We start from the raw sequence: 115,343 nt of genomic DNA on the forward strand, positions 1-115,343 counted from the left end.
GATCTGCCCGCCGGAGATGACGCATACGTCGACGACCCCGAGCAGGTTCACCATGAGTTCCGCCATGCGTGGGTCGAGCGGCGACTTGGAAGCGGCGAGCGTGTCGTCGAGATCGAAGGCAACCAGGCGGGGAAGTGTCGTCATGTGAAGTGTGGATCCTTTTCAGTTACTCGAGGCCGTAGTCGTGGCCCGGAGCTTGACGTCACCCATGCGCGACGTCCTGAAAAGTGTACAGCGGGGTATCGGATGCCCACGGGCCGGTTGGGTCCCCGCCGTCGTGCCTGCCCAGACCCCAGTGCGACGGCGCCCGCAGACCCGTGGCGCCCCGATGCCCAGAACTCACGTCGACGTCGGTCGAGCCTGTCGAGACCCGGACCGAGCAACCCCGTGCGGGGCCCGCCCCCCGGCCCGGTTTTCGCCTGCTGCCCGCCAGGTGCGGGTGGGGTCGTAGCAGTATGGTGCCCTGACTTGGGGTTTGCCGCGGATCATGCGGATTTCCCAGCCGGAGGTGTCGATGCTGTGGTGGTGGTACCAGCAGAGCAGCACCCCGTTGTCGATGTCGGTCTTGCCGCCGCGGTGCCAGGGGGTCACGTGGTGCACTTCGCACCAGGCGGGTGGCACGGTGCAGCCGGGGATGGTGCAGCCGCTGTCGCGGGCGGTGATGGCGCGGCGTTGGGCCCGGTTGAAGAAACGGTTCTCGGTGCTGAGGCTGAGGACTTTGTTGTTCTGCCCGAATCGGATCTCTTGGAAGCCGCCGGTGCAGAGGGCCTGCTTCACGGTGGTCAGCGAGACTGGGGCTTCGACGCCGTCGATCCAGCCCACCCCACGGCCGGCGGTGAGGTCGGCCTGGTTGACGTGGATCATGACGGTGGGGGCGGCGCCGCCCATGCTCGGGGTTCCCGTGTCGCGGGTGGCGGCTTCGAACACGCCGCGGAGGATGTCGGCGCGCTTCTCGCCGCTGGTGCGGTCATCGCCGAGGGCCGCGGCCTCGGCTCCCGGGATCAGCTGGCCCGAATCCATCAGGGCCTGCTCCTCCGCGGTGGGGAACGCGGGGGCGGCGTGGGCGGAGAGGTAGGTGTCGAAGATCGCGTTCATGATGCCGCGCAGCTCAGGCGTGACTCCGCCGCGCAAAGGGTAGAGGCCGTCACGGAAAAACCCGAACCCGACGGTGCTGCGCGCTTCGGCGACGGGCTCGGTCGGGGCGGTGCCGTCAGGATCGAGGCGGGCTTGCCACTGCCCGGCCATGCCACGCACCAGGTCAGCGGGAAAAGCGAACCCCTCACCGGGGAGCCCACGGGTTTCATCGGTGATCGCCCCGGTGGCACCGGCCACGAGGGCCCGCTCGGCGGTGCCGAGGTCGTCGGGCGCGACCCGGGCCGCAACCCGATCGAGGGCCGTGACGATGTTCTCCGCCGCGTCCACGCCGAGGTCACCGGCAGTGAGGGCCGCCGCCACGGCTGGGTAGTACGGCGGCAGCATGCTCGTGCCCGCCAGGCGGGCGGTCACGTTCTCGCCCAGCCGCACCCGCCGGTTCGCCTCCCGGGAGGAGACGCGGGTCAGGCGGGTGATCAGATCGATGCCGTTGGTGGCCCCGCTCTTATACGCCAGGGACTCGTGGCCCAGGATGCGCCGGGACCGCACCGACATGTCGGCCGCGGCTGCCACCCTGGCGGCATCGACCCGGCGGCCGAGGTCCTCGACCGTGCCGAGCACCGCCATCGCATCGGCCTCGCCCAGAAGGGAGAAGGAGACCGTGTCAAGCACGGCCGCCGCCAAATCACGCACCTGCTGCAGCTGCTGCACCAGGGGCGACTGCGCCAAGGGCGACTGCGCGGGGGAAAGAACCGCCTGCGGTGAGGCGGTTCGGTGGTGCGGAGTGGGGGCTCCAGCCATGCCTCAATTGTAAATGACTACGAATGTCAAGTCAAGAATTTTGCTCAAATTTCGAAACTAATTATCGCGGCGGGAGATGTCGTCGTGACGTTATCGCGGAGATTTTCGAGACACGCCGCTTCTCCAGGCCGCACAAACGGAGTGTCGCGAAAAAAGTCCGCAGTTAGCGTGAGGGCACGGATGCTGGTGGCTGGGTTCGGTAGAGTGGCTCGCCGGGTTTCGACAGGCTCAACCACCGGTGGTTACAGCCCCGCGGGCAACTCCCCCGTCGCCACGAGGTACAGCCGTTGCGTGGGCCGCGTCATCGCCACGTACAGCGCCCCGGCCCCGCGCGAAGACGCCGCCACGATCCCCGCCGGGTCCACCACGATCACGGCGTCGAACTCCAGCCCCTTCGAGTCCTGCGGGGTGAGCACCGCCACATCCTTGAGCAGCCCCGCAGCCCCGACACCGACACTGACGCCCAAGGTACCGAACGCAGCAGCCAGCGAAGCAACAACTCCAGCCAGAAAGTGCTCCAGCACGATCACTGCAACGGTTCCCCCGAGACCAAGCGACCGTTCCCGCCTCACGGCCGAAACAACATCCGGAACCGTCTCAATCGGCCACTCGCTCGCCCGCACCGACCGCGCCGGCGTGATCGGCAGATCATGCGCGAGAGCCATCGACTCGGCAGCCGAAGCGATCTGGCTCGGCGTGCGGTAGTTCACGGTGAGCTCCTCGAGCCGCCACCGCGAGGCCTCGAGCGAGGAGCCGAGCAGGGGCTCGAGGGCGTCGCGCCAGTTCGACGCGGCCGCGGCCGACGCCGCCTGGGCGATGTCGCCCACGATCGTGAACGACCGCAGCGGGCCGCGCCGCAGCACCAGCCGCCACTGCATCGGCGAAAGCTCCTGTGCTTCGTCGACGACCACGTGACCGTAGGTCCAAGTGCGGTCGAGCGCGGCACGCTCGGCCGTGGTGGCCCGGTCGCCCAGCTCGGCGAAGTTGTCGGCGAGCGCCTTGGCGTTCACGAGCCCCTTCACCTCCATGTTCGAGATGGCCAGCTCGGCGTTCTCCACGTCGCGCTTGCGCTGCTCCTTCTGCTCGCGCTTCTGGGCTGCGTCGACCACGTTGTACTCGCCCAGGTGCTCGGCCGCCTCGTCGAGCAGCGGCACGTCCGAGATGGTGAACTCGGCATCGCGCGGCCGGTGCAGCAGCGCGCGCTGAGCAGGCGTCCAGGTGGGGGTGAGCTGCGCCAGCCATTGCGGGCGGGCGTAGAGGTCTTGCACGAGCTTCTCGGGGGTGAGCGGCAGCCAGGCCGTGTTCAGCGCCACCCGCACGTCGTCGGCCAGGCGCAGGTCTTCGCGCAGCATGGGCAGGTCGGTGTCGTCCATCGACCGGCCCTGCGCCTTCAGCTGCGCGAGCCACTCCCGCGACAGTGCGGCGAGCGCGTGCTTCACGAACGTGACCCGGGCCTCGTTGTGCGGCTTGCCGCTGACCCGCGCCCGGTGAATGGCGGTCTCGATCAGCTGCGGCTTGAGCGTGAGCCGGTCGCCATTCACAACCAACACCTGCGCCGACGCCGGCACCCGCTGCCGCGAGCGCACGGCACGCTGAACGAGCCGGGCCATCGAGGTCTGGCCCTTGATCGCGGCGACGGCCGGGGCATCCTCTCGGGTGGCCTCGATGCCCGGGTAGAGCTGGCCCACGGATGCGAGCACCACCCCGGTCTCCCCCAGCGACGGCAGCACCGCCTCGATGTAGTGCAGGAAAGACTCCGACGGCCCCACGATGAGCACACCCGAGTTCTTCAGCCGATCGCGATGCGTATATAGGAGGTACGCCGCGCGGTGCAGGGCCACCGCCGTCTTGCCGGTGCCCGGGCCGCCCTGCACGACGAGCACGCCCTTCAGGTCTGAACGGATGATGCGGTCCTGCTCCGCCTGGATCGTCGACACGATATCGCTCATGTGCCCGGTGCGCTGGGCGGTCAGCGCGGCGAGCAGTGCTCCCTCCCCCTGGTGTTGGGTTGCCGAATCGCCCTCGAGCAGCGTGGCGTCGAGGATCTCGTCCTCGATGCGCACGATGTCCCGCCCCTTCGAGAGCAGGTGTCGGCGGGCGCGGGCCCCGAGCGGCGTCGCCGCGGTGGCCTGGTAGAACGCGCTGGCCTGCGGCACCCGCCAGTCGAGCAGGATGGGCTGCAGGTCTTCGTCGCGCAGCCCCAGTCGGCCGATGTAGCGGTAGACGGAGGCATCCGTCGAGCCGGAAGAAGAAGAGTCAAAGTCAGAGGGGTCAGCGGCCACCTCGAGCCGCCCGAACGCCAGCCGGTCATCCACTTCGCGCAGTTGCACGATGCGGTCTTCGTAGAGGCGCGCGAACGTGTCACGCTCGGAGCGGGACTGGTGGTTGCCGCCCACGTCGAGCCGCCGCACGGCCACGAGTTGCTGCTCGGCCTCCCGCTGCAACGCGTCGAGACGCGCATACAGGTTCGCGACATATTGCTGTTCCCGCTGAAGCTCCTGGTCGACCACGCGCACACCCCTTGAAATCCGAGCTTCAAGTTTACAAGGGTCCGAACGGGGGACCCACCGGCCCAGTTGTGGGCTGGGCTGGCAGGCCAGATACTCAGCGGATGTACGCAGCCAGCTCCGCCGCAACCGCGTCAGACACCGAAGCGGTGCCACCCAGAACAACGATCTTCGCCGGCTGCAACCGAGCCAACTCCTCCGCAATCGACGCAGGAACACTGCCAGCGGTCACCAGCAGCACCGGGGCCTTGTTCTTGCCGGCCACCGGGGCACCCGACAAAGCATCGGGGAACTTCAACCCGTTAGCGACGTAGACCACCGGAACGACCGCGGCGAAGTTCTTCGCCGAGATCGCCGCCGACGCATCGAACCGGTCAGCCCCCGCCAAACGCTCCACCGGCACACTCACCGGAGCGAACTCCTGCAACGACGCCTGCACCTCGGAGCTCACGGACGCCGTACCACCGAGCACCACAATCTTCTTCGGCTTCAACCGGGCCAACTCCGCCGCAATCGTGGCCGGAATTCCGTCCGATGTCACCAGGAGCACCGGAGCGCCATTCTTGCCGGCGACCGGGGCACCCGACAGAGCATCCGGGAACTTCAACCCGTTGGCGACATACGCCACCGACACACCCGGATCGAAGCTTGCCCGCGAAATCGCGGCCGACGCATCGAACCGGTCCGCGCCCGCCAACCGCTCCACCGGAACGTTCACCGGAGCGTATTGCTGCAACGATCTCTGCACGGAGGCGTTCACCGACGCCTCCCCACCCAGAATCACGATCTTGCCCGGCTTCAACCGGTCCAACTCCGTCGCAATCGACGACGGCACACCATCCGCCGTCACCAACAAGACCGGGGCATTGTCCTTGCCCGCCACCGGCGCACCCGACAAAGCATCCGGAAACTTCGACCCGTTGGCGACATACGCCACCGACACCCCCGGATCGAAGTTCGCCGCGGAAATCCCCGCCGACGCGTCGAACCGGTCGGCGCCCGCCAGTCGCTCCACGCCGGGAGTCACGACAAAGTCCGCCCCGGCGTGGCCAGTCCCGGTAAGGTCGGGCCCGTCAACGCACCCATTACGTTCCCGCGCGCTGCGGAACTCGATAAAGTAAGACCCAGCGTCGGGCAGCGTCAGGTTGATCGACTGCGGCCCGCTCGAATCGATCCGCTGCCAGCCAAGGCCAGGCAGATTCAGCCCCGGTGAAATCTCAGAATCCACACCTGCCGGGTACACCAGCACCTGAACCCAGCCAAAGGTGCAGAAGTCCGAAATGTGGGCGTCGTAGTTGACGGTCACCGCGTTGCCCGCGACGATCGTACTGACGTTGCTCGCCGTCAGGTTGTACTCGCTTGCAGCTCCGATTGCCAGCACTGCGTCTCTGCCCATTACGCCGCCCTGGGGCGGAACGGTGAAGAACTGAGCTGCCGCTCGGGTTGTCTGGCTGTTCCACCATTCCGGAGCGTAGCCCGGCTTGTCAAAGACCAGGGTGATGCTTGCGGCTCCGATGCCCGCAATGCTGTAGTTGCCGTTGACGTCTGTGGTTGCGTAACCGACGAGTTCCTCGTCCGAGTTGTAGGCGTCTACCCACACATCCGCCAAGTTGACGTTCGGAGACGCCTGTCCCTTCACATTGCCACTGACCATGCCGCCGACGGCAAGCACCGTATCTTTAACGATGCGCGCCTGGCCGGCGGTGACGGAGATGTAATCAGCGGTTGCCCGCGTTGGCTTGTCGTTCCACAATTCCCCGGCGTAATTCAGTCCCGTCGCGTAAGTCAGGAACGTGAGCGTGTAAGAGTTCGCAGCCAGCCCAGCGATGGAGTAGTTCCCATCCGCATCGGTGGTGTCCGCGCCCATCCACGCCCCATCGGCCGCGTCGGCAAAGACATAAACGGAAGCGAGGTTGACGTTCGGAGCTCCCTCACCTTTCACATTCCCGCTGATGGAGGCAGCCTGCTCAAGCACAGCGTTCTTCCCCGACACAACCTGGCCGGCCGTGACGTTGAAGAAGACTGCCGATTTCGCTGTCGGCTTCGCGTCCCACCACTGCTGCGCGTAGGTCCGCATGGAGGACGAGTCATAGAAAGCGAGCGTGAACGACCCTGCCGCGACGTCGGAGAGCAGGTAATTACCATCCTTGTCCGTCGTCGTAGATCCAACCTGCTCACCGACGGGCGTCTCCAGGGAAACAGTGACACCCTCCAAGTTCACGTTCGGAGACCCCTGCCCCTTCACGTTTCCACTGATCGAGGCAGTCCCGGTGAAGGCCGACGCAGGCGCCGCGTCGCCACCCACACTCGCACCGGCCCCGACCAGGCCGCACAACAGCGCCACAACCGCGATCCACGTGACACCGGGCCGCCGCCACCTCCGCTCGCTCTGCACAGCATCCGAAACACTCGAAGTCATGACGCGAGAAGCCGACACGGGTTTCCTCCCCCAGTGGTGCGATCACAGCGTTCCCAAGAGGGAGCCCAATATGCCCAACGTATCGGCGGGCCCGCAACCGCCCTACCCCCAATCCGGGCACCCCGGCCCGTTTAGCGGATGTACCCAGCCAACTGTTTCTCAACAGCTTCAGACACCGAGGCGGTACCGCCCAGAACGACGATCTTCGCCGGCTTCAACCGCTTCAATTCCGCCACAATCGACGCGGGAATCCCATCCGCAGTGACCAGCAGCACCGGAGCCTTGTTCTTTCCGGCTACCGGGGCACCCGACAGGGCATCCGGGAACTTGAGCCCGTTGGCGATATAAACCACCGGCACCAACGCGGTGAAGTTCTTCGCCGAGATCGCCGCCGACGCGTCGAACCGGTCAGCGCCAGCCAGACGCTCCACCGGCACATTCACCGGCGCAAAGGCCTGCAACGATTTCTGCACCTGAGCGCTCACCGACGCCGTGCCACCGAGCACCACGATCTTCTTCGGCTTCAACCGCTTCAATTCGGCCGTAATCGATGCAGGTATGCTGTCCGCGGTGACCAGCAGCGCCGGAGCCTTGTTCTTTCCGGCGACAGGGGCACCCGACAGAGCATCCGGGAACTTCAACCCATTGGCGATGTAGGCCACCGGCACCCCCTCGCTGAAGTTCTCCGCCGAGATCGCCGCCGACGCATCGAACCGGTCAGCGCCCGCCAAACGCTCCACCGAAGCGAACGCCTGCAACGATTTTTGCACCGCGGCGTTTACCGACGCGGTGCCACCCAGGATCACGATTTTCTTCGGCTTCAACCGCTTCAATTCCGTTGCAATCGTGGCGGGAATACCATCCGCGGTCACCAACAAGACCGGGGCATTGTTCTTGCCTGCCACCGGGGCACCCGACAGGGCATCCGGAAACTTTAACCCGTTCGCGATATACGCCACCGCCACACCTGGGTCAAAGCTCGCCTCTGAGATCGACGCCGACGCAGCGAACCGGTCCGCGCCCGAGAGCCGAAGTACCGCAGGGATTGGAACCTCCGGAATCACCGGGGCCGGCAGCACGGGAGTCACCGCGTTGCTGGGTGCCGACGCTGCGGAAGCACCGATCGAGTTGTCGGCCGTCACGCTGAACCGGTAGCTGGTGCCGTTGGTCAGACCCGTGAACGTGGCGGTGAGTTCACCACGAGTGGTGACCGTCGCCCCGCCGGGAGTCGCGGTGACGGTGTAGCTGGTCACGGGTGTTCCGTCGTCTACCGGTGCAAGCCAGGATACAACGGCTGAAGCATTACCGGCAATCGCAGTCACGTTTGTCGGCGCCGCAGACACCGTGGGCACCGCGGGCGGGCTCACTGTGAGGGTATGTGGGAATCCGGTCAGCGGGTCGCTACTCCCTACGTTGCCCGCCATGTCGGTCAGCGGTCGCAGCGCGACTTCCCAGGCGCCGGGCGAGAGGTAGTCGGTCTGCAGCTCAACCGTGTGCTGGTAGATCCCGTTCTGCGGGGTTCCCGAGCTGAGCGACATCCTGGAATCCGAACCCAGGATCCTGGTCGATCCGTCTCCCAGGTCCTGGCGCAGGTCGAAGACCGGCGCAACCAGGCCGGACACGTCATCCGTTGCTCGGGCGGTCACGGTGATTTTCTTCAGGCCGGTGCCGGCTGTCACAACGTTGGGAGTGACAGTGAAGTCCAGCAGTTGTGGCGCCGCGGTGTCGACGGCCGGGGCCGCGGACGGGGTGGTCGAGAGCGCGACCTTGACGGTGGCGACACCGTCTTTCACGCTCACCACGCTCACCGTGACGCCACCCGAAGGCGTCGACAGGCGTTCGCCCGCCTTCAGATACATTCTCCGGAACCCCTCAATCGAGGGGTCAAAGGTTTGCAGAACCCAGGAGTACGCGCCGCGAGTGGTCAGCACCCGAACGCCGATGCCGGCTCTGCTCGCAACTCCGTAGTCGGTTGCATATCGAGCGTCCAGATCGAATCCATCACCGCCACGGAACTCCACGGAATAGACGCTGCCGGTTTGCGGGTCGGTGATGCTCAATGCGCGCCGCCCTGACGGCTGCCCCGTCGAGGCCAGAGTCGTCGTGATCTCACCGGAAGATCCTCCGCTGGGCAGGCCCACTGCCTGCTCCTCACCGGAGGCTGTGACGTTGAGCAGGTGCTTATACGTCGAGTTCAGAGCAGGTATGCGGCCCTCGGAACTGTAGCTTGAGCCCATGATGTCGTAGACATCGCCGTACTCCTGATCGCTGCAGCCGAAGGAGCCCTCCGCGATGCGCGAATCCTGGCAGTGGAGCACGTTCGAGTGCCAGAGGCCCAGGTTATGGCCGAATTCATGTGCCAGGATCGGGAAGTTGTACTCGAAATTGTCCTCAAGCCAGAGACCGCCGCCGTTTCCCGTCCCGGTCGCGCCCCAGTTGGCGCCGATGCTTCCCGTGCCCGCAGCCTGCACCGGGCAGTTATTGGGTACGAACACCAGCAAATGCTCTGAACTCGGGGAGAGCACGTATTCATCGGTGCTCTTGCCAAATTTGACCGCGGCTTCATCCCACAAGCCGCGAACGTCACCGCAGAACTGCGCGCTGTCAAACCTCATGATGGTCGGGTTCACCGTGATCGAGGCAACCTGGCCGTTCGTTTGCGACTTCCAGTAGGCACCGACCTCTGTGACCAGTGCACGGATGCTGGCATCGTCGGGCATCGTCGTCGCGCCGCTCCCGCCGGCAGCCATAACAACCGCCACATCCACAGTGTGGCTCCACTGAGCCAGCGCACCGGTGGGGAACTCGAGTGCACCATTCGGTGCAGGAGCGTCCGAAGCAGCCGGCAACCCCAGGTCTTCGGGCATGACCATGTCATTCTCGAGCGCCCCGTCGCCCAGCGGCGTCGCACTGACAACCTGCTCACCACCGAGGCCGAACGCCGCGCCACCGGGAATGAGTGTGACCCCCAGCACAACGGTAACCAATATTGCGGCATGCCGCCGTGCCCATCGCAAACGCCACATGAAATCCCCCATTGCCAGCAACTGTGGGCCAAGCCCGATGCAAGTAGACCACAAGCCGCCCTGCCAAGAAGCGCCCCGCGGGAGGTGCCACCCGAACGGGGGCAGTCAGACTTGAGGATCCGTTAGATATTTGGTGCCACCGGCCATTACGATGAGATTGCCGGGACGGGGCAGCATCTCCTGGTCTCACTTTCTAGGGACGCAGATGGACATCCACGCAGGCCCTCGGACGCCATCGCGCCCGCGCCACCGCCTCGACCCGCGCCCCCGCCGCACCCACGGTCTGCGCAGGGCCGTGACAGCCCTGCTGACGGCCTTGGCCCTGGCCGCCTCAGCCCTGGTCTTCGCCCCCGCCGCCTACGCAGGCACCGACGACTACCCGGCCAAGTGGCGCGACATCCCCATCGACTCCGTGTTCGACACCTGGCGCATGTACAACCGAGAGTGCACCTCGTTCGTGGCCTACCGGCTGAGTTCCCGCAACGGCTTCGAGATGCCCTTCTACAACGACGCAAGCGGCTGGGGCGCCGACGCCCGGGCCCGCGGCTACACCGTCGACACCAACCCGTCGGTGGGTTCGGTGGCTTGGTGGTCCTACGGCCACCTGGCCTGGGTAGAGGCGGTCAACACCAACGGCACCATCGTCACCGAGGAGTACAACTGGCGCGTCAACGGCGTGCCCGACGGCGCCTATCACCGACGCACGATCGCGGCCACCGCCCCCACCGGCTACATCCACTTCAAAGACGAGGGGTCGCCACTCTCCGAGGGCGTCTTCGTGCTCCACGGCGGCCACGTCTACCGAATCGTCGGCGGCGCCCCCGTCTACGTCTCCGACTGGGCCGTCTTCGGCGGACCACAACCGCTGATCACCCTCTCCGACACCCAGTGGGCCAAGCTGCCGCAGCGTCCCGCCGACGGCACGTTTGTGCTCTCCAAGCCCAGCGGTGAGGTCTACCGCATCGCGGGCGGCGCACCGATCTACGTGTCGACCTGGGCGACCTACGGCGGCGAGCAACCGACCGTGGCGATCGGCGGCGACGCCATCCGCAACGCGGGGGCACCGAATGCCACGGGCAAGTGGAGCCACCTGAGCCGCTACCCCGCAGAAGGCACCTTCGTCACCGCCAAGCCCAGCGGCCAGGTCTACCGGGTGAACGGTGGAGCCCCGAGCCCGGTGACGGACTGGGCCAGCGTCGGCGGCGTTCAATCGTCGGTCACCATCGGCGACGACGACATCCAGCAGGCCGGCACGGTGGACCCGGCCAGCCGGTGGAGCCACCTGCGCGCCCGTTTGTCGGGGAGCGATCGGTTCGCGGCGTCGGCGGCCATCTCCGCGGCGAACTTCGGCCCGGGAGCCCCGGTGGTGTACATCGCCAGCGGCACCAATTTCCCGGATGCCCTCTCGGGCGCCCCTGTCGCGGCCAAAAACGGCGCCCCCGTGATGCTCGTGCAGACCGACGGCATCCCCGCCGTCATCCAGGCCGAGCTGTCGCGACTAAAACCCGCGCGCATCGTCGTTCTGGGCGGGGAGAGCTCGGTGGGCGCCGTCGTGGCCGAGCAGCTGTCCACGTTCACCTCTTCGAGGGACGTGACCCGGCTCTTTGGCCCGGATCGCTTCGCCGCCTCGGCCGCCATCTCAGCCGCCAGCTTCGCCCCGGGCGTGCCCGTGGTCTACGTGGCCAGCGGCCTCAGCTTTCCCGACGCACTCTCCGGCGCCCCGGTTGCCGCCCAAGCCGGCGCCCCCGTGCTGCTCGTGCGGCCAGACGCCATTCCGACCGAGATCCAGGCCGAACTGACCCGCCTGCGCCCGTCGCGCATCGTGCTGTTGGGTGGAGAGACATCCGTGGACCCGAACGTCGCCGCCCAGCTCGCGCTGCTTGCCCCCGGCGGGGCGACCCGCCTGCACGGGCCGGACCGATTCGCCGCCTCCGCCGCGATCTCAGCCGCCACGTTCGCCCCCGGCATCCCGGTGGTCTACCTCGCCAACGGCTACACCTTCCCGGACGCCCTCTCCGGCGCCCCGGTTGCGGCCAAGAACGGCGCCCCCGTGCTGCTCGTGCAGGCCGGCGGCATCCCGGCTGTCATCCAGGCCGAGCTGGCCCGGCTGCGCCCCAACCGTATCATCGTGCTGGGCGGAGAGAACTCCGTGAACAGCGCCATCCTCCCCTAACCGGCCAGTCAAAGTTCTGTGCAAACCACGGCCTGCGACCCAGCCCTGCTGAAGTAGTGCGGGCGCCTGCGTAAGTGCCCCTAGGCTTGCAGCGCGCGGGGGTGTTTTGCGCAGGGACAAGGCGCGCCGCCGCAGGCAGCGCCCACAATAACTTGGGGGGCAGCCTGCCGCGCAGATTGAATCGTCACAGGAGCACAGCACTCGCTGGAGCCGCCCTGGTTGCCAGCGTGCTGATGGTGAGTGGATGCGCCAGCGGCAGCTCAGGTGCGCCCGCCGCCACCCCAAGACAGGCCGAGGAAATCACCTCCTCAAGCGCCGTCGACGCGCCCATCGCCGCCATTGACCCGTCCCTGATCGATCACGTCGACCTGGTGATGAACGCCTCGGTGGGCTGCCTTTGGGGGTGGAAGTGCGCCTAATGCGCCACTCGGCACTCGGCACTCGGCACTGAATATGCTCGCTACGTGACCACGCCAATGGAGTGCCCCGGATGCCACCATTCCGCTATCTGGAACGGCGCCGGGTTCACGCTCACCAGCTTGCTGCGACGACCGCGGCCCACCGAGTGCCGCCAGCCGTTGTTTCTGCTCGACGAGTTCGGACCATTCGACCAGGAATGCGGATGTCGGGATTCCTTCCACACACTCGCACGAGGCCGCCGCTCCACCACGTGATCCCGCGTGATCTGCCGGGAGCCAGCTGGTGCACACCCACCCCCCTTTTGGGGACGCGGGAATGTAGTCCACACGATCACGCGCACCATAAGCTGAAACGTGACTAGAATCCGCCCCGAGCAGATGGGGCACAAAGCCCTGCTCCGACGCGGGCGCAGTCACAAGCGACTTCAATACTCGTTTCTCTTCGTCGCGGCCGCCGCCGCGGGAATCGCCGGTTTTGCCGCTATCACCATGACGCTCTAGCGACACAGGCTTCAAATGACCAAGTCGGTGGCCTGGGGGGCGGCCATCGCCGCCGGATCGCTGGCATTCGCGCTCGCAATCGGCTCTCCCGCGATCAAGGCCGGGGCCGAGGAACCACCCGCAACGGCGACCAACGAAGAGCCGGTCATACCGCCGGATGATTCGACCGTTCCAGTACCGGAGACCCCGCCCGAAACGTCCACCCCGGTCAACCCGAGCCCGGTTGACACGCCGGCCACTGACACACCCGAACCGGAGGTCAGCCAAGCGCCGACGGAACCGGCACCCGCCGACCTGACCGTCGCACCCGAAGCCGTTGCTCCCGCGCCTGTGACCCAGGAGAGCCCGACCACGACCTCGAATGAAGAGCCGGCGGGGAGCCGCTCGCAGTACAGCAGATCGAATTACAGCAGCTCGCGGTCCAGCGATCGAGACTCGGACGAGAAAACAGCTGTGGATGCCTCAGACCTGAGCGTGCTCGGCATCACGACGACCACGCCAACTGCGCCTCTTCAACTGCAGCTGCAACCTGAAACCGCAGCCACCTCGGAGGCCACCGCGACCCCCACCCCGTCCGAGGTGCTCGACTCGGCGGACTCCGCCAGTTCCGTGGCCTCAAGCCTGTCTCCGCTCGCCGTCATTGTTCTGGTGAGCAGCCTGAGCCTGATCGTGCTGCTTGGCGTTGGAAACTTTTTCTATCGCACTCGCTTCGCCAATCGCCAGCAGCCGCGGTCTTTCCCCCGCCGCTGAGGCGCAGACTTACAGGGCGGCAGGAACGTCTACCGTGTTGCCAGCGAATCGGTGAGCCGCTCAGTTATCCGTGCACCCGCTTGTCTACTTCGCGGTACTGCAGCCGGGGGCGTCGACCGTGACCGCGGTCGGGTTCAGCATCGGCGTCGTGCGCAGTTCCGGTGCCGCGTAGGTGCCGGCGGGGCCAATGAAGACGGCCGTGACCGCGCTGGTCTGACCGGGGGTCAGCATGACCGAGAACCGTGCCACGGGCCGGCCGAGGTCGTCGGTGGTGGTCTCCAGACCGGCCCCGTCGACGGCGTCGATCGACGACGACACGAAGGTCGTGCCGGGAGGCCCATAGACGAAGACCTCGGTGCGGAACTGTTTGACGCCCCACGCGCCGCTGGCCACGTAGCTCGGAAGCACCGCCGCAAGTTCCGGCGTGAGGGTGGAGTGCAGCTTGGCCGTCGTGGTGAAGGTCGGGGTCGCCGCGGTGCAGACATCCGTACTGAGCGTCGCGCCGGTTTCGAGGTAGAAGTCCATCTTCGATGCCGACATATCCCGGAAGAATACCCCCGTGGTGGTCGACTCATCGTTGGTTGTGGGCAGGATGCCGGCGATGGGGGTGCCTTCGAGAATCTTCTGCTCCTCGGGGTGGGCGCTCCACGCCATGATGCGGTGCTCGCTGACACCTTGGGTGACGGCTTTCAGCATGGTCTGCGGTTCGGCCTGCGAGTTCGTCACGGCGTCGAACATAGTCTTGGCGGCCTCGGCGAAGAAAGCGTCGGTCTGGTCGGGCCCATCTCTGCCCTGATAGCGGAAGTAGATTTCGTTCAGCAGCAGGGCCACGGCGTTGTCCTTGGAGAGCACATCACCGGTACTCATCGTGACCGGGCCGGTAGCGCCCAGCATATGCGCCAGCGCGACGGGGTCGATCGAGATTACTCCGTCGACGGTTCCGCCGACGTCCCGTTGCCAGAACGCCTGCGCGATCTCGGCTGCGGTGGGGAAGTCGGGTCGGCTGGTCGCGAGGTTCAGTCTGGTGTACATCAGCGAGGTGAACAGCGAAGAGACTTTGGCGTCTTCTCCAATCGCCGGACTCACGGCGTCTTTCAGGAAGGTTTGGCTAGACGCCTGGCGGCCGATGCTGATCTTGCCGTCGAGCACGGTGACCTCGGTCAGGGCGGCGGCAGTGCCACCGAGCGCGGTTGTCTCAGCTAGGTTTTGGAAAACGAGAATGTAGGTACGTGGCCCCGAGGCTCCGAGCATGTCGGGTGCCACCGAGGTGAACGAGTTCACGTCCCTCACGCTAGTCGCCGCGCCGTCGAGCATGGTCGAGAGCTTGGTGCCGGCCGCGCTGATCTGCTCGATGGTGCCGTCGAGTTCAATATCGGCAACAGCTACCGCCGCCGAATCGAGCGCGGTGCTCGCCGTGGCGAGGGCTGTGTTCAGCTCCACGATCGGCCCGAGGTTAATCTTTCCGTCAACGGGCTTCAGCGACGCGGCACTCAGGCCTGACGCCACTGAGGCGATCGGCGCGACCGCATCCTGCGCCACTACGTCGATGGCCTCTGCCATCCGGCGCACGGCCGTGAAGTTGGTGCCGATGAATGGAACGATTTCCGCAGCCCGCCACAGCGGGTCATGAGTCTGATCGACAGCCTTGCTCGTAGCGACGGAGAGTTTCGTAGATGTGTCACCGATGCCCGCGAAGTCCATGGCCGTGGCCTGGGTCTTCAGGGCACCCACGAGGGTCTGCGCCTTTTCGAGCTCTGCTTTGGCAGTCAGCGCCCGAGAGCCGACCCATCCCCCGGCGGCACCGAGCAGAACGACGAGTCCGATGAGCACAGCGAGAGTGATCAGAACCCGGCGGTGACGGCTCTTTACCCCCCGAGGTCGGGCGTGAGCGGCGGCGCGGTCGTCGGTTGAATCAGTCACCTACGTACGCTAACCCATGCCGGCCATTCGCCCCGTATCTGCCAACGCGCGCAAAAACTCTGGGGCGACCGCACTGGTTGCACGCGAGTTATACCTACCAGCGCAGTTGCCGGGCTGCGATTTCGTCGCACTTGTCCGAACACCAGTACTTGCGGCTCGGGTCGCAGATCGGCCGCGAACATTGAAGACAGCGGTTGGTCCTGTTGAGACGCCATTGAAGGAAGGAAAAGCGTAACGAAATCGTAGGCATCGGGTTGCCTCCTCGGCCCCGCCCGGGTCAGCGGTGCCGCCACCATAGACCCGCCGCGGCTAAGGAGGAAGACCTGCACCGAACAGGCCCGTGGCCCGTCAACCCGCCGGCTGCAACTCCGGCTGGACCGCATCTAGAGTGCCCGTCTGAAACCCCTTCTGCACAGCCTTCAACTTGTCTTGATCGATAACGACGATCGACTGTCCATCCGGTGAGGTGCCAGTGCCCGTCGTCGGCAGAGTGAAGAACGTCACGTCGCCCACGCGCACGTCGCGAAGTTCCACGGCCAAACCGGCCACGTACGCCGAGTCCAACCCGTCGTCGACGGCAAGATAGGGAGCAATCGCCCCGACCAGGCCGCTAATCTTGGCCGGATTTGTGAGGGTTTCCGCTGTCAGCGACTTGCCGAGAACGGCCTTGATGAATGCCTGCTGGTTGCGTGCGCGCTGAAAGTCGCCGTCAGAGAATGCGTAGCGTTCCCGCACGAAGGCCAGGGCCTCCGTACCGTTCAAGAGGTGGGTTCCCTCGGCGAAGTAACGCCCCTTCAGATGGGACGAGTCGAATCCGATCGGATTGTCGATGTCGACGCCGCCCAGTGCATCTGTGATGCCCTTGAAACCGGTGAAGTCGACAATGGCTACATGGTCGATGCGCGCACCCAGCAGACCTTCAACGGTCTGCACAGCCAGTGGCACTCCACCATAAGACATGGCGGCGTTGATCTTGGCCTTGCCACGGCCCGGAATCTCGAGCCAGCTGTCACGCATAACCGACATGACGAAGATGTTCTCGCGGTCCGCCGGCACGTGCACCACCATGATGGTGTCCGAGCGCTGGCCGGTCAGGTCAGCGATGGACCCGTCGTTGGCACCGCGGGTGTCAGAGCCGAGTAGGAGGATGTTCTGCCCGCTCGTGCTCTGCCCGCTCGACGCATCAACAGGTGGCACCGTCGGGCGCGACGTCTCGTCGGGAAAGACATCCGGAATCTTCACTGTCTGGGTGTCAAACGTGTTGCTCAGGCTCCACGCATAGACACCCACAGCGCCGACAACGAGAAGAAACACTGCCACGATGGCGATGACAACAATCCGTAGCCCTCGGCGTTTCGGCTTCGTCACCGAGGAATGAGATAGGCCAGCCATTACGGCCGTCCGAGTCCCAGGTATGTCCAGCCCGCAGCGCGCCAAGCGGCAGCGTCGAGAGTGTTTCGGCCGTCGATGATGATGGGCACACGCACGAGTGTGGCCGCCGAGACCGGGTCGATCTGCTTGAACTCGGCCCACTCGGTGACCAGCACTACCGCGTCCGCGTTACGCAAGGTCTCCTCGATGCTGGTCGAGTAGGTGAGTTGCGGATGCCGCAACCGCGAGTTCTCAATTCCCTGCGGGTCCGTTGCCACCACATCGGCGCCGAGACCCCGCAGTTGCACGGCCACGTCCAGGGCTGGCGAGTCGCGCACGTCATCGGAGTGCGGCTTGAAGCTCAGCCCCAGCACGGCCACCTTGGCGGTGTAAACGGGCTTGTCCAGAGCCTGCAGGGTCATGGCAACGACCCGCTGCCGCTGCCGCAGGTTGATCGCGTCGACCTCCTTCAAAAAGGCGACCGAGTCTCCCCGCCCTAGTTCTTCGGCTCGAGCGGTGAACGCTCGGATGTCCTTGGGCAGGCAGCCGCCACCGAACCCGACGCCGGCGTTGAGGAACTTGCGGCCAATGCGCACGTCGAAGCCAATGGCGTCGGCGAGCTCGGTGATGTTCGCCCCAGAGGCATCGGCAATCTCCGACATAGCGTTAATGAAGCTGATCTTGGTGGCAAGAAACGCATTCGCCGAGACCTTCACAAGCTCGGCGGTGGCGTAGTCGGTGACGATCAGGGGCGTTTGCGCGGCCATAGCCGAGGCATAGACCTCGTTCAGCAAGGCCGTAGCCTGCTCGCCAGCCTCGCCGGGCGCAACGCCGTAGACCAGCCGGTCGGGGCGAATGGTGTCTTTCACGGCGAAGCCCTCGCGCAGAAACTCGGGGTTCCAGGCGAGGGTCGCGCCGCTGCCGGAAGCCTCGATCACGGCGGCAAGGCGAGCCGCGGTGCCAACCGGCACCGTGCTCTTGCCCACAACCAGGTCTCCGGCGGCGAGGTGAGGCAGCAGCGACTGTATGGCAGCGTCAACGTAGGTGAGATCGGCAGCGTGGCTGCCGGCCTTCTGAGGGGTGCCGACGCCGATGAAGTGCACCTCAGCGCCGGCGGCCTCGGCGATGTCGGTGCTGAAGCGCAGCCGGCCCGAGGCCATGGCCGACGTCAGGATCTCAGGTAAGCCCGGCTCGTAGAACGGCGGTTTCCCCGCGGCGAGCTGCTCGATCTTGTGGGCGTCGATATCGATGCCCACCACGTCGTGCCCGAGTTCGGCCATTGCCGAAGCATGCACCGCCCCAAGGTAGCCACAGCCGATAACTGAAATCTTCATGCGTTGTCTTCCATAAGGTTCAGCCTATTTGCGACTGCGCGACCGATTGGACCAATGTCGCCATCGCTCGCACCCACAACGGTTGGCCGACACCCCTGCTACTGCCTGATTGAGTTCGCGTGGTCGTGATACCACTCCACGGTTGAGCGCAGCCCGTCTTCAAGGCCAATCTGCGCCGTCCAGCCTGCCTGGGCGAGCTTGGACACGTCGAGCAGCTTCTGCGGGGTGCCATCTGGCTTCGTGGTGTCCCACTCTGTCTCACCGGTGAACCCGACCACCCGGGCCACGGTCTCCGCGATCTCACGGATCGTGACGTCACTCCCGGTGCCCACGTTGACCTGCTCCGGCCCGTCGTAATTCTCCAGCAGGTGCAGGCAAGCCGCCGCCATATCGTCAACGTGCAGGAACTCACGTCGCGGAGTGCCAGTACCCCAGTTGGTCACACTCGGCGCACCCGACTTCGCGGCCTCGTCGTACCGGCGGATGAGCGCCGGCAGCACATGCGAACCCGTGGGCGAAAAGTTATCTCCGGGGCCGTAGAGGTTCGTCGGCATCGCTGCGATCCAGGGAAGTCCGTACTGGCGTCGCACAGCCTGAATCTGGAGGATACCCGCAATCTTCGCGATCGCATACGCGTCATTCGTGGGCTCGAGATGCCCAGTCAGGAGAGAGTCTTCCCGGATCGGCTGCGGCGCTAGTCTAGGGTAGATGCAGGACGAGCCCAGGAACAGCAACCGCTCCACCCCATACTTCACGGCCGCATCGAGCACGTTGACCTGGATACGCAGGTTGTCGCTGAGGAAATCCACCGGGTAGGTGTTGTTGGCGAGGATGCCACCCACCTTCGCGGCGGCGAGAACGACGTAACGTGGCTTGGTCTCGGCGAAGAATGCGAAGACCGCGTCTCGGTCCTTCAAATCCAGCTCGGCCGATGACCGGCCGACGAGGTCCGTGAACCCTTCAGCCTCGAGGTGACGCCAGATCGCGGAACCCACGAGGCCGCGGTGGCCCGCCACATAGAACCGGGAAGCCCGCTCCAACGCCGCCGGAACGAAGGAATCCTGCTCCCGGTCGCCAGCAGTGGAGGCTGCAACGATAGCCATCGTCAGTTCGCTCCGACGCTGACGGGGGCAGTGCCCCAACTCGCAAGCTTGACCTCATCGATCCACCGGCTGCCGGAATGCCGCAGCGCCGTGATGTCAGCGTCAACCATGATGCGAGCCAGTTCAGCGGTATCGACAGTGGCCTTCCAGCCCAGCTTGGCTTCAGCCTTGGAAGCGTCACCCACGAGCGCATCGACCTCGGTCGGGCGAAGGTACCGCTCGTCGAACCGAACGTGGTCCTCCCAGTTGAGCCCTGCGTGGCTGAACGACGTCTCAACGAATTCGCGCACGGTGAAGTTGCCGCCGGTGGCGAGAACGAAGTCATCGGGCTCATCGACCTGCAGCATGCGCCACATGCCCTCGACATACTCCGCCGCATACCCCCAGTCCCGGATCGAGTCCAGGTTACCGAGATACACGTGGTCCTGCGTGCCGGCCTTGATCGCCGCGACCGCACGGGTGATCTTGCGCGTCACGAACGTCTCGCCGCGGCGCGGGGACTCATGGTTGAAGAGAATGCCATTGACGGCGAACATGCCGTAGGCCTCACGGTAGTTCTTCGTGATCCAGTAGCTGTACACCTTCGCCGCACCATACGGGGAACGCGGGTAAAACGGCGTCTCCTCATTCTGCGGCGGCGGGGTAGCGCCAAACATCTCGGATGAAGACGCCTGGTAGAAGCGTGTCGTAATGCCCGACATCCGCACCGCCTCAAGCAACCGAATGGTGCCCATCCCGGTCGTGTCCCCCGTGTGCTCAGGCTCATCAAACGACACCCGCACATGAGACTGCGCGGCAAGGTTATACACCTCATCCGGCTTGATCTCAGCAAGCAACGTCACCAGACGGCTGCCATCGCTCAAGTCACCGTAATGCAGGAACAACTTGGCCGCCGGGTCATGCGGATCCACATACAGGTGGTCAATACGCGACGTGTTGAACGTCGACGCACGACGAATCAGCCCGTGCACCTCATAGCCTTTTGAAAGCAGCAGTTCGGCAAGGTAGGAGCCGTCTTGACCTGTAATACCGGTGATGAATGCGCGCTTTGCCATAGAGTTCCTTTTTCCTTAGCGGGCAGGGATCGACCGCTTGTGCGGTCATCTGCTGCCAAACCCCTGACCAGATAATCATATCGATCGATGGTGGCCGCCTCGCCTGGTTTGACCCGATCGTGACAACTGCCAAGGGCGCCCGAAGTCCAGCCGCAATGATCTGGTGTGATTCAGTGCGGCTGGCACAGACGGCCATCGTTTCGACAATTCGGTACTCGGTATTCGGTATTCGGTATTCGGTATTCGGTATTCGGTATTCGGTATTCGGTTAATTCTTCAAAGCTGGCACCACTGGCTTGTTCAACTCGAGCTTGGCCCGTGGTCGCAAGCTCACTGCGACGAACGCTTGGGGATAAAGCCGTACTGCCTCGCGATTACGACAGCGGGGATTTTCTCCCTGAATATGAAGAGTGCAAACACGACAACGGCAGCTAGGGAAAGTGTCCAGAACCATTCACTTGGATGATCTCCCGACATTGACGCCAGTTTTACTATCGCCCAGATGATCGCGCCGAGCGAGGCTGAGACGCTCGCAGCTAGAAGATAATTTTGAAGCAAACGTGGAACGTTGAGATAGCCACCCCGTCCCGCGAGCCACACTTGCCATGCATGGCGAACTATATTCGTTAGAAAGATCGCAACAATGGCAACGAAGATGTCTTCGTATAAGAATATAAGGGCAGCGGCACCCACTTGGAGCGAGATGAGAATAGCGTCGGTCGACCACACCCAGCGAAAACGGCCCAGAGCTTCGATCCCACTCGCCAACAAAGTTGTGACTATTTGAAGCCCCCCAGCGATGGCCAGCGGGCCGGCCAGCGAAGCAGCTATTTCCCAGCCAGGTCCAAAAACAACCGGCACGAGAGGAGGGATTAGTGCTGCACCACAGGCGCTCAACCCAAAAGCGATCCAGGCCGTGAGAATGAGCATGTCGGTCCAAACTCTTTTCGCGCGATGCGCATCTGCAATGTCATGCCTAAATTCCGGATACGCAGCCTTAATCAGGGCATTTTGAATGTGCTGGAACGGAATGACGGACACGACTTCAGCGCGATTCCAATGGCCTAAAGTCGCCGCACCAACCGCTCTGGTCAAACTGAACTTGGTTATGTTGCCAGTCAAATAGCTCAAGAAGCTGGCAAACATGAGCTTTCCACTAAACCCTATGTCTCCGTGTCCATGTTTAAGCTTCGCGAGACCGAGGAGCTGCCTGTCCGTTGCAAACAACGATCCTCCGAGAATGAGAAGCTGCGCCAAAGCCCCGGAGACAACAAGAGAACTCGCAGATTGCCAAGTCATGACCGCAATTGCGCCCACTGCCATACCCATCACGTTGCTTGCAACGGTGATCAAAGCCAATTGTCTGAATTTGCCTGAACGCGCCATCAAGCCAGTCGAGAGGCCTATAAATGGGCTTACGAATCCAATGATAGAAAGCCATCTGATCGGCTCCAATGCCTCGTCGACACCCCACAACCAAGTCCAAAATGGCGCGCTGAAATAGAGGGCCGATCCTCCGACTCCACCAAGAATCAACGCATAGCTAACCAGAGCGCGCAGTCGATCCCGGTTGAGATCCAGCATCCTCGAAACTGTTTGCCCAAGGCCGCCAGTCGCGAGGAGCGTCACGAGCCCTGTGACAGTTAGCGCGACAGCATAAGCGCCGAATCCAGCAGGAGTTACGAGCCGAGAGGTGACTGCTGCATACGCGAATTGCGTCACTATTGTTGCTATCTGCGCCCCATATATCCAAGCCGCACCTCTTAGGAGCCTCCGGCCGGTACTCAATCTCGTCTCGCGAACTCGGGTCCCTCAAGGACTAAGTCGAGAGGTGTAAGACGAAGGACCAGCCCTTTCCCCTGAACAGAAGGTTCGCAATGTGCCGGCAATCCGAAGTTCCACCGATTTGCACGATCAGAGCTTTCAGGAGCCAGGTGCCACCTAGCTATGGAATTGCTACACCGCATCAGGTGCTGTGCAGGGAGAGGGAATCAGGGTCCCATGCAGCCGAAGCCTTAATCGGATCAACTCGGGTGTTTTTGTAGTTCAGGAATTTAACGATCTGATCATCCTGCCGATAGAGAGCCTGGGAAAAACTCTGGGCTTTTCTGCCCGCCTCGAGTCGTTCAGCCGGCGTTGTCTCCGTGAGGACTCTTTCGATCGAGTCGACAAGACCCTCTTGAGACTTACCGAAGATTAGAAACTCGTTGGTACTGGGAGGGAACAGTTCGTCGTAACCCGCGTGGTGCGTTGTCGCATGTATCGACCCCGCAGCTAGAGAAATCGGGAGTCGATCTGAGAAGTAACGTGGCTCGGTCGCGAAGTGGTCCCAGTTTGCGCTTATCCAAGCAGATCGAATCGCGTCATGTTGCAGAGCTGAGTCAACAGGGCCCATTGCTCCCGGGCCAGACCAGCCCCTCCCATAGAGTGCGAGTCGGTCCCCGAAACGTTCCTGCAGCTTGGCGATGAACTGAATGCGATCTTTCCAATTGGGAAGGCCCCGAAATCTGGGTATGTTTCGATTCGCGACTACTACGACGTCGAAGTTGCGCTTGCTCTCATCGCTAACACCCACATATCGGGCTCGATCCGGCTCAAATACATGTGGCGCCCAACGCACGTCACGGGCCCCATTGCGCCGGAAGTTGTCAGCGAAGACGCCAGAACCTACGGTGTAGACGACATCTGCGGCGCGGCCAGCTGCCCGAGCCTCGTGAGTCAGTGGATGTAAGTATCGGCTATAGGGATCGGCCTCGTGGTAGATGAGCTCAAATTGACACGTCTGCCGCATGGCTCGGAAATGATCGAGCCTGAGCCCAGTAGCACCCAGGTGCTGCATTAGAACAACATTTGGGCGGAAGTCCCGCACTCGCGCTATAAGGTCCTGTCGATGTCGTTCTGGATCACCACCATTGGAAATACGAAGTTGCAGGCTGAAAATACTAACGTCCTCGATCAAACCCGCCTCAGACAGGTTTGCGAAGGTCCTTCTGAATCCAACCTGCCTCGACAAACCCGATTCGTTTGGAACATACAGAATGCGGAGTCTATCCACGGACAATTTCTGTCTTCTCTCTATCGTGTGGGTTTGCTGCGCCAACGCAGGCCCGCGGATCACCGCATGCGGGCAACACCCCTCAGTGAGGCTACCTGAATTCTCAGCACCCCAACCAAATCGGACCTCCTCTCAACGCGGTTCTAGTGCCACGACCTTTTGATATTCTTGAAGGTACTGACTCGCGATCAACCGCGGGGAATATCGAGCGGTCATGAGTTCTTCAGCCCGAGCAACTCGAGCAGCGGTTCCTGTTGGGTCTTCCAGCGTTTTGGAGATGGCAGCGGCAACGACCTCAGGGTCCATCACGTCAACCAGCAGACCGCCCTCCCCCTCGAAAAGGGTCCACCCGACACTGCCTGAATCTATTCCCGCGACAATAGGAAGGCGAGCATTCATCGCTTCCAGCAGGCAAATCCCGTGAGATTCTTCTCGAGAGGTGTGGCAGAAAACCGTTGCATTCTTAAGTTCTGAAGCAACGCCGAATCGATTCGCTGGCCCAACAAACGTCACACCGAATTCCAAGCCTTTTTTAAGCGCCCAGATCTCCATCTCGCCTCCGCTTTGAAGCCCCGGACCGACGAGTCTCAGTTCCGCCGCTGGATGCCTTCTGCGTACGAGAGAAAACGCTGCAAGGAGAGTTCTGACGTTCTTCAGGGGGGAAGAACTTGAAACATCGACAATTACGGGATGAGCGGTCGTTCTCGTAGCCGGGAATTCCATCTTGGGAACTGGGTTTGTGATCACTGGTATTTCGCGCCTGTAGAGCATTTGCCGAGTCCATCTCGTAGCAAGAGAGGGACTCACTGCGGTTAGGTTTTCAACAGATGCCCTAACGCGCAACGCCATGAAAGCTCGAATCAGACGATATCCATCCGGCATGTGGCGAAGAACTGTGAAAGGGGCGTCGTGAGCAGTGACGATCAGCGGTTGTGCGCGGGCATCAAGGCAAGCCTGGGCAAATTCGTAGGTCCAATGGGCGTGAAATACATCCGCATCGCATGCCGCAATTTCAAGTGCCAGAGCCTTTTTCTCTTGCCGAAATAAGTCAAGGGCCCTGTCCCTAGAACGCGAGCGATAGGGGACGACAGCGATCGATAAGCGCTCACCATTTACCCTCCAGACAGTACTGGGCGTCACCGAGGCGGTAATCAGGGAAACTTGATGGCCCATATCCAGAAGTTCCCGAACGAGGCTATTGACTGGGGTGCCGCCCATCCCTTGGGGAAAGGACAAGGTGGAGGAATAGGTCCCGAGGTCCGAGGCGAACTCTTCGGGGTTCGACGGGCCGACGACAGCTATGTGCATGTGGCACTCGACATTGACGCTTGGCCCGTCATCCCAATGGAGTTCCTCGCGGATCTAGGCTTCCGCAGATCGCGGGCCGCTCGAAGGGGCCCCGCGCTAGTGATAGGGCGTCTGGCGGGATGGCCGGGCCGCTCATATCTGGATGCCCCAGCGGGAGTCGCCTCTCTTGAACTGAGCAAGGCGAGAATCAATATAACTACGAAGCTGACGCCCGATAGCTGCGATTTGAGTGGTGCCTCCACAAGCGTTACGACGCCCCCTGCACTAAGCACGGCGAGCAGCAGGGGCCGGCTCATGGTGGCGGAGTTGAGGGCTCGCCCGAAGAGCACGGCGGTCAAGGTGCACAAGGCAATCACCCCCAACAATCCGCTGTCAATGAGCGTCTGCACGACTTGATTGTGCGCCTGTCCAGCATGCTCTGAAACGATCCATCCCATTCCTGACCGGTTCTCCACAGAGAGAACTTCAATTCCATGACCAATAATGGGTGAACTCAGGAACAAGGGCCATAGCGTTGTCCAAATTTGGACACGCCCTGAAAGCAGCACATCTGCGTCGATAGATTGAATCCCGAGCAACAGCACTCCAACGGTCGCCAGCCCGGCAGGGACCATCACGGCCAGCCGCGCCGTCCGCGCATGTGCGGCCTCGCCGCGTGCTCCCCAAAGAACGAGGAGCCCGACAAGGGCTGCCGCCCAACCGCTCCTCGACTGAGCGAACACGAGACAGACCAAGGCAGCGACCATGAAGACCCCTCGATAGCGCGACTGAGGGCGATTGAAGATTTCAATAAGAAACGCAACCGCAGCGACTGGTCCAAGCGCGTTGGGGTGAGTCGTGGCTCCCATCAGCTGACCGATACCGAGAAGGTCGCGTCCACCTCCGACCGCTGACCGCATCACATCATTCGGAGCCAAAGCCCAGAGAGCAAGCGAGAGCGCTATGACGGTTCGAAGTATCGCCCTGCCATGCCAAAGCAGATTTTCGAAGCTTGCTTGGCTGCTTCCCACGATGAGCGCGATGCCGATTGTTATTCCAAGATTCATAACGTTCTGACCTTGAATAATTGAACTCACGGCCAGCACGCCCCAGAGCGCGACCGCGGCGAGAGCGACCCGAGACGTACGCCACCCCCTCTGCGGAACAGCGAGAACGAGCGCGAGACACAGCAGCATCGCGACAGCAAGGAACAGCTGCCACGCCAACGCCGAGGCGTTGGAGGGGGACGTTGTTAAGCCCTGATAAAAACCGGGATCCAGAGCCACCGGCGCAATACAACCAAATGCAAGCGACCAGATCGCGACGATCGATGCGAGGGGGCTGCCCTCGACGATGGACGTCACAAGCTTCGGCAGTATCACTACTACCCACGGAAATGCGACCAAGAGCGCAACAATAACACTCATGTTTTGGACGACCCATTGCGTTAGCGAACTCAAAATACAAGCTTTCGTAAAAGACCTATCAGAACCAAGTAACGTGCCCGGGGCGTAATGGCACCTGAATATCCCGCGTTGGGGCTAGTCATCGGCTGCGCTCATTCCTTGATGGGTTACAGACAAGTACAGTGCCAAATACTCCCTCACACCCCGCCGTGCAGAGAAATCGATAATCGGCATTTCTGGCGTTTGGTCTTGTCCATCGCGAGCACGGACCGCCCCTAAGGCAGTCCGCCAACTATCTACATCAGTGCCCACGACTGACACGAGCGGCTGGGTGGTTGCCCAAGAAAGCCCCGGAGCGGGCGCGATAATCGAGGGCACCCCCGCAGTCAAAGCCTCTGCAAGCGCGACAGAGAATCCCTCGTGCTTGGAAGGCAGCAAGAACACATCTGCGTCCGAGAGGCTCTTCGCTGGGTCCCCCATCCCACGATGCAGCAATCGCCCTGCCAGGGCCAGCCGGTCAAGGATCGCGACCTCAAGCGGGCTCGCACCAACTTCACTCCCATGAAAGAACAAGTCAATCGGCAGGCCTTCGAGTGCTTCTAGGGCAAGTACCTGATTCTTTATCGGGGATGCGTTGCCGACGAGCACGGCCGATACTCTTGACCGTATTGAAGTCGGTCGAGATCTCCTCGCCCGTCCGACATGAAAAAAGCGATCATCAACCCAATTGTAGACAAGGTCGCATTCCCTCCCGAATCGGCGTTCATTATCCTGCACGTCAGGAGATGGCGCCACGAATCGCGCCACGAATCGGTCTGAGGCAAGGGCTTGTAGCCTACGGGACCGCAGACTCCTCCCCTTCGGTGCGAATAGACCGTGAATGGTTCGAATAATTGGGGTCCTGGACGAGGCTAGACGCGAGGCGATCACAGCCGCTGAAAATGCCTGCTCCGCGTGAATATGCACCACATCCGGGGCCAGTCGCACGACCAGCTCAAACCAGGCCGCAAGTCCTCGTATTGTTCGCACTCTTGGAATGATGAAGACTTTGTAGCCAACTTGACGCAGTTCCTCCTCGAAAGAATTATTTTCGCCCTGACCAACAATGATCGTTTCGATTCCGGCAGCATTAAGACTCCCGACAGCAGAAACAAGCATCCGTTCCATGCCGCTCGGCTGCAGCGAGCCGAGCAGGTGAAGTACTCTCATTCGATATCACTTTCTGACTGGCGAGTCGCCTCTCTTGGCCGATCCTGAACCCACCAGCGGCCCCCGACCTTCTCAAAGCAAGAAACACAGATTCGGTGCGCTCTGACTTTGACGGAACTGAAGTCAAGGCTGCTGGGCTCTCGCGTGACTAACAGGACACCGAATGCCCGGACCGCATGAATGTACGTACCGCGGTCAGAACTTAGCGCCCTGCTCAAGTCCTGTTGAGGGGAAACCGGACACTCTGTGCTTGCCCTAATCGTCCTCAACCTTTCGGTCATCTTGCAACCACCATTTGTCAAAAAGGGCCGGGAATCGGGCTGCACTCCATCGCGTGGAGGGCAACGGGCGCGGACGGGAAAGAACAGTAAGGATTGCTTCAGCGAATGCATTGACCAAGTTGCGTTGATCGGACCTCACAACAAATCCGCCGTTCTGCGAGAGCCTGATTGTGCTATCCGCACCACTGCCTTGAACTGCCACTGCAGGAACACCAAGGGCTGCAGCCTCGCCGACTGCCCATGAGGCTCCTTCTCTGGCCGCCGGGTGCAACAGAACACGTGAAGCCGCAACTAACCGTAGGGCCTCTTCGCGGTCAACCACGCCTAGAAAGTTAACGCGCGGCACCAAACCCGACCGCTTTGCGAACCCCTCCAACACTGGCCGTAAGGGACCATCGCCAACAATATTCAACCGATAGTTCGCTAGCCTCGGATCAAGCAGGGCTTCCAGCGCGATCCAGGGCCTTTTCCTGTTGATCAGCAGCCCTGACATGGTCAATAGATCGTTTTCAACCGCGATTCGTGGGAATTGGTCAACATCAATAACGATGTTGGGTTCCAAGTCACATTCGCGTGGCATTAACCAGTTCCTCGTGAATTCGTTGGTTGCGATCACGAGATCAACGTTTCTAGCGTGAAATTTGCCGAGTTTCCTAAGGCCCCAAACCCCGACGACCTCAATAGGTCTGGGTCTTTTCCCTTGCGAGTGGACGGGCGCCGATGGCACCATCACAGGGCCCCAAATTGTTCGCACACTCTTGTCCCCGCTGGGTAGAACGTGGGGCAGCGACGTGCTCGCAAACGTCACTTGATGCACCACGTCTACTGTCCCTGAATCGACGAGATTCGCGACGCATGCTCGAGCGCCAACGCTCCAACCGAGATAGGTTGCGCGGTTGCGGCTATCGCCGAACGTCTTGAGCAACATTCTCGGCACCGACACTGGTACGACCTTCACATTCGTGCCCACATTGCCAAGCCCAGCGAGGGCCCTCAGCACAACATCGTGATCGCGTTGGTCAATCACCACGTAGAGGTCCTCAGCGTTATTGACGGCCCACAGCGCCGCCTGTGAAACGAACGCCCAGCCGACTCCGCCCTCACTCCCTTTACCAGGGCGAGTTGCAAAGGACACGAGGATTTTAGCCAAGATGTATATACCTTCTAGTCAACGATACTCTGCTCACGCTTGCTCATGGACTTTGCGGCGTGCACAAGCAGTTCCTGTGACATTTCGAATCCACCAAAGCAAGTAGGTGGCAGCGACGTAGAGCGGCCACAAACGTGGTGCGTCCTTGTGAATAATTCTCCTCAGCGATGAAAAGTTACCGCCCCCCTTGGCACCGATGAACCGCTGCCACTTGCGGGCCAAACCATCTTCGGGGTCAGGGTGATTCCTCGAACACGTTCCCAAGGTGGCCGACAACAACACAACCGGTACCTGCAGACGCCGACAACGCATTCCATAGTCAATATCTGCCAAGGCATGTGAAAAATCTCCGTCAATGCCTCCAAGAGCACGTGCAACAGGTACGGGCACAAAGACGAGGTTCCCGTTGAACGTGTCGATGCGTATGGGTGCGACTCCGGGGCTCACCTGAGTAAACCTGAGAGGGTGCCATCCCGTCTTGGTCAGTCCTCCGTAGGTGATGCCACCCGTCTGCGGATCACGCATAGCCCCCACAACAACCGTTTTCATGGGAGGAGAGGTGACGGACGATTTGAAAAAGTTAGAGAACTGAAGGATGGCCGATATATCGACAGTGACGTCGTCGTTTAGCCAAACGATCCATTCATTTGGGCCGGTCCCCAAGTCGTCACGAGCCAAAACGCTTGACTCAGCTGCCGCCATACTTCTTGCCCAGTACGCTGAACCGTCCCCGCGCAGGATCAAAATGGGTACTTTCAGAGACCTCAGCGCCCCTTCTGTCCCATCTGTCGAGCCGTCATCAAAAACGGTGAAGTCAACAGCCATCCCGGCAGCATCTGCAGCCGCGATAATGGAAGTTACGGCCCGCAGAGTCAGCTCGCGACGGTTGTGACAGGCCATGATCACGTGCAGCGTCATGGACGGGACTCCAAAGCACTCTGGATGCCCACGATGAAGTTCTCTACCATCGCCTCAACTGTGTAGCGATCACTAGCTTCGATACAGGCCTGCTGCATCGCGGCAAGCGTGACTGGATTCTGAAGAGTGGCGACCAAGGCGCGTGCAAAGTCATCGATGTTGTCGGCAGCGACCACGGCGTTAACCCCCGATTCCAGATACTCAAATTCGGGAGCGTGCCACGGCCAACCGGTGGTAACTATCGGTGTCGCACCCGCGAAACTGTCGACGGCCACGAGCCCAACTCGCCCTGGCATCGCCATCACCTGGGATGCCGTGATCGCAAGTGCCTTGTCAGGGCCAAATAACGACCCCAAGTACTTGACACACGCCATAGAAGCTGCGGCGCATTCCACAAGATTCTGTTCGATGCCGGCGCCAACAATGAGGAGCCGAAAATCAGAGTCGAGCTTGTGCGCTGCATCCGCCGCCTCGAGCAAAAAACTGAGACGTTTGCTGGAGTCAAGACCACCAATGAACAGAGCAGTCTTGCCGTGGAGGTCGTGCTGGGCATTGAAAGTTGCCACTGTGGTCACGTCGACCGCTTCGATTTCTCTCCGCAGCGTTGACGTATCGATTGAGTTCTGCACGACCGTAGTTTTCATCCGTGGATACCCTGCGTTGACTACTGCCTCAACGCCACCAGATGTGTAGGCGAAGAACCAAGCTCCTCTACGAGTGAGCCACTGCTTCAAACGTTCCTGGATCTCACTTACCTGCATTGTGTAGGTCTTACCGTGACCCCAATATGCGAGGGGCACCCGAGAGAAACAGAGCTGGTACGTCTCAAGGTTGCGCACGGCTTGCTCAACGATCACAAGGTCAAAGTGCCTGTGGGCTCTGAACGGCCTAAGAGACTTTCGATTCAAGGTTCGACCGCGCAGATGGAAGAACTGGGTGGGCAAACGGGTGAATTCCTCAGAGGCCCGAGCGTCATTACGATCTTTCCACTCAGGGGGAGAGTCTCCGTAAAAAATGGAAATATCAATGCCCTCTTCAGCGCCTCGCCTCACGAGATGCTCAAAGAATCCGACGCGGTACTGGGGGAACCAAGGGTGAATGATGGCGACCTTCATGCTTCGGAAACTGGCTTCCCAATGAGTATGCGGTGACCGGATTTCCTCAATTTTTTCCAATGCTCGTCGAGCTCCTCATCGGTGAATCTGGGGCCGAGTACCCGTGCAGGGCTTCCAACGGCGATGGAATTAGAAGGTATGTCTTGCGTAATGATCGAGCCGGCACCGATGACCGAACTGTCTCCGACGGAGATGCCGGACAGGACCACCGCCCCGTACCCGATCCAAACGTCTGATCCAATTGTCGTGGCCTGACTCAGCCGCTCAGGATCATTACCTACCCACAGGCTGCGACGGATGCTAGTTCCGATTTCACGTAGATCATGATCTGTGCGACCCACAATGCCGACAAGATTAGCGATAAGAACTCCGTCACCAATTTCACCATCGACTTCGATTGTGACGTTCTTTCCAACGTAAACGTCCTTGCCAATGGTGAGGGATCTGGGTGCCCAAAGCACGGACCCTGGTCCAACATGAAACCCGAAGCCAAACTTTACGTTTTTCCGTACCGCAAAGGAGCGTAGGGCAGCTTCAATGATGCGTCGAACCATGCTAATTACACCTTCGGCGTTGAGAACGCCGCCTTTAGGAATCGGACATTGCCAAACACATAGCGCTTCCAAAGACGGCGTGGCTCACAGATTAATCGATAGACCCACTCCAAGCCGACGTTTGTCATCCAAGCCGGAGCGGAACGAAGCGTGCCGGCGGCGAAATCAAATGCTGCACCAATCGCAATCGCGACGACGGGGAGCGCACTCGCGATGCGCTGGGCTTCCACGTCCTGCTTAGGTGTGCCAAGACCGACCCAGACGATCTGCGCAGCCGTCTCTCGAATTCGAGAATCCTGATCTTGCAGCTCCGCTGCGCTCAGCTTGCGGAAGGGCGGGCTTTCAACGCCAACAATCTTCACTCCAGGGAATCGCCTCGCCAGCTCCAGCTCAAGTGCACTAAGTACTTCTGGGGTGGAACCCAGCAAGAAATGTCTGAGGCCGTGTGCCCGTCCTTGATCAAAGACATCAAGAAAGAGCTGCGGACCACGGACTTGATTGAGTCGGGGCGAGTGACCGCGCAACTCAGAGACCCAACCGATCGGCTTTCCGTCCGGGTAGTTAATTGCCGGCGCCGCTAAAACTCCGCGGTAGTCTGCTGACCGATCAGCAAGGGCAACTGTATAGGCGTTCGCCAGGTGGACATGCGCTCCTCGGCCCTGCTGCGAAATAGTGACGATGTGCTCACAGGCCGATTGGGGGGTACTGGCCTCGAACTCGATCGAACCAACCCACTGGGATTGGCTGTCCATCCTGTCACCAGGAGTAAAAAATCTCCGCCCGTCAATTGGTTGGCCCGATTCGGTTCTAGCGCTCAAAATGCACCCTCTTTCGCAAGGACAGCTCTAGCAGTTCTCCACAAAATGATGAAATCCCCAGTGACCGACCAGTTTTCGACGTAATACAAATCGAGCCGCACGGAATCTTCCCAGGAAAGGTTTGATCGGCCGCTTACTTGCCAAAGCCCAGTGATTCCGGGCTTCACTAGGAGCCGACGCTCCGCGTACTCGTCGTAAAGTGCGACCTCCGTTGCAAGAGGTGGCCGCGGCCCTACCAGTGACATGTGACCAAGAAAAACATTGATCAGTTGCGGGAGTTCGTCCAAGCTAGTGCGCCGCAGAAAACTTCCGACTTTCGTTACTCTCGGGTCGACCTTCAGCTTGAAAAGTACGCCGTTACCGTCGGACTGATCGAGCAAACTCAGAAGCTGCTCCTCCGCGTTAGTGACCATCGAACGAAATTTGACCATGCGAAAGTGCTTTCCGTTGAGTCCCACACGTTCCTGGTAAAAAAAAGCCGGTCCCTCGCTGTCGCGGCGTACCGCGATGATGATCAAAGCGAGCAGCGGACTCAACAAGAAGAGACCGAGGCCTGAAGAGATCAGATCAAACGTGCGTTTGGCCGCATGGCGGCTGCCCTGGAAGGCAGGGAAGTCAACCTGGATAAGTGGCAGGCCAGAAACCGGACGCGTATGGATTCGCGGGCCAGCGATATCCGTGAGTGCCGGCGCCATAATCAGGTCGACCTTGCGGGCCTGAAGTTCCCAGCCGAGTTCTCGCAGCCGCCGAGGGCCGAAAATATCGGCGCCGGTGAAAATAACAGTGTCGGCCCGCGATTGGTCAATTGCCTGAAGTACCTGGCCGAAATCCCCCAGCACGGGAACCCCGTCAACCAAATCCTGGGCGACACTTCCGCTTTCAGTAATTGCACCCACAACAAGAATTCCTGCTGCGCTATCACGTCGAACACCCACTACAACGTGAACACTCTTGACGCGCTCGCCCACTACGAGGGCCCGGTGCACATACCGGCCCTCCTGGCGGCGGGAAACCAACCATTGCCGCCACATCCAGCGACCGATGAGCAGGAAAAGAAGACCCATCGGAAGTGCCGTGAGGAAATAACCCCGTGCCAAGTCCACCTTGAGCAGGAACACAACAATTGCTGTGACTCCGAAGATTCGGGCACTAGCGTCTACTATGCGCTTGTACTCGGTGCTCCCGGTCCCAATGGTCTTGTGGTCGCGCGTCGCATAGAACTCGAGCGCAAGCATCCACAGCACGATCAGACCCACCGAAACGAGGGTGTAACCGATCGTGAAGTCTCTGAGATTCTCAATCGGCACGCGCAACTCCGAGCGACGCGTGCCGAACCATAGCGCCTGACTGCCGAGGACGGCGACAAGGATAACCGCAAGGTCAGTGAAGAAGAGGCGCGATGCGTAGGCGCGCTGCCAGGTGAGTGTCTTGCCGCTCAGGCCCATGACTGACCACCATCAGTCGAGCGGGCGAACGCGTCACCCGCCCATAGCCAAAGCGTGCCATCTTCGGCAGCGGTGACGGCAGTCTCACCGGGGATAACCGTGGCGGCCAAGCAGGCTCGGGCGGTTGTATCGAGACCACCGGCCGCCGACACCGTGACCAGAGCAACACCGACACAACCTGCCGAGTTAGCGACCGCCACCCCATAGCCGTCCGCGGTCGCTGTGAGTGCCGCCGCGCCGGGAATTGAAGCGGGTGCCGACCACGTCGCGCCGGCATCCGTGGTCGTGAAGACTGACGCATCGGTGCAGAGAATCGCCGCACTGGAGTCATCCGTCGCCGCTAAAGTTGCGACAGTCGCGCATGGAGCCGCTGCGTCTCCACTCGGGCTGTGCACGGTGTCAGGCGTCGACGGGTCGATGTACCACTCAGCGGCGACACGTTCGGGATAGGCCCTCCACTGGTCGCCCGCCACGAAGGTGGAGACGAGCTGCGGTGCGCAGTCAGCGATGTCGAGGGTGACCAGCGACATCTCGGTGTCATCGGTGACGCTTATCGCCAAAATAGAAGAGGCGTCGGTCTCGATTGAGGCGTTGAAGCTTTCCCAGGTGGCACCGGAATCGGTGGTCAGTTCGGGGTCTGCGGAGGCAGCCGGGCAAGCGCTGGTGGATGCTCGCCAGGCCGTTGAGGAATCGAGAGCTGCCAGGAGGCGGGTGGGGGCGACTGTTGCCGTGGCCGCGGTCTCGACAGGCTCGACCACCGGGGGCTCGACCTCCGCAGGATTGGTCTCGACAGGCTCGACCACCGCGGGCGCCTCGGCAACTGTTCCGGCACTGGAATCCGGCTTTGTTGCAGTAAGCGCGAAGAACACGAGGCCGACGTCGAACAGAAGGAAAACGGCTAGTCCACCCACGAGCCAGCGACGGCGTGCAGGGTTGTTGCGGTTCTTGCGAAAGCTGGGATTGTTTGCAGCCATGGTGCCCCCCTAGGGCTGCAATACTCTTGCGGATCGGTGGAACAGTGACACAACAGCGTTCACGGCTGGCACAAGCTGACGAGCAGACTCGGCGTAGACCTCGTCGCTGCGCCGATAGGGGTCAACCACGTCATCGTCGTCGGGCGACTCGGGCGGGCCCACCGCTCCGCGCTGCGAGGCCGCGAATCCCACCAGCGTGGAAAAGCGACCCATGACATCCTCCAGCGGGAGCGCCGCCGCGTCGTCGAGGTCTTCGTCGGTGACCTCGCTGACTAGCCGCGCGAACTCACGGATTGTGAAGGTGTAGCGAATGGCTTTCGGAAACAGTTCCACGATGGCGCGTCGGTGTTCTCGTGACATAGCGAACACCAGGTTCGCCTCACTCAGGTGTTCTGCCGTGAGCACTCGCGCGACGTGCCCCGAGGGTTCGGCGCCGAAATGACGAGATAGATCTGCAGCCTCGTCGGGCATTGCCTGACCGGTCAAGCCCATCGTCCCGGCGCTGCCCAGGGTGACTTCGCGCCAGGAGGCCAGACCTACCCGCAGCAGCTGCTCGGCGAGGGGTGACCGGCAGATATTGCCCGAGCACACCGTGAGGATCGTGAACATAGCCACTACGCGGCTCGCCGTCTCGGTTTGCCGAAGCCACGGCGAGTAGGCGCGGCGCTGGCCTCAACCGCTTTCTCTTCCTCAAGCGCAGTGCCGTAGCTGTACTGCCCGTAACCATAGGAGTCCGGCCCCTTGGTGGGGAGCATCGTGACGACCATGCCCACAAGTCGGCTTCCGGCGCGTTCAAGGGCCTGCAAAGCACTGGCCAGTTCATTGCGCTTGGTGCGGCCGGAGGCCACCACCATGATGGCGCCACCGCAGAGCTTGCTTAGCACAGCCGCATCGGTGACCAGGAGCAGGGGTGGGGCGTCGATTAGCACGACATCGAACTCGGCGGTGAGTGATCCAAGCATGCGGGCCATGGCTGCGGAACCGAGCAGTTCGCTGGGGTTCGGGGGAACGCGGCCGCTGGGCAGCACGAACAGTTTGTTCTTGCCCCACTTCTGCAGCACGTCGGCAAGCTCGGCTCGCCCAATCAAAACGTCGGTGAGACCCACACCACCCTCGATTCCCATGTACTCGGCAACGCGCGGCAAGCGCAAGTCACCGTCGACCAACACGACCCGCGCGCCGGTCTCGGCAAGAGCGATGGCGAGGTTGGCAGTGGTTGTGCTCTTGCCCTCACCGGGGATGGAGCTGGTGACCACGAAGCTGCGCGGGCTTCCCTCGGTGTTAACGAACTGAAGGTTGGTGCGTAGACTTCTGAACGACTCGGCCCGCGGATTCTTAGGGTCAGAGTGGACCACCAGGGGGCGGAGTCGCGCATCGGGGTCGTTGGTGATGCCGCCGAGCATGGGTGCGTCGGTCACGAGATCGATATCGTGGAGGCTGTGGATGCGAGTGTCGAGCACGCTGCGCAGCATAGCGAAGCTAATACCCAGCGCCAGACCCACCAGCAGCCCAAGAGCGATGTTTTGAGGCACGTTAGGACTGGCTGGCCCGTCAGGAACTAGGGCTGGTTGGATCGTTTCGATCTTAACGGGGCTGACTGCCTCTCCTTCGGGCTTCTCCAGCTGATCGACAACGATCTTGCTGAAGTTCTGGCCGACGGAGTTGGCGATGTTGGCGGCGAGCACTGGGTCGCTGTTGGTCACCGTCACGTCGATCAGCACCGTGTTCAGTGGAGAGGACGATTCGACCATTCCTGCGAGCTGGGCAGCAGTGAGGTCGAGCCCGAGGTCTGCAATGACCGTGTCGAGCACGATGGCACTGTTCACCACGTCAACGTAGGACGTGACGGCCTGGCGGGCGAAGCTGGTTCCGGCATTGAGCTCGCCGCTTCCCGCGTCGCCGGTCGACTTCACGGAGACGTAGAGCTGGGTACTGGCAACGTAGCTGGGGGTCGTCGCGATCGCCGCGGCGGCCGCGGCGGCCACCCCGACCAGGGTCAGCGCGACAATCAAGATCCAGCTTTTGTGAAAGATCCTGAGGTAATCCTTGAGCTCCACGCGCGTTCCTCCGGTAGTACTTGGCATAGAGGCACCGCTGAAATTGCTGTATCCCCTTGTTCATCCTTGCACATGGGGGTATTGACCTACCCCCCGTGGGGGGGTGTGAAGGTCTCTCAAGTTTTTGTGGAGTTGCTACAACGATGGCTGGAGGAGGCCGTCGGGGGTGACCGTGAGCATCCGTGGCTCGCCGGCGTCGACCACGATTGAGGCGATCGTGGGACGGTCGGCGGGGAGCAGGCGGGCGATCAAGTGACCGTGCGTGAGGGAGTCGAGCTGGGCGGCCACGATGGCGGCCGCGGCGGCCAACTGCAGGGGCGGACGGTCGGCGCTGTCGTCGAGCAGGGTCACGTCGACGCCCCGGATGCGGGCAGCGCGGGCGGCGGAGATCACCGGCTCGACGAAGAGCGAGCGCCCCCGGATGGCGTCGCGCAGGGTGGCCTCTACGAGCAGGCTTTCCGCCCGCAGGGTCGGTTCAATCTGCAGGGGGTTGCTCTGCAGGGCGGCGCCTTGCAGCAAATTTGCGAGGCGCTGCAGGGTGGGCCGGGCCAGCGTGTTCACCCGGGTCAGCTGGGTCTCGCGCTCCTCGAGGGCCGCCGCCGCCGTGGCCGCCGCGGCGCCGCTGCGGGCCCGCTCCCGGTTGAGCCCGGCCAGAGTCTGGGTGGAACGCTTCAGACCCACGGCGAACAGGGTGCCGGCGAGCAGGGTGCCGGCGTGACGGATGGCCAGATTCACCCCGTCGAGCAGCGTCAGCCCGTTGAGCAGCGCCCAGACGATCGAGATGGCCATGATCATGCCGTAGCCGTACCATGCGAATCCGGGCCGGCCGCGCACCGCCAGCACGACCAGCACCATGGTGATCGCACCGAGGTACCAGTGGGCGAACGGGGTCGACCCGACCGGCGGCACGGGGAACGCCGTGGCGGCACCGGCCAGCCCGCAGAGCGCAAGCGCCACGACCGCGTTGCGGGGCGACACCGGGTCAGGCACGACGAGGGTGAGCCAGGCGGCCGCCGCGGATAAGGCCAGGAAACCGAGGATCTCGTAGGGCAGGCCCCACAGGGGTTCGCCGTCGGCGAAGGCGAGCACGGCGTGCACGACGATGAATCCTACGAGGATGGATCTGGACAGGGACTTCGGCAGGCGGGTCACGCCCTTCGACTGGGGGTCGGGTGGCGGCGGTGGGGTTGCGGGTGCCGGTGGGGCCGCGGGGGCTGCGGGCTCGGGATTCGGAGTCCAGGAGACGACGACCTCGGTTCCGGCGCCGGGGCGGGAGCGCACGGCGGCGGCACCGCCGGAGAGGCGCTCCATGCGGCCGATGATGCTCTGCGCGATGCCCAGGCGCTCGGCGGGCACCCGAGCGGGGTCGAAGCCGACGCCGTTGTCGTGCACGGCCACCCGGATGCCGCCCTGGTAGCTGGCCACGGTGAGGGTGCGGGCCACCGGGCTCCACACGGGCTCCTGCACGTCGGCGGCGACCGAGTTGCGGAGGGCCTCGCCGACGGCGCCGAGCAGGGCGGTCACTGCGAGGGCGGGCACCGTGAGGGTGCCGGGCAGGTTGGAGGTGATCTGGGCATCCGGTGCCAGCTCGGCGGCCAGCTGCTCGAGGCGCCGGGTCACCTGGGGGCCGGGCATGCTCGGGTCGGGTAGCGGGGCGCGCAGGGCGTCGAGCCGCACCAGGGTGTCGGCCGCGTGCCGGCTCAGCACCGGCACCGGGGTGCCGCCGCGTCCGGCCATCAGCAGGGTCGAGATGACGCTGTCGTGCACCAGCGCGTCGATGGTGAGCCGCTCGCGTTTGCGGGCGAGGCGGTCGGCGCGGCCGACGAGTTGCACGCGGGCGATCGTGGCCGCCTGGTCGACCTTGCCGGCGCTGCGGCGCGTCATGGTGGTCAGTCCCACGAGCATGCTCAGCAGCAGGAACGAGTAAAGGCCGTCTTCCACACCGACCAGCACCGGGTACGGGTCAGTCGAGGTGGCCGCACGCAGCAGCCCGCTCATCGTGCAGACCAGCACCAGGTAGGCCCAGGCCGTGCGGTCGCGGGTGGCCACCGCCACAGCCATCACGGGCACACCGGTGAGGGTGATCGCCCAGGGGATGTCCGCGCCCGCCGGCAGCGGCTCCGCCCGCACGGTCAGCCAGAACACCAGCAGCAGCACGAAGAGCGCCCCCTCGGCGAGCGCGATCGGGCGCAGCACGCGCAGCGGCGCGCGCACCGAGAGCAGAGCGAGCAGCACCGGCAAACCGAAGATCAGCTGCCACATCGCCATCGACCAGGCGGGTCGCGGCTGCCAGGCCTGCTCGAGCACGGCGCCCAGGCAGAGCAGCCCGAAGACGAGGGCGGTGGGCCCGAGCGCGGCGTAGAGCAGGCGGGCGAGGCGCTCGGTTGAGCCCTGCGGCCGGGGCGGCTGCCGCGCCTTGCTCACGGCTGGCCGGGGATGGGCAGGAGGCCGTCTTCCAGGGCCCGCTTGTACAGGTCGATCTTGGTGTTCGCCGGGCGGCCGACCCGCTCATACTTCGTGCGCACGCGACGGATGTAGTCGATCACCGTGGCCTCGCTCAGGCCCATCCGCGAGGCCACCAGCGGGGCCTTCGCGCCCGCCGCGTAGAGCGAGAGCACCTCGCACTCGCGCCCGCTCAGACCCGCGTCGGAGAGGTCCGGGTCGCCGTCGAGGGCGGCAGCCCACTCGGTGGAGACCACGGTCTCCCCCGCCGCCGCCCGGGTGACGGCGTCGAGCAGCACCGCGGTGGGCTCGCTCTTGCGCACCACACCGAGCACGCCGCTGCGCGCGGCGGCCCGCATCAGGGCGGCGTCGTCGCCGCCGGTGAACGCGAGCACGGCCGCGCCCGCGCCGCGCAGCCGGTCGACGTTGCCGGTGACGGTGGACCCGTCGGAGAGCCGCAGATCCAGGATGACCAGGTCGACGGGCGTCTGCTGCACGGCAGACTCGAGCAGCTCGGACACCGTCGTGACCGTGGCCACCACCTCGATCTCGGGGATGGTGGCGAAGAGGCCGGCGAAGCCGTGGGCCACGATCTCGTGGTCATCGATCAGGGCTACTCGAAAGCGGGACATCGGGGATCCTTGCAGTTTCGGAGATGGTGCCTGCCGGGGTCTCGGGCAGGGTCTGACAAATTCAGGGCAGTGGCCCCCGTTGTGGTGCCACAAGAAGTAACGGCTGGTCAGGCCTGGCAGCGGACCATACGTTGACACATGGGGAAAACCAACCGGGGGGTTGGCGGGGCGCTCACGATCCCGAAGTCGTTTGAGCGCCCCTTCTCACCGTTTTCGCTGCTGGTGCTGTGGGCGCGGGTGTTCATGCGGGTGCGGGCCGGCTGCGGTTGTTCAGCACACCATTGCTTTCCTCGAGGTAGCACGAGCCGCAGAGCGACTCGTAGGTCACCTCGGCGCCGTCGATGGCCACCTGGTCGCCGTCGAAGACGAAAACCCCGTCGATCTGGCGCCCGTTGAACACCGCCTTGCGCCCGCACCGGCAGATCGTCTTCAGCTCCTCGAGGCTGTGCGCCACCTCGAGCAGGCGCCGACTGCCGGGAAAGGCCACCGTCTGAAAATCGGTGCGGATGCCGTAGGCCAGCACCGGTATGTTCTCGAGGATCGCGATGCGCAGCAGATCGTCAACCTGCTGCTCGGTGAGGAACTGCGCCTCGTCCACCAGCAGGGAGCTCACGTCGAGGCCGGTCTCGGCGAGCACCCGGGCGCGGTGCTCGTTGAAGAGGGCGTAGGCATCCGTCTCGGGGGTGAGTAGGTAGTCCACGGCCCGGGTGACGCCGAGCCGGGAGAGGATGCCCCGGTCGCCCTTGGTGTCGACCGACGGTTTGGCCAACAGCACCTGGTGGCCGCGTTCCTCATAGTTGTAGGCGGCCTGGAGCATCGAGGTGCTCTTGCCGCTGTTCATGGCTCCGTAGCGGAAATACAGTTTCGCCATTGCGTGGTCGCCCCCTCGGCTGGTCGCGCTCGTGCCGCTCTGCTGCGCTGCGTCAGGCCGCGCTGCGTGTCGTGGCGCTGCGTGCGCCTAGCTCAGCGTACTGGTGGAACTGGGCGGGGGCGCTTGTCGCCGAATTCCAGCGTCAGGCCGGGGCGACGGATGCTCACCCGCACCCACGGGAACACCACCCGCAGCACCGCCGTGTAAGAGCGCAGCAGGGCGCGCACCCGGCGCGGCGGGAGGTCGAGCGCCACCCGGATCGAGAACGTGTCGATGCCGGAGTGCCACTGCTGGCGGTCGCTCGGCGGGTCGACCTGGGTGTCGGGCTCGGAGTCGGGCTCGGTGTCGGCCTGCACCACGAGGCTGCGCGGGTCGAAGCCGGGGGCCAGGCAGAGCATGCTGATCAGGGCCGAGGTGGCCGCACGCTGCTGCGTGCCGAAGTGCGCCGCCCGGTGCTCGGGGTCGGCCACGACAAGCAGCGGATCCTTGCCGCGCTCGAGGAGCGCCGTGCGTTCGCGGGCGATGACGGCGTCGAGCCAGGTCTCGTCGATGTGCGCCACGATCGCCCGGCGAACCCCGGCGGCGAGCTCGTTCGCGCGATTGATGTCGGCCTTGGTCACCTCGCCGCGTTCGAGCACGCCGTCGAAGAGGGGGAAGACACCGGGTTGCAGGGAGGCGAGCTGCTGCTCGACCACCTGGCGCACCACGCTGCCGCGGGATTCTTCGGTGCGACGGGCGATGGCGCGGCGGGCATCCGTCTGCCAGGCCAGCAGTTGACGCACGATGCGGCGGGAATACGCGGCGGCGGCGAGGCCGAGTGCCAGCACCTGGGTGACCGCGACGACCACGAAGACGCCCGACGGCACCCGCACCGAGCGGAACGGTTCCTGCGGCAGCGTGACCGCGGCCACGACGACGGAGGCGAGCACCGCGGCCAGCGCCAGTTCACGCCAGGGGCGGAAGGGGGCGAGGGCCACGAGCAGGAAGCCGATGGTGATCGGGCCGAAGTCGTCTTGCACCAGGGAGTTGCTGCCCCAGCGGGCGGCCTGGTCGAGCAGGTGGGCGGCCAGGCCGAGGCTGATGATCAGCAGCAGCGACGTCTGGCGCACCGGGGACCGCGACGGCCGTACGGCCGACACGAGCGCGGCGGACGCCACTGCGGCGGCGGCGAGGGCGAGCACGGCCAGGAACGGATGCCGGATCTCGTCTGCCTGCAGCACCGTGGTCACCACCGCGTAGCCGAATACGACCAGGGCAATGCCGGGCACGATCGTCCAGACCGCGAGGGCGCCGAGCGGGTCGAGGCGCTGCTGGGTGAAGGCGTGCGGCTTGGTGTGAGGCGTGGGCACGGGGGTGTGGTTCTGCTGTGCGGCTGCGGCGGCGGCCGCGGCCGCGGCGCTGCCTGACGACGAGGTTGCCTTCGTGGGTGTCACTGGGCCACCCGCTCGGGGTCTGGGGTCTCTGTGTGTTCGGGCTGTTCTGTCGGCTCGGCGTGCCCGCCGGGTTCCTTGATCGCCACGGGCACGCTCAGCATCACCGAGGTGCCGGCGCCCGGCCGGGTGAGGATACTCACCGAGCCACCCAGCCGTTCGATCCGGCGGCGCACCGCCTGGCGCAGGCCAAGACGGTCGGCACCGGTCTCCGATTCCGTGAAGCCGCGCCCGGCATCCATCACCATCAGTGAAATGTTGCTCGGCTCGGACTCGATCACGACCTCGGCGGCGACGATGCCGGAGTGCAGGATCACGTTCACGAGGCACTGCTGCACCGCCAGGCCCAGCTCGCGGTCGCTGGCCGGGCTCAGGCGACCGAGGGCGGCGCGGTCTCCCGTGACTTCGACCACGAGGCCACGATCGCGACTGCGCTCGATGGCGGCGTAGACCGCGCTGGTTAGCCAGGCATCCGTGCCCCCGTGCGGTCCGACGCTCAGCGCATCGGCGTCGGTGAGCCAGTCGGTGCCGCGCAGGGTCTGCAGGGTGTCACGGATGCTGCCGGCCAGGTTGGCGCTGAGCGGCCCGGGATGCGCGCGGGCGAGGGCGACGAGCTGCTGGAGGGTGGTGTCCTGACCCAGGGCGAGGGTGCGCAGGTCGAGCTCGTGGCGCAGCAGGCGGGTCTGGTCCGTCTGCATGGCCCGGTGCAGGGCGATCTGAACGGACCACTCGCGGCGCACGAAGACCGTCAGCAGCAGCACACTGACGAGGAAGAGGTAAGTCGAGATGGTGAAGACGTCCGCGCCGTAGGGCACCTCGGTTTGCGCGGCGGCGTACACCGTGACGGCCTCGGCCAGGACGAAGGCGGTGGTGCTCCAGAGCACGCCGGCGCGGGCGGAGACTCCGGCGCCGCCGACCATGACCAGGGCCAGCTTCGGCAGGGTGACGAGGAAGACGTTCGAGCTCGGGAACAGGTCGGGCATGCCCAGCACGGTAAGCGTGTAGAGGTAGGTGGCGACGGTGCCGGCGACGAGGTAGGCGATCGTCAGGGCGACGGTGCGGCGCAGGGAGAGGGCGATCAGCACGGCGGCCATGAGGAGGAGGGCGACGATGGTGGCGAGGGTTTCGGTGGGTGTGGTGGCGACGGTTTCGCTTGTGGCTGCGGTTGTGGACAAGCTGAGGAGGATGATGGCGGCGAGGGAGGCGGCCAGGCAGGTCAGCGCAAACCAGTGTGCGGCCCGCGCGAGGGCATGGCTGAGGGCCCTCTTGACCAGGTGGTCCGGGAGTCCAAGCGTCATGGCAACCCTCTCTGTTCGGTTGATTCTCTCATTCCGCGGGGGCGCTTCCGCGCTGCCCCGGGTAATCCGCTTCGCCCAGATCGAATTCGACGGAGATTGTGCACAATAACGTGGCCACGGGGCCCTTTTGCGCAATCATCGTGCAAGATCTCCGTCGAATTCGTTCGGCTGGGGTCGCGCGGGGCGGCGGGGCATCCGTCGCCTACGGACGGGTGACGCTGCGGCTCCGGCGGCTCCGGCGCTAGCCTCCCTGCCATTCCCCGCGCCCCTCCATGCCTTCCCTGCCATCCCCCCGCGCCCGGGTGTGGCTAACTCAGGAGATCCCAGCCGCCGGCCACGGCGCGTGCACGGATCAGTGCCGGAGTCGCCGCGACTCGGTTACGTCCCCGCCCGGATCTCCTGAGTTGGCCACCAGTACCCGCCTCTTCCCACCCCGGACACGCATAGCTCCTGCAATTTGGCCAAAATAGGTCCATTTCGGCCCGCCTTGAGCCTCTTTGACCCGCTACTGAGAAACTTCAGGAGTTATGCAGAGCACGGCTCGGGTACGGGCCCGCAGCGACGGCAAAAAATGCCGCGGCACCGGTTCAGGGGCCTCCCCACACCGGTATCGGCCCTCCTCGATCGGGAGCAGGGTGCAGCGACCACGGTCACCGGCATCGGCATCGGCCCGGCATCGGCATCGGCATCGGCATCGGCATCGGATGTGGCTAACTCAAGAGATCCCAGCCGGCGGCCCGACCGCGGGCGCGAAGCACTGCCGAAGTAGTCGACACTCGGCCGCGACTTGGGCGGGATCTCCTGAGTTAGCCCCACCACGGGCCGGGTGTCGAGGCTCTGGGGCGAGCCGGCGACGGGCGTGACGGATGCGGCGGCGCGGCATCCGTTCGGAGCAGCAGTGTGAGCTAACTTCGGAGAAATTCGCGACACGCCGGTTGACGCGCCCGCCAGGACGGCGTGTTGCGAAAAACTCCGAAGTTACGGGCGGAGAACAGGCACCCGCAGCCCACGGGCACGGGCAACCCCCGCACCCCGGGCAACCCCCGCCCACAACCTCCTATGCGGTCAGATTCAGCACGGCCGCGGTCGCGGCGAGCGACGCGGCGGCAACAGCCGGGTCGTCGGAGAGCTTCGTGCCGAGGCTCGGGATCATCTCGCGCAGCTTGGGTTCCCAGGCCGGGTACTGCTCGGGGAAGCAGCGCTTGATCAGGTCCACCATGATCGGGGCCGCGGTCGAGGCTCCCGGGGAGGCGCCGAGCAGCCCCGCGATGGTGCCGTCGGCCGAGGTGATGACCTCGGTGCCGAACTGCAGCACGCCGCCCTGCTCCGGATCCTTCTTCATGACCTGCACGCGCTGTCCGGCGGTGATGAGTTCCCAGTCGCCGAGCTTCGCGGTCGGGATGAACTCCTGCAGCGCCTTGAGCTTCGTCTTCTTTGAGGCGAACACCTCGCCGATCAGGTACTTCATCAGGCCAAAGTTGTGCGCGGCCACAGCCAGCATCGGCCCGATGTTGTGCACCCGGATCGAGAAAGGCAGGTCGAGCCAGCTGCTCGACTTGAGGAACTTGGGGGTGAAGCCGGCGTACGGTCCGAACAGAAGCGAGGTCTCTCCCTCGACGACGCGGGTGTCGAGGTGCGGCACCGACATGGGTGGAGCACCCTTCGCCGCCTTGCCGTAGACCTTCGCGTGGTGCTGGGCGACGAGCTTCGGGTTCGTGGTGCGCAGGAACTGACCGCTGATCGGGAACCCGCCGAAGCCCTTGATCTCGGGGATGCCGCTCTGCTGCAGCAGCGCCAGGGCGCCGCCGCCCGCACCGACGAAGACGAACCGGGCGTTGACGACGCTCGGGTGGTTGCCGACCAGGCGGCGCAGGTTGAGCTTCCACGAGCCATCCGTGAGCTGTTTCACACCGGTGACCTGCTGGTTCGTGTGCACGCCCACGCCCTCGGCGGCGAGGTTCGCGAAAAGGTAGCGGGTGAGGGCGCCGAAGTCCACGTCGGTGCCGGACACGATTCGCGTCGCAGCGATCTTCTGGTTCTTCGGGCGCTTCTGGGTGAGGAGCGGGGTCCAGGTGCCGATCACGGACGGATCCTCGCTGTATTCCATGCCCGCGAAGAGGGGCTCGCCCTGGAGTGCCGCGAACCGCTTGCGCAGGTATTCGACGCTGCTCTTGCCGTGCACGAAAGTCATGTGCGGGGTGGAGTTGATGAAGTTGGTGGGCTCGGGCAGCACGCCCGTCTCGACCAGGTGCGCCCACAGCTGGCGGCTGATCTGGAACTGCTCGTTGATCGCCACGGCCTTGGCCGCGGTCACCGAGCCGTCCTTCGATTCGGGCATGTAGTTCAGCTCGCACAGAGCCGCATGGCCGGTGCCCGCGTTGTTCCACGGGTTGGAGCTTTCCTGAGCGACTTCCCCCAATCGCTCGTAAACCTCGATGCTCCAGTCGGGCTGCAACTGCTTGATCAAGGTACCGAGGGTGGCGCTCATGATGCCGCCACCAATAAGAACGACATCAATCTTCGCCATTGGATTCACCCTTCCACCATATCGGTGGCAACGGATGCCTCCCGCCGGAACGCAGGCACATCAGGTCACGGTTGGCTCGGCAACGAGCTCAAAAGCGGCTCAGCCGCGACTCTTCACGAGCTCGTAGTTGGCGATGAAGTCGTCGACGGACACGCTCGCGACCTCGCGCACGATCAGGTCGAGATCGAGGTCGGCCAGCGTCTTGAACCGCACGCAGCTGTTGCCCATGTTCAGCGTGCGTCCGGTGGCGTCCCATTGGGAGCGGAACGCGGCATCCTTCTCGGGAAAGCTGGAGAGGCCCATCAGGTAGAGCGAGTTGTAGTGCTTCTGCGCGGCCAGGCTCACATAGACGAGCGGCTGTTTGTTGTCGGTGTTCGGCAACAGCTCCAGCGGAACCGCCCAGCCGAGCATGCCGCCGTAGATGCCGAGCCGATACCCCGCGGGCATGGCATCGCGCACGACGTCGAGCACCGGGTAGATCACCGCCCGACGCTCGGGTTCGAGGTCGAAAACAATCGTCTCCACCTCGAACGGAACCGGTTCTGTGCTCATGAAGCAAGCGTAATGCCGAGCCTCGGCACGACCGCACGGGCGCCGTGCAACTCCAGCCGCGACAGGGTCTTCTCAAAGCTCTCCGGCACGCCGTAGTGGAACCCCTGCGCGCTACGGATGCCCAGCGCACTCAGGTGGTTCGCCATCGCATCGTTCTCCACACCCTCGACGATCATCGAGTACTCGAGGTTGTCACCGAAACCCTGCAGGGCGGTGAGCACCTCCCGCTGGCGGATGTCGTCGAGGTCATCGACCAGGCTGCGGTCGATTTTGAGGATGTCCATGGGCATCCGCACCAGGGCGTCGACCGACGAATCCTGGGAACCGTAGTCGTCGAGCGCGATCATCATGCCGAGGTCGCGCAGGCGGTCGGCCTGGGCACGGATGGCGGGGGTGACCTTGGTCATCGACCGCTCGTTGAGCTCGAGGCAGAGCGAGATGCCGGGGTAGCGGTCGGCGAGCTCCTCGATGTAGTTGCCCACACGCTCGGGCAGGATCTGCCCGGCCTCGACGTTGATGGTCATGCACACCACGCGCGGCTCGACCAGCCGGAAGTCCGCGGCGGCGGCCATGGCCTTCACGGCCACCTGGCGGGTCATCGCGTCGAGCCGGCCGAGGCCCTTCGCCTTCTCGACGATCGACGGTGGCGATAGCGGGCCGAGGTCCGGGTCGGTGTACCGCACGAGGGCTTCGAACGCCCAGATCTGCCCGGTGACGAGGCTGACGATGGGCTGGAAGGCCAACTCCAGCAGGTCCTCGTCGATGGCGTGGGCGATGATGTCGTTCATCTGCGAGGAGCGGTGGCTCGAGATGTTGAGGCTGCTCTCCTTCGACGGGCCGCCGCGCCGCCGGGATTTCTTGATCGCGAGCATCGACCGGTCGGCATCCTGGACCAGCTGGTTGACGTCGGTTTCTCGGTGCGCCGAGTAGGCCAGGCCCACGCTGATGATCGGGCTGTGGGTCGTCTGGCCGATGAGCATCGGCTCCCCGGAGACCACCAGGATGCGCTCGGCGATGGACTTCGCCTCGGCCAGCGACGCCAGGTGAGTGAGGATGATCACGAACTCGTCGCCGCCGACCCGGGCGACCACGTCATTCGGGCGCACCACGGCGCTCAGCCGACGCCCGAGCTCGCGCAGCACCTCATCGCCGGTCTGGTGGCCGAACCGGTCGTTCAGTCGTTTGAACTCGTCGAGGTCGATGAACAGCACGGCCAGGGCTTCGGAGTAGTCCCGGTGGTCGTTGATGTTCGCCAGGGCCTCCTGGAACGCGCCGTAGTTGGGCAGGCTCGTGAGCGGATCGGTGTTGGCGCGCAGGGTGAGGCCGGCGATGTTGCGGCGGGCCCGCACGACCATCTCGGCGGTCGTGGCCAGGGCCTGGAGGGCGCGGCGGTCGTTGCCGGTGAAGGCGCCGTCCATGGCGTCGCGCCGGGCCACGATGTACTGGTCCGGCCCGATGGCGCCGGCCAGCGGCAGCAGCATGCTGATCTCGCCGGGCTGAGCGGGCTCGCTGCGCACGATGACGGATTCGGCACCGATCGCATCCGCCACCACGCGGCGCAGCAGGTCGGTGACGGCCGCCGGGGAGCCGGGCTCGGGGTCCGGGGCGGCGGCGGCACTCATGACGGGGCAGGTGTTGTCGGCGGCGCTCGTGATGGCGGTAGCGCTCGTGGCGCCGATGTCCGTGGTGGCTGGGCTCGTGGGGTTGACCCGCCCGGAGGGCTCGGTGCCCGGGTCGGCGGCCAGCGCGCTCGTGGCGGCGACCATGCCGGCCAACCGGTGGCGCATGACCGCCATCACCGTGAAGACCTTGACCACGGAGGCGACGATCATCAGGGCGAACAGCACGATAACGGCATCGAGCGTGTTGGTGACCTCCACCAGGAACGGCAGCCCCACGACGCTCCAGTGCGCGGCCGTCACCGTGACCACGGCGGTTCCGACCAGCACCAGCAGAACCCGCAACGGCGACAGGGGGCGCCCGCCGCTGCGCCGACCGAGCGGGCCGGCGACAAAGCGCTGGCGCAGCGCCTCGGTCGCGATGATGAAGAAGACATAGCCCACGGATGCCGCGGCCACGCCCGCCAGAATCGGCAGTCCGCCCGCGCCGAACCAGGTGAACAGGCCGATGGCGACGAGGGCGCCGGCACCCTGCAGGCCGGCGCTGTAGAGCGCGACGGATGCCCGCCCGGACTCGATCAGGATGGCCAGCAGAACGCCGAGCGCGATCAGCCCGGCCGAGACCGGCAGGGAGAGGGTCGAAGCCAGCGCCGGCAGCGCCAGGACGGGGAGGCTGATCATCGGGCTGCGGTGCGCCACGGCGCCCACGCGCACCCAGGTGAGTTCGAGGGTGGCCGCGCAGACCACGCCGACCCCGGCGATCAGCCAGCTGTCTGAGGGGTCATTCAGGAGCAGCACGAATGACGTGGCAATGAGAGCGAGGCCGACGCTGGCGAACACGAGGAAAGCCAGGCGTTTAACGCCTCTGGAGTTCCGAATCTCGCCCACGAGGTCTGACACTAGCGGAGTGTGCGGCCGGTCATACACCACCACGCTGAGGTCAGCGGGCGAGCAGGTCCGCGGCGACGAGTTCCGCAATCTGCACGGCGTTGAGGGCCGCACCCTTACGAAGGTTGTCGCTGGTGATGAACAGGGCCAATCCACGCCCGTTCGGCACGCCGCGGTCCTGACGCACGCGGCCGACGAAGCTCGGGTCCTGGCCGGCCGCTTCGAGGGGTGTGGGGACATCCGTCACGACCACGCCCGGGGCGGTGGCGAGCAATTCGAGGGCGCGGGCGACGGTCAACGGGTTGGCGAACTCGGCGTTGATCGAGAGGGCGTGGCCGGTGAAGACGGGCACGCGCACGCAGGTGCCGGAGACGAGCAGATCGGGCAGCTCGAGGATCTTGCGGCTCTCGTTGCGGAGCTTCTTCTCCTCGTCGGTCTCGAATTCGCCGTCGTCGACGATGGAACCGGCCAGCGGGATCACGTCGAACGCGATCGGGCGGGCGTAGACGATGGGTGCCGGCATGGGCACAGCGGACCCGTCGTGCACCAGCTGGAGCAGGTTGTCGCTCAGCGCGGCGGCGCGCACCTGGCTGGCGAGCTCGCGGGCGCCGGCCAGGCCGCTGCCGGAGACCGCCTGGTAGGTACTGACGATCAGGCGCTCGAGGCCGGCCTCGTCGTGCAGCACCTTCAGCACGGGCATGGCCGCCATGGTGGTGCAGTTCGGGTTCGCGATGATGCCCTTGGTGGCGAGCTTGATGGCTTCGGGGTTGACCTCGCTGACGACCAGCGGCACGTCGGGGTCCATCCGCCAGCCGGAGGAGTTGTCGATCACGGTGACGCCGGCCGCCGCGAACCGGGGAGCCTGAATTTTCGAGAGCGTCGCGCCGGCGGAGAAGATGGCCACGTCGAGTCCGCTGGGGTCGGCGGTGGCGGCGTCTTCGACGACGATCTTCTCGCCCTTGAAGTGCAGCACGGAGCCGGCGGACCGGGACGACGCGAAGAAACGGATGCCTCCGACCGGGAAGTTCCGTTCCTCGAGCAGGCTGCGCACGACGGCGCCGACCTGGCCGGTGGCCCCGACGACGCCGATCTGGATTCCTGTGGTGCTGGTTGCTGCGGTGCTGGTTGCTGCGGTGCTGTTTGCTGCGGTGCTGTTCACTGTGTTTCCTCCGCTGGATGCCGTGGCTGCTGGTGCTGGTGGTCTCGCTCTCGCGCGTGCCCTTGCTCGTGCCCCTGCCCTTGCCCTTGCCCTTGCCCTGTGGCTAACTCAGGAGATTCTCGCGATTTGGCCCGAATTCCGGCCGGATCGCGCCTGTGTGCTCTGATTCTCCTGAATTAGCCCCAGGGAAACCGGTTGAACGGGGTCAGGGTGGGGTGGGTCAGGGTGGGGTGAGTCGGGGTGGGGGCCGAGCCCGGCTGGGCCGACGGGCGCCGGCTAGCGGCCGGTGCCGCCGTGCACGACGGCGTCGTTGGTGGAGTCCAGGCCGAATGCGGTGTGCACGACCCGCAGCGCCTGGTTGATGGTGTCGGCGCGGGTGACCACGGAGATTCGGATCTCGCTGGTCGAGATCATTTCAATGTTGATCCCGGCCTCGAACAGCGCCTCGAACAACTTCGCGGACACGCCCGTGTTGGTGCGCATGCCGGCGCCGACGAGCGCGAGCTTGCCGATCTGGTCGTCATACTGCAGACCGGCGAACCCGACGTTGGCCTGCTCGTTGCTCAGCGCGGTCAGCACCTGCTGGCCCTCCGATTTGGGCAGGGTGAAGGAAATGTCGGTCAGTCCCGTGGACGCGGCCGAGACGTTCTGCACGATCATGTCGACGTTCGCGTTGGTCTTCGCGACGATTTTGAAGATCTGCGCGGCTTTGCCCGGAATGTCGGGAACGCCGACGACCGTGACCTTGGCTTCGCTCAGGTCGGCGGCGACCCCGGCGATGATTGGCTCTTCCACTATCTCTCCATTCGCGGATGCGTTATTGGGATGTGTGCGCTCGGTGGCCGACGAATTCGGGATCGCGACATGCGGGCTCGTGGTATCGGGGTTGTAGACGATGGTTCCCACGTTGTTGTTGAACGAGGACCGCACATGCAGCGTCACACCGTGCCGACGCGCATATTCCACCGCCCGAATATAGAGGACCTTCGCCCCCGCGGCGGCGAGTTCGAGCATTTCCTCGCTGGAGATGCGGTCGAGTTTGTGCGCGCGCGGAACGACGCGCGGGTCGGCGGTGAAGACGCCGTCGACATCCGTGTAGATTTCGCAAATATCGGCGTTGAGCGCGGCGGCCAGCGCGACGGCGGTCGTGTCGGAGCCGCCGCGGCCGAGCGTGGTGATGTCTTTGGTGTCGCGATTGAAGCCCTGGAAGCCGGCGACAATCGCCACGGCACCATCGTCGAGGGCATCGCGGATGCGCCCGGGAGTCACGTCGACGATGCGGGCGGCGCCATGTTGGGCATCCGTGATCATGCCGGCCTGACTGCCGGTGAAGGAGCGAGCGTCGTAGCCCATGCTCTTGATCGCCATGGCGAGCAGTGCCATCGAGATGCGCTCGCCCGCGGTGAGGAGCATGTCGAGCTCGCGCGGCGCGGGGATCGGGGTGACCTGATGCGCAAGGTCGAGCAACTCGTCGGTGGAGTCTCCCATCGCGGAGACGGCGACGACGACCTCGTTGCCCGCTTTGCGGGTGTCGACGATGCGTTTGGCCACACGTTTGATGCTTTCGGCGTCGGCGACGGATGATCCGCCGAACTTCTGCACGATCAAGCTCACGTGGCACTCCAAGGGTTCGGGTACGCGGGCACAGGCAAGCTCCCATCATAAATGCTGTTGTATTCGACAGCGGCCATGTGACGGTGTGCGGCAACCATTGACACCCCGTCATTGACACTATGTTAATCACGGTCGTAGGATCGGGGCAGAAGGCGGATCCCGCCCCGCCACGCGGTTCGACCCAGTTGCCGAGGAGGCTCCGATGCCCGACGAGTTCACATCGAAAGCGCCGGTGCCGGTGCCGGTGCCGGTGCGCCAGAGCAAGCAGCCGGACGAGCGCCGGGACGACATTCTGCGTGCCGCCCGGGAACTGGTCGCCGAGCGCGGCGTGGCCCGCGTGAAGATCACCGACATCGCCGCCCGGGTCGGCGTCACCCGCGGCCTGATCTACCACTACTTCCCGGACAAAGACGCGATCATCGACCTCATCTGCGAGGACCACATCGCGGAGTTCGTGACCGACCTCAACCTCTGGGACGCCGCCCGCATCCCCGGCGACATCGACCGCGCGCTGGTCGACTGCGTGGCACTGTTCCGTCACCACCTGCATCGCACCGACCTCTTCCGCGAGGAGCTCGGCCGCACCGAGTACGCGGGGCTCTACAACGAGTTCGTCGACCGGGCCGTCAAGGCCGTCGTCGACCGGCTGCAGGTCACCACCGTCGAGGCCTACGCGCGGCGGCACAAGATCCGGATCGACAACGTCTCCGAGGTGTTCTCTGTGCTGGTGTTCGGGCTGATCGGGCTCGTGCGTTCCAAGCCCACCGTCTCGGACGATGTGCTCGTGGCGATTGTGCGCCAGACGCTCCACCTCGACCACAACGCGCCGGCCTAAGACTTTTCCTGCAGCACCACTTTTTCACCCAGTACAAAGGAGTATCTGCATATGTTCCTATTCGACACCATTCCGTGGTCGTCGACCCTGATGTGGGTCGCGGTCGTCGCGGGGCTGATGATCGCCAACGAGGTCGCACGGTCGAGCAAATGGGCGTCGCTGGCACTGTTTATCGCGCTGCCGGTGGCGCTGACGATCTTCGTGTGGCCCACCACCGCGGGCGCCGGGTCCAGCACGGGCACCTGGTTCCACTGGGTCAAGGTCTACTCGGCACTCGCCGGATGCCTGGGCTTCATGGCCATCCGTTTCATTCCGCGTCTGGCCAAGAACCGGTACGCGCTGATGTTCCCCGCGTTCATTCTGGCGCTCAACATCTTCGAGGCCGTGATTCGCGACTTCCAGGTCTACGGGCTGAACGGGATGGTCGACGGAGTGTTCATGGTGGGCGGGCCGTGGAACATCATGAACGGTATCGCCGGGCTGCTGAACCTGCTCACGATCTGCGGCTGGGCCGGGATCATCATCAGCCGCGGCCCCAAGAAGGACATGATTTGGCCGGACATGCTGTGGTTCTGGATCATCGCCTACGACCTCTGGAACTTCGCCTACGTCTACAACGCGGTCGGCGACCACTCGTTCTACGCCGGCGCGGCGCTGCTCGTGTCGTGCACGATCCCCGCCTTCTTCATCAAGCGCGGCGCCTGGCTGCAGCACCGCGCGCAGACCCTGGCGTTCTGGATGATGTTCACCATGGCCTTCCCGACCTTCGTGTCGAGCTCGCAGTTCGCAGTGAAGTCGTCGCACGACCCGGTCGCCCTATTCTGGGTGAGCGCCGTGGCCCTCGCGGCCAACATCGCCGTGGTGGTCTACCAGATCTACACGATCGTGAAGAGACGCCGCAACCCGCTCACCGACGAGCTGTTCACGCACCTGCCCGCGTACCGCACGGTGCTCGAAGCGAACAAGCCGCTGGTGCCGGCGGCTGCTGCTCCGGCCGCGCCCCCGCGGGCGACCGCCAGCGCGAAATAGAACGCCGTAACTGCGGAGAATTTCGCGACACGCGGCATCCGTCGCCTGGCCACGCGGCGGGCAGGCGGCGCGGGGGCTAGTTCGTGACGGTACGGCGGCCCTCGAAGGCCCGCCCGAGGGTGACCTCGTCGGCGTACTCGAGGTCGCCGCCGACCGGCAGCCCTGACGCGAGCCGGGAGACCTTGATCTCGAGGGTGGTCAGCAGGCGCGACAGGTAGGTCGCGGTCGCCTCCCCCTCGAGGTTCGGGTCGGTGGCGATGATGACCTCCTGCACCGTGTTGTCGGCAAGGCGCTGCATCAGCTGACGGATGCGCAGGTCGTCCGGTCCGACGCCGTCGATGGGGCTGATCGCCCCGCCGAGCACGTGGTAGAGCCCCTTGAATTCGCGGGTGCGCTCGATCGCGACGACGTCCTTGGCCTCTTCCACCACGCAGATCATCGCCGGATTGCGGCGCGGGTCGCGGCAGATCATGCAGGTCTTCTGCTCGGACACGTTGCCGCAGATGTCGCAGAACTTCACCTTGTCGCGCACCTCGAGCAGCACGTTGGCGAGCCGGGTCACGTCGAACTGCTCGGTCTGCAAGATGTGGAACGCGATCCTCTGCGCGGACTTGGGCCCGATTCCGGGCAGCGTACCGAGCTCGTCGATCAGTTCCTGAACGATGCCTTCGTACATGGTTTAGTCGCCTCTGGTTCGGGATGCCGGATCGTGCGGCTGTTCTTCGAGGAAGGTGGCGCCGAGGATTTCGCGCACCACCGACTCGCCATAGCGCTGCTTCTCCGCAAAGGCGGGCCCGCGACGGGCAATGGATGCTTCGCCGCCGGCCCGGTTCGGAGCCTGCACCTGGGTGCGCGGCGGGGTTCCGGGCTGGGCGCCGTTCGGGTGCAGGTCCGGCGGGAATTCCTCGTCGTAGGGCGGGGGCTCGTCGTCGTAGGGCGGCTGCGGCTCAGGGTCTCGTCCGGACGCGGGAAGCGTCGTGGGCGCCGGCGCGCTCGACGTGGAACGCGGGACGGTCCGCGGTGCGGATGCGTGCGCGCGGTCATCGGGGGTCGCAGCGGGGGTCGCAGCGGAGGCCCCAGCGAAGGCATCAGACGCAGGTGCAGCGGTTTCAGCAGTCGGGGCTGACCCCGGGATGGCCACCGTGGCCCAGCCGGTGCCGGCATCCGAGGGACTCGGGATGGCAGCGGTCGCCCAGCCGGTCGCGGGCGAGGCGACCGCCGGGCTGGCGATTGCGCGGCTGGTCACCGTGGGACTGGCAGCCGTCGGGCTGCTGACCGTGGGGCTGGTCACCGTAGGGCTGGCGGCCGATGCCGCAGGCGCTTCTGGCGCGTCAACCTTGCCAACGCCGGCCGGTGCGGAACCGGCTACAGCGTTCACGGCGGCAGCCGGATCGGGGTCGGCGACAGCAGCAGCCCGGTCGGCGTCGGCGTCGGCGTCGGCAGCAGCCGGATCGGGGTCGGCGTCGGCGGGTGACGCCTCGTCGGTTGTTGTAGCAGCAGCAGCAGACTTGGGTATCGTCCTGGAGCCGGAGTCGCCGTTTCCGGACCCGGCTGCGGCCGAGCCGCTGACGGTTGCGGCCTGCGCGACAGGGCTCCGCGCGGTGGAGTCCTGCACGCCGAAACCTGACCCCGGGGAGAACGGGGCGACCGGTGCCGGAGCGGGGGCGGATGCGTTGGGGGTGGCTGGAGCATCCGTTCTCGGGGAGTCGACCCGGGCGGTGAGCTGGGGCGTGAAGCCGAGCACCTCGTTGACGGCGCGCTTGAGATAGTCGCCGACGCCCTGCCCGGGGGCCGCCGACTGCTTGAGTCCGGCGACGTCGTTCTGGCTCGGGAAGGAGAGCACCAGCAGGTCGCCGCCACGTAGTTCCATGGCGCGGGCCGTGTAGAGCACGAGCCAGGCGCTGATCTTGGCGGCCTTGACTGCCTCGAGGATCTGCGGCCAAGAGTCCTTTACCTGCTGCAGGGTGACGGGTCCGACAGGGCGGGGCGGGGCCGCGGCTTGGGTCGCGGGCGCAGCGGCAGCAGGCGCGGCGGCAGAAGCTGCAGCACCAGACGCACCGCCGGAGACCGCGGGCCGGCCGGAGGCATGCGTCGCCGAGACCGCAGCCGCGCGCGGGGGCGAGCCGACCGGGCTGGTGGCTGGGGCATCCGTCGCCGGGCTGCCGCCGGGATCAGAACCAGACCCAGACCCGGAACCCGAACCGGAACCGACCCCGATGCGGCGCTCGAGGCGTTCGACTCGGGCGAGCGCGCCGCGGGTGGAATCGTCGCTCGCGGGGATGAGCACGCGGGCGATCATGAGTTCGAGGTGCAGGCGGGGGCTGGTCGCGCCGGTCATCTCGGTGAGGGCGGCGTTGATCACGTCGGCGGTGCGGGAGAGCTCGGCGGGGCCGAACTTCGCGGCTTGCACGGCCATGCGGTCGAGTTCCTCCTGCGGCACGCCGCGCAGCACGGCGGCAGCGGCGGCGGCACTCGTGGCGCCCACGATGATGAGGTCGCGCAGGCGTTCGAGCAGGTCTTCGACGAAGCGGCGCGGGTCCTGGCCGGTCTGCACGACCCGGTCGACGGCGTCGAACGCGGCGGACGGGTCGCGGTCGGCGATCGCGTCGATTGACTCGTCGAGCAGCGACGCGTTCGTGTAGCCGAGCAGCGCCACGGCGCGGTCGTATTCGACGGAGTGCCCGTCGGATCCGGCCATCAGCTGATCGAGCAGCGACAGGGTGTCGCGCGGCGACCCGCCGCCGGCCCGCACCACGAGCGGCAGCACGCCCGGCGCGACGGTCATCTGCTCGGTGTCGCACATCTGCTGCACGTATTCGAGCATCGGCCCGGGCGGCACGAGCCGGAACGGGTAGTGATGCGTGCGCGAACGGATGGTGCCAATCACCTTTTCGGGCTCGGTTGTCGCGAAGATGAACTTGACGTGCTCGGGCGGCTCTTCGACGATCTTCAGCAGCGCGTTGAAGCCCTGCGGCGTGACCATGTGCGCCTCGTCCAGGATGAAGATCTTGTATCGGTCGCGGGCGGGAGCGAAAATTGCGCGCTCACGGATGTCCCGGGCATCGTCGACCCCGTTGTGGCTGGCCGCGTCGATCTCGACCACGTCGAGGGATCCGCCGCCGTCGCGGGACAGCTCCACACAGCTCGGGCAGACCCCGCACGGTGTGTCGGTGGGGCCCTCGGCGCAGTTCAGGCAGCGCGCGAGAATGCGGGCGGATGTCGTCTTGCCGCAACCTCGGGGCCCGCTGAACAGATAGGCGTGATTCACCCGGTTCGTGCGCAAGGCCGTCATCAGCGGATCGGTCACCTGAGACTGACCGATCATTTCGGCAAAAGTCTCGGGCCGGTAGCGGCGATACAGGGCGGTAACCACGAGGTCAATCGTAGCCGGAGCCACTGACAGTGCGGTGTGGGGTGGGGTGGGGTGAGGTGAGGTGTGGGTGGGGTGAGGTGTGGGGTGAGGGGTGGGTGTGGGTGGGGTGGGGTGAGGTGAGGTGAGGTGGCGTGTGTAGCGGGGCGGGCGACATCCGTTTGCCAGGCGGGCGAGGCTCAGGCGCGGCGGGCTCAGGCGCGGCGCGCGACGGCCTGGTCGAACGCGCCGGGGCGATTGCTCACGATTTGCTTGCCGAGGGGCGCGAGCGAGACCGCCACCATCTTGAAGTCGGCGATGCCGAGGGGGATTCCGATGATAGTGAGGCAGAGCGCGATTCCCGAGACGATGTGCGCCAGCGCCAGCCACCAGCCCGCGAGGATCACCCAGATCACGTTGCCGATGAACGAGAACGCTCCACTGGTGGGTTTGGCCACGACGGTGCGGCCGAACGGCCAGAGCGCGTAGGCGGCGATGCGGAACGACGCGATGCCCCACGGGATCGTAACGATCAGCACGCAGAGCAGAATGCCCGCGGCGAGGTAGCCCAGGAACAGCCAGAACCCGCTCAGCACGAGCCAGATCACGTTCAGGAGTGTGCTCACGCGAAAATACTACCCGCGCCGGAGGTGGAGGTCGCGGAATTGGAATCGGGCGTGGCGAGCGCGGACATCCGTCGCCGGCCGCGTGTTGCCCTCCCGGCTCCCGACTCCCGGCTCCCGGCTCCCGGCTCCCGGCTCCCGGCTCCCGGCTCCCGGCTCCCGGCTCGACACTAAACTCGGAGATTTTCGTAACACGCCGCCCACAGCGCCCACGGATGCGGCGTGTCCCGAAAATCTCCGACTTTGCTTCACCCGCGAGGCCCAGCGAAGAACAAAGAACAAAGAACAGCCGGGAGGAGAGCGGACCAGGCGAGCAAAGCATCCGTCGCCGCCACGACCGGGCTCGACTCTAAACTCGGAGAATTTCGCAACACGCCGCCCACGGCGCCCACGGATGCGGCGTGTGCCGAAAATCTCCGACTTTGCATCACTCGCGTGGCCCAGCGCAGAACAAAAACAGCCGGTGGCCGACAACCGCACCCGCACCCCCGCCACGCGCCCACGGGCACCCACACGGCACTCCCCCACAGGCAGCCGGGGCAAAACCTTCTCCCCAGGCCGCCACTCCCCCGGGAGAGGGCCGGGCCCGCGGGCATCCTGAACGAATGCGCAGCACAGCGACCCTCATCTGCACCCTCGGACACGCCGCCATGACCGACGAACTGCTCCGGCTCGGCGTCGCTCCCCGGCAGCTGCGCATGGCCATTGCGCGCGGAACCGTCGTGCGCGCCGCGCGGGGCGTCTACCTCTGCGCCCACGCCGACCGCGACCAGCGCGATGCCGCCGTTGCCCACGGCCGGATCAGCTGCCTCAGCGCCCTGCGCCGGGCCAACGTCTGGGCCGGAATCGACCGTTCGCTGCACCTGCAGGTGCCCGCGCACGCGACCGGCACTCGGCCCGTGCGGGATCAGGGCGGGCAGCGAATCCACTACCACTGGGCGCAGCCGCGGTTCCCGGAAACCACCGAGCGATCCTGGCTGGTCTCGCCGATGGAGGCGGTCTGGCAGGCCATCCACTGCCTCGACGAGGAGCATGCGATCGCCTGCCTCGAGTCGGCGGTGCACGAGGGATTCCTCACGATCGACCAGGTGCGCGAGCTGTGCGCACGGGCGCCGGTCCGGCTGGCGGGAGGCATTTGCGAGCTGGAATTCACCTCGGGCTCCGGCATGGAGACGATCGTGCGGCGTCGGCTGCGGCATGTGGGCTACTCGGTGGTGGCGCAGGTGAAGGTGGCAGGCATCGGCGACGAAGATCTCGTCGTCGAGGACTGCGTCGCCATCGAAACCGACGGCGAGAAATGGCACGGCCCCGACCGTTTCCACGCCGACCGCATTCGCGACCTCAAGACCGAGGCCCTCGGACGCCGGTCGATCCGGCTCACCCAGGACCAGGTGCTCTACGAGTGGGAGACCACGCTCGCCGCCATCGCGCGCGTCGTGACGGATGCCCAGCGCGAGCAGTCCCGCCGCTTCGGCCGCCTCCTCACGCGGCGCGACGACCCCGTCTGATCGGTCGGGCAGCGCGGGCGCGAGTGCTGCGCGGGTGCGAGCGCGGGGGCAGCGCGGGCGCTGCGCCGCGCCGCTCCGCCCCGCTCCGCCTCAGGCGTGCCATGAGCGCAGCGGCGCAGCAGCCGCGCGGGGCCCATGCTGATGTCGCGGGGCCGGCCCGCCGCAACCGCCGCGCCCACGGACCAGCCCGACCCATGACGAACGTAACCTCGGAGAAAATCGCGACACGCCGCATCCGCAACCCACGGATGCCGCGTGTCGCCAAAAACTCCGAAGTCACGCAACCCCGCACCGCGCACCCCGCATCCCGAGCGCCCCAATCCCCCACACGCCAATCGGCCGCCCCCGAAACCCGGAAACGGCCGATCAACGAAAGCATCAACCCAAGCATCAACGAGACACAGGAGCCGAAACCCCTGCCAGCGAACCCCTACACCGACGGATGCGTGCGCTTGATCGTCCCCAGCGTCTGCCGGGCGATCTCCAGCTCCTCGTTCGTCGGGATGACGAGCACGGTTACCCGGGAGTTGTCCGTGGAGATCACGCGCGGCGCGCGGGACTTGGCTTCGTTACGCACGGGGTCGATTTCGATCCCCATGCCCTCGAGTCCGGCCAGGGCGCCCGCGCGCACGATCGGTGAGTTCTCGCCGACCCCCGCGGTGAAGACGATGACGTCCACGGTTCCGAGCTGCGCGTAGTAGTTGCCGACATAGCCTTTGATGCGGTGGAAGTACACGTCGAGGGCAGCCTGGGCGACCGGGTCGCCCGCGACCGCGGCATCCTCCACGTCGCGCATGTCGCCGTTGCCGGCCAGGGCCAGCATGCCGCCGCGGCGGTTGAGCAGGTCGTCGAGCTCGGCGGTGGTCATCCCGGCCCGGCGGCGCAGGTGGAAGATCACGGCCGGGTCGATGTCGCCCGAGCGGGTGCCCATCACGAGCCCCTGCAGCGGGGTCATACCCATGGAGGTGTCGATCGATTCTCCGCCGTCGACGGCACACACGGATGCCCCGTTGCCCAGGTGCAGCACGATCGTCTTGAGCTCGGCCAGGGGTCGGTCGAGATAGGCCGCCACGGCCTCCGAGACGAACTTGTGCGAGGTGCCGTGGAAGCCGTACTTGCGCACGCGGTACCGCGTCGCGATGTCTTTGTCGATCGCGTAGGTGTACGCGGCCGGCGGCAGCGTCTGGTGGAACGCGGTGTCGAACACGGCGACGTGGGGCACGTTCGGGAAGCTGGCGCGGGCGGCACGGATGCCCTGCACGTTGGCCGGGTTGTGCAGCGGAGCGATCTCGGAGAGGTCCTCGATGTTCAGCTCGACCAGGTGGGTGATCTCGGTCGGCTCGAAGAACCGGTTGCCGCCCTGCACCACGCGGTGGCCGACGGCGATCAGGTTCGCCTCGGACAGCTTCGGACCGTGCTCGGCGAAGGCCTCGATCATCACGGCGAAGCCGGCGGTGTGGTCCATGATCGGCAGGTCGCGCTCGGTGCGGCCGTCCTTCGACGTGCCCGCGGTGTGCCGTGAGTGCCCGATCGGCTCGCCGATGCGCTCGACCAGGCCGCTGGCGAGCTCGGTTTCGGTGTCCATGTCGATCAGTTGGTACTTGAACGAGGACGATCCGGAGTTGACGACCAGGATGGCGGTCATGCGGACACCGCCACTGCGGCCGAAGCGGAAGATGCCGCACCGGAAGCCGAAGCTGCCGGGGCGCCGGACTCGGACGCTGCGAGCGTCGCGGCCTGGATCGCGGTGATGGCTACGGTGTTGACGATGTCCTGCACTAGTGCTCCTCGAGAAAGGTCATTGATGGGTTTGCGCAGGCCCTGGAGGACGGGGCCGATGGCCACTGCTCCGGCGCTCCGCTGCACGGCCTTGTACGTGTTGTTGCCCGTATTCAGGTCGGGGAAGATGAAGACGGTGGCACGGCCGGCAACAGCCGAACCGGGCATCTTCGTGGCGGCGACGGCGGCATCCGCTGCCGCGTCGTACTGGATGGGACCCTCGATCAGGAGGTCGGGGCGACGCTCCCGCACGAGGGCGGTGGCGGCCCGCACCTTGTCCACGTCGGCACCCTGACCGGACTCGCCGGTCGAGTAGCTCAGCATGGCGATGCGCGGCTCGATACCGAACTCGACGGCCGTTTCCGACGCCGAGATGGCGATGTCGGCGAGCTGCTCCGCGGTGGGGTCGGGGTTCACCGCGCAGTCGCCGTAGACGAGCACCTTGTCGGCCAGCGCCATCAGGAACACGCTGGACACGACCGAGACTCCCGGACGCGTCTTGATGATCTGCAGGCTCGGCCGGATGGTGTGCGCCGTGGTGTGCGTCGCCCCGGACACCATGCCGTCCGCCAGCCCGAGCTGCACCATCATGGTGCCGAAGTAGGAGACGTCGGTGACGAGTTCCATGGCCTGCTCGACCGTGACGCCCTTGTGGGCGCGCAGCTTCGCGTACGCCTCCGCGAACTTGCGCCGCAGCACGTCGTCGAAGGGGCTCAGAACCTGCGCCTTGGAGATGTCCAGGCCGAGGCCGATGGCACGCGAGCGCACCTCGAACTCCTCACCGAGAATCGTGATGTCGGCCACATCGCGGGCCAGCAGGGTCGCGGCGGCGCGCAGCACGCGGTCGTCGTCCCCTTCGGGCAGCACGATGCGCTTCTGGTTGGTGCGTGCGCGTTCGAGCAGCATGTACTCGAACATCAGCGGCGTCACCACGTCGGCGCGGCTCACCTTGAGCCGGTCGAGCAGCACGGATGCCTCCACGTGGCCTTCGAAGAGCGCCAGCGCCGTGTCGCGTTTGCGTTGCGAGTCGGCGGCCATCCGTCCGGGCGTGTGCGTGATGCGCAGCGCGGCGTCATAGGAGTTCAGCTCGGTGCTGATGATCGGAACCGAGGCGTCGAGCCCCTCGACGAGCCGCCCGATCTCTTCGGGCAGGGCGAAGCCGCCGACCAGCACGATGCCGGCGATCGACGGGAACGTCGCGGACGAGTTCGCCATCAGAACGGCCAGCAGCACCTGCGGGCGGTCGCTGGGAACCACAACCACGGCGCCTTCGAACAGGCGCGGCAGCACGTTGACCATCGACATGGCCGCCACGACCACGCCGAGCGCCTCCCGGGACAGCAACGCGGGGTCACCCTTGACGAGCGTGCCGTCGGTGGCCTTGAGGATGCTCTTCATGCTCGGAGCCACGAGGAACGAGTCTTCGGGCAACGCCCAGACCGGCACCGCGTTGCGCCCGTTGCCGGGCAACGCGACGGCGTCGATGACGCTCCGCACGGCGTCGATGAGCTCATCGAGCCGAGTCGGATCGGCGCGGTTGACGATCACGCCGAGCAGTGAGACGTGCTCGTCGCGCAGTTCGGCCAGGGTCACGTCGGTCAATTGGCGGATGTCCTCGGCCGTGCGCGGGTCGCTCTGCCCGAGCTGCCGGTCACCCTGGCTGAGCGTGTCGCGCTGGCCGGGACCGACCCGCCCGCCGAGGACCAGCAGCACCGGCACCCCCAGGTTGGCGGCGATGCGCAGGTTGAAGGCGAGCTCGGTGGGACTGCCGACATCCGTGTAATCGGAGCCGATCACGACCACCGCGTCACACTGGGCCTCGACGGCCTTGAAGCGCTGCACGATGCGGCCAAGGGCCGCGTCGGGGTCGAGGTGCACCTCGTCGTAAGTGACGCCGACGCAGTCGTCATAGGTCAGCGGGGGCTGCACGGTGAGCGCAGACGCACTGGACAGGTGCGAGAGCAGCAGCTCGAGCACGTAGTCGGGGTGGTGCGCCGAGCGGGCCACGGGCCGGAACACGCCGACGCGCTGCACCGAACGGAGCAGGGTGTCGAGCACGCCCAGGGCGATGGTGGATTTGCCGGTGTTTCCCTCGGCAGAGGTGATGTAGATACTGTCAGCCACGATTTATACGTTGTCTCCGCCGGTGGAGACACCGGCATTGTCGGGGGTCACGCCGACGCCATCGGCGTCCCAGACCCATTCGGTGACGGCGGGGATGTCTTCCCCGTGGTCGCGGGTGTAATTGCGGGCCCGGAGGCGGGCATCCTGCATCTCCTGGCGAAGCAGGGCGGCGCGGGCGCCGAGTCCGGGAACCCGGTCGATGACGTCCATCACCAGGTGGTACCGGTCGAGGTCGTTGAGCATGACCATGTCGAACGGTGTGGTGGTGGTGCCGTTCTCCTTGTAGCCGCGGGCGTGCAGGTTGCCATGCCCGTTGCGCTTGTAGGTCAGGCGATGGATCAGCCACGGATACCCGTGGTAGGCGAACACGATCGGCTTGTCGGCCGTGAAAATGGCGTCGAACTCGTTGTCGCTGAGGCCGTGCGGGTGGTCCGCCTCGGACTGCAGGCGCATCAGGTCAACGACGTTCACGACGCGCACCGACAGGTCGGGCAGCCATTCCCGGAGGATGGCGGCCGCGGCCAGTACTTCGAGGGTGGGCACCTCGCCGGCGGCGGCCAGCACGACGTCGGGTGAGGTGCCGAACGTCTCGGTTCCGGCCCAGTCGAAGATGCCCAGACCCCGCTTGCAGTGCGCGACGGCCTGGTCCATGGTGAGCCAGTTCGGCGCGGGCTGCTTGCCGGCGACGACCACGTTGACGTAGTCCACGCTGCGCAGGCAGTGGCTGTAGGTGGCGAGCAGCGTGTTGGCGTCGAACGGCAGATAGACGCGCACGACATCCGCACTCTTGTTCACGACGTGGTCGATGAATCCGGGGTCCTGATGCGAGAACCCGTTGTGATCCTGGCGCCAGACGTGCGAGCTGAGCAGGTAGTTCAGGCTCGAGATGGAGCGGCGCCACGGGATCTCGCGGGTGACCTTGAGCCACTTCGCGTGCTGGTTGAACATCGAGTCGACGATGTGAATGAAGGCCTCGTAGCAGTTGAACAGGCCGTGACGGCCGGTGAGCAGGTAGCCCTCCAGCCAGCCCTGGCACTGGTGTTCGCTGAGCATCTCCATCACGCGGCCGGCGCGGGCGAGGTTCGTGTCACCCTCGTGGAATTCCGCGTTCCACTGCTTGTCGGTGGCCGCGTAGACGGCCGGGGCGAGGCGGTTGGAGGCCGTCTCGTCGGGCCCGAAGATGCGGAAATTGTCGGGGTTGTCACGGATGACGTCGGCCAGCCAGGTGCCGAGAACCTTGGTCGCCTCATCGGTGGTGGCGCCCGGGGAGGGGACATCCACCGCGTACTCCCGGAAGTCGGGCAGCTTCAGCGCCCGGCGCAGCAGCCCGCCGTTGGCGACCGGGTTGGCGCTCATTCGCAGGTCGCCCGCGGGAGCCAGCGACGAAACCTCTGCCACGGGGGCGCCGCTCGCATCGAAGAGTTCGCCCGGCCGGTAGGAGGACAACCACTCTTCGAGCAGTCGGGTGTGCGCCTCGGTGTCGCGGGCGTTGCTCAGCGGCACCTGGTGCGAACGCCAGGAGTCGACGACCTGCACCCCGTCGATGACGGGCGGGCAGGTCCAGCCCTTGGGCGTGCGCAGGATGATCATCGGCCAGCGCGGCCGCTCGGTGTCGCCGGCGAGGGCGCGCGCCTTGATCGCGGCGATCTCGTTGAGCACCTCGTCGAGGGTGAGCGCCATGCGCTGGTGCACGAGGAGGGGATCCTCGCCGTCGAAGCCACCGGCGACGATGTAGGGCTTGTGGCCGTAGCCGCGCATCAGGTCTAGGAGCTCCTCTTCCGGGATGCGGGCGAGCACGGTGGGGTTGGCGATCTTGTACCCGTTGAGGTGCAGGATCGGCAGCACGACGCCATCCTGAAGCGGATCGATGAACTTGTTCGAGTGCCAGCTGGTGGCCAGCGGGCCGGTCTCGGCCTCGCCGTCGCCGACGACCGCGGCGACCAGCAGGTCGGGGTTGTCGAACGCGGCGCCGTAGGCGTGGCTGAGCGCGTAACCAAGCTCGCCGCCCTCGTGGATCGAGCCGGGCGTCTCGGGCGACGCGTGACTCGGAATGCCGCCGGGGAACGAGAACTGGCGGAACAGGGCCTTGACGCCCTGCTCGCTCTGGTCGACGCCGGAGTAGATCTCGGAGTACGTGCCGTCGAGGTAGGCGTTGGCCACCATCCCGGGGCCGCCGTGGCCGGGGCCGGTGACGTAGAGGGTGCTGATCGACCGTTCCTGGATGGCCCGGTTCAGGTGTGCGTAAAGGAAATTGAGTCCCGGGGTGGTTCCCCAATGGCCGAGCAGACGAGGCTTAATGTGGTCTCGCGTGAGCGGCTCACGCAATAACGGGTTGTCGAGCAGGTAGATCTGCCCTACCGACAGGTAGTTGGCGGCCCGCCACCAGGCATCGACGCTGGCAAGCGCTTCAGCGCTGAGCGGATGCGGTGACCGGTCTGGCCAGAGAAAGGGTTTACCGAATGTTTCAGCCATGGTGCCTCCAGGCACTATCGGGGCGGGGGCGTTAACTGCGCCATCTCATCTTACGAGATGAGGCGAAATCGTTATCATTGCTAACGGCCTGCGGCTGTGGCGGGGCTGGGCTGGGCTGGGCTGTTTCTCCGGTGCGCGGGCATGAAAAAGACTCCTCGCGCACCCACCAGAGCCCGGTTACCCTTGCTACGTTTCCGTCCTGGGGGAGTTGGCCGAGATGGCGCCACACGAGGAGCCGACCCTCAGTTTAGACGCAAAGCCGACGAGGCCGAAAACGGGCCGATTCTGGGTCGATTCCGAGCCTGTACCGGGCGGCCGGGGTGAGTGTGCACGGAGGCCGCCGGAAACAGGTAAGATTCTCTAGGTCGTTCCTTGAGGGAACGTTCGGCCAGGAGAATTCGCCTAGTGGCCTATGGCGCACGCTTGGAAAGCGTGTTGGGTGAGAGCCCTCGGGGGTTCGAATCCCCCATTCTCCGCCAAATCGTACTGCAGCACGTGCGCGGGTACCAGTCTCGACGCCCTCGACAATTAACTCTCGGGGGTGCGAATCTTCCGCCCCCGCAGTGCTGCTTCCCTGCTCGGATGGGGCTAACTCAGGAGATTCAAGCCGCACGCGGACATCCACCGCCTGATGCCGGGGCAGAAACCGCAACTAGCCGAGGTTCTCCTGAGTTAGCCACCGACCCGCGTGCACAGCTCCCGCACATTCTGCCGGATGTGGCCAATAGAGGCCTGGAACAGCCCCCCGCCGAGAATTGGCAGGAGTTATGCACGACGCGAGGCTCCGACTGCGCCCGGCATGGGGCCAATTCAGGAGATCCGGGCGGACCGCTCTGCCGTGGCCGCAGACCAGTGCGGAGCAGCCTGCGGCCGCTCACGGATCTCCTGAGTTGGCCACGGGAGTGTCGGGGCAGGTCCGGCGAGCACCGGCGACCACCGGCGAGCATCGGGGACTAGTCGGCGAGCGGATGCCGCGGCGCACGCGGCGCGGGCGGCGGCGGCACCGGCTTCGCGGCCACGACATCGGCGAGCGCGAGGGCGACCAGACCGCGTTTGGTCTCAACTATGCACCCGGTGTCGGAGACGGACCGCAAGTAACCCACGGCATCGGTGACCCCGCCCTCGATGCGGGTGCGCACCACGATTCGGGTTCCGAGGGTGGTACTGGAGACGAATTGGGCGGCGGCGAGGCTCATCCGGCTGAGCCTACTCTTCGAGCCCGAGCCGAGCCCAGCCGCACCCAACCCAGCCCCGCCGCACCCAGCTCCTCGCCGACCGGGAAGGCCGACGGCATCCGCTACCTGAGGCGGCTGAAGGACTCCACCTTGCGCACGTCGCCGGCGATCAAAATGACGTCGTCGGCCTCCAACGTCGTGTCAAGCGTCGTGTAGCTCCAGCCCTTGCCGGGGCGGTTGAATGCCGTGACCGTGACCCCGTGGATGGTGCGCACGCTCGATTTGCCGAGCGGCACGCCGACGATCTCCTGCGGCGGGTTCGTCTTCACGAGGGCGAAGTTCTCGTCGATCTCGATGTAGTCCTGCATCACCCCGCGCACGAGGTGGGCCACCCGTTTGCCCATGTCCTTCTCGGGGTAGATGACGTGCTTGACGCCGATCTGGCGCAGGATTTCACCGTGTGGGTCGCTGACCGCCTTGGCCCAGATATTCGGGATGCCCAGCTTGAGCAACAGGCTCGCGGTGAGGATGTTCGCCTGGATATCGCTGCCGATCGAGACGACCGCGCTGCTGAAGTCCGGCACCGAGAGCTGGCGGAGGGTCTCCTCCTTGGTCGAGTCGGCGCGCACGACGTGGGTGAGCAGGCCGTTGTGCGCCTGCACGATCTCCTCGTCTCCGTCGATGCCGAGCACCTCGCTGCCGCTGGCCATCAGCTCGAGTGCAAGGGCGCTGCCGAAACGGCCCAGACCGATCACGACGATCGCATCCGCTTCGGCCATGCGTGCGGGCTGCTGGTGCCCGAACAGGGAAAACTTAGCCAATGATGGGCCTCTCTTTCGGTAATTCGTACCCGGTGGGGCGGTCCCGCAGGGCGAGCGCCGAGGCGAACCCGATGGGGCCCAGCCGACCGATGAACATGAGCAGCATCAGGATGGTCTGACCGGCCGGGGGCAGACCCGCGGTGATCCCGGTGGAGAGCCCCACCGTGCCGAACGCGGAGATCACTTCGAACAGAAGCGCATCGAGGCCGATATCGGTGATCAGCATCAGGGCGACCGTGGAGACCGTGATCACCGCAACCGCCAGGAGCACGATGGTGATCGCCTGACGGTGCACGGCCCGGGAGAGGCGCTTGCCGAAGACGTTCACGGCCACCTCGCCGCGGATTTCGGTCAGCAGGATGAAGAACAGCACAGCGAAGGTGGTGATCTTGATGCCGCCGGCGGTGCCGGCCGGGCCTCCGCCGATCAGCATGAGCACGTCCATGCCGAGCAGGCTCGCGGAATCCATCGCCCCGATGTCGAGGCTGTTGAACCCGGCCGTGCGCGTCTGCACCGACTGGAAGAAGCCCACCAGGAGCTTGCTCGGCCAGTCCAGCGGTCCGAGCGTGCCCGGGTTGTTCCACTCCACGCCGGTGATGAAGACGGTGCCCGCGACCAGAAGTGTGATCGTTCCTGCCAGCACGATGCGGGTGTTCATCGACCACTTCAGCGGGTTCCGGAGGTGCTTGCGCAGCTGCATGATCACCGGGAAGCCCAGGCCGCCGAGGATCACGGCGGCGGCGATGGGCAGGCAGATGAACGGGTCCGTCGCATAGGAGATGAGGTTGTCGCTGAACAGGGCGAAGCCCGCGTTGTTGAACGAGGACACGGAGTGGAACACGCCGAGCCAGATGGCCCGGCCCGGCGCTTCGCCGTATCCGATCCAAAACCGCAGGCTCAGCAACACCGCCACGATGCACTCCACGATCAGGGAGATGCGCACGACGCCGAGAACCAGCCCGCGGACATCCTCGAGCCCGAAACTCTTGACCTCGGCGGCCGCCGTCATGCGGGACCGAAGGGACATCTTGCGGATCACGGCGAGCCCGATGACCGAGGCGAACGTCATGATCCCGAAGCCGCCGACCTGGATCAGGGCCAGGATGATGACCTGGCCGAACGGCGACCAGAACGTTGCGGTATCGACAACGGTCAGCCCGGTCACGCAAACGGCCGACGTGGCCGTGAAAGCCGCGATCAGGAACGGGGTGCCGCCGGGGCCGGGCGTCGCGATCGGGATCATCAGCAGCACCGTGCCGACCAGGATGGCGGCGGCGAATCCGGCGACCACGACCTGCGCCGGATGCAGTCGGGCGCGCGGACCGCGCGGACCGCTTCTACGGAGAGACAAGGATGGCACCCGCTCACTATACGGTTCGCGGGCATCCGTCGTCTGTTCCGGTTTCGACACGGCACCCCCCCCTATCGGTGACTGCCGCACTCACGCAAAATCCGAGATAATCTGTGTACACCGGCGAGGGGGAACCAAGGGTGAGATTCAACGGGGGTGTGCGCATGCACACGCACGCATTGCGGCCGCACGGCCGGTTGCTGGTGCAGTCGGGGCTTTCCGTCCTGGCCCTTGTCGCACCCATCTCCGCCGTGCTCTTCTGGCTCAGCATCCCTAACGGCACCTGGCGTCCGGTTGCCATCGCCCAGGTTGTACTCCTGAGCATCTGCGCACTTGCCTATCTCGCCTACACTCGCACCATCATCCGTGTCGATTCCGAGGGCATCTCGGAACGCGGCTTCATGGGCCTGGTCAAGGACTTCTCGGCGGACGAGATCGGCAACGTCGTGCTGCTCGACCTCTACCGGAGCGGGGCGCTCGACACGCAGCCGCAGCTCTTCGTCACCGGCACCGACGGCCGACTGCTGGTGCGCATGCGCGGGCAGTACTACTCGCGCGGAGCCATGGACACGGTGGTCGATCAGCTCGGCGTACCCGTGGTGCGGGTGCCCGAACCGATGACCCTGCAGGATCTGAACCGGGTGCGCCCCGAACTGCTCTACTGGTTCGAGCGACGCTTCACCCGGCACGGGGAGTAGCGCGGCATCCGTTCTTCGCCGCTCCGCGAATCAGACCACGTGATCGATTACACCTCCGAGGATTTCACAGCCAAGGGGCGGCAGAACGAGGTGACTTTCGATCTCCGGCAATCGCTCCCTGTTTGACTGCCGCCGCGCGTCCACCCCACGCGGAACGCTGGTGCTGTCCTCCGCTGCCGGCGGTCGTCTCCTCGGCCCGATCGGGCACATCCTCGCCGCATCGGCCCTGGGAATCTTTTCGCGGCAGAGCCTCCGCCCGCTCGTGCCGTCGGCCAGCGCCACCGATCTCGATGTGATGCGCGAGCTCATCGACCCGGACACGGTCGCGCCCGGATCGAGATGACCTACCCGCTGAGCCGGACCGCCGCCGCCCTGCCCCACTTCGACGAGGAACGCACCCGAGGCAAAAACCGCCATCTCGATCTGGGACGGGGTGGCGGCTGGCGCGGAGTGGCGGCGCGCGCAGGGCGCGCAGCGCGCACCGCGGGCGGGCGAGGCTCAGTCAGGGGCCGGTCGGCGGTCGGGGACATCCGGTGTGAAGATGTAATCGTTGTTCTCAGTGAGCTCGGGGCGCATCCCGCGAGACAGGTTGTTCTGGAACAGTGCCCGGGACTCGTCCCGGCGCCGGACGGCCTCGGCTGGGTCGTCGGCGCGCAGCCGCTCGAAGTCCACGTCAAGAGGCAGCGAGTCGCTGCCCGTCCAGACTGGGGGGAGTTCGCCGGCCAGTGCCCGGAGGGTGCGCGGAGAATCGAGGCGCCAGCGCACCTCGAACCGGTCACTCCGGTCGCTGCCGGTGATGACGTCGTCGAGCCGACCGTAGAAATCCGGCAGGAAGCGCACCACCTCGGCGCCCAGCTTGACCAGGTTGAAGTGCGCGTTGCGGCGGATCAGCGGGTCGAAAGTCCAGCGCATGTCTGCGATGCCGTGCTGCAGGCAGAGTGCCCGCTGGAAGAGTTTGAGCGCGTAGCCGACCCCACTGCCGCGCTGCCACGGCACGACCGCTGCCATGTGCGAGTGCAAGTGGATGCCGTCGGTCCAGCCGAGGAAGCCGAGCGTCGCGCCGACCGGTTTGCCGGCCTTGGTTGCCATCATCACGGTGTTGCCGGCGAAGTCGAGCGCCAGGAGCATCGACCTGTCGGGGCTGTGGCCCACGCCCCAAGTGCGCTCGAACAGGCCGATCACCGCGACGAGGTCGCGGGGTTCAGCCTGCCGCACGGTCACCCCGGCAGCCGCGGCGGCTGAATCCGCGGCGGCCTCCGCCTGCCGCACGGCGTGCTGCGAAACCCCCGGCTCAACGCTCATGCGTCGAGTAGATCACACCAGGCCCGGTCCCCGGCAGCCGGCCACCGTGGCAATTCGTCGGAGATTTTGCCCGAAAGCCAGATTTTCGGCCCCAAACCAGCTGTTATCGGCAAAACCTCCGTCGAATTCGTTCACGCACCGCGCACACACCGGAGCAGCCGCGCGGCACGAGCGCCCCCGCTAGTGTCCTCGACCCGAGACCACGTCGGCGACGGACGCGATCGGCGACGTCGTCCGCCGCCGGGTCAGCTCGGCGTGGTCGGCCAGCGAGTAGGCGCGGTAGAGCGCGTGCACGGCGAGCCAGCGCAGCGGCTCCGGCTCCCAGTTACGCACCCGGTGGTTCACCCATGGCAGCCGGGTGAGGCCGGTGTCGTTGCCGAGGATCAGGTCGGTCAGCGTGCGCCCGGCCAGGTTCGTCGTGGCCACCCCGGTGCCCACATAGCCACCGGCCCAGGCCAGCCCGGTCGCCGGGTCCAGCCCCACGGTCGCCGCCCAGTCGCGCGGCACGCCGAGCACCCCCGACCAGGCGTGGTCGATCTGCGCGCCAGCCGTCGCCGGGAAGAACCGGGTCAGGATGCCTCGCAGCGCCTCCACCGTGCTCGCCGGGGTCCGCCCGTCGGAATCCGTCTGCGACCCGAACCGGTACGGCACGCCCCTACCGCCGATCGCGATGCGGTCGTCAATGGTGCGCTGCGCGTACATATAGGCGTGCGCCATGTCACCGAGGGTCTCCCGGCCTGCCCAGCCGATGCTCTGCCAGACGTCCGAGCTGAGCGGCGCGGTCGCGATCAGCGACGAGTTCATCGGCAGCCACGCCCGGTGCAGTCCCTTCAGGCCCGCCGTGAACCCCTCCGTCGCACGCACCACGAACTCCGCCTGCACGGCGCCGCGGTCGGTGATCGCCCGGTGCGGCGTGATCTCGCTGACCCGGGTATTCTCGAAGATCTCCACGCCGAGGCCCTCCACCACCCGGGCAAGCCCGGCCGCGAGTTTGGCGGGGTTGATGCGCGCGCAGTGCGGGTGCCACATCGCCCCGGTGGCGCCGGCCACGTCGATACGGGCGCGCGCAGCCGCCGGGGAGAGGAGTTCGACATCCGTCATGTCCCAGGCCAGCTCCGACCGAGCGGATGCCTCCAGCCTTCGTTGCTGCGGCTGGTCGTAGGCCACGGTGAACTCACCGCCCTTGACGATGTCGGCGTCGACGCCCTCGGCCTCGGCGACCCGGATCACCTCGTCCACGGTCTCGTTCATGCCGGTCTGGAACCGGGCCGCCGCGCCCCGGCCGTGCGACTTCACGTACTGCTGACGGCCGCCGGTGACCGAGTTGGTCAGCCAGCCCCCGTTCCGCCCTGACGCTCCGTAGCCGGCGAAGCGCTGCTCCACGATGACGATCCGAAGCGCCGGGGCCGCCTTCTTCAGGTAATAGGCCGTCCACAGCCCGGTATAGCCGGCACCCACGATGCACACATCGGCCGTCGTCGGCCCGGGCAGTGGGTCGCGGTTGGCCGGCCGGCCGAGCTGGTTCCACCAGAAGGAGACATCACCATTGATCATTCCCGCACCGCTTTCGTTCCGACGGATGTTTCGCGCTCAGTCACAGCATCATCTCGCATCCGGCTCGGTCGGGCGGTGATCCCGATCCCGCCCTGCCGGGATTCGCGTCGCGCGGGTGGTGCGCCGTTGCGCGGATGGCACGCCACGCGCGTAGCGGCGCACCACCCGCGCCGCGGCCGCAGCTATGCGCTCGGGCATCCGCCTGGCACGTCGCAGGGTCGAGTGCGCGTCAGGACGCCAGCCGGTCCTCCATCCCCCAGGGCTGGCCGTAACCGCCCTCGGATTCGGGCGCGCTCATCAGGTCGAGGAACGCCTTCGCATCGAAGGCCTCCGGGCCGAGCACGCCGATGCCGGCCCAGGTGCCCGCGGCCAGAAGTTCCAGGGCGATCACCGGGTTCAGGGCGGTCTGCCAGACCACGCACTGGGTGTCGTATTCGCGCGTCGTCCACTCGTTGTCTGCGACGTGGTAGAGGTAGACCTCGCGCGGCAGGCCGCCCGGCCCCGTGCCGGTGACCCACACGCCCGCGCAGGTTTTGCCGGTCATCCGCGGGCCGATCGTAGCCGGGTCAGTCAGGCAGGCGGCCACCACATCGCGTGGGGCGACCAGCGCCGGGCCGGAGGCGCTGCGCACCCGCACCGGGTCGACCCGGTCGAGGCCGAGCAGGTGCAGGGTCTTCAACACGCCGATGAATTCCTCGCCGAGGCCGTACTTGAAGGTGACCCGATTCGCGTCGAGCCAGCGCGGCATCAGCACCACCTCCTCGTGCTCCACGTTCACGCATTCGACCCGGCCGATGCCCTCCGGAAAGTCGAACATCTCCGGTTCACTGAACGGCTCGGTGGTGAACCAGCCGCGGTCCTTCTCGAAGATCAGCGGCGGGTTCAGGCACTCCTCGATCGTGGTCCAGATGCTGAACGAGGGCGCGAAGATCTCGTTCCCGACGTCGTCGTGCACGACCAGGTTGGCACCGTCGCGCGTGCCGAGCTCCTCGATCTGCCGGAACAGGTGGTCCGAGGCGTAGCGGGCGAAGACATCCGAGAGTCCCGGCTCGACGCCCATGCCCACCAGGGCGAGGCGGCCGGCGGTCTCCCAGTCGGCGGCCTGCGCGAACTGGTCGTCGCCGAGCATGACCCCGGTCTGGCGGTAGGGGTCCGTGGGGTGCGGTTCGGACAGGCTCACGGCCATGTCGAGGTAGTCGCAGCCGGCGGCGAGCGCCCCGGCGAACACCGTGGGCACGAACTTCGGCTCGACCGCGTTCATCACGTGGGTGGCGCCGTGCCTGAGCGCGACGCCGGCGACCATGTCCGGGTCGCCGGCGTCGATCTGCTCGGCGGAGAACCGGGCTGCCACCGCGTGCCCGTGCTTCAGGCCGATTGCGACGATGGTGCGTTCCGCCCGGGCCCGGTCGTAGTCGCACACGATGACGTGCTCGAAGAACGTGCGCCTGGCGATGATCTTCGCGAACGCGTCGCCGACGCCGCCCGCTCCGACAAGGAGGATTCTCATGCGTCGACGCTACCCCGGGGCATCCGTCGCCGTCAGCCCCGCCCGTCGCCCTTCACCAATTCGACAGAGATTTCGAGGAAAACGCGCGTTTCGGGCTGATGTGGGGCTGTCGTGAGGAAAATCTCCGTCGAATTCGTTAGGGGCGACGGATGCCTCGGCACCGTTTCCGATGCGACTGCCGACACGCCCGTGCGCCCTGCCCGAACCAATTCGACGGAGATTTTGCCCAAAACGCGCGATTTTGCCCCGACTTAGGGCTCTACGCGGAATTTCTCCGTCGAATTCGCAAGGGCGACGGATGCTGCGCCGCCAGTTCGCGCTCCCCCTGGAGCTTCGCGGCGACCGGGGCCCACAGCAGCACGGCGACGGACGCACCGAGCAGCAGCCCGCCGATCGTATCCGTGAGCCAGTGTGCACCCAGATAGGTGCGGCTGACCATCATTAGAACCGTGTAGAGGGCGCCGGCCAGCCAAACCCAGACGCGCGGAAAGAGGATGCCGAGACAGACCGCCATGGTCGCCGCATTGGCGACATGGCCGGACGGAAAGGATCCGAAATCTGACATGACCAGCATGTCTTCCGGCCTCGCCCGACCGAACAGTGATTTGAGTACCTGCACCAGTCCCGAGCTCACGATCGTGGCAACCACGAAGAAGCCGGCCGCCCACGGCCGTTTGAGCAGCAGCAGCGCCACCAGAATCAGCACCGGGATCACGATCACGCCGGCGATTCCGGCACCGAGGTAGTTCATCGTGAGCGAGAGATACTCCCACGCGGGCGCCCGGTGCTCGAGGATCTCGTCCATCCACTCGGCGTCGATCTTCAGCGGGCGGCCGTTGCCGCGCAGCACGATCAGGGCGCCGAGCCCCACGGCCAGCAACAGCGCCGCGGACCCGCTGACCAGAGGCCACCGGCGGGCGATGCGCCGGGTGGCGGGGGTGGCTGCGGTCTCGGGGGCGCGCTCGCTCATCATTTGACCATGCTAGATCGGTGCGAGCGTGCGACTGTTCGGCCTGGCCATTTGCCGCGCATCTCCGGGGGCTTACTCAGGAGATCTGCGAAGCCGGTGGCGACGGATGCCGGAATCACGCGGCATCCGTCGTCACCTCGGCCTCGCCATCGGAAATCTCCTGAGTTAGCCACCGGCGGCAACTGACGCCTAAGGACTGGCCACTGGCCACTGGCCACTGGCCACTGACCGGAGGCTGACGGATGCCGCCACCCGGCGCCCATCCGGCCTCAGTACCCCAGCGCGGGCACTGACCGGGGGCGCACGATGAGCCACAAGGCGAAGATCGACACGATGGCGGTGACGCCCATCACGGCGCCCATCGGGACCGCTGTCCCGACGCCGAGCACGCCGACGACCGGGGAGATCAGTCCGGCGACGCCGAAGTTCGCGGCGCCGAGCAGCGACGCGGCGGTTCCGGCCTCATGCGCGTGCGCGTTCAGGGCGATGACCTGCACGCTGGGGAGGGTGAAACCGCAAGCCGCGATGAAGAACCACAGCGGCACCAGGGTGCCCCAGAGTCCCGCGCCGGCGAGGTCGAGCAGCACGATGGCCGCGGCCGTGATCAGGAGCACCACGGTGGACACCGAGATGATCCACTGCGGGCCGATGTTGAAGCGGTGCATGAGTCGGGAGCTGAGCTGCACACCCATCACGATGCCGAGCGAGTTGACGGCGAAGAGCACGCCGTACTGCTGCGGACTGAAATCGTAGACCTGCTGGAACAGGAACGACGACGCCGAAAGGTAGGAGAACAGACCCGTGAAGGTCATCGCCCCGATAATCGCGACGCCGACGAAGATCCGGTCGCTGAGCACCGCACGGTAGCGCTGACCGAGGGAACTGTGCCCCTTGGTGTGGCGCTCGGCATCCGGCAGCGTCTCGACGATCCAGAACGCGACGGCCAGGATCACGACCGCACCGTAGGCGGCGAGCACCCAGAAGATGCCGCGCCAGCTCATCACCAGCAGCAGCTGCGAGCCGATGACCGGGGCCAGCACGGGGGCCAGGCCGCTGATCAGCGCAAGGCGGGAAAGCATCTTCACGAGCGGCTTGCCGCCGAACAGGTCGCGCACCATCGCCAGGGCGACGACCGCGCCGGCCGCGGCGCCGAAGCCCTGCAGCAGACGGAAGACCCCGAGCCAGACGATGTCCTGCGAGAGGGCGGCGCCGACACTCGCCAGAATGTGGAAGCCGGTCGCGAGCATCAGCGGCAGGCGGCGCCCGACCTTGTCACTCCACGGGCCGACCACAAGCTGGCCGAACCCGAACCCGATCATGGTGCCGGTGAGGGTCAGCTGGATGGCGGCCGCCGAGACACCGAACTCACCCTCCAGGGTGGGGAACGCGGGCAGGTACAGGTCGATCGTGAACGGGCCGAGAGCGGTGAGCGCACCGAGCACGAGGATGTAGACCAGGCGCTGGCCGCGGGAGAGAGCGTCGCCGGGATGCTTCGCGGCCGACCTCAGGTCGGCGGCGGTGATGACGGTGATGGCGGCGGTAGTCACGTGGTGTTGATCCTCGTATCGATGGGGCCGGCCCGATGGGGCGCAGGCGTGCTGGTCTGAAAAGGTGTTCGAGGCACCGCATCACGGGCGTCAGTACCAGCAGCGGAATACGGAACCGCTCTTGGAGACAAGGCAGCCACGCCGGCGCCTATTCCCCCATGCGGGGAACACCGCGGAAGTTGCAGATATCGGCCCGATCGTGCACCGGGCGCCCGCCGCTTCGGCGCCCTCGGCGTTCAGCCCACGGCGGGCAATCCGCTCGGGTCGTCGAGCAGCTGCTCGAAGGCAAGCTCGGCAGCGCCGATCATCAGCAGATTCGAGCCGAGTTCGGCCGCGCTGACCCGCACGAGGTCGAAGGAGGAGCTCAGGGTCATCGAGGCCACGGCCAGCCTCAGGCGCTCCGGGTCGACCGAGAACAGGGCCGCCAGGAATCCGCCGAGCACGACCAGCTGCGGGTTCAGGATGTTGATCGCCCCGGCCAGGGCCACCGCCAGGAAGTCGACCTGACGGTTGACCTCGGCCCGCACGGCGGGCGCGTCGGAGGCGAGCAGTGCCTGCTCGAGTTCGTCGGCATCCGCGCCGGCCAGGCCGAGGGGTTCGAGGAGTTCCTCGCGGGTGACCTCGGCTTCGAGGGTTCCGGCGATCCCGGCCGTGTCCGTTCGGGCGCTGTCGCTGACCCGGATGTGGCCGAACTCCCCCGCGTAGCCGGCGATGCCGTCCACCACGGTGCCGCCGATGATCATGCCGCCGCCGATGCCGCTGGCGCCGCCGTTGAGGTAGATCAGGTCGGTGAAGCCCTTCCCCGCACCGAAATGGTGCTCGGCCATCGCGCCGAGGATCGCATCGTTGGCGGCGGCCACGGGATAGCCCGTGGCCTGCTCGAGCATGTCCTTGAACGGCTCGTCCACCCAGCCGAGGTGGGGGGCCTGGCGCACCAGGCCGTCGGGGGCGCGCACGAGTCCCGGAACAGCGACGCCGATTCCGACCACGCGGAAGCGGGTCTCGAGTTCGCCTCGCATCCCCTCGATCACGGCGGCGGAGATGTTCACGGCCTCGCTGGCGGTCGGCGGCCGTTCGGTCGGGTAACGGATGCGGCGGTGCACGGTGCCGTCGAGCCCGACGATCCCGATCGTGACGGCGTCGATCTCGGGGTTCACCGCGAGGGCGACCACCCGTTCGGCGCAGAAGACGACCGGACTGGGCCGGCCCACCTGGTTGGTGGATTCCGGGTCGCGCTCCCCGACGAGCCCGAGCGACTCGAGTTCGGCGACGAGAGCGGCGATGGTCGACCGGTTCAGGCCGGTCCGACGCGTCAGCGCCGCGCGCGGCGTCGGTCCGTCCCTGTGCACCAGGCGGAGGACGACCGACAGGTTGTGCCGTCGCACGTCGTCGTTGTTGGTTCCCTGCATCAGTGCCTTCCCATCAGGTAATCAATCCAAGGCTACCGCCGCCCGGCTGTGCCCGTTCCGGACGTGCTACAGCGACGGGCCGGTCGGTGACGACTGGCCCTCGGCCGCGGTCTCACCCTCGTCGAGCGTGCGGACGACGCGAGCCGGGTTGCCGACGGCGATCACTCCCGGCGGCACATCGCGGGTGACGACGGAGCCGGCGCCGATCACGCTGCCGGCACCGATCGTGACGCCGGGGCAGACCACGACGTTGCCGCCGAGCCACACATCGTCGCCGATGTTGATCGGCGACACCCTCTCGTAGCCGGCCCGTCGCTCGTCGATGTCGAGGGCGTGGACCGGTGTGTACAGTCGAACGCTCGGGCCGATCAGGACGTTCCGCCCGATCGTGATCTCCCCGCCGCCGAGGGCCAGGAGGTCGGCATTGATGAAGGTGTGGGCACCCACGTGCAGCCTTGAACCGTAGTCCAGGTACAGGGGCGGCCGGAAGTCCAGGCCCTCTCCGGCCGTGCCGAGCATGCCGACGAACAGCTCCTGGGCTGCGTCCCGGTCCTCATCGAAGAGAGCGGTGATGCGCCGGCAGGTGCGTTGGGTGGCGATCGTCATCTCGGCGAGCTCTGGGCCGGAGCGGTATCGGTACCAGTCCCCGGCGACCATCTTGTCGTACTCCGTGGGCTCGGGATCCGGCAACGGGCTATTTGTTTGAAGCATAAACATAATCCTATTCCCTAGTCGGCCTGTGACCCTGCAGCACTGCGACCGGCCCTGCGGGACCTTCCTGCTACCAGCGGCTCGGCAGGGCGCCCTCGGGCACGATGGCCGGCCGTTCCACGGTGCTGGTCAGTTCCATGACAGAGCGATCATGGGCGGCGCGCAGGATGGCGTCCATGATCTCCAACACGTGGAAGGCCAATTCTGCGGAGGCCCGGTGCGGGCGATCGGTTTCAATGGCCCTCGCCATGTCGGCCAGGCCGTAGCCGCGCCCGGCATCCGCATACCCGGCCTCGGGCTCCACCTCGCGCCAACGACGGTCGTCACTCGTGTAGAGCTCAGTCGCATCGCTGAAACGGTTCGGGTCAGGCACCGCGATCGTTCCGAGAGTGCCGTAGATCTCGATGCGCGGCAACCGGGCCGCCCACACATCGAAGCTCATCATGACCGTCGAGGTGACGCCCGATGCATGCTCCAGCAAAGCGGAAACGTGTGTGTCGATCTCGACCCTGAGGCTCGTTCCCTCGAGCGGCCCGGTCGCCACCGTGCGCTCCCGCCCCGAGCGTCCGACGCTGCCCGATACGCGCACGACCGGTCCGAGCAGCGTGACGAGGGCGCTCAGGTAGTACGGGCCCATGTCGAACAGCGGCCCGCCACCCTCCGAATAGTAGAACTGCGGGGCAGGGTGCCAGAGTTCGTGCCCCGGCGCCGTCCAGAAAGCGGATGCCGCCACCGGCGTTCCGATGCGGCCGTCATCGAGCAGCGCACGGGCAGTCTGCACCCCCGTACCCAGCACAGTGTCCGGAGCGGACCCCACCCGCAGACCGCGTTCGACGCCCAACCTGAGAACAGGTGTCGCCTCGTCCGGATTCAATGCGAGGGGCTTCTCCCCGTAAACGTGTTTACCGGCTGCCAGCGCGCGCAGCGCCACCTCGGCGTGGGCTGCCGGAATGGTGAGATTCAGCACCGCGTCCACGTCGGGCGAGGCGATCAGCTCGTCGACGGTCAGTGCCGGCACACCCTGCTCCGCCGCCACGGCGGCCGCGCGAGAAGCATCCAGATCGGCGACCGCCACGAGCTTGAGTCCGGGGAGCTTGGGAAACTCGGCGAAATACTGCTCGCTGATCTTTCCGACGCCGACTACTCCTATTCTCAACGGGCTGCCCATAGCAGTCCCCTTTCGATCATGGTGCGCACGCTGGCGTTCTGCAGAATGTCGACCCGATGCCCGGGGGTGGACACGAAGATGCGCCCCTGTCCCCACTGCCGGGTCCAGATGGCCGGCGAGGTGACCGGGCGGTGCCACGGGTCCCAGGGGCGAACAGCCTGCGTGGTCGTGGCCAGCACATCGTTGTAGTCGTCGTGGAGCACCCAGTACTGCTCGCTGACCAGATCGAAATCGTCGATGCCCCGGGTGATCGGGTGATCCGCGGCGGCGGGAAGCATGTTGATGCGGTGGGGAACGTAGTTGTCAGATTGTTCCCCGGTGTGGTCGGTGGGTTCCTTGCCGGGGTGAGCCGCGAATTGACCACCGATGAGTTGCAGGTAGTCAACGTTGGTGCGGTACGAATCGGCGATGCCGCCGTGCCAGCCGCCGACCCCGCGCCGCTTTCGATGGCCGCCTTCAGCCCCGTGAATTCGTCCTTTTCGATCGAGGCCATGGTGTTGGTCTGCAGGACGAGATCGATCAGGGCCATGTACTCGGAATCGGCATACGGCGCCGGTGAGCCTTCGATGCTCACCGTGAAACCGTTCTCCTCCAGAAATGGAATGAACAGATTCGTCGTGTCGACGGGCTGGTGGCCGTCCCATCCGCCACGCACGACGAGTGCGTGACGGGGCGGATGCCTAAGGTGGTGCGGTGGTCATGGATAACCCTTCGAAACTCAAATAGGGACGTGAATGTCAGGCGCGAGCCGTTCGAAGATCGTCCGCGCTTCGTGATACCCCAGCGCCATGCGGTCGATCACGGCTTCGGCAGTCGGATCCCCTGCCGCTTCAGCCGGATGCCCGCTTCGCCAGCGCGCCATCTCCACGACCGTTTCGACGAACGTACGGCTGGGCGCATATCCCGGAACATACCGGCGAATCTTGGAAGTATCGAAGATCGCACTGTGGCCCAGGTCTCCGACGAACAATTCGGACCAGCCCCAATCGGGTGCAGCAACGGGGAAGAACTCCGACGGAACATGGACGAGTTTCGCCGGCACGCCCAGCGAGGCACCGACGAGCGAGTAGATCTGATCCCAGGTGTAGACGTCATCTGACGTGATGTGGAACGCCTCGCCGATCGCCCGCTGATTCCCGAGCAGCCCCACCAGGCCCTGCGCCAGGTCGGCCGCGTGGGTCAGAGTCCACAACGACGTGCCGTCACCGTGGACGACGATTTCGGCTCCACGCTCGATTCGATCGAAGACCGTCCAACCGCCGGCGAGAGGTGGGTTCGCCTCGTCGTAGGTGTGAGACGGTCGCACGATGGTGACCGGGAACCCGTCATCCACATGCGCACGCATCAGGGTGTCCTCGGCGGCGATCTTCTCCCGCGCGTACCGCAGAAAGCCATTCTGACGCAGGTTCGATTCCACGATCGGAACCTGAAGGATCGGCTTGCGATACATCGACGCGGTGCTGATGTGGACGTAGTGGCGGGTGCGATCGCGGAATATCTCGATCGCCTGTGCCGCGTCGGCGGCGTTGAAACAGAGAAAATTGACGACAACGTCGAACCGCAAGTCGCCGAGCGCCGCAGTGACGGAATCACGATCCGTGATGTCACCGGTCAACCAGGTGACCGAGCCGGGCAGCTGTCGCCCCCTGGCGTTGTGTCCACGGTTGAGCACGAACACCTGCATACCCTGGGCGACAGACAAATGAACGGACGACGAGCTGATCGTGCCGGTACCACCGATGTACAGAACTTTTCGCGGCGTGGCAGTCATCGTCATCGCAGGGCAATCGCTGACCAGGAGACCGGAGGCAGCGTCACGGTGAGCACGCCGTCGGTGAGCACGGCGTGGGTGAGCGACTTCAATGCCACCCGCGTCTGATCTGCCAGCGTGTTCTGCGCGTAGACATCGGAATCGTGCACGCTGACAGCCTCGTCGATGACGGATGCGCCCAGATCGGCCACTTCGATGGTCACGTCCAACGACTCGGTTTGGCTGCGGTTCACCAGAAACACCGCAGACACTCGGCTCTCCGGGTCGTGGGTCGCCACCGAATCCACCAGAGGCGCGGCGCCGTAGACGGCCGTCTCATAGGTGCCGACGTCGATTCGCGGTCGCAACACCTCGCCGCGAGCTAGCCGCGATGTCACCGAGAACGGGAAGAATGTCGTCTGACGCCAGGACGCCCCACCCGGCTCCGTCATGATGGGCGCGATCACATTCACCAGCTGGGCCAGTGACGCCGACCCCACCCGGTCGTGATTCTTCAACAGGGTGATCAGCAGATTGCCCAGCACCACGGCATCCGCCACCGAATAGGTGTCCTCCAGCTGACGCGGTGCCACGCACCACTGCTCATTGACCTCCTCTGACGCCCGGTGCTCGTCGAGGTACCAGATGTTCCACTCGTCGAACGAGATCTTGATCGTCTTCTTGCTGTGCAATTTGTTCTTCACGTGATCGGCCGTCGAGACGACGGTGTCGATGAAGTACTGCATGTCCAGCGACGACGCGAGATACGATCCCAAATCCCCTTTGCGCTCCTGGTAGTACGCGTGGGCGGATATGTAGTCGACGTGCTCATAGCTGTGCTCGAGGACGGTGCGCTCCCAATCGCCGAACGTCGGCATCGACGAACCCGAGGACCCGCAGACGACCAGCTCCAGATTCTTGTCGGCGGCCTTCAACGCCTGCGCCGTTCGAGCGGCCAGCTTGCCGTAATCATCGGCCGACATGTAGCCGGTCTGCCACGGACCATCCATCTCATTGCCCAGGCACCACATCCGAATGTCGTGAGGTGCGGCCGTGCCGTTGGCAATGCGTTGGTCGCTGAGCGCCGTGCCAGACGGGTGATTGGCATACTCCAGCAGATCGAGAGCGTTTTCGATGCCCCGCGTGCCGAGATTCACCGCCATCATCAATTCGGAGCCCGTCAGATCACACCACCGCGCGAACTCGTCCAGGCCGACCTGATTGGTCTCGAGTGAATGCCACGCCAGGTCGCGGCGCACCGGGCGTTGCTCCTTGGGACCGACCCCGTCTTCCCAGCGATAACCGGAGACAAAATTGCCGCCGGGATAGCGGATGGTCGACGAGCCCAATTCCCTGACCAGGTCGACGACATCCAGCCGAAAACCGTCCTCGTCGGCCGTCGCGTGTCCCGGCTCGTAGATGCCGTCGTAGACACACCGACCCAGATGTTCCACGAAGGAGCCGAAGATACGACGGTTGACGGGGGCAACGACCGCCGTGCGGTCGATGGCAATGCACGCGTTTGTCACTGGTGCGTATTCCTTTGGTTCTTGATGTGCAGGGAAGCGGGAGGGAGGCTGTTCGGCTCAGGTGTGGCGCGTTCAGGCGGACACCTGTTCCCGGACCAGCGCGTCCTGTCGAACGGCCACCGTGCGGAGATCCGCCGCGGTGATTTCATGGACGTCGCCGGTGATCGAAACGATTGCGCGGGCGGTCGACACACCGGGTATCCGTCTCACCGGTATGAGCTTCTCGCTGACGATGGCACTGATGGCGGCCTCCTCGGCAGGCACGCCGCCTGAGACGGCCACGTGGGAGGCGAACCACACCTCGACGTTGCCGGGCTCGACGATCTTGACCATGCGTCGGTCGCTGAAGGCGAATCGGCTCGCCGGCACCGAGAAGGTCAGTCGGCGGGACTCGCCCGCATCGAGTTCGACCCGGGAATAGCCGAGCAGTTGCGCCACCGGCCGGGCTACCGTGCCGTGCACGTCGTGGCCGTAGAGCTGCACGATGTCGGTTCCGCGAACGGCGCCCGTGTTGGTCACCGTCACCGTGGCGGTGAAGCCGCCAGTGGCAGGCGCGGCGGGATCGACTACGTAGTCGGAGTAGTCGAAGGAGGTGTAGGACAGACCGAACCCGAAGGGGAACACCGGTGTCGAATCGGTGGCGGTGACGTCGGACGGCCCGCCGAGAACCGGGTGCAGGTACGAATACGGCTGTGCACCGGCCGACCGCGGCATGGAGACGGGAAGGCGTCCTGATGGATTGACCCGGCCCGTGAGGATGTCGGCAATCGCGAGGCCGCCGCCCTCTCCGGGAAAGAATGCCAGGAGTACGGCAGCCGGGGCTGCGCTCCCGCCCTCGACGGCCCAACCGATCGCGTACGGCCGCCCGGTCAACAGCACCATGATGACGGGCGTTCCGGTCGCGATCACGGCCTTGACGAGTCGGCGTTGCAGACCTGGCAGCTCAAGAGATTCGGAGTCATTGCCCTCGCCGACGGTGCCGCGACCGAAGAGGCCCGCTTGGTCGCCCACGACGACAATAGCCAGTTCACTCGCCGACGCAGCGTCCACGGCGGCGGCGAAGCCGGACTCGTCGTCGCCTTCGACGGCGCACCCCTCGGCGTACACGAACGCCGGCATGGCGAGACCGGCCGTGTGGAAGGCACCGGGGAGCGACTCGAGTACCGTCGGGATCTCGAAGCCGAGCGGGAGATCGGGATAGCCGGCGAGAACATGGTTCGCGAAGGAGTAGCACCCCTGAAGCGCCGTGGCACGGTGAGCGTTGGGGCCGATGACCGCCACCGTCGAGAGCGGCCGCGCCCTTCGCTCCAGCGGCAGCACCCCGTCATTCGACAACAGCACGATGGATTCCTCGGCCAGTCGGCGGGCCAGCTCCCGGTGGCGCGGCGAGTCGAGGTCGATGTCCGTCGGCGGCTCATCCTCGTAGGCGTCCTCGTCGAGAAGCCCCAGCTCCTCCTTCTGCGCGAGAGCGCGCAAGACCGCACGGTCGACATAGGCCTCGTCGAACAGACCGGCGCGGATGCGGTCGGCCAGGGGCTGCAGGTAGGCGTCGCCGGTGGGCAGTTCGATGTCGATGCCCGCTTCCAGCGCGAGCGCCGCCGCCTCGCCCCGGTCGGCCGCGACGGCGTGCATGACTTCGAGGAACGCCACAGCGAAGTAGTCGGCGACGACGACACCGTCGAAGCCGAGTTTCTGCCGCAGGACACCGGTCAGGTAGTCGGCGTTGGCGGCCATCGGGATTCCGTCGATGTCGGTGTATGAGTTCATCACTGACTTCGCACCGCCGTCGAGGATCGCCATCTCGAACGGTGGCAGGAAGACATCGGCGATCTCCCTCGGACCCGCGTGCACCGGTGCGTGGTTGCGTCCGGCGCGCGACGCGGAGTATCCGAGAAAGTGTTTCAGCGTCGCGTGCACCCCTGCGCCCTGGAGCCCGCGCACGTAGGCCGTGCCGACGGTGGCGACCAGATAGGGGTCCTCGCCGATGCACTCATCCACCCGGCCCCAGCGCGGGTCCCGGATGACGTCGAGCACCGGGGCGAGCCCCTGGTGGATGCCCAGCTGCTTCATCGAGTCGCCGATGACGCCGGCCATCTCCTCGACCAGCGCCGGGTCGAAGGAGGCTCCCCACGCGAGCGGAGTCGGGAACGCGGCCGCCTTCCAGGCGGCGAGTCCGGTCAGGCACTCTTCGTGCACGAGCGCGGGGATTCCGAGGCGCGTCTCCCGCTTGAGGCGGCGCTGCTCGCCCCACAGCCACGCGGCGCGTTCCGCCGGATCCACCGGCCGCGTGCCGTAGACACGGGTGTAGTGCCCGAGGCCGTGGCGGGTCACCTCGGACAGGTCGCCAGGAGCCTTCTGACCTGCCGCCATCTCGCCCTGCATGGGCGCGACGACGCCGCTCTGATCGAGCCAGTAGCCGACAATCTGGGCGAGCTTCTCCTCGAGGGTCATTCGGGCATGGAGCGCCAGTACGCGCTCCGAGACCTCCGGCATGGCTGAGATGGCATGGGTCACGGGTTCAACACTTTCCTTCAGAGGATCAGATATGCAGTTGGGACAGCGCGCGGTGCGACGCCTCACGGCCGCGCACCGCGTGAACGCCTATCCCTTGACGGCGCCGGTCAATCCGCCGACGATGCGGCGCTCGAACAGCGTGAAGAAGATGAGCGCCGGAATCATCGACAGGGAGGTGAAGGCCAGAACCTGTGCCGTGTCCACCGAATACTGCGACGCGAATGCCTGCACGCCCAGTGGCAGCGTGTACATCGCCTGATCGCTCAGGATGAACAGCGGCAGCAGGTAGCTGTTCCAGCTGGCGACGAAGGCCAGGATGCCGGTGGTCACCACGCCAGGAACCGACAACGGCACCACCATGCGGAAGAAGAACCCGAGTCGGCTCGCCCCGTCGATCGACGCGGCTTCCTCGATCTCCTTGGGAATCGCCTTGAGGAACGGCACCAGGATGATAACGGTCACCGGCAGGCCGAAGGCGATCTGCGGCAGGATCACGCCCGCCAGGCTGTTCATCAGGCCCAGTTGCTTGACCAGGATGTAGAGCGGCGTGATCGCAACGGTCATCGGGAACATGAGTCCGGCTGCGAACAGGGCATACATCAGCCCGCGCCCGTGGAAGTCATAGCGGGCCAGGACGAAGCTCACCATCACCCCGAGCACGACGACACCGATCGTCGTGAAGCCGCTGACGATTGCCGAGTTGCCGATCTGCTGCCAGAAAGTCGGAGCGGTCAGGACGTCGAGATAGTTGTCGAAGCGCCACGGACCCGGGAGCCCGGCAGGCGACGAGGTGATCTGGGAATTGTCGCGGAAGCCCCCGACGATGATGTAGAGGACCGGCCCGAGGCACAGGGCGATGAACAGGAATGCGATGAAGTACGTGACGGGGCTGCCCCACTTGTCACGACCTTTCGAGCCATGCTGAACCCGTGGGGCCTCCGTGCGTGAGGCCCTCTCACTGGTCAGAACCGACATCATTTCTTCCCCTCTGTGAGCGCGCCGGCCGTGTCACGTCGCAAGACGAAGCGCTGGTAGGTCAGCGCGATGACAAGCGAGATCAGGAACATGACAACCGCGACGGCGCTGCCGTAGCCGAAGTTGCCCGAGGTGCGCCCGTTCGCGACCATGTAGGTCGCCATGGTCGAGGTACCCGCCGTCGAAGCGACGTACTGGCCCCAGATGATGAAGACAAGGTCGAACAATTGAAGTGACCCGATGATGGACAGGAACGCCCAGGTGCGCAGGGTCGGGCCGAGCAGCGGCAGCGTGATGCTGCGCTGCACCTGCCAGTAACTCGCGCCGTCGATCGACGCCGCCTCGAAGAGCTCCTCCGGGATTCCCTGAAGCCCGGCGAGGAAGAGGATGACGGCGAAGCCGATGTACTTCCAGGAGATGATCAGCATCAGCGACCAGATGGCGATCTTGGGGTCTGAGAGCCAGTCGGCCTGGAACGCGCCCAGACCGACACTCTCCAGCAGGTCGTTCACCGCGCCATTGGTCTGGAGCATCAGACCCCAGCCGATGCCGACGATGACCTCGGAGATGATGTACGGAACGAAAATCAGAACGCGGATGAGGGAGCGTCCCCGGATCTTCTGGTTGATGAGCAGAGCCAGAATGAGTGCGATCGGCAGCTGGATGACCAGCGACAGCACGAGGATGATGCCGTTGTGCATCAGCACCTCGTGGAACGCGCTGTCCGCGAAGATGATCACGTAGTTGCCCCAGCCGACGAAATCGGTTGCCGGCCCGTAACCCTTCCAACGGAAGAAGCCGTAGTAGGCGGCCAGAATGACCGGGAGGATCACGAAGCCGACGAAGACGAGGATCGCCGGTCCGGAGAGGACCGCTATCTCCAGGCGCTTCCGCCAGTCTGCAGTTCTTCGGGTGGGGCGCGTCCCGGCCGGGGACGATGCACGAGGTGCACCGTCCCCAGCTTTCTGCGTGCCCGGCAGCGGCCGCGCGTCGGTCAACGACGCAGCGCCTGCGGACTCTTTTCTCATGGTTGCGAGCTAACCCTTAGCCGCTGCCGCGTTGACGCCCGCGACGAGGTCCGCTGCGCCGCTCTTGCCGGCCAGCATGTCGACGACGCCGGTGTTCAGCGCGTTGCCGACGTTCTGGCCGAACAGGGTGTCCAGCCAGACGGTCACGTACGGTGCCTCGTTGTAGGCCTCCAGGATGGACTTCAATGCATCATCGGTCACGACGTCCTGAGCCTCCGTATTGGCCGGAAGCGTGTGGAACGCGTTCGCGTACCCTTCCTGCTGCTCCTTCTGCATGAAGAAGTTGAGGAAGTCGGTGCACTCCTCCTGCGGCGCCTGAGCCGAGCAGGTGAAGCCGTCCACGCCGCCCATCATCGCGCCGGCCGCACCTTCGCCGCCGTCGATCTCCGGGAAGGGGAACCAGCCGAGGTCAGCCAGCGGCTTCTCGTCGGGGGTCAGCGATGCGATCACGCCGGGGTTCCACGCACCCATGAGTTCCATGGCCGCCTGGTGGTTCGCCAGAAGGCCGGCCGAACTGCCTGCTCCCTGCTGTGCGGACGTGGTGAGGAAGCCATCGTTGAACGGCTCGGTCTCAATGAACTCTTCCATCTGCTCGCTCGCGTTCAGCCAGCAGGCGTCGTCGAACGTCTTGGACTCGGCTGCCTTGTCCATGGCGTCCTGCGAGCAGGCCCGCTGAGCGAAGAAGTAGTACCAGTGCGCGGCGGGCCAGGCGTCCTTGGCACCCACGGCGATCGGCGCGATACCGGCGGCCTTGAGCTTGTCCACCGCGGTGCCCAGCTCGGCCATCGTCGCCGGCACGGTGTCGATGCCGGCCTCCGCGAAGAGGTCCTTGCTGTAGTAGATGCCGCCAGGAAGCACTGCGGTCGGCATTCCGTAGATCTTGCCCTCGACCGCGAAGGCACTGAGCACGCCCTCGGGCACCGCCGCACTCGTAGCCTCGTCGATGAAGTCTGTGATGTCCATGGCCTGTCCGGCCGCCACGACATCCACCAGCTTGCCGCCGCCCCGTGCCATGAAGATGTCCGGTGCATCGCCGGAGTTCAGCGCGGTCTGAAGCTTTCCGTCCATCTCCTCGTTCTGGATGGACTGCATTTCGATTGTGACCTTCGGGTTGGCCGCCTCGAACTCGGCGACCGTCTTCTCCCAGTAGGCCTTGCCTTCTCCTGTCGTTGAGTTCTGCCAGAAGGTCAGGGCGACCGTGTCGCTCGAACCGCTGTCGCCGCCACTGGCGCACCCGGAAGCGAGCATGGCGGTGCTCACGGCCAGCGCGAGAATTCCCGCGGTTCGGTTTTTCCTCTTCATTGTGGAAGCTCCTTGGTAGTCATCGGTGACACACGACATTCGTCCGCCACACCCAGAGCTTCCCAGCACGGCATCCATCTTGTCAATCGATATCGATAACGATTTCTAACGGGGTGATTCGGCTCTTGATCTGTTGCCCGGCGCTGTACTGTGAGTAGTGTGACCCTTGATGTCAACCCATCCCCCCCGCTTGGGCGAGTGACGATCGCCGACGTCGCGCGCCAAGCCGGCGTTTCGGTGCCGACGGTGTCGAAGGTCGTCAATCTGCGTTACGGCGTCGCTCCGGCGACCTTCAAGCGAGTGACGGAAGTCGTCGCCGCACTCGGCTATGAGCCCTCGCTTGTGGCTTCGAGTCTGCGTCGACAGCGCAGCAATGTGATCGGCATCCTCGTCTCTGAATTCGAGTCGTTCTCGGTCGAGCTGCTCAAAGGCATATCCACCGCTGCCACCGGGACCGGTTATGAGTTGCTCGCGTATTCGGCCCTCGCGCCGGGCGGCATCAGCGCGGGCTGGGAACGCCGATCCCTCTCGCGCCTGGCCGGCACGCTCATCGACGGCGCCATCATCGTCACGCCCACGTTGCTCATGCCGACGACTTCGATCCCCGTCGTCGCGATCGACCCGCACACGGGGCCGGGCGGACCCGCGACAATCGACTCGGACAACATCGGCGGCGCCCGGGTGGCGACCCGGCACCTCATCGAACTGGGACACCGCCGCATCGCACATATCCGAGGGCGCAGCGACCTGGCTTCGGCCCAGTTGCGTGAGGCCGGTTACCGTGAATCGCTCGAGAACGCCGGCATCCCATTCGACCCGACCCTCGTTCGCGACGGTGGATACCAGGCCGCCCTGACGGCCGACGCGGCTCGTGAACTGCTGACGCGGCCGGATCGACCGACCGCGGTGTTCGCCGCAAACGACATGTCCGCGCTCGGCGTCCTGAAAGTCGCCCGCGAACTCGGACTGCGGGTGCCGGAAGACGTTTCCGTCATCGGATTCGACGACATCCCCGAGGCCGCGAGCTCGACACCGCCGTTGACGACCATGGCCCAGCCACTGCACGACCTGGGGGCACAGGCCCTGCAGATGCTGGTGAAGCTGCTCGACGGGGAAGACGTCCCTCACCATGTCCAACTCCCTGCCAAGCTCGTGGTCCGGGCGAGCACCGGCCCCGTGCCGGTCGAATCCTGACTTCCCATTCGCCCAGCACCCCGATTCGTCGGCTGGATCAACACTCCAGTCTGGAAAGTGACTCTGCAATGATGCCCTCCGCGGCCCTCTCCTCCGCCTCGGCACCCGCCCATCGGCTCTGTACCACCGTCGTGACCGTGACGGATGCGTCCGGTGAGGTCCTGCCAAACACGGAGATCGTCGTCGCCCAGCTGGACCACGCCTTCGGCTTCGGCAACATCGGCTTCGATTTCCTCGGCCTCGCGAACGGCGAGCCTGACGAGATCGGCACCGAGAGCCTCGCCACGCTCTACGCTGACGTCTTCAACACGGCAACGCTGCCGTTCTATTGGGGCCGCTTCGAGCCCACCCGCGGCGCACCGGACACGGCCCGGCTGCAACAGGCCGCAAGGTGGTTCCGCGGCCGCGGCGTGAAGCTCAAGGGTCATCCGCTCGTCTGGCACACCGTGCAGCCCGATTGGCTGCTCGGCCTGCCCGTCGACGAGGTCGAACGGCTGCAGCGCGAACGCATCCGCCGCGACGTCGCCGACTTTGAGGGGCTCGTCGACACCTGGGACGCCATCAACGAAGCCGTCATCATGCCGGTATTCGAAAACGGGGACAACGGCATCACCCCGCTGGCTCGCGCCAGGGGGCGCATCCCGATGATCCGCCTGGCGTTCGAAGAGGCCCGCGCGGTGAATCCTCGCGCCACGCTGCTGCTCAATGACTTCGATCTCTCGAGCGCCTTCGAGTGCCTCATCGAAGGGGTCCTCGAGTCCGGCGTCGAGATCGATGCCCTCGGGCTGCAAACCCACATGCACCAGGGGTACTGGGGTGAGGACGCCATGCTCGGGATGGTCGACCGGTTCGCCCGATACGGCCTGCCGTTGCACCTGACCGAGTCATCTCTCGTTTCCGGCGACCTCATGCCGGCCGACATCGTGGACCTGAACGACTACCGCGTCTCGGAGTGGCCGTCGACTCCGGAAGGAGAGGCCCGCCAGGCGGACGACCTCGAGCGACACTACCGCTCACTCATGGCGCATCCCTCGGTCGAGGCCGTCACCTACTGGGGCATCACCGACGCAGGCGCCTGGCTCGGCGCACCGATCGGGCTGGTGCGCGCCGACGGCACTCCGAAGCCGTCCTACGACGCGTTGCGCGGGCTCGTGAAGGGCGAATGGTGGCTTGCACCGACGACCGCGCTCACCGACGCGCGGGGCAGGGTCTCGGTCGAAGGATTCGCCGGCGAATACCAGCTCGGCACCAGCGCCAGGTTCGCCGCGAGTGAACAGTCAACCCGATTCACGCTGAGTCCTGAGGATCGGCACACTCGCGTCACCCTCCCATCGATCACCTGACCCGGCAGACGCGAAGTCCGGTCACGCGTCAGACACCGATGCGTCCGCGCACAAACCCGGCAGGGTCGTCGAGCAGCCCGGCGAAGGCCAGCTCGGCCGCCCCGACAATCATCAGCCGGGAGCGCAGCTGCGCCCGTTCGAGTAGCACGGCGTGCCCGAGGCTTCCGATTGAGCTCACGCTCACCGCCTCGGCCAGGCGCTCTCGGCCCACCGACAGCAGCGAACCGAGAAAGCCGCCGAGCACCACCATCTTCGGGTCGAACATGTTCACGAAGTCTGAGATCGCCACCGAGAGAAAGTCGATCTGCCTCATTACCTCCCGGAGCACCTGAGGGTCGCGCGAGACGCCGAGGGCGACGTCGAGGTCGTCCAGATCCGCGCGCGGCAGGCCCAGCACCCGGAGCAGGCGCGACATGCTCACCTCGGTCTCCAGGCATCCGATGCGGCCGCAGTGGCATCGCACCCCGTTCGAGTTGACCAGTGTGTGTCCAAGCTCACCCGCGTAGCCACTCGTACCGCGCAACGGGCTGCCGCCGATGATGAGGCCGCCCCCGATGCCGCTCGCACTGCCGTTGAGGTAGACGAGGTCCTTCGCGCCACGGGCCGCTCCGAACAGACTCTCGGCGATGGCGGCCAGGCTTGCGTCGTTGCCGGCGTACACCGGGAAGTGCAGCACCCTGGCGAGGGTGCTGGTGAGGGCGCAGTCCCGCCAGCCGAGGTGCGGCGCGATCAGCACGCGGCCGTCGACCGTGTCGACCAGGCCGGGAACGGCCACGCCGACCCCGGCGATGCGATAGTTCTGCTCGATCTCGCCGCGCATACCGTCGACGATGGCCTTGACCGCGTTCACGGTTTCGGACACGGTGGGAATACGGGCCGTGTCGAAGCGGATGCGGCGAATCACCTCGCCGCCGAGCCCCACCAGCCCCACCGTGATCGCATCGACATCGGGGCTCACGGCGATCGCGGCGATCTTCGGGCTCGGAAACACCTGCAGGCTCGGGCGCCCCACCCGGCCGGGCACATCTTCGGGCTCGCCCTCGAACGCCATTCCGAGCTCGACCAGTTCGGCCACGAGCGCCGAAATGGTGGACCGATTCAGGCCGGTGCGTCTGGTCAGTTCAGCCCGAGAGCATCCGCTCGAATGATGAATCATCGTGAGAATCATCGACAGATTGAACCGGCGCAACTGGTCGTTGCTCGAACCACCCCGTGCGGAGAGGGTGGTCGTGGTCAGCCGGGTCACGACACACCACCTCTACGGTTGGAAGACACCTGACAGGGCCCTGCAAGCGCGGGGCGAAGCTAGCGGCCGCCGCGGCTCTTGTTGAAGATGTCGAACGCGACCGCGAGCAGGAGCACGACGCCCTTGATGGTCATCTGCCAGGCCGCGTCGACCGTGAGGATGGACAGGCCCATGTTGAGCACGCCCATCACCAACGCGCCGATGACGGCGCCGATGACCGTGCCGACGCCACCCGTCACGGCCGCGCCACCGATGAAGACGGCCGCGATGGCATCGAGCTCGTAGTTCTGGCCGGCCGAGGCGACGGCGCCCCCGGCCCGAGCCGTGGAGACCACGCCGGCCAGGCCGGCGAGCACTCCCATGTTGACGAAGATGAAGAAGTTGACCCAGCGGGTCTTGACGCCGCTCATCTTGGCGGCGAACAGGTTGCCACCCATCGCGTACACGTGGCGGCCGAACACGGTCTGGTTGAGCAGAAAGGTGTAGCCGAGAATGAGGGCGGCTAGCACGATCAGGATGAGCGGTGTGCCGCTGTAGCCGGAGAGCAACCAGGCGAAGGCGATGATGGCCACGCCGGCGATGCCGCTCTTGATCCACAGGGTGGCGATCGGCTCGCGGGGCAGGTCGAGCTTGCGCAGGGTGGCGCGGGTACGCAGCTGCTGCACGATCAGGGCGAGCGCGGTGAGCACACCGAGGGCGATGGTGAGCACGTCCCGGCCGCCGACCTCGCCAAGCCAGGCGGGCAGCCAGCCCGCACCGATGGCGGTGAACTCGGACGGCAGGCCGCCAATGGTGCCGCCGGTGAGCAGCACCAGGGTGAGCCCGCGGAAGATCAGCATGCCGGCCAGGGTGACGATGAACGCCGGGATGCCGACGAAGGCCACCCAGTAGCCCTGCCACGCGCCGACGACGGCGCCGACCACCAGGGCGAGAATGACGGCGGCCCACCAGGAGAAGCCCCAGGAATTCATACTGATCGCGGCGACGGCACCGACCATGGCCACCACGGACCCGGCCGAGAGGTCGATGTGGCCCGCGATGATGACGATCACCATGCCGATGGCGAGGATCAGAACATAGGCGTTCTGCTGGATCAGGTTGTTGACGTTGCCGGGCAGAAGCAGGCGACCGTCGGTGAGAATCTGAAACAGCATGATGATGATCACGAGTGCGGCGAGGATTCCATACTGTCTGAGGCTGACCGCAAACTTGGGTTTTGTGCGCTTCATAGGGGTGGTGGTGCTCATCGGGGTCAGTCCTTTCCCGCGGTCATGTAGTGCATGAGTGTTTCCTGGGAGGCTTCCGCCGCGGTGACTTCACCGGTGAGCTTGCCCTCGGAGATGACGTAGATCCGGTCGGAGAGCCCGATGAGTTCGGGCAGCTCCGAGGAGATCACCACAACGGCTTTGCCCTGGGCGGCGAGCTCGTTGATGATTCCGTAGATCTCATACTTGGCGCCCACGTCGATGCCGCGGGTCGGTTCGTCGAGAATGAGAATGTCGGGGCCGGCGAAGATCCACTTCGAGAGCACGACCTTCTGCTGGTTGCCGCCGGAGAGCTTGCCGGTGATCGATGTGACGCTCGGCGCCTTGATGTTCATCTTCTCGCGATAGGAGTTGGCGACCTTGTATTCGCGGTGCCGGTCGATGACACCCCACTTGGCGAGTTTGCCGAGGGCCGCCGCCGAAACGTTCACCGTGATGTCACCGATGAGGTTGAGGCCGTAGAGCTTCCGGTCTTCGGTGGCGTAGGCGAAGCCGTGGCGGATTGCCTCGTCGACGGTGCGCATCTGAATCTCGTCGCCGTTCTTGAAGACGCTGCCGGTGATCTTGGTACCGTACGAGCGGCCGAAGATGCTCATGGCCAGTTCGGTTCGGCCGGCGCCCATCAGCCCGGCGAACCCGACGATCTCGCCGGCGCGCACGCTGAAGGACGCCCCGTCGACGACCTTGCGCGCGGTGTCGACCGGGTGGTACACGGTCCAGTCTTCGACGCGCAGCAGTTCGGCGCCGATCTTGGGTTCACGCGGCGGAAACAGGTTGTTGAGTTCCCGGCCGACCATCGAACGGATGATGCGCGCCTCGGTGGCGTCCGGTCCGTCCATCGAGATGGTTTCGATGGTCTTGCCGTCCCGGATGACGGTGACCTTGTCGGCGATCCGTTTGATCTCTTTGAGCTTGTGGCTGATGATGATGCAGGTGATGCCCTGCCCGCGCAGGTGTTCGATCAGGCCGAGCAGGTGCGCCGAGTCCTCATCGTTGAGGGCGGCGGTCGGCTCATCGAGGATGAGCAGTTTCACCTGTTTGGAGAGCGCCTTGGCGATCTCCACGAGCTGCTGCTTGCCGACGCCGAGTTCGAGCACCCGGGTGGCCGGGCTTTCAGCGAGGCCGACCCGGCTGAGCAGCAGGGACGCTTCGCGGTTGGTCTTGTTCCAGTCGATGATGCCGCGGTTGGAATTCTCGTTTCCGAGGAAGATGTTCTCGGCGATCGACAGGTAGGGGCTGAGGGCCAGTTCCTGGTGGATGATGACGATGCCGTCGGCTTCGCTGTCATTGATCGTCTTGTAGGAGACCGGCTTGTTCTCGAACTCGATGGTGCCCTCGAAACTGCCGGCGGGATACACACCGCTGAGCACCTTCATGAGCGTGGACTTGCCGGCGCCGTTCTCGCCGCAGATCGCGTGCACCTCCCCGCGAACGACGTCGATGGACACCCCGTCGAGTGCCTTCACTCCGCTGAAATCCTTCACAATGTTGTGCATCCTGAGGATGGTCGTGTGCTCCAAGGGCAGCCTCCTGATCGATAGCGCGTGTGTAGATCTGCCGGCCCCGGTGAGGGCCGAGGTGGTCGGCCCCGCTCGCGCGGGGCCGACCGGGGTGTGGGACCGGTTACAGTCCCACGTCGGATGCCTTGATGAAGCCGGAGTCGATCAGCTTGACCTGGATGTCCTCCTTGACGACGACCTCGGGGTCGAGCAGGAACGACGGCACGATCTTCTTGCCGTTGTCGTAGGTCTCGGTGTCGTTGACGGTCACTTCTTCGTCCGCGGCGATCTGCAGAACCATGTTGTAGACCTGCTCGCCGAGCGTGCGGGTGTCCTTCCACACGCTCATGGACTGCTCGTCTTTGAGAATCGCCTTGATGTTGGCCTTGTCGGCGTCCTGCCCGCTGATGATCGGGTAGTCCTCACCGGGTGCGTAGCCCGCCGACTTCAGGGACGCCAGGATGCCGATGGCGAGGCTGTCATTGGGCGAGAGCACAACGTCGACCTTCTCGGATCCGGAGTAGAAGGACGACAGGCGGTTGTCCATCTCGGCCTGGGAGAGGGTGGAAGCCCAGCCTTGGATGCCGATCGAGGCCCAGTCCGCGTTGGACTCGGGCGAGCGACCGCTGGGAACGACGAGCTGACCGTTCTCGACGTAGGGCAGCAGAACGTCCCAGGCGCCGGAGAAGAAGAATTTCGCGTTGTTGTCGTCGGGGCTGCCGGCGAAGGGCTCGAGGTTGAACGGGCCGGCGCCGTCGGCCAGGCCGAGCTGGTCGACGATGTACTCCCCCTGCAGGGTACCGACCTCGTAGTTGTCGAAGGTCGCGTAGTAATCGACGTTCTCGGTGCCGACGATCAGGCGGTCGTAGGCGATGACCGTGGCGTCCTGCGTCTTGGCCTCTTCCAGCGCCGGGCCCAGCAGGAGGCCGTCGATGGCAGCGACGACGAGGATGTTGGCCCCGCCGGCAATCTGGTTCTGGATCTGGCTGATCTGCTGGTCGGTCTTGTTGTCGGCGTACTGCAGGTCGGCGGTGCAGCCGGCCTTTTCGAGCAGCGTCTTGAGCTGCTCACCATCGTTGATCCAGCGCTCAAGGGCGCGGGTCGGCATGGAAATGCCGACGTTGCAGTCGGCAATGGCCTCCACGCCGTCGCCGGCCGGTGCGCCCGTGCCGGAACATGCCGCGAGCGACAAGGCCACGGCTCCAGTCGCCGCTACGGCGATGATCCTCTTGGTCAGGGACATTGGTGCTTTCCTCTCTGAATGCTGCCAGGCGCAGGGGCGGAGATTCCGACTCCTGCTGCAACGAGGTGCACTCCGACCGACCATTTTGCGTAACGCGAAACGGGGACGGACGGTTACCTCGTTGTAAAGCGTGATGCGATGTGGACTCACACGGTCAGGTGTGAAATCCGGTGCAGGGCCAAGCTGTTCGGACCACTCTGCGGGTGAGCCTCCACTCAGTCGCGGACGACTTTGTTCGTGACCAAAACATATCCAATTGGAGAGCCAATTGCCAATTTTTGTCCCGAGATTCCGCTATTTCTGCGCAATCAAGGTGGATTCACTATCCACGCCATACCCTTGTGCCCGGATCGAGCGCCGCAACACAGGCTAATAGTTCCCGCCGGAGGCAAATTCGGATCATTTCCGGCAAACCGTCCCGTTCTGGTCACGATTGATATATGTTTGGGTAATCAACAAATCATCGACGCAGCTGAATCGGAAGTAGTGAAATGACATTGAGTGATGTGAGCCTGACCCCCACCCGCGACGACAAGTTCTCCTTCGGGCTCTGGACCGTCGGCTACAACGGCAGCGACCCGTTCGGCGGCCCCACCCGGCCGCCACTCGACGTCGTCGACGCGGTCGAGAACCTCGCCCGTCTCGGCGCATACGGCCTGACCTTCCACGATGACGACCTGTTCGCCTTCGGCTCCACGGATGCCGAGCGCCAGTCCCAGATCGACCGGGTCAAGCAGGTCTGCGCCGACACCGGCCTGATCATCCCGATGATCACCACCAACCTGTTCAGCGCCCCGGTCTTCAAGGACGGCGGCTTCACCTCGAACGACCGCAGCGTGCGCCGCTTCGCGCTGCGCAAGGTGTTGCGCAACATCGACCTCGCCGCCGAGCTCGGCGCGAAGACGTTCGTAATGTGGGGCGGCCGCGAGGGCGCCGAGTACGACTCGGCCAAGGACATCCGTGCGGCCCTGAATCGCTACCGCGAGGCCGTCAACCTGCTCGGCGACTACGTCACCGATAAGGGCTACGACATCCGTTTCGCGATCGAGCCGAAGCCGAACGAACCGCGTGGCGACATCCTGCTGCCCACGGTCGGTCACGCGATGGCGTTCATCACTACTCTCGACCGGCCCGAGCTGGTCGGCGTGAACCCCGAGGTCGGCCACGAGCAGATGGCCGGGCTCAACTTCGCCGCCGGCATCGCCCAGGCGCTGTACCAGGGCAAGCTGTTCCACATCGACCTGAACGGCCAGCGCGGCATCAAGTACGACCAGGACCTGGTCTTCGGCCACGGCGACCTGCACAACGCGTTCGCGCTCGTCGACCTGCTCGAGAACGGCGGCCTGAACGGCGGCCCGTCCTACGAAGGCCCCCGCCACTTCGACTACAAGCCCAGCCGCACCGAGGACATCACCGGCGTGTGGGACTCGGCCGCCGCGAACATGCGCACCTACCTGCTGCTCAAGGAGCGCACCCAGGCCTTCCGCGCCGACCCCGAGGTGCAGCAGATGCTCGAAGCGGCACGCGTGCCGGAGCTCTCCGCGCCCACCCTGGCAGCCGGCGAAAGCTACGACGACCTGCTCGCCGACCGCGCCTCCTACGAGGACTTCGACACGGATGCCTACTTCGGCGGCAAGGGCTTCGGCTTCGTACGGCTGCAGCAGCTGGCGCTGGAGCACCTGCTCGGCGCCCGCTAACCGGGATCCCGATGCACAGGGCCGGCCACGGTGGCCGGCCCTGTGCCGGGCTCCGGCTGGCCCCATGGCTCACTCAGGAGTCCGTTCCTGTAGCTGACGCGGGAGATCCTCCGGATGCGGCGGCCGGGCCCGCGGTACCCAGGCCCGCGGCATCCGTTTCTCCTGAGTTGCCCACTCCTCGCACCCCCTCGTTGCACCCCCTCCTCACGCCCAATCTCCACGCCCAATCTCCACGCCCACGCCCCACGCCCCACGACGCACGACCCCCGAGCGGAGAATGAAGCCATGACACTGGTTGCCGGAATAGATTCCTCGACCCAGAGCTGCAAGATCGTGATCAGGGATGCCGACACCGGCGCCCTGGTGCGCAGCGGTCGTGCGTCGCATCCGAACGGTACCGAGGTCGACCCCGAGCGCTGGTGGGAGGCGCTGCACGCCGCCCTCGCCGACGCCGGCGGGCTCGCGGATGTCGCCGCGGTCTCCGTCGCCGCCCAGCAGCACGGCATGGTCGCGCTCGACGCCGAAGGCCGCGTGATCCGCCCGGCACTGCTCTGGAACGACACCCGCAGCGCCGGTGCCGCGTCCGACCTGATCGCCGAGATCGGCGCCGAAGAGTACGCCCGGCGCACGGGCCTCGTGCCGGTGGCCTCGTTCACCGCCACGAAGCTGCGCTGGCTCCGCGACGCCGAACCTCTCAACGCCGCCCGCGTCGCCGCGGTCGCCCTCCCCCACGACTGGCTCACCTGGCGGCTGCGCGGCTACGGCCCGGCCGACGCGAGCCCCCTCGGGCCGGAACTGGACGAGCTGACCACCGACCGTTCCGACGCGAGCGGGACCGGCTACTGGTCACCCACCACGGGCACCTACGACCTCGACCTCTTCGAACGCGCCCTCGGGCACCGCGCCATCCTCCCCCGCGTACTCGGCCCCGGCGACACCGCCGGCACCACGGCCCCTCTGTCGGATTCGTTCCCAGCGGGAATCGTGATCGGCGTCGGCGCGGGCGACAACGCCGGCGCCGCACTGGGACTCGGCGCGGGCGACGGGGACGTCATCGTCTCCATCGGCACCAGCGGCACGGTCTTCGCCGTCACCAATCAGCCGACGGCGGATGCCACGGGCACCGTCGCCGGCTTCGCCGACGCCAGCGGACTGTCCCTGCCTCTCGTGGCCACGCTCAACGCCGCCCGGGTGCTCGACGCGGTGCGGCTGCTCCTCGGGGTTGAGCACGACGAGCTCGGGAGCCTCGCGCTCAGCGCGGAACCCGGCGCCCAAGGGCTCGTCCTCCAGCCCTACTTCGAAGGCGAACGCACGCCCAACCTGCCGGACGCGACGGCCAGCCTCTTCGGACTCACCCTCACCTCGAGCACCCGGCCCAACCTCGCACGCGCAGCCATCGAGGGGATGCTCTGCGGCCTCGCCGACGGCCTCGACGCCGTACGGGCGCAGGGGGTGGTGGCCGACCGGGTGCTGCTGATCGGCGGCGCCGCGCAGAGCCCGGTCGTCGCGGCCATCGCGGCGCAGGTCTTCGACTGCCCGGTCGTGGTTCCGACCCCGGGCGAGTACGTTGCCGACGGCGCCGCCGTCCAGGCCGCGTGGGCGCTGACCGGCAGCCGCCCGGTTTGGCCGATATCCCTCGCCGCCGCGCCGGAACCGGACTGCCGCCCGCTCATCCGGGCCCAGTACGAAGTCCACCGCGCCCAGGCCTGAGCCGGCTCCGCCCACGGCGCCCGAAGCTGGGGCTCCGCGCTCACAGCCCCCTCACAGCCCCGCTGCACCTCCTCCGGAGACGGACCCTCTAACCTTGGAACTACCTGCCAGTCGCAACGAAACGGTGCATTAGTTCATGAGTAATGTCTACGGCAAGCCTGTCCCCCCCAAGAAGGATCGCCGCGAGATGGCGCGTGAAAGCGCCCGCCAGCTCCGCGAGGAGCAGCAGAAAAAGGAGAAGCGCAACCGCTGGCTTCTGCGCGGCGGCATCGGCGCCGGCCTGATCGCGGCTGCTGTGGTCGTGGCCCTCGTCGTGGTCGGCAGCCAGGGACCTGCGGCGCCGGGCCCGCTCAACATGGCCAGCGACGGCATGCTGCTCGGCGGCGACGGCACCAACATCGTCCCGGTCGAGACCGTCTCCGTTGCCGCCGACGAGGACCCCATCGCCACCGACCCGACAGCCCTCGGCGACACCGCCAACATCGTGGTCTACGCGGACTACCTCTGCCCCTTCTGCGGCCAGTTCGAAACCACGAACGGCGAGCAGATCGCCGGCTGGGTCGCCGCGGGCACCGCCACGCTCGAGCTGCACCCGATCTCGATCCTCGATCCGGTTTCGGCCGGTAGCAAGTACCCGACCCGGGCCGCCGCCACCGTCGCGTGCGTCGCCAACTATGAGCCAGAGAACGTGCTCGCCCTGAACGCGGCCCTGTTCGCAAACCAGCCGGCGGAGAACACCGAGGGCCTGACCAACGAAGACCTGGTCAGCCTGGCCACGAGTGCGGGCGTCACCGACGAGAAGGTCGCCACCTGCATCACGGAGAACACCTTCGCCGACTGGGTCGGCACCGCCACTCAGCGCGCCCTCGACGGCCCGCTCCCCAACGCCGACATCGAGCAGGTCAAGGGCACGCCCACCGTGCTCGTCAACGGCGTCTCCTACCCCGGCGCCCTCGACGACCCGGCCGCCTTCGAGGCCTTCGTCACAGCGCAGGCCACCGCCGAGTAGCGGCTGGGGTTCGGGGCACCGCGAGGCGCCCCGAACCCCATTCCCGACGCCGCGTCCTCACCCCCGACACCGCCCCACCCCCACGTGCGGTCGCGATCGCCTCTCGCACGAAGGACCACCATGCAGATCCACGGACAGACCGTCGACGCTCAGACCCGCTGCGTGCACTACCGTTCCGACCTCGACATCGTGGCGATCAGGTTTTTCTGCTGCGGGCGCTTCTACCCGTGCTACCAGTGCCACGCCGCCGGTGAAACCCATGCCGCCCGGCTCTGGCCGGCCGCTCTCTGGGCCGAGCAGGCCATCCTCTGCGGAGTCTGCCGCGGCACACTCTCGATCGCCGACTACCGGGCAACCACCGCGTGCCCTGCATGCGGCGCCGCCTTCAATGACGGATGCCGCGCTCACGCCCATCTCTACTTCGACCTCCCGGCAACGCCGGCCTGAGCCGCTGCCGCACGAGCCCACAACCCACGGCAGCCCCCACCACCACCGCAACCGCCGCCGCCGCCGCCCACTTCGGCATCCAGGATCCCGGGTGGGAACCAATTCGACGGAGATTTTGCTGCCCGAAGGCCGGTTTCGACGATTTCGGGGGTGAATCGGCAAAATCTCCGTCGAATTCGTTCAGGGTTGATGCCGCGGGCCACGCAGCACAATGTCGCGAGGGGCGCGACGCCGAGCGCGGCATCCGCAAAACTGAACCGGAGAGGCGGCCTGAGCCGGGCACTTGCCGGCCTGAGCCGGGCCTTCCACCGGCGCCCACCCGCGCACAGGCTCCCGCCGGCACGCAGCGACCCCCGCGCAGACCGCGCAGACCGCGCACCCTGAGGAACTTGCGCGACCCTCGCGACTACATCGGGCCGGCGCGCTGCGACAACCAGGCGTACGGATCCGTCGGGGTGATCCCGTCGATCAGGATCTCGAAATGCAGGTGCGGGCCGGTGCTCTGGCCGGTGCTGCCCACGTTGCCCAGGTGCGTGCCCACGCCCACGGACTCTCCCGCGGAGACCTGCAGCGAGCCGGCCTGGAAGTGCGCATAGACACTGCTTACGAGCTGTCCGTCGATGGTGTGGTCAACGATCGCGTAGACGCCGAAGCCGCCGTTGTCCGTGGCGGAGACCTCACGCACGACGCCGTCCGCAACCGCCAGAGCAGGTGCACCCTCGCCGGGAAGCATATCGAGCCCCTTGTGGAACGTCGAGCAGCCCCCGCAGGGGGCATCGCGCGGACCATAGGGACCGGAGAGGCGAACCGAGCCCGGGAAGGGCCACTGCACGGCCGCATTAGCGGCGGCCGGAGCGGCCGCATCGGCGGCGGTCGGAACCGCAGCAGGGGCGGCAGGCACGGGCTCGGGCTTCGGCGCGTCGGTGACCGTGAAACCGTCGCGCTGCACGGTGGCGGTGGCCGCCGCACTCGGCATCAGGCTCTGTAGCGTCGCTTCGGCGGCGGAGGCATCAGAGGCGGCGGCAGCACGCGCGGTGGGATCGGGCGCGGCGGCATTCGCTGAGGCGTCCGCTGAGGCAACCGCGGAGGCCCGCACCGATGCTTCCACGGCGGCCGGCGGCCGCCAGCTGTAGACGTCGAGTTCCGAGGCCTGCGCGGGAATGCCGAGGATCACCGTGAGCAGTCCGGCGAAAAGCATCGCGAAGCCGCCGGCGGCGGCCTGACGCGGGATCAGGGTGAATCTGGTGGTTCTGGGCAACCTGCTGAGCCTAGGCGTCTGCATAGGCACCTTCCGCCGAAACGCGGCAGTCAGGGAACAGAGGAAAATTGGGCATGGTGAAAGCTCTCGTCGGCGCGGTTACGCGGTTCGGGTGAGGGGGAGCCGGAACCTCACTCAGACGGAGAATGCGCTCACGGCGCAGATCAAATCCCACGGGGAACGACGCTCCCTCAGAGGAAGTGTCCAGGTGCGCCGCACGACGTGGGGCTTCGCGCACAAGTAGTGAGGATATCTCGATATCCTGAAAAAGCAATGGGATTGCGCAGATCGGTGACGGATGTTCCGGCCGGCTGCCCAGGATCGACGCCACGCGCGATCGCCCAAAAGCTCAGCCTTACAGCCTAGCCCGCACGTGCAGCACCGCAAACTCAGCACAGCAAACTCGGAGCCGCGAATTCAGAGCCCGAGCACCCGATCCGCCAGCGTCCCAAGCGCTCCCGGCACGAGCCGGTAGTACGCCCAGGTGCCACGCTTGTCGCGGGTCAGGATACCGGCGTCCACCAGCACTTTGAGGTGGTGTGACACGGTGGGCTGACTGAGCCCGAGGGGTTCGGTCAGGTCGCAGACGCAGGCCTCCATATCGTCGTGCGCGGCCACCAGCGAGACCAGACGCAACCGGGCCGGGTCGGCCACGGCCTTCAGCAGCCGGGCGAGCCGCTCCGCTTCATCGGCGCCGATCGCCTCGCGCGCGGCAGGCGCGCAGCAGGCAGCAGCGGCCGCGGCGGCGGCATCCGTCGCGCCATCTGCGACATCCGAAACACCCGCGGCATTCGTCACGAAATCCCCGGCGACCGCAGCGGTCGACGCCTCAGGCACGGCACGGGTCTCGGTGAACGACATCTGAACAGTATCTCCCATAAATTGACATCCATCGATGCATTGGGGAAGACTCCCTATCGACATCCCTGATTTTATGACCCACCCGCCGATTTTCGTCTTACCTGCTCACGGAGCCACATGCCCTTCCCCGAATCGACCACCGCCCGGCCCACCGCCCCGCCCACCGTGCAGCCGGCTGGCGCGCACAACACCATCGCCCCGGCGCGCCTCGGGGCCGTCGATCGTCTCCTGCCGGTCTGGATCCTCGCGGCAATGGCCCTGGGCCTGCTACTGGCGGTCGTCGCACCCGGCGTCGGCGACCTGCTCGCTGCATTCACGATCGGCTCGGTCAGCGTGCCCATCGCGATCGGGCTGCTCGTGATGATGTACCCGGTGCTGGCCAAGGTTCGCTACACGGATGCCCGCGCAGTCGCCCGCGACCGCCGCCTCCTGGTCTCTTCGCTGGTGCTGAACTGGCTGCTGGGGCCCGCCCTGATGTTCGCCCTTGCCTGGATCTTCCTGCCGGACCTGCCCGAGTACCGCACCGGCCTGATCATCGTGGGCCTTGCCCGCTGCATCGCCATGGTGCTGATCTGGAACGATCTGGCCTGCGGCGACCGCGAGGCCGCCGCCTTCCTGGTGGCCCTCAACTCCGTCTTCCAGGTCATCGCGTTCGCCGCGCTGGGCTGGTTCTACCTCCAGGTGCTCCCCGCCTGGCTCGGCCTGTCCACCACGAGCGCGGAGTTCTCGATCTGGGCGATCACCGTCAGCGTGCTCGTCTTCCTCGGCATTCCCCTGCTGGCCGGCTACCTGTCCCGCCGGGTCGGCGAGGCCACCCGCGGCCGCGACTGGTACGAGAGCCGCTTCCTGCCGAAAATCAGCCCGTTCGCCCTCTACGGGCTGCTGTTCACGATCGTGCTGCTCTTCGCCCTGCAGGGCCGCCAGGTGATCGACCGCCCGTTCGACGTGGCCCTGATCGCCCTGCCGCTGCTGGTCTACTTCGCAGTGATGTTCGCCGCCGGATTCGCCACCGGCAAGCTCACCGGGCTCTCCTACGAGCGCACCACGACCCTGGCGTTCACCGCAGCCGGCAACAACTTCGAGCTGGCGATCGCGGTGGCCATCGGCACCTTCGGCGCCACCAGCGGCCAGGCCCTGGCAGGCATCGTGGGCCCCCTGATCGAGGTGCCGGCGCTCGTCGCTCTTGTCTATGTGGCGCTGTGGCTGCGACCGCGGCTTTTCCCGGGCGCCGGGGCACCGGCATCCGTCGCAGCCGACACCGCCGTAACCGACACCGACAACACCGCCGACGCCGACGCCGACGCCGCCGCCGACGCCGACGCCGACCCGCTTCCCGACCCGGTCTGATCTCTGCATACCGCCCCGCCGTCCACCCCCGAAAATCAAGAAGGAACCACCGATCATGACCGCAAAGCCCACCGTTCTCTTCGTCTGTGTGCACAACGCGGGCCGCTCTCAGATGGCCGCCGGCTACATGACCGCCCTGTCCGAGGGCCGTGTCGAGGTGCTCTCTGCCGGCTCCGCGCCGAAGGACCAGATCAACCCGATCGCGATCGAGGCCATGGCGGAGGAGGGCATCGACATCGCGAACAACGTGCCCAAGATCCTCACCACCGAGGCCGTCCAGGAGTCGGACGTCGTCATCACCATGGGCTGCGGCGACACCTGCCCGATCTTCCCCGGCAAGCGCTACGAGGACTGGGAACTCGCCGACCCGGCCGGCCAGGGCATCGAGTCCGTGCGTCCGATCCGCGACGAGATCAAGGCCCGCATCCAGGCCCTGCTCGCCGAGATCCTCCCCGCCCAGGTCTAGGTCCGACCCGCCATGAGCGATCTGAGCGTGCGCCGGTCACTGCCCGGACTGGCCTTCCCCGAGGAGTCGTTGCGACGGCTGGCCGCGCACCTCACCGACCGGTTCTCGGGCGTGTTCGGCGCCGAGACGATCGAACGGTACGTGCTCGAGTCGTACACGTCGCTCCTGCGCACCTCGACGGTCACGGCGTTCCTCGTGACCAACACGGGGCGCTACGCCACCGACCGCCTGACCGCTCTGGCCCAGGCAAAGGGCGCGATCGCCAAGGACGTCCCCGAGGTCCTGTTCGTCTGCGAGCAGAACGCGGGGCGGTCCCAGATGGCGGCGGTGCTGACCCAGGCCCTGTCTGGCGGTCGGGTGCACGTGCGTTCGGCCGGTTCGGCTCCGGCCAGGGGACTGAACCCCACGGTGATGGCGGTGATGACCGAACTCGGCCTCAACCTGGACGAGGAGTTCCCGAAACCGCTGACGGATGACGTCGTGCAGGCCGCCGACGTCGTCGTCACCATGGGCTGCGGCGACGCCTGCCCGGTCTATCCGGGCAAGCTCTACCAGGACTGGGAACTGGCCGACCCGGCCGGTCAGCCGACCCCGGAGGTGCGTCGCATCCGGGACCAGATCCGGCACCAGGTCGAGGCCATGCTCACGACCCTCGGAGTCGACCCGCAGCCGCTGCCGCTCCCCTAGCCACTGCCCCTGCCACCCCACCGCCACCGCCATCGCACGTGGGCGCGCGCGGGCAGGCCCGAGGGCGCCGGCCCTACTTGCGCACCAGCTTCGCCACCGTGAACCCGCCGGCGACGACCGTCACGGCCCCCGTCTTCGGAGCCTTCTTGTCAACGGATGCGACGGGCGTGCCGGTCGCATCGAACGCCTGCTGCGCCAGCCGGTAGCCGCGCGGCACGACCACCGTGCGCACGCTCGACTCGGTCGCCGCGCTGACGTACACCGTGGACTCCCCCGCCGAACCGGTCACCGTGATCGTCGAGATCAGCGGTTGGATCAGCAGCGCGTCTACGGATGCCGCCCCATCGGCCATGCCGACGACCGCGGTGTCCGCCCCGGGCAGGGCCTGCTGGAGCGTGAGCGGGAACAGGCGTCCCGGGGCATCCGTGATGCCCTGCGCGCCCGCGCCGCCGTTGCTCGTGCTGCCCAGCGTCGACGTCGCGGACGACCAGGCCGTCGACCCGGAGTCGGCCTCGCCCTGGTTCACGATCGGGAACACGTTGCGAGCCTGGTCGGTGGCGGGAACCGGGATGCTCAGCGAGTCGCCCGTACCCAGCGCCACGTAGGCGCCGCCGGAGAGGTTGGCCTCGCCGGTCCAGGACGACGGCGGCGTGACCACGGACCCGCCGCCCGTGATGGTGCCGGACTCGGCCTCGACGACGCTCAGCCCCACGGTGGAGACGGTCGCGTCGATGCCGAGGGCCTTGACCTTCAGCGACGGATTCGCGTCCAGGGTCAGCATGGTCATCAGGGCGTGGATGGTGGATTCCGCGCCGGAGTTGGGGTTGATCCGGCCGTCGGTTTCGATGCCGTCGATGGCCGTACCGGTTGCCGGGTTATAGGCCGGGGCGCCGTTCGGGTTGGCGCCGAAGAACCAGGCGGCGGTCACGGCGGCGAGGTCGAGCAGCCCCGGGGCGTTCGCGGCCGCGGCGGTGGCGACGAGCCCCTGCACGCGGGAGTCGACGCCGTAGGCGATCTGCGCCTCACCCGGGGTGGGGCTCCAGGCGTTGTCCGGTCCGCCGGCGGCCAGCAGCTGCGGGGTGAACTGGGCGGCGTCCTTGACGGCGGCGCCGAGCAGGTCGGAGCGTCCGAGCACCGTGGACGCGGTGGCGACGGCGGCCGGGGCCAGTCCGCCCCAAGCGTGCCAGAGGGTCTGCGACTTGTTCCACGGCATGATCGCGCCGAAAGGCCACTCGGTGGCGGAGCCGGAGGACATCGCGGCGACACCCTCGGTGAGCCGGGTCAGCGCGGTGCGGGCGGTGTCGTCGTCCGGGACGGCCGTGACGTAGGCGGCGAGGCCGAGCGCGGCCTCGGCGGAGGCATCCGCCCCGCCCGCGATGAGCCAGGCCGGCACATTCACGCCGTCGGCCACGTCGAAGGTGCCGTATTTTGCGAGCGACTGACGCTCGAGGGAGTCGAGCGAGAGGTGCAGGCGGTCCTGCAGGAACGCGGCGAAGTCGGGGTCGGCAGCCTGGAACGCGGCGTAGCCCTCGCCGAGGGCCCACATGGTGCGGGCCACCCAATAGGACTCGGCCGAGTCGCTCGGGTCGGGCAGTTCCACCGGGGTGGCGCTGGGGGTCAGGGTGCCGTCGGCCTGCTGCCAGAGCACCACGTTCCCCGCGTTCGGGCCGGTCGCGGTCTGCAGGTAGGTGAGGGAGCGCAGCGTCTGCACGGCGTGCTCGCGGCTGGTCTCATCACCGGTCTGCTGCCAGTGGCGCAGGTAGACGACCGCGGTGCGGGCGATGTCGTCGGCGTTGTAGGCGCCCTGGCTCCAATGCCCGGTCGCGGGGTCGAGCGACCCGCCGCCGACCCGGCCGTAACTGCCGTCCGCCTTCTTGTCGGCGTAGGTCCACGGCGCCTGCGCGGTGGGCTGCTGGTCGATTTCGTAGGTGGTGTGCCCGTCGACCGCGGTCAGCGGCACGGTGTCGAGCAGGAATGTGAGGTGGGACAGGTTGGTCAGCGGCGCGGACGCCGCGGGGGCGGGCCGGGTGGCGACGGCTCCGGCCGGTGCACCGGATGCGGCGGATGCGCCGGATGGCGGTGCCGCGGCGGCCGCGGCGGTGCCGGCTCCGAGTAGGAGCAGCGAGACCGCGGCGGTGAGGGCCACGGCTTTCAGAGATCGCGGGCGGGGGGACTGTGAGCGAACAGCGTTGTACGTCATTTCTTCTCTCCTGGTTCAGACTGAACCGGTTTGGTACAGCCAACTAAACCGGTTAAGGCGACGTGAGTCAAGAGAATTGGCACATTGCGTCCCCCATTCGGGGCCGGCTCAGCTTCGCGCGATCGGCACCTTCTTCGGTTCCTCGGCACCCTCGGGCACCGGCACGCGCACCTCGAGCACGCCGTCCCGGTAGGACGCCGTCACATCCTCTTCCTTGATTCCGCGGGGCAGCGCGATGTCGCGCGTGAACGAGCCGTACCGGAACTCGGTCCGGTAGCCGTCCTTGTCCTTGTGCTCGGTCTTTTCCTGCCGCTCGGCCTGGATGTGCAGCACGCCGTCGCTGACCGACACATCGACATCCTTTTCCGGGTCGATTCCGGGCAATTCCGCCCTCACAACCAAGTTGCCGCCGTCGCGGAATTCCTCCACCCGCAGGGCCGGAGCGTCCCAGTCGCCCTCGAAAAAGCGCCGCACCGGCTCCGGCATTTCGAAACGCTCGCGTTTTGCAAGTGCAGCCATGATTCGTCTCCTCCGTGATACCGAATGTTGATCCAGATGCCGCACACAGTACCCCCGGGGCCGGAGTCACGCTCCGGTCAGAGGCGGCGACAGCGGCGACGGATGCCCGCGCAGCAGGTTCCCAGCGACCCCGCTTAACCTGAACGAATGACCGTCATCCTCCAGCGCGAAATCGACGAAGGACGCAGCTCCGCCCACCCGATCCGGCGCTTCCTGCGCCGGAGCCGCGCCTGGGTGGATCAGCACCCTCGGCTGCGTTGGCTCTACCGCACTGTGGTCGGCGTACTCGGCTCCACGGTGGCCGTCATCGGGCTCATCCTGGTGCCCCTGCCGGGGCCCGGCTGGCTCGTCGTCTTCCTCGGCATCGCGATCCTGGGCACGGAATTCCCCACCGCGCACCGCATCTCGGTGGCCCTCAAGCGCATCCTGACTACGGTCTGGGCGTGGTGGCGCTCCCGGCGGGCGCGCGCGTCCGCCGGAGGGTCGACCGCTTCGGCTGGGTCCTAGGCCCGATCCGCTACCCCGCCCGCGGCGCCCGGGCCCGCGGCGCAGTTCGCCCGCACCTGGGCCGGCAGTGCGGTCAGCTTCGCCCGCCGCTCGTCCGTAAGCCCGGCCGGCAGCAGGCCCGGCAGGAGCAGCGCCCACATCTCCTCCACGCGCTGGAAGAGGTCCGCCCGCCCGGTGAGCACCTGGGAGACGGTCTGCACGCCCGTGAAGGCGGGGCTGATGAAGTGCGCGGCGGCCTCTACGTTCAGATCGGCCGAAACGTCGCCTTCATTGATCGCGCGTCGCAGCACCTTCCCGCAGACATCGATCCAGTCATGGAACGGACCGACCACCGGCACCGAGAAATTGGAGGCCTCCATGGTGAGACGGATGCCGGCACTCACCACCGGCTCGTCCCGCACCTGCGCCGCCAGCTCAAAGGTCATCAGGATGAGGGCTTGCAACCCGGGCATCGTGCCGTCCAGCAGCCTCTGACCCAAGCCGATCGAGGCCTCGTGCTGCGCCTCGATCACGGCGAGCGCGAGCGCCTCCTTGGACGCGAAATGAAAATAGAGTGCGCCCTTGCTCACCCCGGCGGCGACTTCCAGTCCGGCCAGGGTCGTACTGCCGTACCCGTGCTCCCGGAAGGCGACCGCCGCACCTCGGATGATCGCGGCCCGCGTTCCGATCGCCCGTTGTTGCTGCGCCATTCCACTCCTCGGTTATTCCGGCTTCCAGCGTAGCGACTGCCCGAACCGGGTCGCACACGGCCCCACGCATCCGTTGTATCGTCTCTGCCTCAATCGGCCCCACTCCGCCTCAATTGGCCCCACAGAAGATACCGTTTGGTATGGTTTAGGGACGAGACGCTGTGACAGGGGAAAAATAGCGTCTCAGGGGGTTCAACAGGGGAGGTCGCAATGATCGACAGTGCAAGCATGGTGCAGATGGCAGCACTCGGACTCGGCGGTCTCGCCGTTCTGGGCAGCGCGGCGCTGATCGCCGCCGCCCTGATACAGATCAGCCGGGCCATCCACCTTCGGCAGGCAGCGCGGGCGAGCTGGGTGCTGGCCGTCGTCTGCGCGCCGGTCTTCGGGGCGGTCGCCTGGTTCGCGGTCGGCAACCGGATCGACGCCGACCAGAGCTGACTGGAGCCGACCGCCGCCAGCGGTCGGCTCAGGTGTTCGGGCGCACGACCAGGACCGGGCACTTGGCGTGCCGCACGCACTGCTCGCTCACGGAACCCAGCAGCATGCCGCTAAGGCCGCCGCGACCTCGGGAGCCGACCACGAGCATCCGTGCGCCTCGGGACACGTCGATCAGGGACTTCAACGGACTGGCGTAGATGGCCCGGTAGGTGACCTTCACGTCGGGATGCTTGGCCACCTCGGCCATCACGGCCTCGCCGAGCTCAACGCGCACCGCGTCGGCATACTCCTCGATCGACGAGACATAGCCGAATTCCCAGTTGGCCGGGCGCGGCGCCGTGTCGATGGACCACGCGCGCACCAGCACGACCGGGGCGTGCAGCTGCTCGGCGAGGTCGAGCGCCACGGTCACGGCGTGATCGGCGTGACCCGATCCGTCGTGTCCGACGACGATGCTGTCGCTGGAAACGGGAGTCTGTTCTGGCTGTGTGTCAGGCATGACCCCAAACTACTCCGGGGGCCCGGGTCGCGACGCGCGCGCTGCTGCGTGTCGGCCGTCGACTCCCAGCCCCTTCCCGCAGTGCCCCGGTAAGGTCTCCCCTATGACGTACCCGGGCACGCCGCGTCGACGACTGACCGCACTGGCGATGGTCGTCACTCTGGCCGTGCTGGGCGGTGGCCTGGCGCTGGCCGCGTCGGTGCACACCGCCGACGAAGCCGCCGCGCCTACCGGATTCGCCCCCGGTGCGATCATCAGCGACTACAACTTCTACAACGCCGACTCTCTGAACGAGGGCGAGATCCAGTCGTTCCTGAGGGAGCGCTCCTGCATCCCCCGCGACGGCTCTCCGTGCCTGGCCGACTACGAGGAGAACACGATCTCCCAGCCGGCCCACGGCGAGGGGCACTGCACCACATACCCCGGGGGCCGCAACGAGTCGGCCGCCCGCATCATCGCGAAGGTATCCGCGGCCTGCTCCATCAGCCCGAAGGTGCTGCTCGTGCTGCTGCAGAAGGAGCAGTCCCTGCTCACCCGGCCGAGCGCATCCGGTTATCTGCGCGCCACCGGCTACGGCTGCCCCGACACGGCCGACTGCGACACGGCGTACTTCGGCTTATTCAACCAGGTTTACCGTGCCGCCTGGCAGTTCCGGCAATACACCCAGGAGCCCGAGCGCGCCTACAAGATCGGAACCGTGCGCGTGGGTTTCAATCCGGATGCGAGTTGCGGGGCGTCCTCCATCACCATCGAGAACCAGGCCACCGCGAACCTCTACAACTACACGCCGTACCAGCCCAATTCCGCCGCGCTGGCACGCCCGGGCACCGACGGCGACGGATGCTCGACGCACGGCAACCTGAACTTCTGGCGGTTCTACAACCAGTGGTTCGGTGCGTCGGAGGCCGTGGGCTATCCCACGGCGTTCAACTCGTGCCTGAACCTCGTCGGCGGCCAGCCCTGCCGCAAGCACGGGCTGTTGCCGACGCCCTGAGCGGTCCCGACGGTTCGCGTTTCCGTGCTGGCTTCTCCGCCGGTTTCTCCGCGCAGAGCGTAATCGCCCCGAGGCCCCGGGGCTCCGCCGAGTCCGGTCGCCCGGCCGGGCGAACACCCGTGACCTGGCACTCTCAACTCCTGGTCAGGCGGCATTCCTGGCCTGAATGTGCGCGCACCGGACGGCGACGGGGCCCGGTGACACACCCGACCGGAACGGCTGGGCAGCCAACCCGATTCCCAGCCCGCACGGACCGGCCCCCCACTCCCGGTACCTAAACTCCTCCGATGACTACGAACGATCGATCGGGTTTTTCGCCGACCGGCCGCCGCAATCGAAAGGATCCACTTTGAACAAGCACACGATCTCCCCGACAGCCGACACCTCCCGCACCAAGCGCGTCGCCCTCGGCGCCGCCTCCGTGCTGACCGCCGGGGCCCTTCTCGGCGTCGGCGCGCAGGGCGCCACCGCCGCCCCTCTCAGCGCCGAGCCCACAACGAGTTTCAGCGCGAGTGCCGGCACGAGCGGGGACTCCGGCGCCACGGCGCACGGCGAATTCCTGGCGTCGCTTTCGGCCGAACTTCGCGCAGACCTTTCCCACGGGCAGAGCGGCAATGTGAAGGCCCAGAAGGTGGCCACCACCCTCTCCGAGCACGCCGAGCTGTTCGACACCCTGCCGGCGAACCTGCAGGCTGACCTGACCGCGCTCACGGACGCTACCGGGGCGACCGACCGGGCCGCCGCCGCCGCCACCGTGCGCACCACCGCGCTGGCCGGCGGCTACGGCGAGGAGGTCACGAAGATCGCCGAGGCCGTGCGGGACAACCCGGAGCACCCGTTGGCCGCCGCCGTGGAGGCCGCCCTGGGCAGTGACCTCGGCACCGCGCCGGGCACCGCGGACACCGACCCGACCGCGGACGCCGGATCCTCGGTGACGGAACTGGCCCTCAAGCTGGCGGACAACCCCGCGCTCCTCGACGAGCTGCCGGCCGACCTGCAGGCCGACCTGGCCGAGCTGAAGAACGCGCCCGCCGCCGAGCAGGAGGCCGCCGCGCAGAAGCTCGAAGGATCCGCCCTCAGCGGCGACTACGGCAGCGTGGTCCAGAAGATCGCCGAGCGGGTCCAGGCGCACGTGGCTGCCGAGGCTGACGCCGGTGCCGGTGCCGACGCGGACATTCACCCCGGAAACTAGCACCGCCGCAGCAGAACGGATGCCCGGACGCGCAGTGCGCGTTCGGGCATCCGTCTGCCTTATCCCCCACTCGGGGACTGGCCGCCCGGAGGCGGCGCGGCTATGCTCGCCTCACCCGAGCGGCTGACCCGACAGCTCCGGCAACGCGTTCCCAAGGCAATTCTCATGGGCACCACAGGACCCCGAAGTTTTCGCTTCCCCGCGGTTTTCGCTGCCCCGCCGCTGTCCCCGGCCGGGCATCCGCAGGCCGACTCCCGCGGCGCAGAGCCTGACCGGCGGATGCACGCGCTCGGGGCGTGGGCGGGTCGCTCACGACTCACCATCGCCGCCTGGCTCGTCGGGCTGGCCGTCACCAGCGCCCTGCTGTGGAGCCCCGCCGTGGTCTTCGGGTTCCGCAATCCCTCGGCTCACCTCGTCCTCGACTCGGTCGACGCCTGCGTGGCGTTGCTGGTGGCGTCCCTCGTGTTCGGTCGGTTCCTGCGGCACGGGCGGCTGCAGGATCTGCTGCTCTTCCAGGGTCTCGTGCTGCTGGCCGCGGCGGGCCTGGGCCTGACCTACCTGACCGAGGTGCTCGGCGGAATCCGCGCGGGAACGCTCGACATCTGGCTTCCGCTGGCCATCCGAGTCGTGGGCGCCCTGCTGATCCTGGCCGCCGCCCTGGCGCACACGCGACCGGCGAAACGGATGCTCCGGCGCCGACTGCTGGCGCTGGCCCCCCTCCCCCTGGTGGCCGCGGTCTACCTCGCCCTCTGGACCGGCCGGGACCGGCTCCCCGTGGCGTTCGACCCGGGTTCCGCCCCGGTGTCCGCGGAGAACGCGCTCCTGACGGGCCATCCCGTGCTGCTCCTCGCCCAGGGCGCGGCGGCCGTGAGTTTCTTCATCGCCTCGGTGGCCTTTGCGTCACAGTCGGCCAAACGGGACGACGAACTGCTCCGCTGGCTCGGCCCGGCCTGTGCGCTCGGGGCGTTCGCCCGCCTGAACTACGTGCTCTTCCCATCCCTGTACACGGACTGGCTCTACACCGGGGATCTTCTCCGCACCGGCTGCTACCTGCTGCTGCTGGTCGGCGCGGCGCGGGAAATCCGCACCTACTGGCGGGCGCAGGTCACCGCGGCGGTGCTCGATGATCGGCGGCGGCTCGCCCGCGAGCTGCACGACGGAGTGATCCAGGAGCTCGCCTATATCCGCGCGGAAAGCCACGCCATTCCCGTGGATGTCGCATCCGGTATCCGTATCGTCAACGCCTGTGATCGCGCACTCGACGAGGCGCGGGCGGCCGTGCAGGCGCTCGGACGCACGAGCGATGAGCCGCTGAGTTTCACCGTTCACCGGGCGGCCACGGAGCTGGCCGCGAGGTACGGAATCGACCTGCGGGTCGACCTCGATGAGGCCATCACCGTCGATTCGGAGCAGCAGCACGCGCTGATGCGCATCACCCGGGAGGCGGTGTCCAACGCGGTGCACCACGGCAAAGCCATGGGGGTGCACATCCGGCTCAGCGAGGCCGGGGGCCGTCGGCGCCTCGCGATTGCGGACGACGGGGTGGGGTTCGATGTGCCGGCCGGCACCGACACCACCGGTTACGGCCTGGTCAGCATGCAGGCTCGGGCGCGGGCGCTTCCGGGCACGTTCAAGGTGGAGGCACGACCCGCGGGCGGAAGCGTGGTGACGGTCCAGTGGTAGACGGCACCGGCATCCGCGTCGTCATCGCCGACGACCATGCCCCGATACGATCGCTGATCCGCCAGGCCCTCGAGGCCGGTGGTTGCGAGATCTGCGGCGAGGGGGCAAGCGCAGCGGATGCGATCCGGCTCGCCCTCGATCACCGCCCCGACGTGGTGCTGCTCGATATCAACATGCCGGGGAACGGGATCCACGCAGCCCGGGAGATCGGCCGAAGCCTGCCGGAGACGCCCATCGTGATGCTCACGATGTCGAAGGACGACGACGACCTCTTCGATTCCCTGCGCGCGGGCGCCTCGGGCTACTTGCTCAAGGACACCGATCCCGGCGCCCTGCCGGGTGCCCTGCGGGCCGTGCTGGCGGGCGAGGCGGCCATGGCGCCGGAGCTCGTGCTGCGGGTGCTCGGCGAGTTCCGGGCGCCCGCGCGGCGCCGCTTCCTGCGCCGCTCCGTGGCCGCGGGCAAGCTCAGCGCGCGGGAGTGGGAGGTGATGGAGTTGCTCGCGGAGGGAAACTCCACCAAGGCGGTAGCCGCCCGGTTGTTCGTGTCG

General features: G+C 66.1%; 89 protein-coding genes, 1 tRNA gene, 1 other RNA gene and 1 pseudogene (2 of these 92 cut by a window edge). 24 read left to right on the plus strand and 68 right to left on the minus strand.

Going from position 1 to position 115,343, the window contains the following annotated elements:
* The 5 genes from E3O22_RS00920 to E3O22_RS00940 form a co-directional block, all read right to left on the minus strand.
* Positions 1-144 carry the beginning of an HAD-IIB family hydrolase gene (locus E3O22_RS00920; RefSeq protein ID WP_134395664.1) on the minus strand. The gene continues 657 nt to the left of window position 1, outside the view, so 144 of the gene's 801 nt are visible here — the first part of the coding sequence; the start codon lies at positions 142-144; its stop codon lies off the left edge, out of view.
* Positions 145-339: 195 nt separating this feature from the next.
* Positions 340-1,893, minus strand: coding sequence for an HNH endonuclease signature motif containing protein (locus E3O22_RS00925; RefSeq protein ID WP_134395665.1), 1,554 nt, complete (start codon positions 1,891-1,893; stop codon positions 340-342).
* 242 nt (positions 1,894-2,135) lie between these two features.
* Positions 2,136-4,409, minus strand: a complete 2,274-nt coding sequence (locus E3O22_RS00930) for an ATP-binding domain-containing protein (protein ID WP_134395666.1) — start codon at positions 4,407-4,409, stop codon at positions 2,136-2,138.
* 88 nt (positions 4,410-4,497) lie between these two features.
* Entirely contained in the window at positions 4,498-6,705 is a 2,208-nt protein-coding gene (locus tag E3O22_RS00935; protein ID WP_166784516.1) for a cell wall-binding repeat-containing protein, read from the minus strand.
* 245 nt (positions 6,706-6,950) lie between these two features.
* A complete protein-coding gene (locus tag E3O22_RS00940) occupies positions 6,951-9,857 on the minus strand; it encodes a cell wall-binding repeat-containing protein (RefSeq protein WP_134395668.1) in 2,907 nt (968 codons plus the stop codon).
* A 193-nt stretch (positions 9,858-10,050) separates the two neighbouring features.
* Between E3O22_RS00940 and E3O22_RS00945 the strand changes: the two genes are divergently transcribed.
* The 3 genes from E3O22_RS00945 (at position 10,051) to E3O22_RS00950 (ending at position 13,688) form a co-directional block, all read left to right on the plus strand.
* Complete coding sequence (locus E3O22_RS00945) at positions 10,051-12,018, plus strand: cell wall-binding repeat-containing protein (RefSeq protein WP_166784517.1); 1,968 nt, start codon at positions 10,051-10,053, stop codon at positions 12,016-12,018.
* A 773-nt stretch (positions 12,019-12,791) separates the two neighbouring features.
* Positions 12,792-12,938 carry a hypothetical protein gene (locus E3O22_RS15750; RefSeq protein WP_166784518.1) on the plus strand — a complete coding sequence of 49 codons (147 nt, stop codon included), beginning with the start codon at positions 12,792-12,794 and terminating at the stop codon, positions 12,936-12,938.
* A gap of 15 nt (positions 12,939-12,953) precedes the next feature.
* Positions 12,954-13,688 (plus strand): hypothetical protein, encoded by a 735-nt coding sequence (locus E3O22_RS00950; protein ID WP_134395670.1) that lies wholly within the window; start codon positions 12,954-12,956, stop codon positions 13,686-13,688.
* Between the two features lie 84 nt (positions 13,689-13,772).
* Here the strand turns inward: E3O22_RS00950 and E3O22_RS00955 are convergent, their stop codons facing one another.
* From E3O22_RS00955 to E3O22_RS01090, 28 genes are all read right to left on the minus strand, one after another.
* Positions 13,773-15,608, minus strand: a complete 1,836-nt coding sequence (locus E3O22_RS00955; RefSeq protein WP_134395671.1) for a DUF4012 domain-containing protein — start codon at positions 15,606-15,608, stop codon at positions 13,773-13,775.
* Positions 15,609-15,956: 348 nt separating this feature from the next.
* A complete protein-coding gene (locus E3O22_RS00960) occupies positions 15,957-16,976 on the minus strand; it encodes an LCP family protein (RefSeq protein WP_166784519.1) in 1,020 nt (339 codons plus the stop codon).
* 23 nt (positions 16,977-16,999) lie between these two features.
* Positions 17,000-18,313: a UDP-glucose/GDP-mannose dehydrogenase family protein gene (locus tag E3O22_RS00965; RefSeq protein ID WP_134372132.1), complete on the minus strand. Its 1,314-nt coding sequence runs from the start codon at positions 18,311-18,313 to the stop codon at positions 17,000-17,002.
* Positions 18,314-18,411: 98 nt separating this feature from the next.
* Positions 18,412-19,416 carry a GDP-L-fucose synthase gene (locus tag E3O22_RS00970; protein ID WP_134372130.1) on the minus strand — a complete coding sequence of 335 codons (1,005 nt, stop codon included), beginning with the start codon at positions 19,414-19,416 and terminating at the stop codon, positions 18,412-18,414.
* A 2-nt stretch (positions 19,417-19,418) separates the two neighbouring features.
* On the minus strand, positions 19,419-20,471 hold the full coding sequence (gene gmd / locus E3O22_RS00975) for a GDP-mannose 4,6-dehydratase (protein ID WP_134372128.1): 1,053 nt from the start codon (positions 20,469-20,471) through the stop codon (positions 19,419-19,421).
* 330 nt (positions 20,472-20,801) lie between these two features.
* A complete protein-coding gene (locus E3O22_RS00980) occupies positions 20,802-22,259 on the minus strand; it encodes an oligosaccharide flippase family protein (RefSeq protein WP_134372126.1) in 1,458 nt (485 codons plus the stop codon).
* Positions 22,260-23,658: 1,399 nt separating this feature from the next.
* Positions 23,659-24,834, minus strand: coding sequence for a glycosyltransferase family 4 protein (locus E3O22_RS00985; RefSeq protein WP_134395672.1), 1,176 nt, complete (start codon positions 24,832-24,834; stop codon positions 23,659-23,661).
* A complete protein-coding gene (locus E3O22_RS00990) occupies positions 24,825-26,240 on the minus strand; it encodes an O-antigen ligase (protein ID WP_134395673.1) in 1,416 nt (471 codons plus the stop codon). The genes E3O22_RS00985 and E3O22_RS00990 overlap by 10 nt, the downstream gene beginning before the upstream one ends.
* A gap of 114 nt (positions 26,241-26,354) precedes the next feature.
* Positions 26,355-27,386, minus strand: a complete 1,032-nt coding sequence (locus E3O22_RS00995; RefSeq protein ID WP_166785240.1) for a glycosyltransferase — start codon at positions 27,384-27,386, stop codon at positions 26,355-26,357.
* A gap of 297 nt (positions 27,387-27,683) precedes the next feature.
* Entirely contained in the window at positions 27,684-28,859 is a 1,176-nt protein-coding gene (locus E3O22_RS01000; RefSeq protein ID WP_134395675.1) for a glycosyltransferase, read from the minus strand.
* A 33-nt stretch (positions 28,860-28,892) separates the two neighbouring features.
* Positions 28,893-29,777, minus strand: coding sequence for a glycosyltransferase family 2 protein (locus E3O22_RS01005; RefSeq protein WP_134395676.1), 885 nt, complete (start codon positions 29,775-29,777; stop codon positions 28,893-28,895).
* Entirely contained in the window at positions 29,774-30,892 is a 1,119-nt protein-coding gene (locus E3O22_RS01010) for a glycosyltransferase family 4 protein (protein ID WP_134372114.1), read from the minus strand. Before E3O22_RS01010 ends, E3O22_RS01005 begins: the two co-directional genes overlap by 4 nt.
* Entirely contained in the window at positions 30,889-31,446 is a 558-nt protein-coding gene (locus tag E3O22_RS01015) for a DapH/DapD/GlmU-related protein (protein WP_134372112.1), read from the minus strand. The genes E3O22_RS01010 and E3O22_RS01015 overlap by 4 nt, the downstream gene beginning before the upstream one ends.
* Positions 31,447-31,451: 5 nt before the next feature.
* Complete coding sequence (locus tag E3O22_RS01020; protein WP_134372110.1) at positions 31,452-32,198, minus strand: WecB/TagA/CpsF family glycosyltransferase; 747 nt, start codon at positions 32,196-32,198, stop codon at positions 31,452-31,454.
* Positions 32,199-32,260: 62 nt separating this feature from the next.
* The gene (locus E3O22_RS01025; protein WP_134372108.1) at positions 32,261-33,709 is read right to left on the minus strand and encodes a sugar transferase; all 1,449 of its coding nucleotides are present in this window, start codon (positions 33,707-33,709) and stop codon (positions 32,261-32,263) included.
* Positions 33,700-34,683, minus strand: coding sequence for a hypothetical protein (locus tag E3O22_RS01030; RefSeq protein ID WP_134372106.1), 984 nt, complete (start codon positions 34,681-34,683; stop codon positions 33,700-33,702). The genes E3O22_RS01025 and E3O22_RS01030 overlap by 10 nt, the downstream gene beginning before the upstream one ends.
* Before the next feature lie 9 nt (positions 34,684-34,692).
* Entirely contained in the window at positions 34,693-35,292 is a 600-nt protein-coding gene (locus E3O22_RS01035) for a low molecular weight phosphatase family protein (RefSeq protein WP_134395677.1), read from the minus strand.
* A gap of 5 nt (positions 35,293-35,297) precedes the next feature.
* Complete coding sequence (locus E3O22_RS01040) at positions 35,298-36,740, minus strand: polysaccharide biosynthesis tyrosine autokinase (protein WP_134395678.1); 1,443 nt, start codon at positions 36,738-36,740, stop codon at positions 35,298-35,300.
* 135 nt (positions 36,741-36,875) lie between these two features.
* Positions 36,876-39,164 carry a sensor histidine kinase gene (locus E3O22_RS01045; protein WP_134395679.1) on the minus strand — a complete coding sequence of 763 codons (2,289 nt, stop codon included), beginning with the start codon at positions 39,162-39,164 and terminating at the stop codon, positions 36,876-36,878.
* Entirely contained in the window at positions 39,161-39,814 is a 654-nt protein-coding gene (locus E3O22_RS01050) for a response regulator transcription factor (protein ID WP_134395680.1), read from the minus strand. Before E3O22_RS01050 ends, E3O22_RS01045 begins: the two co-directional genes overlap by 4 nt.
* Positions 39,815-40,055: 241 nt before the next feature.
* A complete protein-coding gene (locus E3O22_RS01055) occupies positions 40,056-40,685 on the minus strand; it encodes a thymidine kinase (protein ID WP_134395681.1) in 630 nt (209 codons plus the stop codon).
* A 92-nt stretch (positions 40,686-40,777) separates the two neighbouring features.
* Positions 40,778-42,118: a hypothetical protein gene (locus E3O22_RS01060; protein ID WP_134395682.1), complete on the minus strand. Its 1,341-nt coding sequence runs from the start codon at positions 42,116-42,118 to the stop codon at positions 40,778-40,780.
* Positions 42,115-43,413 (minus strand): sensor histidine kinase, encoded by a 1,299-nt coding sequence (locus E3O22_RS01065; RefSeq protein ID WP_134395683.1) that lies wholly within the window; start codon positions 43,411-43,413, stop codon positions 42,115-42,117. Before E3O22_RS01065 ends, E3O22_RS01060 begins: the two co-directional genes overlap by 4 nt.
* Before the next feature lie 1,057 nt (positions 43,414-44,470).
* Positions 44,471-45,940: a malate:quinone oxidoreductase gene (locus E3O22_RS01070; protein ID WP_134395684.1), complete on the minus strand. Its 1,470-nt coding sequence runs from the start codon at positions 45,938-45,940 to the stop codon at positions 44,471-44,473.
* A 99-nt stretch (positions 45,941-46,039) separates the two neighbouring features.
* On the minus strand, positions 46,040-46,492 hold the full coding sequence (locus E3O22_RS16215; protein ID WP_134395685.1) for a DUF1801 domain-containing protein: 453 nt from the start codon (positions 46,490-46,492) through the stop codon (positions 46,040-46,042).
* Entirely contained in the window at positions 46,489-49,011 is a 2,523-nt protein-coding gene (locus E3O22_RS01080) for an EAL domain-containing protein (RefSeq protein ID WP_134395686.1), read from the minus strand. Before E3O22_RS01080 ends, E3O22_RS16215 begins: the two co-directional genes overlap by 4 nt.
* A gap of 40 nt (positions 49,012-49,051) precedes the next feature.
* Entirely contained in the window at positions 49,052-50,095 is a 1,044-nt protein-coding gene (locus E3O22_RS01085; RefSeq protein WP_370448436.1) for an aspartate-semialdehyde dehydrogenase, read from the minus strand.
* Positions 50,096-50,434: 339 nt separating this feature from the next.
* Positions 50,435-51,772, minus strand: a complete 1,338-nt coding sequence (locus tag E3O22_RS01090; RefSeq protein WP_134395690.1) for an aspartate kinase — start codon at positions 51,770-51,772, stop codon at positions 50,435-50,437.
* 202 nt (positions 51,773-51,974) lie between these two features.
* Here E3O22_RS01090 and E3O22_RS01095 point away from each other — a divergent pair, with 202 nt between their 5' ends.
* Together E3O22_RS01095 and E3O22_RS01100 are read left to right on the plus strand one after the other, a co-directional pair.
* Positions 51,975-52,607, plus strand: coding sequence for a TetR/AcrR family transcriptional regulator (locus E3O22_RS01095; protein ID WP_134395692.1), 633 nt, complete (start codon positions 51,975-51,977; stop codon positions 52,605-52,607).
* 51 nt (positions 52,608-52,658) lie between these two features.
* Positions 52,659-53,636, plus strand: coding sequence for a DUF5692 family protein (locus tag E3O22_RS01100; RefSeq protein ID WP_134395693.1), 978 nt, complete (start codon positions 52,659-52,661; stop codon positions 53,634-53,636).
* A gap of 76 nt (positions 53,637-53,712) precedes the next feature.
* On the opposite strand, the gene recR is transcribed toward E3O22_RS01100, so the two are convergent.
* From recR to E3O22_RS01115, 3 genes are all read right to left on the minus strand, one after another.
* Entirely contained in the window at positions 53,713-54,312 is a 600-nt protein-coding gene (gene recR / locus E3O22_RS01105) for a recombination mediator RecR (RefSeq protein WP_104099829.1), read from the minus strand.
* A 3-nt stretch (positions 54,313-54,315) separates the two neighbouring features.
* Positions 54,316-57,009: a DNA polymerase III subunit gamma and tau gene (locus tag E3O22_RS01110; protein WP_134395714.1), complete on the minus strand. Its 2,694-nt coding sequence runs from the start codon at positions 57,007-57,009 to the stop codon at positions 54,316-54,318.
* Between the two features lie 191 nt (positions 57,010-57,200).
* Positions 57,201-57,611, minus strand: a complete 411-nt coding sequence (locus E3O22_RS01115; RefSeq protein ID WP_134395695.1) for a YccF domain-containing protein — start codon at positions 57,609-57,611, stop codon at positions 57,201-57,203.
* 602 nt (positions 57,612-58,213) lie between these two features.
* Between E3O22_RS01115 and E3O22_RS01120 the strand changes: the two genes are divergently transcribed.
* A complete protein-coding gene (locus E3O22_RS01120; RefSeq protein WP_134395697.1) occupies positions 58,214-59,116 on the plus strand; it encodes a type IV toxin-antitoxin system AbiEi family antitoxin domain-containing protein in 903 nt (300 codons plus the stop codon).
* Positions 59,117-59,546: 430 nt separating this feature from the next.
* Here the strand turns inward: E3O22_RS01120 and E3O22_RS01125 are convergent, their stop codons facing one another.
* From E3O22_RS01125 to ffs, 4 genes are all read right to left on the minus strand, one after another.
* On the minus strand, positions 59,547-60,761 hold the full coding sequence (locus E3O22_RS01125) for an acetate/propionate family kinase (RefSeq protein ID WP_134394925.1): 1,215 nt from the start codon (positions 60,759-60,761) through the stop codon (positions 59,547-59,549).
* Positions 60,758-63,019: a phosphate acetyltransferase gene (gene pta, locus E3O22_RS01130; RefSeq protein WP_134394924.1), complete on the minus strand. Its 2,262-nt coding sequence runs from the start codon at positions 63,017-63,019 to the stop codon at positions 60,758-60,760. The genes E3O22_RS01125 and pta overlap by 4 nt, the downstream gene beginning before the upstream one ends.
* 3 nt (positions 63,020-63,022) lie before the next feature.
* Positions 63,023-65,491, minus strand: a complete 2,469-nt coding sequence (locus tag E3O22_RS01135) for a phosphoketolase (protein ID WP_134394923.1) — start codon at positions 65,489-65,491, stop codon at positions 63,023-63,025.
* Between the two features lie 143 nt (positions 65,492-65,634).
* Positions 65,635-65,731, minus strand: an RNA gene (gene ffs / locus E3O22_RS01140) — signal recognition particle sRNA small type.
* Between the two features lie 151 nt (positions 65,732-65,882).
* Here ffs and E3O22_RS01145 point away from each other — a divergent pair.
* Positions 65,883-65,970: transfer RNA gene (locus E3O22_RS01145), tRNA-Ser, on the plus strand.
* Between the two features lie 474 nt (positions 65,971-66,444).
* On the opposite strand, the gene E3O22_RS01150 is transcribed toward E3O22_RS01145, so the two are convergent.
* From E3O22_RS01150 to E3O22_RS01160, 3 genes are all read right to left on the minus strand, one after another.
* Positions 66,445-66,687, minus strand: coding sequence for a ferrous iron transport protein A (locus E3O22_RS01150; RefSeq protein WP_134394922.1), 243 nt, complete (start codon positions 66,685-66,687; stop codon positions 66,445-66,447).
* 101 nt (positions 66,688-66,788) lie between these two features.
* Positions 66,789-67,487, minus strand: coding sequence for a TrkA family potassium uptake protein (locus E3O22_RS01155; protein ID WP_241976463.1), 699 nt, complete (start codon positions 67,485-67,487; stop codon positions 66,789-66,791).
* Positions 67,480-68,847 (minus strand): TrkH family potassium uptake protein, encoded by a 1,368-nt coding sequence (locus E3O22_RS01160; RefSeq protein ID WP_370448409.1) that lies wholly within the window; start codon positions 68,845-68,847, stop codon positions 67,480-67,482. The genes E3O22_RS01155 and E3O22_RS01160 overlap by 8 nt, the downstream gene beginning before the upstream one ends.
* A 131-nt stretch (positions 68,848-68,978) precedes the next feature.
* On the opposite strand from E3O22_RS01160, the gene E3O22_RS01165 reads away from it, so the two are divergent.
* Together E3O22_RS01165 and E3O22_RS01170 are read left to right on the plus strand one after the other, a co-directional pair.
* Positions 68,979-69,536, plus strand: a complete 558-nt coding sequence (locus E3O22_RS01165; protein WP_134394921.1) for a hypothetical protein — start codon at positions 68,979-68,981, stop codon at positions 69,534-69,536.
* Positions 69,537-69,696: 160 nt separating this feature from the next.
* Positions 69,697-69,879: a hypothetical protein gene (locus E3O22_RS01170; protein ID WP_134394920.1), complete on the plus strand. Its 183-nt coding sequence runs from the start codon at positions 69,697-69,699 to the stop codon at positions 69,877-69,879.
* 155 nt (positions 69,880-70,034) lie between these two features.
* Here E3O22_RS01170 and E3O22_RS01175 read toward each other — a convergent pair whose 3' ends face one another.
* The 15 genes and pseudogenes from E3O22_RS01175 to E3O22_RS01245 all read right to left on the minus strand — a co-directional run bounded on the left by E3O22_RS01175 (position 70,035) and on the right by E3O22_RS01245 (position 88,802).
* A complete protein-coding gene (locus E3O22_RS01175; protein WP_134394919.1) occupies positions 70,035-70,838 on the minus strand; it encodes a GNAT family N-acetyltransferase in 804 nt (267 codons plus the stop codon).
* 180 nt (positions 70,839-71,018) lie between these two features.
* Entirely contained in the window at positions 71,019-72,392 is a 1,374-nt protein-coding gene (locus E3O22_RS01180; RefSeq protein WP_134394918.1) for an FAD-binding oxidoreductase, read from the minus strand.
* A 229-nt stretch (positions 72,393-72,621) separates the two neighbouring features.
* Positions 72,622-73,899: a saccharopine dehydrogenase family protein gene (locus tag E3O22_RS01185; RefSeq protein ID WP_134394917.1), complete on the minus strand. Its 1,278-nt coding sequence runs from the start codon at positions 73,897-73,899 to the stop codon at positions 72,622-72,624.
* Between the two features lie 259 nt (positions 73,900-74,158).
* Positions 74,159-74,872: a phosphatase PAP2 family protein gene (locus tag E3O22_RS01190; protein ID WP_198410546.1), complete on the minus strand. Its 714-nt coding sequence runs from the start codon at positions 74,870-74,872 to the stop codon at positions 74,159-74,161.
* 266 nt (positions 74,873-75,138) lie between these two features.
* Positions 75,139-76,416: a multidrug effflux MFS transporter gene (locus E3O22_RS01195; protein ID WP_241973434.1), complete on the minus strand. Its 1,278-nt coding sequence runs from the start codon at positions 76,414-76,416 to the stop codon at positions 75,139-75,141.
* Positions 76,417-76,652: 236 nt separating this feature from the next.
* On the minus strand, positions 76,653-77,825 hold the full coding sequence (locus E3O22_RS01200) for an ROK family transcriptional regulator (RefSeq protein WP_134394916.1): 1,173 nt from the start codon (positions 77,823-77,825) through the stop codon (positions 76,653-76,655).
* A 66-nt stretch (positions 77,826-77,891) separates the two neighbouring features.
* Entirely contained in the window at positions 77,892-78,536 is a 645-nt protein-coding gene (locus E3O22_RS01205) for a sugar O-acetyltransferase (RefSeq protein WP_198410547.1), read from the minus strand.
* A gap of 70 nt (positions 78,537-78,606) precedes the next feature.
* Positions 78,607-79,704 (minus strand): Gfo/Idh/MocA family protein, encoded by a 1,098-nt coding sequence (locus E3O22_RS01210; RefSeq protein ID WP_134394915.1) that lies wholly within the window; start codon positions 79,702-79,704, stop codon positions 78,607-78,609.
* Positions 79,689-80,359 (minus strand): annotated as a pseudogene (locus tag E3O22_RS01215) (ThuA domain-containing protein). Before E3O22_RS01215 ends, E3O22_RS01210 begins: the two are co-directional and overlap by 16 nt.
* A 63-nt stretch (positions 80,360-80,422) precedes the next feature.
* Positions 80,423-81,475 (minus strand): NAD-dependent epimerase/dehydratase family protein, encoded by a 1,053-nt coding sequence (locus E3O22_RS01220; protein WP_241976464.1) that lies wholly within the window; start codon positions 81,473-81,475, stop codon positions 80,423-80,425.
* A 2-nt stretch (positions 81,476-81,477) separates the two neighbouring features.
* Positions 81,478-82,983, minus strand: a complete 1,506-nt coding sequence (locus E3O22_RS01225) for an alpha-N-arabinofuranosidase (protein WP_134394913.1) — start codon at positions 82,981-82,983, stop codon at positions 81,478-81,480.
* A 72-nt stretch (positions 82,984-83,055) separates the two neighbouring features.
* Positions 83,056-85,476 (minus strand): glycoside hydrolase family 3 N-terminal domain-containing protein, encoded by a 2,421-nt coding sequence (locus E3O22_RS01230; protein ID WP_134394934.1) that lies wholly within the window; start codon positions 85,474-85,476, stop codon positions 83,056-83,058.
* A gap of 108 nt (positions 85,477-85,584) precedes the next feature.
* Complete coding sequence (locus tag E3O22_RS01235) at positions 85,585-86,472, minus strand: carbohydrate ABC transporter permease (protein ID WP_198410550.1); 888 nt, start codon at positions 86,470-86,472, stop codon at positions 85,585-85,587.
* On the minus strand, positions 86,472-87,500 hold the full coding sequence (locus tag E3O22_RS01240) for a carbohydrate ABC transporter permease (RefSeq protein WP_134394911.1): 1,029 nt from the start codon (positions 87,498-87,500) through the stop codon (positions 86,472-86,474). Before E3O22_RS01240 ends, E3O22_RS01235 begins: the two co-directional genes overlap by 1 nt.
* A gap of 9 nt (positions 87,501-87,509) precedes the next feature.
* The gene (locus E3O22_RS01245) at positions 87,510-88,802 is read right to left on the minus strand and encodes an ABC transporter substrate-binding protein (RefSeq protein ID WP_134394910.1); all 1,293 of its coding nucleotides are present in this window, start codon (positions 88,800-88,802) and stop codon (positions 87,510-87,512) included.
* Positions 88,803-89,000: 198 nt separating this feature from the next.
* On the opposite strand from E3O22_RS01245, the gene E3O22_RS01250 reads away from it, so the two are divergent.
* Together E3O22_RS01250 and E3O22_RS01255 are read left to right on the plus strand one after the other, a co-directional pair.
* A complete protein-coding gene (locus tag E3O22_RS01250; protein ID WP_134394909.1) occupies positions 89,001-89,996 on the plus strand; it encodes a LacI family DNA-binding transcriptional regulator in 996 nt (331 codons plus the stop codon).
* A 68-nt stretch (positions 89,997-90,064) separates the two neighbouring features.
* Complete coding sequence (locus E3O22_RS01255) at positions 90,065-91,339, plus strand: endo-1,4-beta-xylanase (RefSeq protein ID WP_134394908.1); 1,275 nt, start codon at positions 90,065-90,067, stop codon at positions 91,337-91,339.
* 28 nt (positions 91,340-91,367) lie between these two features.
* Here E3O22_RS01255 and E3O22_RS01260 read toward each other — a convergent pair whose 3' ends face one another.
* From E3O22_RS01260 to E3O22_RS01275, 4 genes are all read right to left on the minus strand, one after another.
* A complete protein-coding gene (locus E3O22_RS01260) occupies positions 91,368-92,585 on the minus strand; it encodes an ROK family transcriptional regulator (RefSeq protein WP_241976465.1) in 1,218 nt (405 codons plus the stop codon).
* A gap of 59 nt (positions 92,586-92,644) precedes the next feature.
* A complete protein-coding gene (mmsB, locus tag E3O22_RS01265) occupies positions 92,645-93,832 on the minus strand; it encodes a multiple monosaccharide ABC transporter permease (RefSeq protein ID WP_134394907.1) in 1,188 nt (395 codons plus the stop codon).
* A gap of 5 nt (positions 93,833-93,837) precedes the next feature.
* Positions 93,838-95,346, minus strand: a complete 1,509-nt coding sequence (gene mmsA, locus E3O22_RS01270; RefSeq protein ID WP_104169414.1) for a multiple monosaccharide ABC transporter ATP-binding protein — start codon at positions 95,344-95,346, stop codon at positions 93,838-93,840.
* A gap of 127 nt (positions 95,347-95,473) precedes the next feature.
* The gene (locus E3O22_RS01275; RefSeq protein WP_134394906.1) at positions 95,474-96,592 is read right to left on the minus strand and encodes a sugar-binding protein; all 1,119 of its coding nucleotides are present in this window, start codon (positions 96,590-96,592) and stop codon (positions 95,474-95,476) included.
* A 491-nt stretch (positions 96,593-97,083) separates the two neighbouring features.
* Here E3O22_RS01275 and xylA point away from each other — a divergent pair, with 491 nt between their 5' ends.
* The 4 genes from xylA to E3O22_RS01300 all read left to right on the plus strand — a co-directional run bounded on the left by xylA (position 97,084) and on the right by E3O22_RS01300 (position 101,455).
* Positions 97,084-98,289 carry a xylose isomerase gene (gene xylA / locus E3O22_RS01285; protein WP_104169416.1) on the plus strand — a complete coding sequence of 402 codons (1,206 nt, stop codon included), beginning with the start codon at positions 97,084-97,086 and terminating at the stop codon, positions 98,287-98,289.
* 285 nt (positions 98,290-98,574) lie between these two features.
* Entirely contained in the window at positions 98,575-99,999 is a 1,425-nt protein-coding gene (gene xylB / locus E3O22_RS01290) for a xylulokinase (protein ID WP_134394904.1), read from the plus strand.
* Positions 100,000-100,186: 187 nt separating this feature from the next.
* Entirely contained in the window at positions 100,187-101,008 is an 822-nt protein-coding gene (locus E3O22_RS01295) for a thioredoxin domain-containing protein (protein WP_166784521.1), read from the plus strand.
* 120 nt (positions 101,009-101,128) lie between these two features.
* Entirely contained in the window at positions 101,129-101,455 is a 327-nt protein-coding gene (locus tag E3O22_RS01300; RefSeq protein ID WP_134394902.1) for a CHY zinc finger protein, read from the plus strand.
* Between the two features lie 406 nt (positions 101,456-101,861).
* Here the strand turns inward: E3O22_RS01300 and E3O22_RS01305 are convergent, their stop codons facing one another.
* Positions 101,862-102,713 carry a M23 family metallopeptidase gene (locus E3O22_RS01305; RefSeq protein WP_198410548.1) on the minus strand — a complete coding sequence of 284 codons (852 nt, stop codon included), beginning with the start codon at positions 102,711-102,713 and terminating at the stop codon, positions 101,862-101,864.
* Positions 102,714-103,130: 417 nt separating this feature from the next.
* Positions 103,131-103,511 carry a metalloregulator ArsR/SmtB family transcription factor gene (locus tag E3O22_RS01310; protein WP_241976467.1) on the minus strand — a complete coding sequence of 127 codons (381 nt, stop codon included), beginning with the start codon at positions 103,509-103,511 and terminating at the stop codon, positions 103,131-103,133.
* A 180-nt stretch (positions 103,512-103,691) separates the two neighbouring features.
* Here E3O22_RS01310 and arsB point away from each other — a divergent pair, with 180 nt between their 5' ends.
* From arsB to E3O22_RS01325, 3 genes are read left to right on the plus strand one after another with little or no spacing between them, the layout of a single operon-like run.
* Positions 103,692-104,921: an ACR3 family arsenite efflux transporter gene (arsB, locus tag E3O22_RS01315; RefSeq protein ID WP_134394901.1), complete on the plus strand. Its 1,230-nt coding sequence runs from the start codon at positions 103,692-103,694 to the stop codon at positions 104,919-104,921.
* Positions 104,922-104,976: 55 nt separating this feature from the next.
* Positions 104,977-105,387 carry an arsenate reductase ArsC gene (locus tag E3O22_RS01320; protein WP_134394900.1) on the plus strand — a complete coding sequence of 137 codons (411 nt, stop codon included), beginning with the start codon at positions 104,977-104,979 and terminating at the stop codon, positions 105,385-105,387.
* A 12-nt stretch (positions 105,388-105,399) separates the two neighbouring features.
* Positions 105,400-106,074, plus strand: coding sequence for a three-helix bundle dimerization domain-containing protein (locus E3O22_RS01325; RefSeq protein ID WP_134394899.1), 675 nt, complete (start codon positions 105,400-105,402; stop codon positions 106,072-106,074).
* A gap of 73 nt (positions 106,075-106,147) precedes the next feature.
* Here E3O22_RS01325 and E3O22_RS01330 read toward each other — a convergent pair whose 3' ends face one another.
* Both E3O22_RS01330 and E3O22_RS01335 read right to left on the minus strand, forming a co-directional pair.
* Positions 106,148-108,274, minus strand: a complete 2,127-nt coding sequence (locus E3O22_RS01330) for a hypothetical protein (RefSeq protein WP_134394898.1) — start codon at positions 108,272-108,274, stop codon at positions 106,148-106,150.
* Positions 108,275-108,382: 108 nt separating this feature from the next.
* Positions 108,383-108,793 carry an Hsp20/alpha crystallin family protein gene (locus tag E3O22_RS01335; protein ID WP_134394897.1) on the minus strand — a complete coding sequence of 137 codons (411 nt, stop codon included), beginning with the start codon at positions 108,791-108,793 and terminating at the stop codon, positions 108,383-108,385.
* Positions 108,794-108,940: 147 nt separating this feature from the next.
* Between E3O22_RS01335 and E3O22_RS01340 the strand changes: the two genes are divergently transcribed.
* Positions 108,941-109,300: a TIGR02611 family protein gene (locus tag E3O22_RS01340; protein WP_134394896.1), complete on the plus strand. Its 360-nt coding sequence runs from the start codon at positions 108,941-108,943 to the stop codon at positions 109,298-109,300.
* Here the strand turns inward: E3O22_RS01340 and E3O22_RS01345 are convergent.
* Positions 109,297-109,989 carry a ScbR family autoregulator-binding transcription factor gene (locus E3O22_RS01345; RefSeq protein WP_134394895.1) on the minus strand — a complete coding sequence of 231 codons (693 nt, stop codon included), beginning with the start codon at positions 109,987-109,989 and terminating at the stop codon, positions 109,297-109,299. The genes E3O22_RS01340 and E3O22_RS01345 overlap by 4 nt on opposite strands.
* Before the next feature lie 210 nt (positions 109,990-110,199).
* On the opposite strand from E3O22_RS01345, the gene E3O22_RS01350 reads away from it, so the two are divergent.
* Positions 110,200-110,427 carry a PLDc N-terminal domain-containing protein gene (locus tag E3O22_RS01350; protein WP_134394894.1) on the plus strand — a complete coding sequence of 76 codons (228 nt, stop codon included), beginning with the start codon at positions 110,200-110,202 and terminating at the stop codon, positions 110,425-110,427.
* A gap of 28 nt (positions 110,428-110,455) precedes the next feature.
* Here the strand turns inward: E3O22_RS01350 and E3O22_RS01355 are convergent, their stop codons facing one another.
* Positions 110,456-110,926: a universal stress protein gene (locus tag E3O22_RS01355; RefSeq protein ID WP_134394893.1), complete on the minus strand. Its 471-nt coding sequence runs from the start codon at positions 110,924-110,926 to the stop codon at positions 110,456-110,458.
* 103 nt (positions 110,927-111,029) lie between these two features.
* Between E3O22_RS01355 and E3O22_RS01360 the strand changes: the two genes are divergently transcribed.
* The 4 genes from E3O22_RS01360 to E3O22_RS01375 all read left to right on the plus strand — a co-directional run.
* Positions 111,030-111,920: a hypothetical protein gene (locus E3O22_RS01360; protein WP_134394892.1), complete on the plus strand. Its 891-nt coding sequence runs from the start codon at positions 111,030-111,032 to the stop codon at positions 111,918-111,920.
* Positions 111,921-112,269: 349 nt separating this feature from the next.
* Positions 112,270-113,112 carry a hypothetical protein gene (locus E3O22_RS01365; protein WP_134394891.1) on the plus strand — a complete coding sequence of 281 codons (843 nt, stop codon included), beginning with the start codon at positions 112,270-112,272 and terminating at the stop codon, positions 113,110-113,112.
* 165 nt (positions 113,113-113,277) lie between these two features.
* Positions 113,278-114,795 (plus strand): ATP-binding protein, encoded by a 1,518-nt coding sequence (locus E3O22_RS01370; RefSeq protein WP_166784522.1) that lies wholly within the window; start codon positions 113,278-113,280, stop codon positions 114,793-114,795.
* A protein-coding gene (locus tag E3O22_RS01375; RefSeq protein WP_134394889.1) for a response regulator transcription factor crosses the window boundary here: on the plus strand, positions 114,789-115,343 show its 5' portion. 120 nt of this gene lie beyond the right edge of the window; only the first 555 of its 675 coding nucleotides appear in the window; it begins with the start codon at positions 114,789-114,791; its stop codon lies beyond the right edge, outside the window. The genes E3O22_RS01370 and E3O22_RS01375 overlap by 7 nt, the downstream gene beginning before the upstream one ends.

The sequence above is a fragment of the Cryobacterium sp. TMT2-18-2 genome (genome assembly GCF_004402245.1).
Classification (GTDB): domain Bacteria; phylum Actinomycetota; class Actinomycetes; order Actinomycetales; family Microbacteriaceae; genus Cryobacterium; species Cryobacterium sandaracinum.

Coding starts and splice junctions, on each gene's coding strand:
- E3O22_RS00925 (WP_134395665.1), bottom strand. CDS start 1,893: ATGGCTGGAGCCCCCACTCCGCACCACCGAACCGCCTCACCGCAGGCG.
- E3O22_RS00940 (WP_134395668.1), bottom strand. CDS start 9,857: ATGGGGGATTTCATGTGGCGTTTGCGATGGGCACGGCGGCATGCCGCA.
- E3O22_RS00945 (WP_166784517.1), top strand. CDS start 10,051: ATGGACATCCACGCAGGCCCTCGGACGCCATCGCGCCCGCGCCACCGC.
- E3O22_RS00950 (WP_134395670.1), top strand. CDS start 12,954: ATGACCAAGTCGGTGGCCTGGGGGGCGGCCATCGCCGCCGGATCGCTG.
- E3O22_RS00965 (WP_134372132.1), bottom strand. CDS start 18,313: ATGAAGATTTCAGTTATCGGCTGTGGCTACCTTGGGGCGGTGCATGCT.
- E3O22_RS00970 (WP_134372130.1), bottom strand. CDS start 19,416: ATGGCTATCGTTGCAGCCTCCACTGCTGGCGACCGGGAGCAGGATTCC.
- gmd (WP_134372128.1), bottom strand. CDS start 20,471: ATGGCAAAGCGCGCATTCATCACCGGTATTACAGGTCAAGACGGCTCC.
- E3O22_RS00985 (WP_134395672.1), bottom strand. CDS start 24,834: ATGCACATAGCTGTCGTCGGCCCGTCGAACCCCGAAGAGTTCGCCTCG.
- E3O22_RS00990 (WP_134395673.1), bottom strand. CDS start 26,240: ATGAGTGTTATTGTTGCGCTCTTGGTCGCATTTCCGTGGGTAGTAGTG.
- E3O22_RS00995 (WP_166785240.1), bottom strand. CDS start 27,386: ATGGAACGGATGCTTGTTTCTGCTGTCGGGAGTCTTAATGCTGCCGGA.
- E3O22_RS01005 (WP_134395676.1), bottom strand. CDS start 29,777: ATGACGCTGCACGTGATCATGGCCTGTCACAACCGTCGCGAGCTGACT.
- E3O22_RS01010 (WP_134372114.1), bottom strand. CDS start 30,892: ATGAAGGTCGCCATCATTCACCCTTGGTTCCCCCAGTACCGCGTCGGA.
- E3O22_RS01015 (WP_134372112.1), bottom strand. CDS start 31,446: ATGGTTCGACGCATCATTGAAGCTGCCCTACGCTCCTTTGCGGTACGG.
- E3O22_RS01020 (WP_134372110.1), bottom strand. CDS start 32,198: ATGGACAGCCAATCCCAGTGGGTTGGTTCGATCGAGTTCGAGGCCAGT.
- E3O22_RS01025 (WP_134372108.1), bottom strand. CDS start 33,709: ATGGGCCTGAGCGGCAAGACACTCACCTGGCAGCGCGCCTACGCATCG.
- E3O22_RS01030 (WP_134372106.1), bottom strand. CDS start 34,683: ATGGCTGCAAACAATCCCAGCTTTCGCAAGAACCGCAACAACCCTGCA.
- E3O22_RS01035 (WP_134395677.1), bottom strand. CDS start 35,292: ATGTTCACGATCCTCACGGTGTGCTCGGGCAATATCTGCCGGTCACCC.
- E3O22_RS01050 (WP_134395680.1), bottom strand. CDS start 39,814: ATGTCCCGCTTTCGAGTAGCCCTGATCGATGACCACGAGATCGTGGCC.
- E3O22_RS01055 (WP_134395681.1), bottom strand. CDS start 40,685: ATGGCGAAACTGTATTTCCGCTACGGAGCCATGAACAGCGGCAAGAGC.
- E3O22_RS01065 (WP_134395683.1), bottom strand. CDS start 43,413: ATGACGCTTGGACTCCCGGACCACCTGGTCAAGAGGGCCCTCAGCCAT.
- E3O22_RS01070 (WP_134395684.1), bottom strand. CDS start 45,940: ATGGCGAAGATTGATGTCGTTCTTATTGGTGGCGGCATCATGAGCGCC.
- E3O22_RS16215 (WP_134395685.1), bottom strand. CDS start 46,492: ATGAGCACAGAACCGGTTCCGTTCGAGGTGGAGACGATTGTTTTCGAC.
- E3O22_RS01095 (WP_134395692.1), top strand. CDS start 51,975: ATGCCCGACGAGTTCACATCGAAAGCGCCGGTGCCGGTGCCGGTGCCG.
- E3O22_RS01100 (WP_134395693.1), top strand. CDS start 52,659: ATGTTCCTATTCGACACCATTCCGTGGTCGTCGACCCTGATGTGGGTC.
- recR (WP_104099829.1), bottom strand. CDS start 54,312: ATGTACGAAGGCATCGTTCAGGAACTGATCGACGAGCTCGGTACGCTG.
- E3O22_RS01120 (WP_134395697.1), top strand. CDS start 58,214: ATGCGCAGCACAGCGACCCTCATCTGCACCCTCGGACACGCCGCCATG.
- E3O22_RS01125 (WP_134394925.1), bottom strand. CDS start 60,761: ATGACCGCCATCCTGGTCGTCAACTCCGGATCGTCCTCGTTCAAGTAC.
- E3O22_RS01135 (WP_134394923.1), bottom strand. CDS start 65,491: ATGGCTGAAACATTCGGTAAACCCTTTCTCTGGCCAGACCGGTCACCG.
- E3O22_RS01150 (WP_134394922.1), bottom strand. CDS start 66,687: ATGAGCCTCGCCGCCGCCCAATTCGTCTCCAGTACCACCCTCGGAACC.
- E3O22_RS01175 (WP_134394919.1), bottom strand. CDS start 70,838: ATGAGCGTTGAGCCGGGGGTTTCGCAGCACGCCGTGCGGCAGGCGGAG.
- E3O22_RS01180 (WP_134394918.1), bottom strand. CDS start 72,392: ATGATCAATGGTGATGTCTCCTTCTGGTGGAACCAGCTCGGCCGGCCG.
- E3O22_RS01185 (WP_134394917.1), bottom strand. CDS start 73,899: ATGAGAATCCTCCTTGTCGGAGCGGGCGGCGTCGGCGACGCGTTCGCG.
- E3O22_RS01190 (WP_198410546.1), bottom strand. CDS start 74,872: ATGATGAGCGAGCGCGCCCCCGAGACCGCAGCCACCCCCGCCACCCGG.
- E3O22_RS01200 (WP_134394916.1), bottom strand. CDS start 77,825: ATGCAGGGAACCAACAACGACGACGTGCGACGGCACAACCTGTCGGTC.
- E3O22_RS01205 (WP_198410547.1), bottom strand. CDS start 78,536: ATGCTTCAAACAAATAGCCCGTTGCCGGATCCCGAGCCCACGGAGTAC.
- E3O22_RS01210 (WP_134394915.1), bottom strand. CDS start 79,704: ATGGGCAGCCCGTTGAGAATAGGAGTAGTCGGCGTCGGAAAGATCAGC.
- E3O22_RS01220 (WP_241976464.1), bottom strand. CDS start 81,475: ATGACTGCCACGCCGCGAAAAGTTCTGTACATCGGTGGTACCGGCACG.
- E3O22_RS01230 (WP_134394934.1), bottom strand. CDS start 85,476: ATGCCGGAGGTCTCGGAGCGCGTACTGGCGCTCCATGCCCGAATGACC.
- E3O22_RS01235 (WP_198410550.1), bottom strand. CDS start 86,472: ATGTCGGTTCTGACCAGTGAGAGGGCCTCACGCACGGAGGCCCCACGG.
- E3O22_RS01240 (WP_134394911.1), bottom strand. CDS start 87,500: ATGAGAAAAGAGTCCGCAGGCGCTGCGTCGTTGACCGACGCGCGGCCG.
- E3O22_RS01245 (WP_134394910.1), bottom strand. CDS start 88,802: ATGAAGAGGAAAAACCGAACCGCGGGAATTCTCGCGCTGGCCGTGAGC.
- E3O22_RS01255 (WP_134394908.1), top strand. CDS start 90,065: ATGATGCCCTCCGCGGCCCTCTCCTCCGCCTCGGCACCCGCCCATCGG.
- mmsB (WP_134394907.1), bottom strand. CDS start 93,832: ATGAGCACCACCACCCCTATGAAGCGCACAAAACCCAAGTTTGCGGTC.
- mmsA (WP_104169414.1), bottom strand. CDS start 95,346: ATGCACAACATTGTGAAGGATTTCAGCGGAGTGAAGGCACTCGACGGG.
- E3O22_RS01275 (WP_134394906.1), bottom strand. CDS start 96,592: ATGTCCCTGACCAAGAGGATCATCGCCGTAGCGGCGACTGGAGCCGTG.
- xylA (WP_104169416.1), top strand. CDS start 97,084: ATGACATTGAGTGATGTGAGCCTGACCCCCACCCGCGACGACAAGTTC.
- xylB (WP_134394904.1), top strand. CDS start 98,575: ATGACACTGGTTGCCGGAATAGATTCCTCGACCCAGAGCTGCAAGATC.
- E3O22_RS01295 (WP_166784521.1), top strand. CDS start 100,187: ATGGCGCGTGAAAGCGCCCGCCAGCTCCGCGAGGAGCAGCAGAAAAAG.
- E3O22_RS01300 (WP_134394902.1), top strand. CDS start 101,129: ATGCAGATCCACGGACAGACCGTCGACGCTCAGACCCGCTGCGTGCAC.
- arsB (WP_134394901.1), top strand. CDS start 103,692: ATGCCCTTCCCCGAATCGACCACCGCCCGGCCCACCGCCCCGCCCACC.
- E3O22_RS01320 (WP_134394900.1), top strand. CDS start 104,977: ATGACCGCAAAGCCCACCGTTCTCTTCGTCTGTGTGCACAACGCGGGC.
- E3O22_RS01325 (WP_134394899.1), top strand. CDS start 105,400: ATGAGCGATCTGAGCGTGCGCCGGTCACTGCCCGGACTGGCCTTCCCC.
- E3O22_RS01330 (WP_134394898.1), bottom strand. CDS start 108,274: ATGACGTACAACGCTGTTCGCTCACAGTCCCCCCGCCCGCGATCTCTG.
- E3O22_RS01335 (WP_134394897.1), bottom strand. CDS start 108,793: ATGGCTGCACTTGCAAAACGCGAGCGTTTCGAAATGCCGGAGCCGGTG.
- E3O22_RS01340 (WP_134394896.1), top strand. CDS start 108,941: ATGACCGTCATCCTCCAGCGCGAAATCGACGAAGGACGCAGCTCCGCC.
- E3O22_RS01345 (WP_134394895.1), bottom strand. CDS start 109,989: ATGGCGCAGCAACAACGGGCGATCGGAACGCGGGCCGCGATCATCCGA.
- E3O22_RS01350 (WP_134394894.1), top strand. CDS start 110,200: ATGATCGACAGTGCAAGCATGGTGCAGATGGCAGCACTCGGACTCGGC.
- E3O22_RS01355 (WP_134394893.1), bottom strand. CDS start 110,926: ATGCCTGACACACAGCCAGAACAGACTCCCGTTTCCAGCGACAGCATC.
- E3O22_RS01360 (WP_134394892.1), top strand. CDS start 111,030: ATGACGTACCCGGGCACGCCGCGTCGACGACTGACCGCACTGGCGATG.
- E3O22_RS01370 (WP_166784522.1), top strand. CDS start 113,278: ATGGGCACCACAGGACCCCGAAGTTTTCGCTTCCCCGCGGTTTTCGCT.